Annotated in this window: 103 protein-coding genes, 4 pseudogenes and 1 riboswitch; of the genes and pseudogenes, 44 read left to right on the top strand and 63 right to left on the bottom strand. The window is 44.7% G+C overall.

What is annotated here, in order from left to right; all coding sequences use genetic code 11:
- The first annotated feature begins 578 nt into the window (after positions 1-578).
- From potA to potC, 3 genes are read left to right on the top strand one after another with little or no spacing between them, the layout of a single operon-like run.
- Entirely contained in the window at positions 579-1694 is a 1116-nt protein-coding gene (gene potA, locus AACX68_RS00005) for a spermidine/putrescine ABC transporter ATP-binding protein PotA (protein WP_228857679.1), read from the top strand.
- Positions 1678-2538, top strand: coding sequence for a spermidine/putrescine ABC transporter permease PotB (gene potB, locus AACX68_RS00010; protein ID WP_228857680.1), 861 nt, complete (start codon positions 1678-1680; stop codon positions 2536-2538). Before potA ends, potB begins: the two co-directional genes overlap by 17 nt.
- A complete protein-coding gene (potC, locus tag AACX68_RS00015; protein ID WP_228857681.1) occupies positions 2535-3314 on the top strand; it encodes a spermidine/putrescine ABC transporter permease PotC in 780 nt (259 codons plus the stop codon). The genes potB and potC overlap by 4 nt, the downstream gene beginning before the upstream one ends.
- Before the next feature lie 42 nt (positions 3315-3356).
- Here the strand turns inward: potC and AACX68_RS00020 are convergent, their stop codons facing one another.
- Both AACX68_RS00020 and AACX68_RS00025 read right to left on the bottom strand, forming a co-directional pair.
- A complete protein-coding gene (locus tag AACX68_RS00020; protein WP_228857778.1) occupies positions 3357-3743 on the bottom strand; it encodes a type II toxin-antitoxin system death-on-curing family toxin in 387 nt (128 codons plus the stop codon).
- Complete coding sequence (locus AACX68_RS00025; RefSeq protein ID WP_228857682.1) at positions 3743-3964, bottom strand: type II toxin-antitoxin system Phd/YefM family antitoxin; 222 nt, start codon at positions 3962-3964, stop codon at positions 3743-3745. The genes AACX68_RS00020 and AACX68_RS00025 overlap by 1 nt, the downstream gene beginning before the upstream one ends.
- 223 nt (positions 3965-4187) lie before the next feature.
- Here AACX68_RS00025 and potD point away from each other — a divergent pair, with 223 nt between their 5' ends.
- The 9 genes from potD to AACX68_RS00070 all read left to right on the top strand — a co-directional run bounded on the left by potD (position 4188) and on the right by AACX68_RS00070 (position 14053).
- On the top strand, positions 4188-5240 hold the full coding sequence (potD, locus tag AACX68_RS00030; protein ID WP_228857779.1) for a spermidine/putrescine ABC transporter substrate-binding protein PotD: 1053 nt from the start codon (positions 4188-4190) through the stop codon (positions 5238-5240).
- Positions 5241-5617: 377 nt separating this feature from the next.
- Complete coding sequence (locus AACX68_RS00035) at positions 5618-6967, top strand: RtcB family protein (RefSeq protein ID WP_228857683.1); 1350 nt, start codon at positions 5618-5620, stop codon at positions 6965-6967.
- A 724-nt stretch (positions 6968-7691) separates the two neighbouring features.
- Positions 7692-8006, top strand: coding sequence for a DUF3761 domain-containing protein (locus tag AACX68_RS00040; protein ID WP_228857684.1), 315 nt, complete (start codon positions 7692-7694; stop codon positions 8004-8006).
- A 667-nt stretch (positions 8007-8673) separates the two neighbouring features.
- A complete protein-coding gene (locus AACX68_RS00045) occupies positions 8674-9453 on the top strand; it encodes a protein bax (RefSeq protein WP_228857685.1) in 780 nt (259 codons plus the stop codon).
- Positions 9454-9690: 237 nt separating this feature from the next.
- Positions 9691-11112, top strand: coding sequence for an MBOAT family O-acyltransferase (locus AACX68_RS00050; RefSeq protein WP_228857686.1), 1422 nt, complete (start codon positions 9691-9693; stop codon positions 11110-11112).
- On the top strand, positions 11099-12247 hold the full coding sequence (locus AACX68_RS00055; protein WP_228857687.1) for an SGNH/GDSL hydrolase family protein: 1149 nt from the start codon (positions 11099-11101) through the stop codon (positions 12245-12247). The genes AACX68_RS00050 and AACX68_RS00055 overlap by 14 nt, the downstream gene beginning before the upstream one ends.
- Entirely contained in the window at positions 12222-13439 is a 1218-nt protein-coding gene (locus AACX68_RS00060) for an SGNH/GDSL hydrolase family protein (protein WP_228857688.1), read from the top strand. Before AACX68_RS00055 ends, AACX68_RS00060 begins: the two co-directional genes overlap by 26 nt.
- An 88-nt stretch (positions 13440-13527) precedes the next feature.
- Positions 13528-13779, top strand: coding sequence for a type II toxin-antitoxin system Phd/YefM family antitoxin (locus tag AACX68_RS00065; RefSeq protein ID WP_099109003.1), 252 nt, complete (start codon positions 13528-13530; stop codon positions 13777-13779).
- Positions 13769-14053: a type II toxin-antitoxin system RelE family toxin gene (locus AACX68_RS00070; RefSeq protein WP_228857689.1), complete on the top strand. Its 285-nt coding sequence runs from the start codon at positions 13769-13771 to the stop codon at positions 14051-14053. Before AACX68_RS00065 ends, AACX68_RS00070 begins: the two co-directional genes overlap by 11 nt.
- A gap of 56 nt (positions 14054-14109) precedes the next feature.
- Here AACX68_RS00070 and gntU read toward each other — a convergent pair whose 3' ends face one another.
- The 3 genes from gntU to gntR form a co-directional block, all read right to left on the bottom strand.
- Entirely contained in the window at positions 14110-15447 is a 1338-nt protein-coding gene (gene gntU / locus AACX68_RS00075; protein ID WP_228857690.1) for a gluconate transporter, read from the bottom strand.
- Entirely contained in the window at positions 15444-15983 is a 540-nt protein-coding gene (gene gntK, locus AACX68_RS00080; RefSeq protein WP_228857691.1) for a gluconokinase, read from the bottom strand. The genes gntU and gntK overlap by 4 nt, the downstream gene beginning before the upstream one ends.
- A gap of 221 nt (positions 15984-16204) precedes the next feature.
- Entirely contained in the window at positions 16205-17200 is a 996-nt protein-coding gene (gene gntR, locus AACX68_RS00085) for a gluconate operon transcriptional repressor GntR (protein ID WP_228857692.1), read from the bottom strand.
- A gap of 188 nt (positions 17201-17388) precedes the next feature.
- Here gntR and AACX68_RS00090 point away from each other — a divergent pair, with 188 nt between their 5' ends.
- From AACX68_RS00090 to AACX68_RS00105, 4 genes are all read left to right on the top strand, one after another.
- Positions 17389-17817, top strand: a complete 429-nt coding sequence (locus AACX68_RS00090) for a bleomycin resistance protein (RefSeq protein ID WP_228857693.1) — start codon at positions 17389-17391, stop codon at positions 17815-17817.
- A gap of 138 nt (positions 17818-17955) precedes the next feature.
- On the top strand, positions 17956-18972 hold the full coding sequence (locus tag AACX68_RS00095; RefSeq protein WP_228857694.1) for a hypothetical protein: 1017 nt from the start codon (positions 17956-17958) through the stop codon (positions 18970-18972).
- Complete coding sequence (locus AACX68_RS00100) at positions 18972-20123, top strand: BamA/TamA family outer membrane protein (protein WP_228857695.1); 1152 nt, start codon at positions 18972-18974, stop codon at positions 20121-20123. The genes AACX68_RS00095 and AACX68_RS00100 overlap by 1 nt, the downstream gene beginning before the upstream one ends.
- A complete protein-coding gene (locus AACX68_RS00105) occupies positions 20117-21259 on the top strand; it encodes a DUF4056 domain-containing protein (RefSeq protein ID WP_228857780.1) in 1143 nt (380 codons plus the stop codon). The genes AACX68_RS00100 and AACX68_RS00105 overlap by 7 nt, the downstream gene beginning before the upstream one ends.
- Positions 21260-21364: 105 nt before the next feature.
- On the opposite strand, the gene AACX68_RS00110 is transcribed toward AACX68_RS00105, so the two are convergent.
- The 3 genes from AACX68_RS00110 to plsY are packed head-to-tail and all read right to left on the bottom strand — an operon-like array spanning position 21365 to position 23744.
- Positions 21365-22402 carry a zinc-dependent alcohol dehydrogenase family protein gene (locus AACX68_RS00110; RefSeq protein WP_228857696.1) on the bottom strand — a complete coding sequence of 346 codons (1038 nt, stop codon included), beginning with the start codon at positions 22400-22402 and terminating at the stop codon, positions 21365-21367.
- A gap of 36 nt (positions 22403-22438) precedes the next feature.
- The gene (locus AACX68_RS00115) at positions 22439-23026 is read right to left on the bottom strand and encodes a GrpB family protein (protein ID WP_228857697.1); all 588 of its coding nucleotides are present in this window, start codon (positions 23024-23026) and stop codon (positions 22439-22441) included.
- A gap of 58 nt (positions 23027-23084) precedes the next feature.
- Positions 23085-23744, bottom strand: a complete 660-nt coding sequence (gene plsY, locus AACX68_RS00120) for a glycerol-3-phosphate 1-O-acyltransferase PlsY (RefSeq protein WP_228857698.1) — start codon at positions 23742-23744, stop codon at positions 23085-23087.
- Positions 23745-23859: 115 nt separating this feature from the next.
- Between plsY and folB the strand changes: the two genes are divergently transcribed.
- Complete coding sequence (folB, locus tag AACX68_RS00125; protein WP_228857781.1) at positions 23860-24213, top strand: bifunctional dihydroneopterin aldolase/7,8-dihydroneopterin epimerase; 354 nt, start codon at positions 23860-23862, stop codon at positions 24211-24213.
- 341 nt (positions 24214-24554) lie between these two features.
- Here folB and AACX68_RS00130 read toward each other — a convergent pair whose 3' ends face one another.
- The 6 genes from AACX68_RS00130 to AACX68_RS00155 all read right to left on the bottom strand — a co-directional run bounded on the left by AACX68_RS00130 (position 24555) and on the right by AACX68_RS00155 (position 27917).
- A complete protein-coding gene (locus AACX68_RS00130; RefSeq protein WP_228857699.1) occupies positions 24555-24857 on the bottom strand; it encodes a TM2 domain-containing protein in 303 nt (100 codons plus the stop codon).
- A 187-nt stretch (positions 24858-25044) separates the two neighbouring features.
- Positions 25045-25230, bottom strand: a complete 186-nt coding sequence (locus AACX68_RS00135; RefSeq protein WP_228857700.1) for a hypothetical protein — start codon at positions 25228-25230, stop codon at positions 25045-25047.
- Between the two features lie 39 nt (positions 25231-25269).
- Positions 25270-25575 carry a type II toxin-antitoxin system RelE/ParE family toxin gene (locus AACX68_RS00140; RefSeq protein ID WP_099122877.1) on the bottom strand — a complete coding sequence of 102 codons (306 nt, stop codon included), beginning with the start codon at positions 25573-25575 and terminating at the stop codon, positions 25270-25272.
- 1 nt (position 25576) lies between these two features.
- Positions 25577-25855 carry a damage-inducible protein J gene (locus AACX68_RS00145; protein ID WP_228857701.1) on the bottom strand — a complete coding sequence of 93 codons (279 nt, stop codon included), beginning with the start codon at positions 25853-25855 and terminating at the stop codon, positions 25577-25579.
- 194 nt (positions 25856-26049) lie between these two features.
- Positions 26050-27210, bottom strand: coding sequence for a multifunctional CCA addition/repair protein (locus AACX68_RS00150; RefSeq protein ID WP_228857702.1), 1161 nt, complete (start codon positions 27208-27210; stop codon positions 26050-26052).
- 86 nt (positions 27211-27296) lie between these two features.
- Positions 27297-27917, bottom strand: coding sequence for a TIGR04211 family SH3 domain-containing protein (locus tag AACX68_RS00155; RefSeq protein ID WP_228857703.1), 621 nt, complete (start codon positions 27915-27917; stop codon positions 27297-27299).
- 311 nt (positions 27918-28228) lie between these two features.
- On the opposite strand from AACX68_RS00155, the gene AACX68_RS00160 reads away from it, so the two are divergent.
- From AACX68_RS00160 to hldE, 3 genes are all read left to right on the top strand, one after another.
- Entirely contained in the window at positions 28229-29188 is a 960-nt protein-coding gene (locus AACX68_RS00160; protein WP_228857704.1) for a CYTH domain-containing protein, read from the top strand.
- Positions 29189-29204: 16 nt separating this feature from the next.
- Positions 29205-32078: a bifunctional [glutamate--ammonia ligase]-adenylyl-L-tyrosine phosphorylase/[glutamate--ammonia-ligase] adenylyltransferase gene (gene glnE / locus AACX68_RS00165; RefSeq protein WP_255704987.1), complete on the top strand. Its 2874-nt coding sequence runs from the start codon at positions 29205-29207 to the stop codon at positions 32076-32078.
- Between the two features lie 87 nt (positions 32079-32165).
- Positions 32166-33590, top strand: coding sequence for a bifunctional D-glycero-beta-D-manno-heptose-7-phosphate kinase/D-glycero-beta-D-manno-heptose 1-phosphate adenylyltransferase HldE (gene hldE / locus AACX68_RS00170; RefSeq protein WP_228857705.1), 1425 nt, complete (start codon positions 32166-32168; stop codon positions 33588-33590).
- A gap of 111 nt (positions 33591-33701) precedes the next feature.
- On the opposite strand, the gene ubiK is transcribed toward hldE, so the two are convergent.
- Positions 33702-34001 carry a ubiquinone biosynthesis accessory factor UbiK gene (gene ubiK, locus AACX68_RS00175; protein ID WP_228857706.1) on the bottom strand — a complete coding sequence of 100 codons (300 nt, stop codon included), beginning with the start codon at positions 33999-34001 and terminating at the stop codon, positions 33702-33704.
- A gap of 171 nt (positions 34002-34172) precedes the next feature.
- Positions 34173-34371: riboswitch (FMN riboswitch) on the top strand.
- Between the two features lie 119 nt (positions 34372-34490).
- Here ubiK and ribB point away from each other — a divergent pair.
- Complete coding sequence (gene ribB / locus AACX68_RS00180) at positions 34491-35144, top strand: 3,4-dihydroxy-2-butanone-4-phosphate synthase (protein ID WP_228857707.1); 654 nt, start codon at positions 34491-34493, stop codon at positions 35142-35144.
- A gap of 330 nt (positions 35145-35474) precedes the next feature.
- Positions 35475-36251 carry a 4,5-DOPA dioxygenase extradiol gene (gene ygiD, locus AACX68_RS00185; RefSeq protein WP_228857708.1) on the top strand — a complete coding sequence of 259 codons (777 nt, stop codon included), beginning with the start codon at positions 35475-35477 and terminating at the stop codon, positions 36249-36251.
- Between the two features lie 133 nt (positions 36252-36384).
- On the opposite strand, the gene AACX68_RS00190 is transcribed toward ygiD, so the two are convergent.
- The 3 genes from AACX68_RS00190 to tolC all read right to left on the bottom strand — a co-directional run bounded on the left by AACX68_RS00190 (position 36385) and on the right by tolC (position 39921).
- Positions 36385-37545 (bottom strand): glutathionylspermidine synthase family protein, encoded by a 1161-nt coding sequence (locus tag AACX68_RS00190; RefSeq protein WP_228857709.1) that lies wholly within the window; start codon positions 37543-37545, stop codon positions 36385-36387.
- Between the two features lie 23 nt (positions 37546-37568).
- A complete protein-coding gene (locus AACX68_RS00195) occupies positions 37569-38249 on the bottom strand; it encodes a DUF1190 family protein (RefSeq protein WP_228857710.1) in 681 nt (226 codons plus the stop codon).
- Between the two features lie 298 nt (positions 38250-38547).
- Complete coding sequence (tolC, locus tag AACX68_RS00200) at positions 38548-39921, bottom strand: outer membrane channel protein TolC (RefSeq protein WP_228857711.1); 1374 nt, start codon at positions 39919-39921, stop codon at positions 38548-38550.
- Between the two features lie 218 nt (positions 39922-40139).
- Between tolC and nudF the strand changes: the two genes are divergently transcribed.
- From nudF to folA, 9 genes are all read left to right on the top strand, one after another.
- Complete coding sequence (gene nudF / locus AACX68_RS00205) at positions 40140-40811, top strand: ADP-ribose diphosphatase (RefSeq protein WP_228857712.1); 672 nt, start codon at positions 40140-40142, stop codon at positions 40809-40811.
- A 106-nt stretch (positions 40812-40917) separates the two neighbouring features.
- Positions 40918-41757: a 3',5'-cyclic-AMP phosphodiesterase gene (gene cpdA / locus AACX68_RS00210; protein ID WP_228857713.1), complete on the top strand. Its 840-nt coding sequence runs from the start codon at positions 40918-40920 to the stop codon at positions 41755-41757.
- Positions 41757-42365 (top strand): esterase YqiA, encoded by a 609-nt coding sequence (gene yqiA / locus AACX68_RS00215; RefSeq protein WP_099108978.1) that lies wholly within the window; start codon positions 41757-41759, stop codon positions 42363-42365. Before cpdA ends, yqiA begins: the two co-directional genes overlap by 1 nt.
- Positions 42366-42496: 131 nt before the next feature.
- Positions 42497-44392: a DNA topoisomerase IV subunit B gene (parE, locus tag AACX68_RS00220; protein ID WP_099108977.1), complete on the top strand. Its 1896-nt coding sequence runs from the start codon at positions 42497-42499 to the stop codon at positions 44390-44392.
- 97 nt (positions 44393-44489) lie between these two features.
- The gene (gene parC / locus AACX68_RS00225) at positions 44490-46742 is read left to right on the top strand and encodes a DNA topoisomerase IV subunit A (protein ID WP_228857714.1); all 2253 of its coding nucleotides are present in this window, start codon (positions 44490-44492) and stop codon (positions 46740-46742) included.
- A gap of 79 nt (positions 46743-46821) precedes the next feature.
- On the top strand, positions 46822-47553 hold the full coding sequence (locus tag AACX68_RS00230) for a 1-acylglycerol-3-phosphate O-acyltransferase (protein WP_228857715.1): 732 nt from the start codon (positions 46822-46824) through the stop codon (positions 47551-47553).
- A 329-nt stretch (positions 47554-47882) separates the two neighbouring features.
- The gene (gene ftsP / locus AACX68_RS00235) at positions 47883-49307 is read left to right on the top strand and encodes a cell division protein FtsP (RefSeq protein WP_228857716.1); all 1425 of its coding nucleotides are present in this window, start codon (positions 47883-47885) and stop codon (positions 49305-49307) included.
- Positions 49308-49594: 287 nt separating this feature from the next.
- A complete protein-coding gene (locus AACX68_RS00240) occupies positions 49595-50098 on the top strand; it encodes a DUF7823 domain-containing protein (protein ID WP_228857717.1) in 504 nt (167 codons plus the stop codon).
- 198 nt (positions 50099-50296) lie between these two features.
- Complete coding sequence (gene folA / locus AACX68_RS00245) at positions 50297-50782, top strand: type 3 dihydrofolate reductase (protein WP_228857718.1); 486 nt, start codon at positions 50297-50299, stop codon at positions 50780-50782.
- 56 nt (positions 50783-50838) lie between these two features.
- On the opposite strand, the gene apaH is transcribed toward folA, so the two are convergent.
- From apaH to lptD, 6 genes are all read right to left on the bottom strand, one after another.
- Positions 50839-51675 (bottom strand): bis(5'-nucleosyl)-tetraphosphatase (symmetrical) ApaH, encoded by an 837-nt coding sequence (gene apaH / locus AACX68_RS00250; RefSeq protein ID WP_228857719.1) that lies wholly within the window; start codon positions 51673-51675, stop codon positions 50839-50841.
- Between the two features lie 2 nt (positions 51676-51677).
- Positions 51678-52055, bottom strand: coding sequence for a Co2+/Mg2+ efflux protein ApaG (apaG, locus tag AACX68_RS00255; protein WP_228857720.1), 378 nt, complete (start codon positions 52053-52055; stop codon positions 51678-51680).
- Between the two features lie 34 nt (positions 52056-52089).
- On the bottom strand, positions 52090-52920 hold the full coding sequence (gene rsmA / locus AACX68_RS00260; protein WP_228857721.1) for a 16S rRNA (adenine(1518)-N(6)/adenine(1519)-N(6))-dimethyltransferase RsmA: 831 nt from the start codon (positions 52918-52920) through the stop codon (positions 52090-52092).
- The gene (gene pdxA, locus AACX68_RS00265; protein WP_228857722.1) at positions 52913-53911 is read right to left on the bottom strand and encodes a 4-hydroxythreonine-4-phosphate dehydrogenase PdxA; all 999 of its coding nucleotides are present in this window, start codon (positions 53909-53911) and stop codon (positions 52913-52915) included. Before pdxA ends, rsmA begins: the two co-directional genes overlap by 8 nt.
- On the bottom strand, positions 53892-55190 hold the full coding sequence (gene surA / locus AACX68_RS00270) for a peptidylprolyl isomerase SurA (RefSeq protein ID WP_228857723.1): 1299 nt from the start codon (positions 55188-55190) through the stop codon (positions 53892-53894). Before surA ends, pdxA begins: the two co-directional genes overlap by 20 nt.
- A 66-nt stretch (positions 55191-55256) precedes the next feature.
- Complete coding sequence (gene lptD, locus AACX68_RS00275) at positions 55257-57614, bottom strand: LPS assembly protein LptD (RefSeq protein ID WP_228857724.1); 2358 nt, start codon at positions 57612-57614, stop codon at positions 55257-55259.
- 200 nt (positions 57615-57814) lie between these two features.
- Between lptD and djlA the strand changes: the two genes are divergently transcribed.
- Positions 57815-58624, top strand: coding sequence for a co-chaperone DjlA (gene djlA, locus AACX68_RS00280; protein ID WP_228857725.1), 810 nt, complete (start codon positions 57815-57817; stop codon positions 58622-58624).
- 27 nt (positions 58625-58651) lie between these two features.
- On the opposite strand, the gene rluA is transcribed toward djlA, so the two are convergent.
- The 3 genes and pseudogenes from rluA to AACX68_RS00295 form a co-directional block, all read right to left on the bottom strand.
- Positions 58652-59305: a bifunctional tRNA pseudouridine(32) synthase/23S rRNA pseudouridine(746) synthase RluA gene (gene rluA, locus AACX68_RS00285; RefSeq protein WP_228857726.1), complete on the bottom strand. Its 654-nt coding sequence runs from the start codon at positions 59303-59305 to the stop codon at positions 58652-58654.
- Between the two features lie 127 nt (positions 59306-59432).
- Positions 59433-62342 carry an RNA polymerase-associated protein RapA gene (gene rapA / locus AACX68_RS00290; RefSeq protein WP_228857727.1) on the bottom strand — a complete coding sequence of 970 codons (2910 nt, stop codon included), beginning with the start codon at positions 62340-62342 and terminating at the stop codon, positions 59433-59435.
- A gap of 212 nt (positions 62343-62554) precedes the next feature.
- A pseudogene (locus AACX68_RS00295) lies at positions 62555-63004 on the bottom strand (DNA polymerase II); the annotation flags it as partial.
- A gap of 92 nt (positions 63005-63096) precedes the next feature.
- Between AACX68_RS00295 and AACX68_RS00300 the strand changes: the two are divergent.
- Positions 63097-63265 (top strand): annotated as a pseudogene (locus tag AACX68_RS00300) (IS5/IS1182 family transposase); the annotation flags it as partial.
- Between the two features lie 27 nt (positions 63266-63292).
- Here the strand turns inward: AACX68_RS00300 and AACX68_RS00305 are convergent.
- A pseudogene (locus AACX68_RS00305) lies at positions 63293-64536 on the bottom strand (IS4 family transposase).
- Positions 64537-64877: 341 nt separating this feature from the next.
- Here AACX68_RS00305 and AACX68_RS00310 point away from each other — a divergent pair.
- Positions 64878-65102, top strand: a pseudogene (locus tag AACX68_RS00310) (IS110 family transposase); the annotation flags it as partial.
- On the opposite strand, the gene AACX68_RS00315 reads toward AACX68_RS00310, so the two are convergent.
- Together AACX68_RS00315 and nlpE are read right to left on the bottom strand one after the other, a co-directional pair.
- Positions 64997-65266: a hypothetical protein gene (locus AACX68_RS00315; RefSeq protein ID WP_228857728.1), complete on the bottom strand. Its 270-nt coding sequence runs from the start codon at positions 65264-65266 to the stop codon at positions 64997-64999. The pseudogene AACX68_RS00310 and the gene AACX68_RS00315 overlap by 106 nt on opposite strands.
- A 126-nt stretch (positions 65267-65392) precedes the next feature.
- Complete coding sequence (nlpE, locus tag AACX68_RS00320) at positions 65393-66079, bottom strand: envelope stress response activation lipoprotein NlpE (protein WP_228857729.1); 687 nt, start codon at positions 66077-66079, stop codon at positions 65393-65395.
- A 316-nt stretch (positions 66080-66395) separates the two neighbouring features.
- On the opposite strand from nlpE, the gene rof reads away from it, so the two are divergent.
- Positions 66396-66662, top strand: a complete 267-nt coding sequence (gene rof / locus AACX68_RS00325; protein ID WP_099120178.1) for a Rho-binding antiterminator — start codon at positions 66396-66398, stop codon at positions 66660-66662.
- A 111-nt stretch (positions 66663-66773) separates the two neighbouring features.
- Here the strand turns inward: rof and AACX68_RS00330 are convergent, their stop codons facing one another.
- The 3 genes from AACX68_RS00330 to AACX68_RS00340 form a co-directional block, all read right to left on the bottom strand.
- On the bottom strand, positions 66774-67244 hold the full coding sequence (locus AACX68_RS00330; protein WP_228857730.1) for a hypothetical protein: 471 nt from the start codon (positions 67242-67244) through the stop codon (positions 66774-66776).
- Positions 67245-68069: 825 nt separating this feature from the next.
- Positions 68070-69431 (bottom strand): tRNA lysidine(34) synthetase TilS, encoded by a 1362-nt coding sequence (gene tilS, locus AACX68_RS00335; protein ID WP_228857731.1) that lies wholly within the window; start codon positions 69429-69431, stop codon positions 68070-68072.
- Between the two features lie 31 nt (positions 69432-69462).
- Positions 69463-70380, bottom strand: coding sequence for a DMT family transporter (locus AACX68_RS00340; protein ID WP_228857732.1), 918 nt, complete (start codon positions 70378-70380; stop codon positions 69463-69465).
- Between the two features lie 151 nt (positions 70381-70531).
- On the opposite strand from AACX68_RS00340, the gene AACX68_RS00345 reads away from it, so the two are divergent.
- The gene (locus AACX68_RS00345) at positions 70532-70681 is read left to right on the top strand and encodes a hypothetical protein (protein WP_228857733.1); all 150 of its coding nucleotides are present in this window, start codon (positions 70532-70534) and stop codon (positions 70679-70681) included.
- Positions 70682-70694: 13 nt separating this feature from the next.
- Here AACX68_RS00345 and accA read toward each other — a convergent pair whose 3' ends face one another.
- From accA to rpsB, 17 genes are all read right to left on the bottom strand, one after another.
- A complete protein-coding gene (accA, locus tag AACX68_RS00350) occupies positions 70695-71654 on the bottom strand; it encodes an acetyl-CoA carboxylase carboxyl transferase subunit alpha (RefSeq protein ID WP_228857734.1) in 960 nt (319 codons plus the stop codon).
- A gap of 12 nt (positions 71655-71666) precedes the next feature.
- The gene (gene dnaE / locus AACX68_RS00355) at positions 71667-75149 is read right to left on the bottom strand and encodes a DNA polymerase III subunit alpha (RefSeq protein WP_228857735.1); all 3483 of its coding nucleotides are present in this window, start codon (positions 75147-75149) and stop codon (positions 71667-71669) included.
- A 28-nt stretch (positions 75150-75177) separates the two neighbouring features.
- Complete coding sequence (gene rnhB, locus AACX68_RS00360) at positions 75178-75768, bottom strand: ribonuclease HII (RefSeq protein ID WP_228857736.1); 591 nt, start codon at positions 75766-75768, stop codon at positions 75178-75180.
- Positions 75768-76952, bottom strand: a complete 1185-nt coding sequence (gene lpxB, locus AACX68_RS00365; protein ID WP_370630261.1) for a lipid-A-disaccharide synthase — start codon at positions 76950-76952, stop codon at positions 75768-75770. The genes rnhB and lpxB overlap by 1 nt, the downstream gene beginning before the upstream one ends.
- A 144-nt stretch (positions 76953-77096) precedes the next feature.
- Positions 77097-77894, bottom strand: a complete 798-nt coding sequence (lpxA, locus tag AACX68_RS00370; RefSeq protein ID WP_099124347.1) for an acyl-ACP--UDP-N-acetylglucosamine O-acyltransferase — start codon at positions 77892-77894, stop codon at positions 77097-77099.
- Between the two features lie 3 nt (positions 77895-77897).
- Complete coding sequence (fabZ, locus tag AACX68_RS00375) at positions 77898-78350, bottom strand: 3-hydroxyacyl-ACP dehydratase FabZ (protein WP_099108905.1); 453 nt, start codon at positions 78348-78350, stop codon at positions 77898-77900.
- A gap of 162 nt (positions 78351-78512) precedes the next feature.
- A complete protein-coding gene (lpxD, locus tag AACX68_RS00380; protein WP_228857738.1) occupies positions 78513-79541 on the bottom strand; it encodes a UDP-3-O-(3-hydroxymyristoyl)glucosamine N-acyltransferase in 1029 nt (342 codons plus the stop codon).
- Positions 79542-79545: 4 nt separating this feature from the next.
- Positions 79546-80043: a molecular chaperone Skp gene (skp, locus tag AACX68_RS00385; RefSeq protein ID WP_099120168.1), complete on the bottom strand. Its 498-nt coding sequence runs from the start codon at positions 80041-80043 to the stop codon at positions 79546-79548.
- 98 nt (positions 80044-80141) lie between these two features.
- Entirely contained in the window at positions 80142-82550 is a 2409-nt protein-coding gene (gene bamA / locus AACX68_RS00390; protein ID WP_228857739.1) for an outer membrane protein assembly factor BamA, read from the bottom strand.
- A 33-nt stretch (positions 82551-82583) separates the two neighbouring features.
- Positions 82584-83936, bottom strand: a complete 1353-nt coding sequence (rseP, locus tag AACX68_RS00395; RefSeq protein ID WP_228857740.1) for a sigma E protease regulator RseP — start codon at positions 83934-83936, stop codon at positions 82584-82586.
- 10 nt (positions 83937-83946) lie between these two features.
- Positions 83947-84810 carry a phosphatidate cytidylyltransferase gene (cdsA, locus tag AACX68_RS00400; RefSeq protein ID WP_228857741.1) on the bottom strand — a complete coding sequence of 288 codons (864 nt, stop codon included), beginning with the start codon at positions 84808-84810 and terminating at the stop codon, positions 83947-83949.
- Between the two features lie 9 nt (positions 84811-84819).
- The gene (gene ispU, locus AACX68_RS00405) at positions 84820-85572 is read right to left on the bottom strand and encodes a (2E,6E)-farnesyl-diphosphate-specific ditrans,polycis-undecaprenyl-diphosphate synthase (protein ID WP_099108911.1); all 753 of its coding nucleotides are present in this window, start codon (positions 85570-85572) and stop codon (positions 84820-84822) included.
- Between the two features lie 255 nt (positions 85573-85827).
- Positions 85828-87024, bottom strand: coding sequence for a 1-deoxy-D-xylulose-5-phosphate reductoisomerase (gene ispC / locus AACX68_RS00410; protein WP_228857742.1), 1197 nt, complete (start codon positions 87022-87024; stop codon positions 85828-85830).
- 234 nt (positions 87025-87258) lie between these two features.
- Positions 87259-87816: a ribosome recycling factor gene (frr, locus tag AACX68_RS00415; protein ID WP_099108913.1), complete on the bottom strand. Its 558-nt coding sequence runs from the start codon at positions 87814-87816 to the stop codon at positions 87259-87261.
- Positions 87817-87956: 140 nt separating this feature from the next.
- Entirely contained in the window at positions 87957-88685 is a 729-nt protein-coding gene (pyrH, locus tag AACX68_RS00420) for a UMP kinase (RefSeq protein WP_086955305.1), read from the bottom strand.
- A 278-nt stretch (positions 88686-88963) separates the two neighbouring features.
- Positions 88964-89821, bottom strand: a complete 858-nt coding sequence (gene tsf / locus AACX68_RS00425; protein WP_228857743.1) for a translation elongation factor Ts — start codon at positions 89819-89821, stop codon at positions 88964-88966.
- Positions 89822-90105: 284 nt separating this feature from the next.
- The gene (gene rpsB, locus AACX68_RS00430) at positions 90106-90831 is read right to left on the bottom strand and encodes a 30S ribosomal protein S2 (protein ID WP_228857744.1); all 726 of its coding nucleotides are present in this window, start codon (positions 90829-90831) and stop codon (positions 90106-90108) included.
- Between the two features lie 398 nt (positions 90832-91229).
- Here rpsB and map point away from each other — a divergent pair, with 398 nt between their 5' ends.
- The 3 genes from map (at position 91230) to dapD (ending at position 95785) form a co-directional block, all read left to right on the top strand.
- The gene (map, locus tag AACX68_RS00435) at positions 91230-92027 is read left to right on the top strand and encodes a type I methionyl aminopeptidase (protein WP_099108917.1); all 798 of its coding nucleotides are present in this window, start codon (positions 91230-91232) and stop codon (positions 92025-92027) included.
- A gap of 215 nt (positions 92028-92242) precedes the next feature.
- On the top strand, positions 92243-94897 hold the full coding sequence (glnD, locus tag AACX68_RS00440) for a bifunctional uridylyltransferase/uridylyl-removing protein GlnD (RefSeq protein ID WP_228857745.1): 2655 nt from the start codon (positions 92243-92245) through the stop codon (positions 94895-94897).
- A 45-nt stretch (positions 94898-94942) separates the two neighbouring features.
- Positions 94943-95785, top strand: coding sequence for a 2,3,4,5-tetrahydropyridine-2,6-dicarboxylate N-succinyltransferase (dapD, locus tag AACX68_RS00445; protein WP_255704997.1), 843 nt, complete (start codon positions 94943-94945; stop codon positions 95783-95785).
- A gap of 89 nt (positions 95786-95874) precedes the next feature.
- On the opposite strand, the gene AACX68_RS00450 is transcribed toward dapD, so the two are convergent.
- Positions 95875-96510 carry a hypothetical protein gene (locus AACX68_RS00450; RefSeq protein ID WP_228857746.1) on the bottom strand — a complete coding sequence of 212 codons (636 nt, stop codon included), beginning with the start codon at positions 96508-96510 and terminating at the stop codon, positions 95875-95877.
- Between the two features lie 232 nt (positions 96511-96742).
- Between AACX68_RS00450 and AACX68_RS00455 the strand changes: the two genes are divergently transcribed.
- Positions 96743-97129, top strand: coding sequence for a DUF3461 family protein (locus AACX68_RS00455; RefSeq protein ID WP_099108919.1), 387 nt, complete (start codon positions 96743-96745; stop codon positions 97127-97129).
- A gap of 94 nt (positions 97130-97223) precedes the next feature.
- Here the strand turns inward: AACX68_RS00455 and AACX68_RS00460 are convergent, their stop codons facing one another.
- The 4 genes from AACX68_RS00460 to syd form a co-directional block, all read right to left on the bottom strand.
- A complete protein-coding gene (locus AACX68_RS00460) occupies positions 97224-97670 on the bottom strand; it encodes a flavodoxin (RefSeq protein WP_228857784.1) in 447 nt (148 codons plus the stop codon).
- Positions 97671-97864: 194 nt separating this feature from the next.
- Positions 97865-98638 carry a tRNA pseudouridine(65) synthase TruC gene (gene truC, locus AACX68_RS00465; RefSeq protein ID WP_099108921.1) on the bottom strand — a complete coding sequence of 258 codons (774 nt, stop codon included), beginning with the start codon at positions 98636-98638 and terminating at the stop codon, positions 97865-97867.
- Between the two features lie 2 nt (positions 98639-98640).
- The gene (locus AACX68_RS00470; RefSeq protein ID WP_228857747.1) at positions 98641-98982 is read right to left on the bottom strand and encodes a YqcC family protein; all 342 of its coding nucleotides are present in this window, start codon (positions 98980-98982) and stop codon (positions 98641-98643) included.
- Between the two features lie 563 nt (positions 98983-99545).
- Entirely contained in the window at positions 99546-100097 is a 552-nt protein-coding gene (gene syd / locus AACX68_RS00475) for a SecY-interacting protein (RefSeq protein ID WP_228857748.1), read from the bottom strand.
- 466 nt (positions 100098-100563) lie between these two features.
- Between syd and AACX68_RS00480 the strand changes: the two genes are divergently transcribed.
- The 4 genes from AACX68_RS00480 to xni all read left to right on the top strand — a co-directional run bounded on the left by AACX68_RS00480 (position 100564) and on the right by xni (position 105803).
- Entirely contained in the window at positions 100564-102252 is a 1689-nt protein-coding gene (locus tag AACX68_RS00480) for a cholesterol oxidase substrate-binding domain-containing protein (protein WP_228857749.1), read from the top strand.
- 229 nt (positions 102253-102481) lie between these two features.
- Entirely contained in the window at positions 102482-103327 is an 846-nt protein-coding gene (queF, locus tag AACX68_RS00485; protein WP_228857750.1) for an NADPH-dependent 7-cyano-7-deazaguanine reductase QueF, read from the top strand.
- Between the two features lie 273 nt (positions 103328-103600).
- Positions 103601-104968 (top strand): nucleotide 5'-monophosphate nucleosidase PpnN, encoded by a 1368-nt coding sequence (ppnN, locus tag AACX68_RS00490; RefSeq protein WP_228857751.1) that lies wholly within the window; start codon positions 103601-103603, stop codon positions 104966-104968.
- 79 nt (positions 104969-105047) lie between these two features.
- Positions 105048-105803, top strand: coding sequence for a flap endonuclease Xni (gene xni / locus AACX68_RS00495; RefSeq protein WP_228857752.1), 756 nt, complete (start codon positions 105048-105050; stop codon positions 105801-105803).
- A 20-nt stretch (positions 105804-105823) separates the two neighbouring features.
- Here xni and AACX68_RS00500 read toward each other — a convergent pair whose 3' ends face one another.
- The 8 genes from AACX68_RS00500 to AACX68_RS00535 form a co-directional block, all read right to left on the bottom strand.
- Positions 105824-107227, bottom strand: coding sequence for a TolC family outer membrane protein (locus tag AACX68_RS00500; RefSeq protein WP_228857753.1), 1404 nt, complete (start codon positions 107225-107227; stop codon positions 105824-105826).
- A gap of 5 nt (positions 107228-107232) precedes the next feature.
- Positions 107233-108570: an HlyD family type I secretion periplasmic adaptor subunit gene (locus AACX68_RS00505; protein WP_228857754.1), complete on the bottom strand. Its 1338-nt coding sequence runs from the start codon at positions 108568-108570 to the stop codon at positions 107233-107235.
- A 1-nt stretch (position 108571) separates the two neighbouring features.
- Positions 108572-110371 (bottom strand): type I secretion system permease/ATPase, encoded by a 1800-nt coding sequence (locus tag AACX68_RS00510; protein WP_228857755.1) that lies wholly within the window; start codon positions 110369-110371, stop codon positions 108572-108574.
- 125 nt (positions 110372-110496) lie between these two features.
- Entirely contained in the window at positions 110497-110814 is a 318-nt protein-coding gene (locus tag AACX68_RS00515) for an AprI/Inh family metalloprotease inhibitor (protein ID WP_228857756.1), read from the bottom strand.
- Between the two features lie 156 nt (positions 110815-110970).
- Positions 110971-112410 carry a serralysin family metalloprotease gene (locus tag AACX68_RS00520; RefSeq protein ID WP_228857757.1) on the bottom strand — a complete coding sequence of 480 codons (1440 nt, stop codon included), beginning with the start codon at positions 112408-112410 and terminating at the stop codon, positions 110971-110973.
- Positions 112411-112851: 441 nt separating this feature from the next.
- Positions 112852-113949, bottom strand: a complete 1098-nt coding sequence (gene rlmM / locus AACX68_RS00525) for a 23S rRNA (cytidine(2498)-2'-O)-methyltransferase RlmM (RefSeq protein WP_099108932.1) — start codon at positions 113947-113949, stop codon at positions 112852-112854.
- A complete protein-coding gene (locus AACX68_RS00530; RefSeq protein ID WP_228857758.1) occupies positions 113942-114337 on the bottom strand; it encodes a DUF423 domain-containing protein in 396 nt (131 codons plus the stop codon). The genes rlmM and AACX68_RS00530 overlap by 8 nt, the downstream gene beginning before the upstream one ends.
- Positions 114338-114366: 29 nt before the next feature.
- A complete protein-coding gene (locus tag AACX68_RS00535) occupies positions 114367-115287 on the bottom strand; it encodes a transcriptional regulator GcvA (protein ID WP_099108934.1) in 921 nt (306 codons plus the stop codon).
- Positions 115288-115343 lie beyond the last annotated feature (56 nt).

The following is a 115343-nucleotide window of genomic DNA, read 5'->3' on the forward strand; positions in this document are numbered from 1 at the left end:
TTTTATTATTCAGGTAACATTTGCTAATCACCTGTATTGTCAGGAAAGTATCGATAAATAGTTAATGTGTAAAGTAACGTTTTATATTATTTCCTGAAAGAGTGATAGCGATCTTAATTATTTTAATTTCAGTTAAATTAAACGATTATAAAGTTCATTATTAGAATAATAAAAAATCATATGAATAGATTAATAAATTATCTTATCAAAGAAATATTCTATTTCTGAATGTGAATTCTTGGTCTGAAAAAGGTTTGAGTATGTTGTATTGGAAAGAAAGGCGGTGTACTGTCTTTGCTGACTGAAAAATAGTCAATAAAAGCGTGTTACAGACTGGAGAAATCCGGTTCAAAATGACCTGAAATGCGAACATACATGAAATGTTAATAAAAAATAGCATATTGCCATATTTCGGCTTTCAATTTCGGCGTACTGCGTTTATTATGCGCGCTTCGTAATTTCAACCGGCGCCACTGGCTTTGAGCTTCAGCGGAGAAATAATGCTTCCTGTTAGCTGACACAGTCTTTTCCCGTGGCGGTTCTATCTGCATTATTCCAAGGGATAGATGATAGCATAAATGACTGAGAATACCTCTCTGACACCACTCGTTGAATTAAAGTCCTTAAGTAAAGGCTTCGACGGCAAGCAAGTTATTTCACAGCTCGATCTGACAATCAATGATGGCGAGTTTCTGACCATCCTTGGTCCATCCGGTTGTGGTAAAACCACAGTACTTCGTCTGATCGCCGGGCTGGAAGATGCTGATAGCGGCAAAATTTTATTGGAAGGGCTGGATATTACTGATATCCCGGCCGAGAACCGTCATGTTAATACGGTTTTCCAAAGTTATGCCCTGTTCCCTCATATGACCGTATTTGAAAACGTTGCCTTTGGACTGCGTATGCAGAAAACACCGGAAAAAGAGATTGCTCCGCGTGTTGAAGAAGCACTGCGTATGGTACAGCTTGAAGAGTTTGCTCAACGTAAGCCCGCACAGCTTTCCGGTGGTCAACAGCAGCGTGTGGCGATAGCCCGTGCGGTTGTGAATAAACCCAAAGTTCTCCTGCTGGATGAGTCACTGTCAGCGCTCGATTATAAGCTGCGTAAGCAGATGCAGAATGAGCTGAAAGCGCTCCAGCGTAAACTCGGTATTACTTTTATTTTCGTCACGCATGATCAGGAAGAAGCGCTGGTCATGTCTGACCGCATCGTGGTTATGCGCGATGGGCGTATCGAACAGGATGGTTCTCCGCGAGAGATCTACGAAGAGCCTAAAAATCTGTTTGTTGCCCGCTTTATCGGCGAAATTAATATCTTTGACGCCAAAGTATTACACCGTATTGATGATCAGCGGATACGTGCCGATGTAGAAGGCCACGAGTGTGACATTTTCACCGATCTGCCCGTAACCGCCGGGCAAACATTGAAGGTGTTGTTGCGCCCGGAAGATCTACGGGTAGAAGAGATCAATAATGGTGAGCAGGTATCGGGACTGATTGGTTATGTTCGCGAACGTAACTATAAGGGAATGACGCTGGATTCCGTGGTCGAAATGGAAAACGGCAAAATGGTGATGGTAAGTGAATTCTTTAACGAAGATGATCCGGATGTTGACCATTCCCTGAACCAGAAGATCGCAGTCACTTGGGTAGAAAGCTGGGAGGTTGTGCTGGTCGATGAAGAAGTCGCGTAAACTATTCCAGAACATCGTCATTACAGGCATTGTATCCTGGCTGATGTTGTTTGTCTTTCTGCCGAATCTGATGATTATCGGCACCAGTTTTCTGACGCGTGATGATGCCAATCTGGTACAGATGGTCTTTTCTCTGGACAACTATAGCCGCCTGTTCGACCCACTATATGCAGAAGTGTTAATACACTCGCTGAATATGGCGGTTATTGCAACGCTGTGCTGTCTGGTTATCGGTTATCCGTTTGCCTTTTTTCTGGCGCGGATGCCGAAAAAACTGCGTCCACTGATGCTGTTCCTGCTTATTCTGCCATTCTGGACAAACTCGCTAATCCGTATTTATGGATTGAAGATGTTTCTCAGCACCCGTGGCTACATGAATGATTTTCTGTTGTGGACAGGGATTATTGAGAAGCCGCTGCGCCTGATGTATACCCCGGAAGCCGTGGTGTTAGGGCTGGTTTATATTCTGTTGCCATTTATGGTGATGCCTCTTTATTCGAGTATTGAAAAGCTGGATAAACCTTGTCTGGAAGCCGCTCGCGATTTGGGAGCAGGGAAGTTGCAGACTTTTATCCGTATCATCATTCCACTGACGATGCCGGGTATTGTTGCTGGCTGTCTTTTAGTTCTGCTGCCGGCAATGGGGCTGTTCTATGTCTCTGATCTGATGGGTGGTGCGAAAAACCTGCTGATTGGTAACGTCATTAAAAGTCAGTTCCTCAATATTCGCGACTGGCCGTTTGGTGCGGCAACCAGTATTTGTCTGACGTTGGTAATGGGTATCATGCTGTGGATCTACTATCGTGCGGCTAAACTGCTGAACAAGAAGGTGGAGCTGGAATGATCGGACGCCTGTTGCGCGGTGGCTTCATGACCATCGTTTACGCTTACCTGTATATCCCGATTATCATTCTGTTGGTAAGTTCGTTTAACAAATCACGCTTTGGTATCAACTGGCAGGGTTTTACAACCGAATGGTACAGCCTGTTATTTAATAATGACAGTCTGCTGCAAGCAGCAGGACACTCCCTGACAATGGCTGTTGTCTCCGCAACATTTGCTACATTGATTGGTTCATTAACGGCAGTTGCGCTGTATCGTTATTCATTCCGTGGCAAAAAATTTGTCAGTGGGATGCTGTTTGTGGTGATGATGTCACCGGATATCGTGATGGCGATTTCACTGCTGGTACTGTTTATGTTGCTGGGAGTGTCACTGGGCTTCTGGTCACTGTTGTTTTCGCACATCACTTTTTGCCTGCCGTTTGTGGTAGTGACAGTCTATTCCCGCCTGAACGATTTTGATGTCAAAATGCTGGAAGCGGCCCGTGATTTGGGAGCAAGTGAATTAACGATTCTGCGTAAGATTATCCTGCCACTGGCGATGCCAGCAGTTATGGCGGGATGGTTACTGAGCTTCACTCTGTCCATGGATGATGTGGTTGTCTCTTCATTTGTGACAGGGCCGAGTTATGAAATTCTGCCACTTAAAATTTACTCAATGGTGAAAGTAGGAGTTTCACCGGAAGTGAATGCATTAGCTGCTATTTTGTTGGCTTTGTCACTGGTATTGGTGCTGATTAGCCAATTTGTGATGCGTGATCGCACGGGTAAGTCTTAGAGGCAATCTAAATTAAGCGCAGTCAGATTGGGCTGCGCTTTTCTAAGCGTTGAGCTTCGGTTCGAAATATTCTCGGAGCTTTACTGCCAGCTGCTTAGGTATAAAGTCCCCTTTAGCCGCTTTCACGGTTAACTCCACTAATTCTGGGTGGTCATAAACTTCTACCCCATTACGTTTCAGAAACAGCATTGTGGTGTTCAGTGCTGTACGCTTATTACCATCCGTAAAAATATGGCCACGAGCGATAGCAAGCCAATATGTTGCAGCGAGTTCGTAAATATCGGTGATGCCTTCGTAAAATTCTCGATTCATTACCCGGCTGACAATTGCATCAGCCCTGCCTGAATCGCTCATTCCGGATACTCCTGCGTAGCGACGTAAAAGGTAATCATGAAGAGCAATGACTTCATCTGGAGTGACGTGCCTAATCATCGATCTGTTAATTCTCTGTTTGATTTATCGAATAGCCCGACGATATCAGCAAATTCGGCATCCAATTTTGCTTTTTGAAGTGCTTCAAATTCTTTTTTACTAATAATTACAGCCGGTTCTCTGCCACGTCGAGTGATCTCCACTGGTTGACCAGCTACAGCTTTATCGATAACAGCAGCTAAGTTTTCACGAGTTTGTGAAATAGTAAATGTATCCATGATGTTCCTTCTTAACTTTATATGTATGGTTTTTATTCATTGTACAACTGAAGCCATCTAATTGTACAATTCACAGGCTTACACATGATAAGCGGCTTTACCCCATGAAAGGGCGCTTTTATAATAGCCGTTTTTTGGGGTAGGTTTATATCGAGCCTGCTGTATATGGGAATGACGCGATAATAACGCATCAACTGCGGGGAAACACTACATGAAAAACAGCATGAAAAAGTGGTTCTATCTGTTAGCCGCCGGGATGATGGCATTAAGCATTGGTTCGGTAAATGCTGCTGCCGAGAATGATGGCAAGACACTTTATTTTTACAACTGGACTGAATACGTTCCGCCTGGTTTGCTCAACCAGTTCACTAAAGAAACCGGAATCAAGGTGATTTACTCCACCTATGAATCCAATGAGAGCATGTATACCAAGCTGAAAACTTATAAAGATGGCGCTTATGATTTGGTTGTGCCCTCTACTTACTTTGTCTCCAAGATGAGCAAAGAAGGGATGCTGCAAAAAATCGATACTAGTAAGCTCAAGAATTTCCATAATCTTGATCCTAATCTACTGCATAAGTCGTTTGACCCGAAAAACGAATATTCCATTCCTTATATTTGGGGTGCGACAGCGATTGGTGTTAACAGCGATAATATCGATCCAAAAACGCTGACTTCTTGGGCTGAGTTCTGGAAGCCTGAGTACAAAAACAGTTTAGTATTGACGGATGATGCCCGTGAAGTCTTTCAGATGGCGTTGCTGAAGCTGGGGTATTCCGGCAATACGACAGATCCGAAAGAAATTGAAGCGGCGTATCAGGAACTGAGAAAGCTGATGCCAAATGTACTGGCGTTCAATTCAGATAACCCTGCTAATCCATTTATGGAAGGTGAAGTTGATGTCGGCATGATGTGGACAGGTTCTGCTTATGTTGCACGTCAGGCGGGAACGCCTATCGATATTATCTGGCCGAAAGAAGGCGGAATTTTCTGGATGGATAGTCTGGCTATTCCGGCAAATGCCAAAAATGTCGAAGGTGCGATGAAGCTGATTGACTTCTTGCTGCGTCCAGAGATTGCGGCCCAAGTTGCAGAAACCATCGGTTATCCGACACCGAATTTGGCTGCCAAAAAATTGTTGCCAGCTTCTGTATCAGGGGATAAATCACTGTATCCTGATGAATCGGTGATCCAGAAAGGGGAATGGCAGAGTGACGTTGGTAATGCCAATGTCCTATATGAAGACTATTTCCAGAAACTGAAAGCTGGTCAGTAATTCAGTATTAAATTTAGCTAGAAGGGAGCATTTGACTCCCTTTTTTAATATGTGAATCCAAGTATTAATGTTATAAAAAGAGGTATTCAAATTGAGATGTCAAAATAAAGATCATTGGGACAGTTGGTTTGATGATGAAAATCCTACACCTGATTTTATGATTGATAGGTCGCAGCCAGATGAGCAAAACAGAGAAGAGTTCAATTAAGCAAGGATTAAAATTTAACAATTAGATTAATGAATCCTCTTTACATCCTGAATTTCTACAACTAGTATATCCAGCTCAAACCTTCCTGAATTATGCTGCTGCAGGAAAAACAAGACTTCTTCCCACTCAAAACGGAAGAAGCGATTTTTTGTTTTTCTGGGTAGCTTACATGTCTACATTAAATCGTTTACAAAAACGTCTTTCCCGTCAGGGAATTGAAACTTATTACGAAAACAATACCTATCATTTCAATCAAAATCAGGTAGAAGCCAAAGTCCTGTTACCGGAATCTTTGCCACTGGAAGAAAAAGCTGTACAGCAATTGCTTGATTTAGCTGCGGTTCGGGTTCCCGGCAGTGATGCAAAAGTTTGTCAGGCTCGAGCAACGCCAGATTTTCATCCCGGCACGACAGCGCCTGTTGGCAGTGTTGTGGCAACCACAGAAGATTTAGTGATCCCTGCTGCAATTGGTACGGATATTAATTGTGGTATGCGTCTGCTGACAACTGGGTTGAGCTATGAAGAAGCAAACAGCCAGAAAGAAGCATTGGTTCAGCAGCTAAAAAACGTCTTACTACTGGATCAACGCAATGTCCCTGTTACTCCGCAATCATTTAGCGCCTTATTTGACGAGGGGTTAGCTGTGTGGTTGCAGGAATTACCCCGACAGGGAATTTGGCAGCAGGCTGATTTCAGCCGGATGTATGCTGAATTAAACGCAGTATTGAGTACACATGCAGTAAAAGCTCATAGTCGATATGCTCCGGAAGCGTTTTTTGAACAACGGGAAATTATCCGGCCAGCCAGTCTGGGAACGGTTGGTTCTGGTAATCACTTTGTTGAGTTACAGATCGTGGATACTATTTTCGACAGGCATGCGGCTTATGCTGCTGGTCTGCGCGAGGGTGATATATTGATAATGATCCATACCGGCTCACGGGATGTTGGGTTCTATGTTGGTCAGCGTTGGTCTGATAAAGCGAAGGCACTTTGGCCTGCGACAGAAAAATATCCGGCTTCCGGTCTGTTTGGTCTGACGGCGGAGCATGCTCGGGAATACTTATTGGCGATGGGTGTTGCTGCACGTTATGCGTGGGCGAATCGTATTGTGTTAACTGAATTAGTGCGTTCGAAATGGCAAAAGGTATTCGAACAGGATAAAAGCCGTCTGCTTGTCGATCTCTCACATAATATTATTTTCCCTGAACAGGGAATGAACCTTCACCGTAAAGGTGCAACTCCGGCACGAGCCGGGGAATTGGCATTAATTCCCGGTTCAATGGGGAATTATTCTTATCTCGTCATGGGAAAAGGTCATTCTGACTGGTTATGGTCATGCTCACATGGTGCCGGTCGTTCAGTGCGCCGTCAGGAGATGCGTAGTAAGGCTCTAAAGCCACCAGAAAATCATGGCTTGCCGTGGCAGTGCATTACTCTGAAAAGTGAGCGTTTACGGGAAGAGGCACCTTCTGCTTATAAACCCATTACACCAGTCATCCAGGGCTTCCGCATGAGTTGATTATTTGTTAAATAAATATTTCAAAATAGATTCAACATTCAATATTTAAGCCGACGTAACATGATAGGGGCTTAATTTAACGCTCAATAATTAATCATTTAAAGTGAATTGATCAAGATTTTTATGTTGACCAATTGTTTAAATTAACACTTTTGTAACTCATGCGGTTGCCCTGACCAGTCATCGAAGTTCAGGAACAAGCTGGATTAATTAAATCAGTAGCAAGAGTCAGGCCATGGATTACGTTTAAGGCCTGATATTAGCGAAGATTTAAAGGCTGGTTTTGACCAGCCTTAATTACCAGAGAAACATCTTTAATTACTCTTTAACATATTCATTCAAATAAAAACAATATTTGATGATTTTTAATAATTAATTGAATAACAAATTTCATATGAAATTGTGAATTCATGGTCATTTTGTTTTTTTCTTATTTTAAGAAAATAAATGAATTTATCTGGTTTTAATAAATATTAAATAGCCATTTAATTTTTATAAATCAATGAATCAATCCTCTTTGTTTTTCCAGTCAGAAACAGGTATTGGATTACTATATAATTAAACTTGATTTTTTATTTCTCCCTTACGTTGAATAAATGTTTTCATAGTATATTAAGTTGTAACCATTATTTATGTTAAGTTTGTAATCGCATCATTCAAAGCTATACTCCAAACTGCAAGAGTTGATTTCGGGTTAAAGTACTTCTAACCAGAGGATTTATATATGAAGAACTTGAAGTTATCAGTTGCGGCATTACTGGTGTTGTTTTCAAGTGCAGTACTTGCAGCGCCAGCAGTACCAACAGAACCTGTTTCTAAGCCTGTAATACCCGTGGAAAAAAGTTTAAAATCGGTAAAAAATAAAACCGGTTCATTAGAAAAACAAGTGCAGAAGAACAGTAAGAAATCAACAAAGAAAAGGAAAGCGATTCCAACAAAAGCGGTGAATACCGCACTTTGTAAAGACGGAACATATAGTAAGAGCAAATCACGTAAAGGTGCATGCTCTCGCCATGGCGGGGTTGCCAAGTGGTTGTAGTTTTCCGTTGATTTCTTATCATATCCAATTAGGGAGCCCAGGCTCCCTAATTATTTTCCAATTGATATCGTTTTAATTGGTTCAAAAGAATATATTGACTACCGTAGAAAATAATATTTTACCGATATTATAATGTATTTTTTTACTCGCGAATGTATTTAATGATAATGAAAGAATCAGGTTCAATTATTCTTGATAGGATAACTATGGATGAAGTTATATTAAATCAAATGATTTAGAATAGCCCTATTACTTATTTAACTTTATTGTTTAAATATAACTAACCAGCAAAATAGATAATGAGAAATAGATAAAATCATATCTGATAATTCATGTAGTATCGCTAATGTTTTATCAATTGAGTGAACATGGGTGGATGGTGATTTTTTTATTTAAAATAAATGGGTTGATAATGTTTTTCTGAACATAAGTTTCCTATTTTTAGGCCATAAATTAATATGTTAATATGTGTTATTTCGGGATAAAAACCCAATAATCATTACACTTATTTACTATGTTGAGTGAAAAATATAGATTATTATCAGTAACGTGCTAATATTCGTTACGTAAATAGTTTGTGCGAATCACGAATAAAGATAGCTATAGGTTAATTGCTTTGTTAATATTCGTGTGTTTTCACCCAGAGTAATAAAACGAGGAGAAGCAAATGCCCTCTCGAATGATGAGGACAACTGCGGTCTTCGCTTTCTTTCTCTCTTTAATCTTTACTGGTTTGAGCAGTGCTTCAAAAAATAGCTCAAAAATGGAAGAGTATTCTCACAGTGGCATCAAACATCATTTGCCTGATTTGCGAAAATACCCTTCTGGCGTGCCCAGAAAGAAAGCGTTTTTGAACCTTGTTGTTCCTGTAATTGATAAGCATAATCAACAGATTATGCGAGACCGTAAATGGGTTCTGTCACACCATCATACTTCTAAATGGTCTGCACAGGATATCAGGAGGTTGCAAAGGATCTGTTCTGATTACAAAATGACTTGTACCTCACCACAACGCACCAATTGGCAAAAGTTAATTAGTCGAGTTGACATCATTCCAACCCATTTTGTTGCCACTCAGGCCGCAGCAGAATCTGGTTGGGGAACCTCAGAACTCGCGCAGAAAAACAATAACCTGTTTGGAATGCGCTGTAGATCATGTGGTCGTGCCAAAGGGAAAGTCAAAGGCTATTCCGTCTATGATACGATTGAAGATTCGGTCATTGCCTATATGAAAAATATGAATACGCACCGTGCTTATGAGTCACTGCGTATTTCTCGGGCCAGACAACGAACAGAGCAGAAGCCGCTGAATACCAGCAAACTTATCGATAATTTGCATGGTTATTCGGAATTAGGTGCTGTTTATAATCGTTATTTACATCAGGTATTTGATGGAAATAAGGAATTGATTTCACAGGTACTGGAATACGATAGTTATAGCCAATAAGGCAAGTTATATGGTAATTCATCAAATAATCCGCACCGTATTAATTACGCTGTGGATTATTTTTATTACGACATCTTCAGTTAATAGATTTTGGAGTACATTCCAGAGGAAACGGTATATAGCTAATAAAAAAGCAATCGACATATTATCTATTGTAAATATAAACAAATTCCATAACATAGGGGGGATCGGGATTGTGTTTTTCCTACAATGATAAATGGTTAGCTAGAGCCTAATATGAACTTCTTTTCTTTTGAGTTTCTTGGAGCATTTGTTATTCTGCTCTTTGTTTACTGGCTGTTACAGAAAGCCCCCAGGCTACAAAATGGATTGTTAATTTTAGTTAGTTATTTATTTATATTCTCTTTTGCAGAAAATTTTGTTTATGTTCTATTCATCTACACTCTGTTTATTTACTTTTTAGCCAATATTCTCAGTCGGTATTTATCCCATAAAATTATATTTACTTTACTGACATTGGGTATCCTTGGCTGTTTTACTGCATTTAAATACTATTCTTTCTTTCAGGAGGCAATACAACAGGCATTAGGTAGTATAGGTCTTAATGTAGAGCTACCGGTTCTTGAACTGTTATTACCGTTAGGGTTGTCATTTTATGTTTTTCACTCAGTCAGTTATGTGGTTTCTGTCTGTAAGAAAGAAATTTCACCCGCCTCATTGCCTGACGTTATGCTGTATCTTTGCTTTTTCCCAAGCCTTGTAGCAGGGCCTATCAATCGGGCCAAAGATTTTCTACCACAGATTCAGGCATCATCCAGAATCATTCTGGAACCCCTGAAAGCCTTGCTTTTGATTGCGCTGGCTGTTGGAAAGCTATTTCTGCTCAGTGCAACCCTGACTGAAAATTTCGTTAATCCGGTATTTGAGGATCCGGCTGATTATCATGCAGGTCAGGTTTTGGTAGCGATTTATGCTTATGCATGGAATATCTATTTTAACTTTTCCGGTTATACCGATTTGGTAACAGGGATAGCGTTATTACTTGGCTTCAGAGTGCCGCAGAATTTTAATGCCCCTTATCTGGCTGAGAACCTACAGGTGTTTTGGCATCGCTGGCATATTAGCCTGTCCACCTTTATTCGTGACTATGTTTATATTCCTCTGGGAGGGAATAAAAAGGGAGCTATCCGCAAAAGTTTTAATCTATTTGCTGCGCTGGTTATCTCTGGAGTGTGGCATGGTGTGGGGATAAATTTCATTCTTTGGGGCGCTATTCACGGTCTGGGGCTAATCTTCCACAATATAAAGCACTTCCTGTTCTCTCCATCAGGAAAACATCATGAAACATCAGCTAAAAACCCTGTTTTGTTATTCTTATCCCGTGTGATGACATTCCATTTTGTTTGTCTGGCATGGGTGTTTTTCCGAAGCCCAACACTGAATGATGCTTTTATGGTACTGGGCCAGCTTTTCTCTGGTGATATCTTGGCATCTTTACTTTCCAGTAGTGCTTTGCTAGCCACCTTTTGGGGGCTGTTTATTGCTTATCCATTACTGGTGAAGATCAGAAATTCAGTGGAAAGGAATTCCCGGCATATTTCATGGTTATATTATCCGGTTCCTCTGGCACTGGTTCTCACATTGGTATTTATGTTGTCACCTTCCGGAATGCCTGGGTTTATCTATGCTAACTTCTGAATTTACATCTACATTTAAGAGTGTCGGACGGGTTATTTTTATCGTTTTTTTGACCACACTACTATTAATCTGGCTGAATCAAAGTTCACTGGATAATTTCTGGCAGCAGAAATATCACCGTAATAGCCCGTGGACTGTCCTGAAAGGTGAGCCGCTATGGGATTTGGGAAATAATATACAGCAAGGGGTTGTTGCGGCCGGTGAGACGTTTATGGCATATGCAGGTGGTCATCATCAGGAGAAATCACAGCAATCCCGTGATAATGGCGGATCTTCTCCCGCGCTATTGCCTGAATTTCAGGTTGGGCTACATTTTTTGCAGGGCTATATTTATCCGGTAGAGAATCGTTATTTAAAGTTTCCTGATTTATTAAGTAAGGATATTAAAATCCCATCATCACCTTTATTGGTCAATGATCAAAAGGCCAACCGTCCGGTTGAGGTTATTCAGAAAACGGAGGTCAGGTTAGGGAGCAGGGATAAGGTACTTTTTGCCGGGGATTCGATGATGCAAGGAGTGGCTCCACATCTGAAGCGCCGTCTTTATCAGGAATATGGTATTTCCGGTATCAATTTGAGCAGACAAAATACCGGGCTGACTTATTCTGGTTTCTTTGACTGGCCGAAAGCGATCCGCAATGCGTTAAATCAGGATCCGGATATCAGGCTGGTTATCGTATTTTTAGGGCCGAATGATCCGTGGGGTATTCCTGCAAAGCCCGGAGAAAGTTACCTGAAATTTGCGAGTGAAAGCTGGGAAAATGTTTATCGCCAGAGAATCGAAGTTATCCTGAATGATGCCCGTGAGCATAATGTTGATGTTATCTGGATCGGGCCGCCTAATATGCGCCAGAAAAAGCTTTCCGGCAATATGGCTTACCTCAGTAAATTGTATCAGGCAGAGGTGGCAAAAATGGGTGAGATTTATGTTTCCGTCAATGATATGTTCAAATATCAGTCAGAAAATTACTCAGATTATATTGGTGATGGCAGCAGTACAATCAAACTCAGAAGTGGTGATGGTATTCACTTTAGTTTGAGTGGGCAGAAAGTCATTGCTGACTCTATCTTTTCATTAATCACCGCGATTCAGGAGCCAGTTGAGGAAAATGCAGCCATTCAGACAGTTCCATAGGTTTTACCGGTTAATGGGTGCAGGTTTAATCTTCTTGCTTTCTATGGGCTTATTATCATGCCATGAGAAAAAGTCTCTACCTCCATCGGAATCTCAGGTAACGCAGATAAATTATCAGAAGCAGCTAGTGGACTTTTCTGAGCCTAATCTCGCATTGTTGGCTGATAAATTGCGGCACAGTCATTCCCGAACGCTGCATATCGTACAATTAGGAGACTCCCATACTGCTGCTGATTTTTTCACAGGTAAACTACGGGATTTATTTCAGCAACGCTATGGCGATGCGGGGCCAGGTTTTGTCAGCCCGATGACTATTCCGGGGCAGCGCAATGCGAGAGTTAAATTCTCCGGTGATAAGACGGGTTGGTGGCTTTCTTCCAGCCGAAAAGAGGACAGGGCTGATTTCCCTCTGGGTGGGTTTATCGCTATGCCCGAACGTGCTGGCAGCACAATAACAATGAATTTATCTCCGTCTGACAATCACAACTATCGAATGCGTGTTCTTTATCAGTCTCATGATGAAACTTATTTGAAACCGCAATCCTCTCCTTTATGGCGATTACCTGAGACACAAAGTGAATGGCGTTTTTCACCGGATAACCCTGTTTTTTTTCCGCTTAAGCTCTCAGCACATGATGCTCAGTTAAAAATGGGTGGCTGGCTGATAAGTCGCCAGAATAGCGGGGTTATGTTATCTGCACTCGGGATTAATGGCGCGACTATTAATATGCTGAATAAATGGCAGCCGGAATGGATTAATACTCTGGCACAATTGAAGCCGGATTTAGTTATTCTCGCCTATGGCACGAATGAGGCTTTTAATGATGCTTTAGACCTTGATAGCTATCGTCAGGAACTGACCGCGAAAATACAGAGGATCCGCAGTGTTATACCCGACGCGGTGATCCTGCTGATTAGCCCGAATGATTCTTTGAAAAACAAATATGCGACAGGCTGTGAAGAGCAGCAACCTGCCTTGCTTAGAGATGTTATTCGAGTTCAGCAGGAAGTCGCCAGCAAACAACATACGCTGTTCTGGAACTGGCAGGCATTTATGGGAGGAACATGCTCAATTCGCATCTGGGAGCAACAGGGCCTTGCGCGTCCTGATTATATCCATCTTTCTGCTGCAGGTTATGAACGTAGTGCGGAAGGGCTCTATAAGCAGTTTATTGATTTAGCTGGGGAGTAAATCGGTGGTGAGGGCAGGATGCTAAAAAGATCTTAAAATGGCACTTTTAAAAGTGCTATAATAAGTCTTTATTAATAAGGAGGACAGTATGTCATATCAGATTCTGACAACGATAGCAGCCAGTATTACCGATCTAAAACGTAACCCAATGGGAACGGTTGCAGATGGAGAAGGTGGGGCTGTTGCTATCTTGAATCGCAATGAACCCGCATTCTATTGTGTACCTCCAGAGCTTTATGCGTACTATTTGGAACTTGCCGAAGATGCTGAGTTAAACAAAATGGCTGATGAGCGGATGGAGTTTCCCGAATTTGTGAGCGTAAATCTCAATGAGTTATAGTCTCAAATTTGAAAAACGGGCATTGAAAGAATGGGGAAAGCTGGGTCATCCCGTTCGGGAGCAATTTAAAAAGAAGTTGGCTGAACGTATGGAAAATCCACATGTTCCATCTGCTCGATTAAGTGGCCGTCATAACCGCTATAAAATAAAATTACGTTCTTCTGGTTACCGTTTGGTTTACGAAGTTAATGACAATGAAATTGTTTTACTGGTTATCGCAGTAGGTAAACGGGAAGGAAATGAAATTTATTTAGTGGCGAACAAACGTGACTAACAAATAAAAACGGCACCTTATCCATCAGATAACGTGCCGTTAATTTTTTAAACTTATTACAGCAGGGCGAAATAGATCATACCGATAATGGCTCCGGTGGTGCCTAAAATAGTTTCCATGATAGTCCAGGTTTTTAAGGTCTGTCCTTCAGTTGCTCCGGTAAATTTGCCGAACAACCAGAAACCGGAGTCGTTGACATGGCTGAGGATCAGTGAACCCCCTGCGATACAGACGGATAGTGCTGCCATTTGTGCACCGGAATAACCTAATTCACCGATAACAGGCAACACTAAGCCGACAGTGGTCAGGCAGGCAACAGTGGCAGAACCCTGAATCACACGTACAGCTCCCGCCAGAATAAAACAGGCCAGAGCGATTGGCAGACCAGCCCCAACCAATGCGTTACCTAATGCAGGGCCTACACCGGAATCAACCAGCACCTGTTTGAAGACTCCGCCCGCACCAGTCACCAATAGGATAATTCCTGCTGGCTGGAGCGCCGCAGAGCACACTTCCATCACTTTTTCTTTGCTCATACCACGACGGATTGCCAGACCATAAATAGCCACCAGGCAGGCAATTAAAATCGCAGTAAACGGATGTCCGATAAATTCCAGCCACTGATACAGGGCTGATTGTTGATCAACAAAACGGGCGGCAATAGTTTTCAAACCGACTAATACCAGCGGGAATAGTACCAATGCCAGACTTAAAGCAAAGGAAGGCATCTGGCTCTTACCGATGCTTGGGGTATCCAGATCTTTGGGTAAATCCAGTGTGACATGTTTACTGATGAAATTACCGTATATCGGGCCAGCCAGTAACATGCCGGGAATTGCTGCACTCAGGCCAATCAGGATCATCCAGCCAAAATCCGCACCCATTTGGGAAGCCAGCATCATTGGCGTCGGGCCCGGGACCAAAAATGCCGCCGCTGCCGCAACACCGGCAAACAGTGGAATAGCCAGTTTTACGACATTGCCGCCAGTCCGGCGCGCAACGGCAAAAACCACACCTATCAACAATACGACTGCCACATCAAAAAACAGGGGTAATGCACAGATAAGCCCCGCAACACCCAGCGCATAATTAGCCCGTTTTTCACCGAAACTACCCAGTAATTTCACGGCAATCTGATCCAATGCGCCCGTTTCATGCAGGATTTTTCCAAACATTGCACCGAGCGCAACAACGACAGCAAGGAAGCCCAGTGTGCCGGACATGCCATTTTGCATCGTTTGGGTAATTTTTTCTAATGGCATACCGGAAAACATACCGGCACCCATTGAAACCAGCATTAAGGCGATAAAGGCGTGCATTCTGGCCTTCATCACTAAAAACAGTAACAGAAGAACAGAACCGACGGCTGTCAGCACCAACGTTAATGTACTCATGAATGTCCCTCAGTAATACGTTCAATTGTTGTAATTGTATTTTTAATTACTTCGTCAAGACTTGGTTTGATATCAATGAAATGAACATCTTTTTCATCAATTGTCGGCTCTTCCAGTGTCTCAAATTGTGAGATAAGCATCTGCGGTTTGAAAAAGTGCCCTTTACGGGCTTTCAGGCGGCTTTCAATTAATTCAAGATTCCCCTGCATATACAAAAATGACAGGTTTTTATTGTCGCTACGCAGGATATCCCGATAGTGTTTTTTCAGGGCTGAGCACACCAGCAAAGAAACGCTATTAGTACGCTGCATGGCAAAAATGGCATCGTTGAGGGCTTCCAGCCACGGTTGACGATCATCATCATTTAGGGCATGACCCTCAGCCATTTTCTGAATATTGGTGCGGGGATGAAGAAAATCACCATCTAAAAAAGCGGCACTCAGTTCACGGGCAACACCATTGGCAACGGCAGATTTACCGCTGCCGGATACCCCCATCAATATAAAAACGTGGTTTGGTCGCTGGGTATCGCTCATATAAAACTCCTTTATGCAGGTTTTGCCACTTGGCTATCCCTGTGACTGATCTGCAAAATTTTCTCTGTGAAATATTACCCGTGTAATGTTACCGGTAACTATCTATCGGCAACATTATCAGTAGCAAAGGATGGTGAGCAATCAATCAAGATTGGCAAAAAAGGAAAATGTGAGGCTTATCGCAATTGAAGGTGGGAAAGCATCATATTAAGCTACAAAAATTAAACACTTTCGCCTAATGAAAGTGTAAACCCAACATCAATGAGGGTTTGTTCCAGTTTTTCACCTTTCAGGCGAGCGAGTAATGCTTCTGCTGCCTTACGTCCCATTTGGTCACGGGGAGTCAGTACACTGGCAAGTTTTGGTGTCATTACCTGACCAACATCATGCCCGTGAAAACCGGCGACAGAGATATCTTCCGGTACGTTGATCCCCTGACGCTGGCATTCAAAGATAGCACCAATCGCGATATCGTCATTGGTACAAAATAATCCATCAACATCAGGGTATTTCAGGCAGGTTTCCTGTAAGAGCTGGGCGCCTAATGAGTAGGATGAACTTGCCGTCGTCATCATTTTCTTTGGTTGTAGACCAGCGCTGCGCATTGCCACTTCATAGCCCTGTAGACGTATCAGCGTCCTTTCATCCTGTCGGGCACCGAGGTAGACGATACTCCGGCATCCACGTCCGAGCATGGATTCAGTCATCTGGCGCGCAGCTTCAAAATTATCGATACCGACAGCGACATCAAGGCAAGGTGAGACACTGTCCATTAATTCGACGACGGGAATACCGGTAGTTTCCAGTACTTTTAGTGTCTTAGGTGTATGCGTTCGTTCAGCCAGTATCAGACCGTCAATATTATAGGAAAGCAGGGAAAGCAGACGTTCTTCTTCTTTCTGTGCAGAGTAACCGTAATGAGCAAGCATAGTCTGATAGCCATGACGGTCTGTCATATATTCAATACCGCGGATCACTTCAGCAAATACCTGATTAGTCAGTGAAGGCAGTAAAACACCGATTGTTCGGCTGGTGGAGTTGGAGAGAATATCCGGCACACGATTAGGAATGTAACCCAGTTGATCCAGAGCTGCCGCAATCCGTTTTCCCAGAGGTTCAGAAACTTGATTGGGATTGCGTAAGAAACGGCTGACTGTCATCTTTGTGACACCGACGAGATCTGCAACATCTTGTAAAACAGGGCGTTTTTTCTTCATTTTCAATGCGGTGTAATCAATATTGGGGGGGACAAACTAATAAAGTGTGTTTTTAACATATTTGGGCATCATGATAATACGATTTTTAGCAAAAAACTCTGTCTAACTCACATTCCATAGATACTCTATTTATTCATAAGCTGTAATAATGTTTTCGTAGATAGGAAATCAGAATAAACCGGATAGATATGAATACAACGACTGATATAACCTATTGGAACCGAATGGTTCCTGAACTGACGGTTACGGATTTTTCGCTTTCTCTTGACTTCTATCAGCGTATATTGGGTTTTAACGTGTTGATAAGAAGGGAAGATCCAGATTTTGCTTATCTGAGTTTGGGGGAAGCACAACTCATGCTGGAAGCATTTCATGATAGTGGCTGGAATACCGGAGAGCTGAGTAAGCCACTGGGGCGTGGGATTAATCTGCAAATTGAAGTGGATAATGTTGCTTCTTTACTGGTTAGTCTGAAGGATAACGGTATTAAATTGTATCGTTCAGTAACAGATAATCATTATTGCATCGGCGAGACTTCTGTATGTCAGCGCGAGTTTCTCGTGCAGGATCCTGATGGTTATTTACTCCGATTTAGTCAGTTTATCGAGAGTACATGAAATAATTAGGATGAAAAGCAATCAACTCAAAATGATTTATTTCATGTTAGTTATTCATTCTTAAGCATTTTAGGTTAACTTTAAGTGGCAGGGGTTATGTTAGTCTGCCGAGTCTTCCATTTTTCCTTTGAGTTTATTATGACCCCAACTAACTATAGCAAATTGTTAGCAACTGCATTCTGCCTTGTAACTTCATATAGTTATGCAGATAGTGAGCGCCCGCTTTTTTCATTGACGATGACTGAGTCTGGTGTACAGCAAACGAATAGCGATGGTAGTTTGTCCCATGCAGCTAAATCAGATTCCCGCATTTTGCCGATTTGGGGGGATGAAGCCCGAGCCAGAGGCTATGATCTTCCTGAGCCATTCGGGGTCAGTTATGGTTATATGAATCTGCGCCAGAATGTGATTATTGATAGCATCAAATTTCATTTCACAAATCCTCTTGTAGAAAACCAGTGGAAAGGAGGAATCATTGTTAATCCAGGTAATACCCGCAGCAGAAATGAAACCCATTTATTGAAATTGGATACATGGGTTTTACCATTTTTGAACGTATATGGGGTGTATGGAAAAACTAAAGGTAAATCTAATACTAATTTGGATAATATTGTCGTTTTTGGTGATGCTGATACTTATAGAAATATTCCTTTTGAATTAAATTTCAAAGGAAAAACCTATGGTGGAGGAGCTACATTTGCGGGTGGGTATAACCAATTTTTTGCTACCTTAGATACTAATTATACCCGTACTAATCTGGATGTTTTAGATGGGGATATCAGTGCTTTTGTTGTTACTCCTCGTATCGGTTATGAATTTGTTTTCAATCCTCTGTTCACTAGCCAAGGGAATAGCAAGGTTCAGATATGGGTAGGAGCCATGTATCAGGACATAACCCAACGTTTTAAAGGGGATGTCAGCAAACTTAATTTACCATCCGAATTATCTGGTTTATTCAAGTCAATTACAGATAATCCATATGATGATGGCAAATATAAATCAGACATGAAATTCGACGTCAAACAACACCTTGCCCATAAATGGAATAATACAGTTGGTGCCCGTTTTGAGGTCACCCGTAATTTCAATCTATTATCAGAAGTGGGTTTTGGTAACCGGAACAGCTTCTATATTTCCGGCGAGTTTCGCTTTTAATGTTGCGCTTTACGACGATCAAAAGGCTGGTGATATCCAGCCTTCTTATTTTGACTGCCTCCACTGCTCATGCAGATATCCTGCCTGACCGCCAAAAAATTGACGGCTGGCTCAGTGAGTTAGGTGGAGATAATCAGTTCGACGCCAGCAAGAAAATTGACTGGGGTGTATTGCCCGGCCCTTTTTATACACCAGAAATGGGAGTAGGGCTTGGTGTGGCTGTGGTCGGGCTTTATCGCCCTGACAGTCACGACAATATTAGTCAGAATTCTTCACTGGGGCTCAGTGGGTTTGGCTCATCCACCGGCGCTTTTGGCCTCAACTTCACCAATTATAACTTTCTTGCCAGTGACCAGTGGCGGTTATTTGTTTCTGGCACCCTCAATAACATACCTACCTATTATTGGGGAAAAGGTTACCGCGCGGGAAAAGATAACAGTAATAAACAAAGTTATCGTTCGCGTGAGTTTGATATTCGTCCCCGCGTGCTTTACCGCGTTGCCGATGCCACTTATATGGGGCTGGGTGTGAACTTTTCCTCCGTCAATGCCGGTGATACTGATGCTCAGGCGAAAAAATATTTTGGACAGTCTGTTGGCGGGGCTTCGGTTATCAGTTCTGGTGTAAGTGCATACTTTAGTTATGATAGCCGGGATTTCCTGCCCAACCCGCAGTATGGTCAGGCGATTGAGCTGATTTACACCTATTTCTCTCCTGAATTAGGAGCAGACTATCGTTTCTCTACGACACAGTTACAGTTCTCGACTTATCACCAGCTATCTGAAAAAACAGTACTCGCTTTTGATAACTATGCGCGTTTTAGTGCCGGTGAAGTACCGTGGAATCAGCTATCCCTGCTAGGGAATAGCCTGCGTATGCGCGGTTATTATGAAGGGCGTTACCGCGACAAAAATATTTTCACAACTCAGTTGGAATTGAGGCATAAGCTGGACTGGCGCCACGGTGTTGTAGGCTGGGTTGGAATGGGAACGTTGAGTGATACTCCGTCAACGTTGGGAGAGCGGCACTGGCTTCCTTCAATTGGCGTCGGTTATCGTTTTGAGTTTAAGCCACGTATGAATGTCAGGTTAGATTTTGGTATTGGAAAAGGCAGTACCGGGTTTTATTTTCAGGTTGGAGAAGCATTTTGAAGTATTTGGTCACACTACTGTTAAGTTTTCTGCTGGCAGCCTGCCAAAACAAATCAGTACCGGTTACAACTGTCGAGCCGATGCTCAAGAGTACGACACATGAACAGGCAAAAACGGACTGGCTAGCCCTGCCTCCTGTTAAATCTCCTGAAGGTTTAAGAGCATGTTGTGCATTCGGTTATGATCTTAAAGTGAATACATTAGGGTTTTCTGTACCTCTCTATCATATTGATAATATTGTTGAGGCAGATAAATTGGGAGAGCATCACTATAACGATAGCGTTCTCGGAGCAAGCGCGGCGTTATTGGGGGTCAGCAATGAAAAAATCGGCCTGCTATATACTGAGAAAGGCGGGTTCATTGATATTTCCCATGTCAGGGATACTGCGGACTATACGCTTTATCTTTTTAGCCAGATTTATGCTCACCTTGGTCAGGAATGGACACTGTCTTTGGATAATGAGCTAGCGATACGTAAGATTCACTTTTTTACCTTTACCCCGCCAACAGATCCCGCAGAACGCTATACCCTGAGTGCGTATCTGGCTGCAAAGCTGGCATTTCAGTTAGCCGCCTGGCATGAGATTGCCCAATGGTACGGTTATCAGTCTATTCCCGGTTTTTCAGAGGCTATTTCGGCTTTTTCCCCGGAAGATCTCTACTCCAATTTATTGGGCGCGAGACTGGCGCTGACGCTTATTCTGCAAGGTCAGGCATCTTCTGTGAGTCACTTTTCTGTTGCGATAGCGAATATCCTGCCAATGGCCTTAAATGAGCTGGGAGCTTACGACAGGTCAGGCACAAAGAGGATGTTTGATAAGGTGGATGGTTTATGGTGGAACAGCTACCAGCGTATCCCACAAAAGTTTCTGGTATTGCGCAGGGATTATGAAACCCGGGATGATCGTTATCCATTAATGCCTTTCGGCAAGGAAAAGTTTGCTTTACGCCTTTCGTTACCGGATTCCTATCAGAATTTTTCATTGGATAAACTGGCTGAATTTCAGTTATGGCCAACAAAGAGCATGAAAAACTTACCTTCCCCGCAACATTACTGGTCAGTAAAAGATTTTCCAATGTTGGCGGAGAATGCTGAAAAACAAGACAGGTATCAACAACAGTTGAATAGCAAATAGTTTTTGTGACACACAGCTGTATCGTGTTTTATCTTCTGTTTTTCAGCGGGTTTCAGCATGTAGCAGGAAAAGTCGCGGAATGACAATTTTTCCTGCTACATCAATTTATGCTGACAAAACGATTTTCAGTGCTTTCTCTTTGGCGGCATTGCCAAATATGTCATAAGCGGTCTCTATTTCACTTAATGAATAATGGTGAGTGACCAATTTTTCCGGTGAAATCTTACCGGATTGAACGCTTTTCAACAGCATAGGAGTGCTGCTTGTATTGACCAGCCCAGTAGTAATGGTGATATTTTTGATCCAGAGATTTTCCAGATGTAAATCGACGGATTTGCCATGAACACCAACATTGGCAATAAACCCACCTGCGGCGATGATATCCTGACATATCTGGAAAGTCGCAGGGATCCCCACACACTCAATAGCAACGTCAACACCAATGCCATCAGTCAATTCATGGATGGTTTCAACCACGTTTTGCCGTGTCGGGTTGATAATTGTGTTGGCACCAAACTGCTGAGCAACGCTGAGGCGGTTATCATCGGTATCTATCATGATGATATGTGCCGGAGAGTAAAACTGGGATGCCAGTAGCGCAGAAAGTCCGACCGGCCCTGCACCAATTAAGGCGATGGTATGGCCCGGCTGAACCCTGCCATTGATAACACCAATTTCAAGCCCGGTCGGCAGAATATCGCTGAGCATTAAGGCGGCTTCTTCATCAACACCTTCTGGCAGGCGATGAAGGCTGTTATCAGCATGGGGAATACGTACTTTTTCTGCCTGCGTACCGTCGATTTTATGCCCCAGAATCCAGCCCCCATCTTTGCAGTGCGCATAAAGCTGGCGCTTACAATAGGGACAGCTACCACAGACGGTAATACAGGAGATGATAACTTTATCACCGACTTTGAGGTTACGGACAGAATCGCCGATTGACTCAACAATACCAATACCTTCATGGCCCAGTGTCCGGCCCTGCTCAACAGTAGGAACGTCTCCTTTGAGGATGTGCAGGTCTGTCCCACAAATGGTGGTTTTGACAATGCGAACAATAGCATCCGTGGGCTCAATGAGTTGGGGTGGCGCTTTCTCTTCCCAAAGTTTTTTTCCGGCTCCGTGATAAACAAGTGCTTTCATATAACCCCCTTCACAATGGTTTTACAATGTTAAGAACTACAGTAAGCCTTGGTGCTTGAATATCTTCATGTATATTTCATGCACAACCGCATGTTTTCTCTGATTGTAATCCATAACGTGAGTTACATTATCCGCTGCCTGAAGTTTAGCAGAGATATAGCGTTCCCGATCTTCAGGATGTTTTCTGAGCCAGTCGCGGAATAAAATATGGCGGATATGTTCAGGGCAGGCAGGGCCAAATACGTGGAGGTTGGCTCTTGGCTTTGCCAGACGAAAACAGCGATGCTGATAAAAGCTGGGTTCACGTACGGTTAAGTAGTAACCTAGCTTTTCCAGTGCTGGCAAATACTTTTCTTCCTGTATGGGATCTTCCACGATAAGATCGATATCGATGATTGGTTTGGCGGCAAGATGGGGCACAGACGTTGAGCCAACATGCTCCAGCCGGAGAACTGTGCTGCCCAGTACAGATTTTATATCAGCAGAAAGTTGTTGCCACTGAGTGACCCATTCAGGATCATAATCCACGACTTCTATAACTTCTTCGATAGGTTTTCCATGCACCCACGGATTTTCATTGGGATCTGACGGCGGGAAAAAAGTAATCTCTTCTGTGGCAATCAATGATGTCTCTCCATGCTATTTGGAAAGAGGGAATAGCCCCCTTGCGGGGACATTCGTGTTAATCGTCCTGTTGATGCTGTTCCTTCTCTGCCTGAACTTTTTCTTTTTCAGTCATTTCTTTTTTCTTTTTCAGTTTATGCCAGATACGGCTTTCCTGCCCTCGCCAGAGACGCTGAATATTATCGTGGTGGCGCATAAGTATCAGGCATGAAAGCATTGCGACGGGAAAGGTAAATTCGGGCTTAAACCACCAGACGTAGAAAGGTGCAACCAGCGCACCGATAATCGCGCCCAATGAGGAGTAACCGCTCAATAATACGGTCAGCAGCCAAGTTCCGGCAATTAACCCCATAAGATCCCAGCCAATGGCAGCGATGGCACCGAATGCAGTGGCAACACCTTTACCGCCTTTGAAATGGAAGAAAACCGGGTAAATATGCCCTAAACAGGCAGCGATAGCGATAATGCCTAAATAAAAGGGCTGAATGTTGAGCTTATATGCCAGCCAGACAGGGATCATGCCTTTCAGTACATCGCAGATCAGTACTGCTAATGCGGCACCTTTTCCGCCGATACGCAGTACATTTGTTGCTCCCGGATTACCGGAACCATGCTGGCGCGGATCGGGTAATCCTGCCAGACGACAGATCAATATCGCGCTGGATATAGAGCCACATAGATACGCGAAGATGATCATACCAAGCGCGATAGCACTCATAAGATATCTCCAATGTCCAATGAATAAGGGTCGTTTTCTTTACTATAACAATGGATAATACGCACATTTAGTCGGAAGTGGTATCCGGTGAACTAAAAAACGGGGAAACAGCGTGATGGATATCGTATTTATTAAAGAATTAACCGTTATTACTACGATTGGCGTATATGACTGGGAACAGACGATCAAGCAAAAACTGGTGTTCGATATCGAAATGGGCTGGGACAATAAACGCGCAGCTTCCAGTGATAATGTTGAGCACTGTCTGGATTATTCTCAGGTTAGTGAAACGGTGATCCGGCATGTAGAGAACCAACGATTTGCTCTCGTTGAACGAGTGGCGGAAGAAGTGGCTGATATTTTACTGAATCAGTTTCACTCGCCGTGGGTCAGAATTAAAGTCAGTAAGCCCGGCGCTGTGGCACAGGCAACCAGTGTGGGTGTTGTGATTGAACGTAGAGCCAGCTAGTGCTGGCTTTATCAATGATGTAATATTCTGATTGTAAATGATAATATTGATAGCGTATCCACATCTCATCCACTTTATAACTGAAATCTTCAGCAAAAGCCCCTCATATTTAGAGGGGGCTTCATATAATTCGCGTCACGTTTCTTTTTTGACCTACTGAATCATAGATGAAATGCTACGCGCTTCTCGATAATGATGAACTATCGCCACATGACCAAGTAGATCTAGATCTGAGCTAAAAACATCGGTAGATTTACACCAGAATAAGCAACTAATGGCAATATGAGAATCGTATAAACGGGCTGTTAAACTAAACCAGCCCGTTCGTTTAGCTTAAGATATTAACCATACTTTTTAGCGAAATCTTTATCTGACATACACAAATAGATAATGAATTCAACGAAAGAAATAATATAAGGAACGAATGTCCAGCAAAAAATAAGGTATAAGAATCCTGTTCCTATTTTCCCTAAATAAAATTTATGTACTCCGATAAAACCAAGGAAGAATGCTAATAGCGCAGCAGTTATTCTACTTTTCTCACCTATTATTTCTTCTTTTTGAACAGCACCACAGCTAGGGCAAGAATTTGCTGAAGTATGAATTTCTTTTCCACAACCACGACAAAAAACCATGTTTGACATCTAAATATCCTAATAATTACTTATATTATTCCGATTCATATTAAAACTATAAAGTTAAAAAACCAATAGATTTATAGATAGTAATTAGTAATCATAATTACATAAAGGTATTATTTAATGTATAATGCAATATATCTAATTGATTTTGTTATTTTAAATTTAATTCCAAACAGTTAGGCTAAGAAAACTATTGGCAAAATCCAATAGAAGACTGTTGAACACCCATAGCGGCTGTAAAATCCGCCTGTGACAGGTCTAATTCATCACGTAACTGACTAAGAACTAATTTGATACTAGCCTGCTCAACTCGCTTTTCAACGTGTGCCTGCATTTTCGTGCTTTCTTTTGCCAGCAGTTCTCTGTAATTAGCCATAGTGATTTCTCCAAGTGAGGGGGCACTTAACGTTTTTTCTCAGAAAAGCCCGGCTATTCTTCTGGCGGTATGCAATATTCTGAGAACCTTTATCGTTTCCCTATCCTCATCGTAACGGTAGAGCATGATGAAGGGAAAATGCGGGATAACGAGTTTTCTATAACGTTCATCCGGGCTGTTACGTGCCTTTATGCCTGCATATGGGGTCACTTTCAGAAGTTCAGCCATTTCCACGAATTTTGCATCTACCTCATCAGCCAATAACAGCCCAGCCTGCTCAAAGAAGTAGAGATAAATTTGCTCTCGGTCAGTTTGTGCGCTTTCTTCCCATAAAATAGTGATCACTTTATCCCCTGCTCAGCTTAGTACGCAGTAGAGCCATCCGGCGTTGGCTTTCAGCCTCATCAATAAAGTGAGCTGACCCATTTTCATATTGGTCAATCGCTTTTTCAATTTCCGCTTCTAACCAGTGAGCATGGGTATTTTTTTGATATTCACGTTCTTCATTGGCCAATTCTTCGGCTTTTTGTCTCATTAGCTTTGTTAAGTCTGTTTGCTGACGTTTGGCCGCTTGCATGGCTAAGCGTTTGGTTTCTTCATCAATACGAAAATGAATCGTCTCCATTCATTCCCCCTTAGTTCGCTATCATTTCAAAATATGTTGTCATTTGTGTTGTCATATTAGCATAGCCGACTAAAACAACAATGTTGTTTTAAAAAAGAACAATCTTGTTGATTGAGTAAATTTCGGGGCAACGATTTGAATAATAAATAGAAGGGTAATTCAGGAAGCCCAATTCTCGGGGGCATATAAGCCAGCTAGTGCTGGCTTTGTTCCCAGTCGGCGATGGCTAGCTGGCGTTGCCGCTCTAATTCTGTGCGAATCTCTGCTCCCTGAAAGCCACGGGCAATGATTTGCTGAACACTGACTTGAGCAGCAACAGTAAAAGCGCCGCGTAAATAATTTTCAGAGGGATAGAGCGGTGTTTTCGAGTGGGTGAAGGCGCAGGTATCGGCTTTACTACAGATAATTAACTGCTCAAGACGCTGCGGTTTGCGCCATACATCAATGGCATTGAACAGCGCCAGCACTTTTTCTGGCGATAGTTGTTGAGCCGTATGTACCCAACCGGAATATTGAGCCACGATACCGACAAGATCCCGTACAGAATTAGGAATACGTAACCGTTCACACAACTGTTTAATCTGTTCACTTTCGATGTGAGTGCACAGTGAAGCAAACCGAATATCAGTATCTGTGCTCAGATAAGTAGACATTTTCAGGACGTTCAGAGAATGAACGCCCATATCTATATCTGTGTACTTGAGAGGGGCATCAAACAGGCTATTGAGTTCCGGAAAAAGAACAGCCAGAGCGCCACAATTGCGTAAAACCTGAAAATAAACCTGTGGGGATTGCGATGCGAGTGCTTTTTCCGTTTCCCGCCAGACTCGCTCAGGAGTTAGGGATGACAATTCACCACTCGCTGTCATTTCAGTGATCAGCGCCTGCGTTTCCGTTGCGATGGAAAAATCTAAATGTGCAAACCGGGCTGCAAAGCGAGCCAGACGTAATACCCGCAGCGGGTCTTCTGCAAATGCTGCTGAAACATGACGAAGGATGCGGTTTTTCAGATCTTCAGTGCCCTGATACGGGTCGATCAATTCACCTTCGGCAGTTTGTGCGATGGCATTGATAGTCAGATCCCGGCGCAAAAGATCTTCTTCTAGTGTGACATCAGGAGCGGCATAACAGGTAAATCCGGTATATCCCTGACCGGATTTTCGCTCTGTACGTGCCAGAGCATATTCTTCATGGGTTTGAGGATGCAGGAAGACGGGAAAATCTTTCCCGACCTGTTGATATCCCTGTGACAGGAGTTCTTCAGGGCTGCCGCCAACAACAACCCAGTCTCTTTCTGTAACCGGCAGATTCAACAGTTGATCACGAACGGCTCCGCCAACCAAGTAAACTTTCACGCTTGTGTCCTTAAAGCTATATCCTTAACACTATGTTCTTGAATCGATATTTTTGAACCCTGCATCCTTAAAACCGGTTTTTAAAATCAGCTCATCCAGCGATCTTTGCGTTTCCGACGCGGAATGATATGTGGCAGAACAAGCCCCAACAGCAGGCCGATACCCGCGACAGCTCCGCCATACATGAACCACTGCAAAATGATTTCTCTTTGTTTATCATCGAGCTGTAGGTTAGCAATTTCTACTTTTTTTTCCGCTACAGTCAGCTTGTTATGGAGTTTGGTATTCTCGGCTTTTAAGTCATTGATAATTCTATCGCTGGCAGCAACTTTGTTCTGCATTTCAGCAGTACGTTCATTCCAGCTATTATCAATATTAGCCAATTGCTCAGTCAGCGTTTTAATTTTCTGCTCCATAGCGGGAATACGCTCGTGCACACTGGGAATAGCGCTGAGTTCACTGGATAAGATCCAGCTTGTACGCCCTTTGCTGTCCTTTATCTGCGAGTAGCCATTCTCTGATTTAGGATTTACCAGAATGACTTCTGAACCGGCATTCAATGAGCCCATGATGCGGTTCTGATTACTTGGGCCGCTACGAATGTAGGCTGATAGTTCATCGGAAACATAACGTTTTTCTTCAGCATGCACGGATAACGGAAGTGTAAAACCAAGTAATAAAATAAGTAATCGATGTAGTTTCTGCATTCTGTTGTCAACTGTTTTGGTGTATGTGATTAACGTGATTCAAGCTATCCAATTTTTCAAACTACTCAGGCTGATAGTAAAGAGTTAAGTTTGTGGGTGCAATCAGTAAACCAGAATGAATGTTCAATCAACTGACCGAATATCGATATTGTTAGGGTTTTTTTGATGGAGTAGCACAATCATTGTTGAGAGAACAGGCTATTGTGGTTTATTTTTCATATTCTGAAAAACTTCTCTGAAGAATTTCCCTGAAAAAACCGTGGTCAGGATGAAAAACGATCCGTGCAGTATGAACCGAGAGAGAGATAGATATGCGTTCTGTAGAAGTAGAGTTGAAACTGTCAGTAAAACCCGAAACGATATCGACAGTACGCGACCGATTATTCCAGCTTCCTAATCATTACACCTCACCACAACATTTGACCAATATTTACTTCGAAACACCCGATAATCAGCTGCGTCGCTGGGATATGGGGCTGCGTATTCGTGGCTTTGACCAACAGTATGAAATGACGATTAAAACAGCCGGGCGGGTTATTGGTGGCTTGCATCAGAGACCAGAGTTCAACGTTTCTCTTCATCAGCCAAAACTGGATTTAACCCTGTTTCCTGCTGATATCTGGCCTGAAAATACCGATATTACTCAATTGCAGTCTGCGTTGACGGATCTGTTCAGCACGGATTTTTCCCGTGAAAAATGGCTGGTGAACTATGGACAGAGTGAAATCGAAGTAGTTCTGGATCAGGGAGAAATCCGTGCCGGAGAGAAAACCTCGCCGATTTGTGAATTTGAGCTGGAGCTGAAAACCGGGCAGGTGTCTGATGTGCTGTCATTAGCTGAGGAGCTGGCGGTTCAGGGGGGATTACGGCTGGCAAACAGTAGCAAAGCGGCACGGGGTTATGCGCTTATCAAAGAAGTCTCTTTCATTAATTTGGCCAGTATGGAGGCGGAATTCTCTGAAACGTCGGAATGGCAGCAACCGTTATCTGTTCTTCTGACAGATATCCTGCAACAGTGGCAGGAACAAGAGGAAGGATGGCTGGCAGGGATCAATTCAGGAAAAACAGGCTTAGAGAAAGTTTTAAAACGGGCAGGGCTTCTGGTTGAAAAACAAGGCAGAACAGCTCCGGCACTGGGTTTATTGTCTGAATTAGAAGAGAGCCTTTCTACGGCCGATGCAGAGGCTGGTGCAGAAAACCTGTGTTACAGCGCGAAATGGCTGCAATGTAAACTGGCTCTGACTCAGTGGTTGATGACCCAATTACCATAAACAATGGAACCTGACTATGCTGCCACTTTCATCCGTTTTAACTCATCAATTAAAGCATACGGTGATGCACTTTCAGCTATCATTACGGCAATCAGAGGCAATCGCAGACAACTTTGCACCTCATGAGCAGGCAGTATTGGCGATAAGTGATTTTGTAGCAGAAAATTTGCTGACTCGCGCTGAATGGCTGGATGAAATCCGTCAGGATCCCCCGCAGCCTGATGAGTGGAAATACTATTCTACATGGTTGGCTGAATGGCTGAATCAGGCTTTATCTTCAGCCAATGACGAAAATATCCTCATGCGGGCTTTACGCCTTTTCCGCAACAGAATGCTGGTGAGAATTGCATGGTCACAGGCTCTGCATAGCAGTACAACAGAGCAGACATTGCAACAATTGAGTGTACTGGCGGAAACGCTGATTATTGCTGCCCGTGACTGGTTGTACCGTCATTGCTGTCAGAGTTGGGGAACTCCCACGGATCAGGCTGGTGTTGCACAGCCACTATTGATCCTCGGTATGGGTAAACTGGGAGGAGGAGAACTTAATTTCTCTTCTGACATTGATCTGATTTTTGCCTATCCGGAAAACGGTGTGACACGAGGTGGTCGCCGTGAAATGGATAATGCACAGTTTTTTACCCGGCTGGGGCAAAAACTGATCAAGGTATTGGATCAGCAGACGATCGATGGTTTTGTTTATCGTGTTGATATGCGATTACGCCCGTTTGGTGATAGCGGGCCACTGGTATTCAGCTTCCCGGCGCTGGAGGATTATTATCAGGAGCAGGGGCGGGACTGGGAGCGTTATGCGTTAATCAAGGCGCGGATTCTGGGGCATGACGATCAGGCGTACTGTAATGAATTACGTCAGATGTTAAGGCCATTTATCTATCGCCGTTATATCGATTTCAGTGTGATCCAGTCGTTACGCAACATGAAAAATATGATTGAGCGGGAAGTTCGTCGGCGGGGTTTAAAAGACAACATTAAACTGGGAGCCGGTGGAATTCGGGAAATTGAATTTATCACACAGGTATTTCAGTTGATCCGCGGAGGCCGAGAGCCAATCCTGCAATCCCGTTCATTATTACGGGCACTGGAAGCCATCGAAACATTGGCATTATTGACTCAGGAGCAGGTCAGACAACTCAAAGAAAGTTACCTGTTCTTACGTCGGCTTGAGAATTTGCTGCAATCCATTCGTGATCAACAAACCCAGACGTTACCGGAGAATGAACTGGATCGTGCCCGTTTATGCTGGGGGATGGGATTTTCTGACTGGGATCATTTAACAGCAGAAACAGAAAAAAATATGCTGGTTGTGCGAGATATTTTTCAGCAGCTGATCGGTGATGAAACTGAGGGTAATGGCGAAGTCTCCGCTCATGTGCCGTTTAAGAGCTTATGGCTGGAGTATCTGAACAGAGACGAACTGATGGCACTTGTTCCTCATCTCAGTGAACCTGAAGCCCAAAAAATGCTCGAGACGATGGTATCTCTACGTAACGATATCAGTAAGCGCACCATTGGCCCACGGGGACGTGATGTGCTGGATCATCTGATGCCCCGTCTGCTGGCAAAGATTGTGGCAAGAGAAGATAGCAATACCGTATTGGAGCGGGTTATTCCTTTATTACTGAGTATCGTCAGCCGGACAACATATCTGGAGCTGATTCTGGAGTCAGAACAGGTGATGACCCACGTTATTCGTCTGTGTGCCGCTTCTCCGATGATTGCCTGCCAGCTTAGCCATCACCCTCTATTACTGGATGAATTACTCGATCCGACTTCATTGTATAAGCCATTACCGTTGGAGGCATATCGGGATGAGCTGTATCAATACTTATTGCGTATTCCTGAAGATGATGAAGAGCAGTTACTGGAAGCTCTGAGGCAGTTCAAACAGGCGCAACTATTTCGGATAGCCGCAGAAGATATCGCAGGTGCACTATCGGTTATGAAAGTCAGCGATCATCTGACTTATCTGGCTGAAGCGATTATCGGTGCGGTCGTACATCTGGCGTGGAACCAGATGGTAAAACGTTTCGGTACACCAACTCATTTATCGCAACGTCAGGGGCTTGGTTTTGCCATTCTAGGCTATGGCAAATTAGGTGGATGGGAACTGGGTTATGGTTCTGATTTGGATCTGGTGTTTTTACTGGACTGCCCAATTGGGGTAATGACTGATGGTGATCGCTCCATTGATGCCCGTCAATTCTATTTGCGTCTGGCCCAGCGGATCCTTCATTTATTCAGTACCCGAACAGCGTCAGGGGTGTTGTATGAGGTGGATGCCCGACTGCGTCCGTCCGGTGAATCAGGGATGCTGGTCAGTACTCTTGAAGCCTTTGATGAATATCAGAAAAAAGAGGCATGGACGTGGGAGCACCAGGCTTTGATTCGTGCCCGGATGGTATTTGGTGATGAAAAAATGCGGGGCGATTTTGAGCGTATTCGCGGTGAAACGCTATGTATGCCACGGGAGCCTGAACTGTTGCGCCAACAAGTACGTGAAATGCGCGAAAAAATGTATCGGCATCTGGGAAGCCATCAACATGGTCAGTTTGATATTAAAGCTGACCCCGGAGGGATCACTGATATTGAATTTATCGCCCAATATCAGGTACTGCGTTACGCCCCTGAAAACGCCAAACTGACCCGCTGGTCTGATAATGTCCGCATTTTTGAGTTAATGGCTGAATACAATATTATGGACGAGGAGGAAGCAAGTGCACTGACACTGGCTTATATCACTCTGCGTAATGAACTGCACCAGCTTGCTTTACAGGCACTATCCAGCCATGTGCCTGCTGAACGGTTCATCCAACAGAAAGCACTCGTACACAATAGCTGGCAGAAATGGCTTGGAGATAAAGCACAGTAAGTTTGGCTTTTTCTGAGGGTTCTTTCTGGCATTCTGGCTGGTTATGGTAATATCCGCCACAATTTATTCTGATATTTGGAGCATGGGATGAACGTAGCACTCCCTGATTTTCACCGTGCAGGTGTTTTGGTTGTTGGCGATGTCATGTTAGATCGCTATTGGTACGGCCCAACCAGCCGCATTTCACCGGAAGCGCCGGTTCCTGTTGTTAAAGTTGACACCATCGAAGAGCGTCCGGGCGGAGCAGCTAACGTTGCTATGAATATCGCATCATTGGGCGCTAATTCACATTTAATCGGGTTAACGGGTATTGATGATGCAGCCCGTGCATTAAGCGAAAAACTGAGCAGCGTGAAAGTCCGGTGTGACTTTGTTTCCGTTTCAACCCATCCGACTATTACGAAATTACGTATTCTTTCGCGTAATCAGCAACTGATCCGTCTGGATTTTGAAGAAGGCTTCCAGAACGTAGATGCTCAGCCAATGCTGGAGAAAATTCAGCAATCTCTGCCAAATATCGGCGCACTGGTATTGTCCGATTACGCTAAAGGCGCACTGAGTCAGGTTCAGGCAATGATTAAGCTGGCAAATGATGCTGGTGTCCCAGTTCTGATTGATCCTAAAGGCCACGACTTTGAGCGTTATCGTGGTGCAACACTGCTGACTCCGAATATGTCAGAATTTGAAGCTGTGGTTGGTCATTGCAAAGATGATGATGAACTGGTGCGCAAAGGTACTCAGCTGGTACAGGATCTGGAACTGAAAGCGCTGTTAATCACCCGTTCAGAGCGTGGCATGAGTCTGCTGCGTGTCGGGCAGCCTCCTTTGCATCTGCCGACTCAGGCGCAGGAAGTTTTTGATGTAACGGGCGCCGGTGACACGGTAATTGGTGTGCTGGCAACAGCAATTGCAGCCGGTAAGCCACTGGCTGAAGCCTGTTATCTGGCTAATGCGGCTGCGGGAGTGGTAGTCGGTAAACTGGGTACCTCCACTGTTTCCCCGGTGGAATTGGAAAATGCTGTACGTGGACGTGCAGAAACAGGCTTTGGTGTGATGAATGAATCACGCCTGAAAGAAGTTGTTGAACAAGCGCGTCAGCGCGGTGAACGTATCGTAATGACGAACGGCTGTTTCGATATTCTCCATGCGGGGCACGTATCTTATTTGTCCAATGCCCGTAAACTGGGCGATCGCCTAATTGTGGCCGTTAACAGTGATGCTTCAACCAGACGTCTGAAAGGTGAAACGCGACCAGTTAATCCGCTGGAACAGCGAATGATTGTACTGTCTGCACTGGAGTCAGTGGACTGGGTTGTTGCATTTGAAGAAGATACACCGCAGCGCCTGATTGCAGGCATTTTGCCTGATATTCTGGTCAAGGGCGGGGATTATAAGCCTGAAGAGATTGCTGGCAGTGAGGAAGTCTGGGCCGCTGGTGGTGAAGTACAGGTGCTGAATTTTGAAGACGGGATCTCAACGACCAATATTATTAAGGCGATAAAAAGCCAGTAATTTTATCTGAGCCATAATGCCGTTATGTTTTTGCGTAATTTAACGGATGACATCAACGGCATAGCCTGAATGATTGGGAGAATTGTATTTTGTTGCAATTCTCCTTATGTATTAATCAGCTTTCTTTTCGCCATGACTCTCTTCGGCATTAATCGCTGTTTTTGGGGTTTCGAAACGAGCTTCCAGTTCGTTCAGGCGCTGTTCCATACTGATCAGTTTTTCACGGGTACGCAGTAAAACCTGAGTCTGAACATCAAACTCCTCACGGTTGACGAGATCCAGCTTGCTCAACTGAGATTGCAATACAGTGCGCAATTTTTTCTCGATATCATCACCAAACTCTTTTACACCTTTTGGCATCGCATTGTGAATTTGGCGGGCAATTTGTTCAATTTTTTTCGGATCGAGCATAATGGGTATCCTTTTACTGACAGCGTCAGTTTAATCACCGGGCTGTTATTAATAAAAATAATGTTGTCGCTATTTTAATACCTGCTGGCGAAAGCACAAATGATTGCGAGACAGGTTTTATATTTGGTTTTTACTAATTGCCCTGATGAAGCATTAACGTTATAGTCGAATGGTTTATCTCAGGGCAGGGTGAAAGTCCCTACCGGCGGTAAAGTGAAATCATCTGGTGATTTCATGAAGCCCGCGAGCGCTCTGTTTGTCGTTATTCCGTCGTTGTTAAAAATACAAACAACCGGGGTATAAATAGAGGTCAGCAGATCCAGTGTGATTCTGGAGCCGACGGTTATAGTCCGGATGGGAGAGAATAACAGCATCAATCGGGCGCTTGCGCTCGTCTGTTGTTTTTGTTGCTTGATCTTTAAGCAATACCAACTCCTCAAAATCGCCCTGATTCTGGTAACCCATATACTTAAAAGAGGTTTTTTTACCATGAATCAGACGCTACTTTCTTCCTATGGCACCCCATTCCAACGTGTTGAACGCGCGATCGCAGCTTTACGTGCAGGTTGTGGGGTAATGGTATTGGATGATGAAAATCGTGAAAATGAAGGTGATATGATTTTCGTTGCCGAAACCATGACTGTAGAACAAATGGCATTAACCATCCGTCATGGCAGCGGCATTGTGTGTCTTTGCATGACAGATGAGCGCCGTCGGCAATTACAGTTGCCTATGATGGTGGAAAACAATTCAAGCCAGTATCAGACGGCTTTTACCGTTACGATTGAAGCAGCACAGGGAGTAACAACAGGCGTATCTGCCGCAGATCGTATTACAACCATTCGTGCGGCTATTGCAGATGACGCGCAGCCGGAAGATCTGAATCGTCCGGGGCATGTTTTTCCCCTGCGGGCGCAGAACGGGGGGGTTTTAACCCGCCGTGGTCATACCGAAGCAACGATTGATTTGGTCAAACTGGCAGGTTTCAAACCAGCGGGTGTGTTGTGTGAGCTGACGAATGATGATGGCTCCATGGCCAGAGCACCTGAGGTGATTGAATTTGCTCAACAGCACGATATGCCAGTGGTCACAATTGAAGATTTGGTTGAGTACCGCATTAAAATGGAAAAGGCTGTCAGCTGATTCAGCACGGTGGTTTTCTTCTGCTGATATCGTCCTCTATTAGCATGAAATATTTCATGGTTCTTAACTGATAGAACTAAATTCTGAGCCATGATCATGATGGATAAAAAAAGTTCGGAATAAAAGGCCGAACAGGATAGAATATATCAGTTCTTATCGCATGTACGCTTATAAGGCCGCAGTCCACACCCTGTGGCCTTTCAGTATTTTTAAAGTACCCCATCATTTTTTGATTGGTCATATTCAGGGAAGAAACATCATAATCTTGCCATAATTTTTTTGTCGCTATTCATAATCCACCATGTTTGATTTGCTGTATGAGGGACGAGAATGAGTCTCCTGAGAATGCCCGCCTTGTTCATTGGTCACGGTAGTCCAATGAATGCCATTGAAGATAATTGTTATTCACGAGCCTGGTTTGAATTAGGGCAAAAACTGCCCAGACCGAGAGCCATTCTGGTCATTTCTGCACATTGGTATATAGATGGTACTGCTGTGACGGCGATGCCTCAGCCCAGAACTATCCACGATTTTGGTAATTTCCCCCGTGAGTTGCATGAAAAACAGTATCCAGCAAAAGGTTATCCTGAACTGGCTGTTTTGGTACAGGATATTCTTGAGCCGATTGAAGTAGAAACTGATTTTGACGAATGGGGATTGGATCATGGCTCCTGGGGAATATTAGCTAAAATGTACCCTGATGCGGATATTCCGGTGATCCAGCTGAGTATAGATCGTAATCAGTCGACGGCTTTCTATTATGATATAGGTAGAAAACTATCTATGTTACGGGATGAAGGCGTTATGATCATCGGCAGCGGGAATGTCGTGCATAACCTGCCAGCCGAAGAGCTGGGCGCAGAACCTTACCCGTGGGCACTTTCTTTTGAGCAGTTTGTACGTGAAAACCTGACGAATACTGAAGAGCCACATCCGTTACTTCAGGCCTTGGATAGGGAAGATGGTAAATTATCCCACCCGACACCGGAACACTTTATGCCACTTTTCTATGTAATGGGAACATGGAATAAAGAAGAGCCAATTTCAACGCCTGTTGAAGGGATTGAAGATGGCTCCTTAAGTATGCTGACAATCCAATTAGGCTAATACCCTTCATCTCTCGAGCGGGCACTTCATTGGCTACGCTCGCCCACCCCAGTCACATAGTTATCTATGTTCCTGGGGGTTACTAACTGTTCGCTAATGCCATGCAATTCAACATAGATTGGATATGACTGAATTAATCCAGAATGATATGCGGATAGAAGCGGGATAGATCCTGTGTGATTAATTCACGGTCTTCGCGGATACAGATACCCGCAGCCTGATCGTTCACTAACCAGCTTCCTACCAGCGCATGGTTATCGCCGAATTTAGGCAGGGCATGGAATTGCTGAACAATCATGCCTTCTTCACCATAAGGGCCATCTGCACTGGCTATTTCCCGGCCATTCTCGATAATACGGATATTGGCCCCTTCACGTGAAAATAAAGGCTTAATCACATAGCTGTCCATGTCTGCCGGACGTTCATCAGCAAAGTAAGCAGGTAACAGATTAGGGTGATTCGGGAACATTTTCCATAGCATCGGCAATAATGCCTTGTTGGAAATAATACTCTTCCATGCTGGTTCAAGCCAACGGACTCCAGCATCAGCCAGTTTGGTCGAGAAGATTTCACGCAGCATGAATTCCCACGGATACAGCTTAAACAGATTACCGATCACCTGATCCTGTAAATCCGTAAACTGCCCCTTTTCACCCAGACCGATATCTTCAATAAACAGGAATTCTGTCGGAATACCGGCTTCTGAAGCACAATCCTGCAAATACTGGATTGTGCCACGGTCTTCTTCACTGTCCTGACAACATGCCATATGCAGCAGGCCAAACCCGTGTTTTTCGCGTAATTGCGCAAAACGCTCAATCAGCTTTTCCTGTAGGCTGTTGAATTGGTCTGCATTTGACGGCAGATGGCCAGCATTGACCTGATCTTCCAGCCATATCCACTGGAAGAATGCCGATTCATACAGGGATGTCGGGGTATCGGCATTATTTTCCAGCAGTTTTGGTGGATTCTGGCCATCATAGGCGAAATCCAGACGGGAATAGAGTGAAGGCTGACTGGTTACCCATGAAGAGCGGACAAACTCCCAGCAATGTTTCGGGATCTGGAATTTTGTCAGCAGTTCTTCACTATTGACGACTTTTTCCACAACCTGCAAACACATCTGATGCAGCTCTGCGGTAGCATCTTCAATTTCTTCAATCTGACCCAGACTGAACTGATAATAGGCCTCTTCACTCCAGTAAGGCTGGTCATACATGGTATGGAAATTGAAACCATATTCTGTTGCTTTTTCGCGCCAGTCCGGGCGCTCAGTAATACTAATGCGTTTCATCTTTACTTAATACTCACTTTGACTTAGCCGCCCATTGAACGGGAAGAACTGGAACTTGAGCCAGCAGATGAACGCTGCATACTGGATTGTTTTGCCACCGAATCACCGAACCCGCCACGAGTAATTGTCGTTGTGGTTGCCGGTTTTGGCGCCATTGCGGTTTTTGGTACAGACATGCTACGACCGCCAGCGGTAGCCGGGCCATAACTTTTACCTGTAGCGTCAACAAATTTACCATTAGCCGGGCTGCTGGCTGATTTTGATGAGAACAGTGGTTGCGAAGGCGCAGATCTGTTACCCATCAGGTGCCCCATCATATAACCCGCCATCAAAGGCATCCAGAAGCTTCCGCTACTGCTTTGTGCCTGTGCCTGAGTGCCGACACCTGCCTGTGCAGGAGCCTGAGTACACTGCTGTTCACCAAATTCAGCCACACAGTCTTCACGGGTCGCATATTTTGGTGCAGTTTTCTCTGCTTCTTTCAGGGCGTTGTTATAAGCAATGGTACATTGTTCACTTTGAGAAGGATTTGCCTTGGAACACTCATCGGCATTGGTATAAAGCGATACCGTTTCATCGTTCTGTTCACAGGCAGAAAGCATGAAAACAGCACTGACAGCGAGTGCCACAGGTGCCAGACGATATTGTTTCCACGCTTTGCGGAAACTATCGCGGTTAATCTCTTTTGTCCGTTTCATTGTCATAGGGAGCATCCATCTTAAAGGTATCAGGTTAGATTAAGAGCTAATCCCACCAGTAATTCACAATGGGATGGCTTATACCCGTCGTCTTTCAAATGGCCTCTTTGTTGGCTGCACTCGCTCACCCCAGTCGCATAGTTATCTATGCTCAGGGGACTTGCTCCTTTGCTGCCGCGATGCAACTCGAAATCCATAGGGTATATTAGGCTCTATTAAAAATAGCCCACACAACGGCGGGCTGTTTATTGAGTATAGCGCGTTTAATATAACGTTTTTTAATCTAAAACGATAGCGCATTAATTCAGCGAATTGATGGTGTTTTCATCTCTTTAATAATATTGCTGGCAGAGGTTGAAACCTGTGTTCCCAGTATATTATTCAGTGCCGCCAGATCGTCCTCGTTCAAAGTACCACGGGATTGCTGATTAACCAGTAGGCTGATCAGGTACTTATAGCGTGCCTGAGAAAGGTTCTTTTTGGCCTGATACAGTTTGGTGGTTGACTCCAGCACGTCAACGATAGTACGGGTGCCTACCTGATAACCGGCTTCCATTGAATGCAGTGAGCTTTCTGCGGAGAGCACGGCTTGTTTGTTCGCTTCAATGCTACTGATAGAAGCTGCAATATCATTGGAGGAAGAACGAACATCCTGAATAACTTTGCGGTAAGTATTTTCCAAATCCTGACTGCTGGAGAGGAAATCATATTTAGCCTGTTCTACCTGAGAGCTGGTTGCACCGCCGCTGTAAAGTGGCATGCTGAATGAGATACTGACAGAATTGCTACCACCATATTGATTGGTGCTTGGATTACCGTTATTGTTATGGCGCGAGTGCTCATTATCAACTCCTGTATTGGCTGACAACCCGAGAGTTGGCATATAACCAGTCTGAGCATCTTTGATTTGCTCACGTTTCAAATCCTGCATCAAGCGTGCAGATAACAGGTTGAGATTGCGGGTTTCGGCTTCTTTCAGCAAATCTTCAGCCGGTTTTGGCTTACTTGTTTTGAAGTGGTCAATGTTCAATGAAGCCAGCTGTGGGTAATAAACACCAGTAATCAGGCGCAATTTTTCCAATGAATTATCCAGCTCATTACGGTCATAAACTTCCTGTGCCAGAATAGAATCATACTGGGCACGGGCGTTCTGGACGTCAGTAATGGCGGCCAGCCCTACATTGAAGCGCTGGGTTGTCTGATCCAGTTGCCGGTAGAGTGAGGATTTCTGAGCTTCGCTATAGGTCAGAGCATCAATTTTGCTCAGGACATCAAAATAAGCGTTGGCGGTATCCAGAATTAATTTCTGCTGGGCTGCCTGATAACTGATATCGGCAATCCCTGCTTTCTTTTCTGCCTGATTCAGTTTACTCCAGGAGGACATATCAAAAATGCTCTGTTTCAGCGATAAGCCTGCGTTGATACCGTGATTTTCCTGTTCACTGTTGCGAAAACTTTTAAGATATTTGGCTCCCGCAGTCAGGCTTAATTGAGGTAACAAAGGGCTGCGGGCTAAATCAATCCCTTCAAAAACCGAATTGCGATCAGCCAGCGCCTTAAGCAACTCAGGGTTAGTTTCTTTCGCCTGTTTATAAATTTGTAACAGATCTTCTGCGTGGCCTGAAGTACTGAAACCTACCAGATTCATAGCGATAAAAAGAGATAGCAATTTTTTCATTTGCGTTCCTTGTTGTGCAGCTATTTTGCTTAAGTTGCCTCTGCATAAAAACAATATCACAGATTCTAGCAGAGAATACTTGCAGTATAAGGTGGCTGTTTGTGCCATATTGCCTTATTTTCTAGAGTGTTTGTATCTTCAAAATCAATTTATTTAGAACAATGTGAAAAAATACATTTTAATAGTAGAGAATTAAAAGATAACAAACAGGAGCTTTTATGCGCGAAGATCTTACCTCACCGCTTATTTCTACAAAATCGATAGATTCAGAAAAACCATTTACGTTTTCGAAACAAGATGTTGAAGTTATTTCCCGAAAAACACTCTATCACGGTTTTTTCAAAATGACGGAGTATCAATTCAGACACCGCCTGTTTCGTGGAGGATGGAGCGGGAATATTAAGCGTGAAGTATTTGAACGGGGTCATGCCGGTGTTTTGTTGCCTTATGATCCGGTGCGTGATGAAGTTGTCCTGATTGAACAGATCCGCATTCCGGCGATAGAAACCAGCCAGACACCGTGGTTGCTGGAAGTGATTGCCGGCATGATTGAAGAAGGGGAAGATGCTGAGCAGGTTGTCCGCCGTGAAGCGATAGAAGAAGCGGGTATTGAAGTTAAACGTTGCCAGCCGGCACTGAGTTACCTTGCAAGCCCCGGAGGAACAACAGAGCGCATGAGTATTTTTGTAGGAGAAGTCAACTCTTCTACTGCCTCAGGTATCCATGGTCTGGAAGGAGAGAATGAAGATATCCGGGTACTGGTTGTCAGCAGAGAGCAGGCTTATCAATGGGTTGAAGAGGGAATTATTGATAATTCGGCTTCAGTTATTGCAATACAGTGGCTGGCATTGCACCATGCAAAACTGAAAAAAGAGTGGCTGGAAATATAAACGGCAATTTTGTGTTGGGAAACGTGAAGTGTGCCCCAGTCAGCAGATCTTATGTGTAAAGACACGTTAGAATGACCCTCTATGACCGACAGGAAAAGGAAACCATTTGGAAAGCCTGCTTGAAATACCTGTGGCGAAAGGTGCCACAGCAAGAATATTGCAAATCACTGACATGCACCTTTTTGCCAATAAAGGTGGCTCACTGCTGGGTATCAATACCTACCGCAGTTATCATGCTGTGTTGGATGCGATCCTTGAGCAGAATATTGATATTGATTTGGTCGTTGCGACCGGCGATTTAGTTCAGGATCAGACTCCCGGTGCCTATCAGAATTTTGTTGAAGGCATTGCCCGTTTGCCCGCCCCTTGTGTCTGGTTACCCGGTAATCACGATTATCAGCCTGCTATGGTTGATGTACTGGCGGCGGCGGGGATTTCACCTTCCAAGCAAATATTCATAGGCCAGCACTGGCAGCTTATCATGCTGGATAGTCAGGTGCAGGGTGTTCCCCACGGCGAATTGACGGAATACCAGCTGGAATGGATGAGTAAATGTCTGGATGAACACAGTGATCGTCAGGCGATTATCATGCTTCATCATCATCCTGTACCATCAGGCTGTACATGGCTGGATCAGCACAGTCTGCGCAATGCTCCTGCACTGGCAGAATGCCTGAAGGATAAATCGCAGGTGAAAACAATACTGTGCGGGCACATCCACCAAGAGCTGGATGTAATCTGGAATGGTATTCGTGTGATAGCAACACCATCAACCTGTGTGCAATTTAAGCCACATTGTACTAATTTTATGCTTGATACAGTGGCTCCGGGTTGGCGTTACCTTGAATTGCCTGTAACTGGTGGCGGAGAAGCAGAACTGCAAACGCAGCTTTATAGGCTCAAGAGTAATGAATTTTGCCCGGATTTAGATTCGGACGGGTATTAATGTCAACGTTACTTTACCTACATGGTTTTAACAGTTCATCCCAATCAGCAAAAGCAACTGCGCTGAAAACATGGTTGCACCAGCAGCACCCTGAAATAGAGATGCTGGTGCCACAATTGCCTCCTTACCCCGAAGATACGGCAGCTTTACTGGAAGAAATAGTGATGAGCCGCTCAGGGGAACACATCGGTTTGGTGGGTTCCTCATTAGGAGGCTATCTGGCCATCTGGCTTTCACAATGCTTTGGCCTGCCAGCCGTAGTCGTCAATCCTGCGGTTCGTCCATTCGATCTTCTTCAGGATTATCTTGGGGAAAACGTGAATCCTTATACCGAAGAGCGGTATACTCTTGAAGAAAGCCACATTCATGACCTCAAAGTAATGCATATTGACCCGCTGGAATCACCGGATCTTATCTGGTTATTACAGCAAACCGGGGACGAAGTACTGGACTACCGTCAGGCGGTTGCCTACCTGATGCAGTGCAGACAAACCGTCGAATCTGGTGGAAATCATGCATTTATTGGTTTCGAATACTATTTTCCTCAAATCATTGACTTCTTGGGGCTAGCCAGCGGCAATAGTAAAAAAATTGCCAAAAATAGGTAAGCGACTGGTATTATCAACAGTATCTATCCAATGGATTCCGGGCTAACGCCGTTCTGAGGGCGTTCCGGGATACGTAGGGTAATCAATACTGATTGGCCCTTTAATCATGAAGCAACCGACAGAATTACAACATGACTCAATCTAGTTATAACGCAGAGGCCATTGAAGTCCTCAGTGGCCTGGAGCCAGTTCGTCGCCGCCCAGGAATGTATACCGACACCGCCCGCCCGAACCATCTGGCACAGGAAGTGATCGATAATAGTGTGGACGAAGCGCTAGCTGGTCACGCGAAGCATATTCAAGTGATTCTCCACAGCGATCAGTCTCTGGAAGTGATAGATGATGGCCGTGGTATGCCGGTTGATATCCATCCTGAAGAAAAAGTATCAGCAGTTGAATTGATCCTGACCCGCCTGCATGCGGGTGGTAAATTTTCCAATAAAAACTACCAGTTCTCCGGTGGCTTGCACGGGGTTGGTATTTCAGTCGTTAATGCCCTGTCCAAACGGGTCGAAGTAACTGTTCGTCGCGACAGTCAGGTTCATCAGATCGCCTTCGAAAATGGCGATAAAGTACAGGAACTGGCTGTTATAGGCAGTTGCGGAAAACGTAACACCGGAACCAGTGTGCATTTCTGGCCGGATGAAAGCTATTTCGATACCCCCCGTTTTTCGACCTCACGTCTGGCCCATTTGCTGAAAGCAAAAGCGGTTCTGTGCCCCGGCGTTGAAATTATCTTTAAGGATAAACTGGCCGGAACTGAGCAAAAATGGTGTTATGCCGACGGGTTGACTGACTATTTGCTGGAAGCAGTTAATGGGCTGGTGACATTACCTCAGGCCCCGTTTGTCGGTGCTCTCAGTGGCGAGACTGAAGCGGTGGACTGGGCGTTGCTCTGGCTGCCGGAAGGCGGAGAATTACTGGCGGAAAGCTATGTTAACCTGATCCCGACGATACAGGGCGGTACCCACGTCAATGGGTTGCGTCAGGGGTTGCTGGATGCAATGCGTGAATTCTGCGAATTCCGCAACATTTTGCCTCGTGGCGTCAAACTTTCTGCCGACGATATCTGGGATCGCTGTGCTTATGTATTATCCCTCAAAATGCAGGATCCACAATTTGCCGGGCAGACTAAAGAACGTCTGTCATCGCGCCAGTCTGCGGCTTTTGTTTCCGGTGTTGTCAAAGATGCATTCAGCCTGTGGCTGAACCAGCATATTCAGGAAGCAGAGCAATTGGCTGAAATGGCCATTGCCAGCGCTCAGCGCCGTATGCGCGCGGCCAAGAAAGTGGTACGTAAGAAGCTGACCAACGGCCCTGCATTGCCGGGGAAACTGGCTGACTGTACCTCACAGGATCTCAATGTCACTGAACTGTTTCTGGTGGAAGGGGATTCTGCGGGTGGCTCTGCTAAACAGGCCCGTGACCGCGAATTTCAGGCCATTATGCCTCTGCGCGGTAAGATACTGAATACATGGGAAGTCTCTTCAGATGAAGTATTGGCTTCGCAGGAAGTCCATGATATTTCGGTCGCAATCGGTATCGATCCTGACAGTGAAGATCTCAGCCAGCTGCGTTACGGTAAAATCTGTATTCTGGCCGATGCGGATTCTGATGGCCTGCACATTGCAACGCTGCTGTGCGCCTTATTTGTCCGCCATTTCCCGACGCTGGTCAAACGTGGTCACGTTTATATGGCGATGCCACCATTGTATCGTATCGACCTTGGCAAAGAAGTTCACTATGCACTGGATGAAGGTGAAAAGAGTGCGGTACTTGACCGCCTGAGCCGTAAGCGTGGTAAGCCGAATGTTCAGCGCTTCAAAGGGTTGGGTGAAATGAACCCGATGCAGTTGCGTGAAACTACGCTAGATCCCAATACTCGCCGTCTGGTGCAATTGACTATCAATGATGAAAATTATCAGGAAACCCTTTCCGTTATGGATATGCTTCTGGCGAAAAAACGCTCGGAAGACCGCCGTAACTGGCTGCAAGAAAAGGGTGATTCCATTGATATTGAAGTATAGCAATTGAATTGAAATTTAAACCCGGTAGATTTCAAGATGCATCGCGGCCAACTAAAGCGGCAACTTGAGAGATGACGGGTTTTGAGGAAATTAATACATGAGTGAGATAACTCACGACGGTGTGGAACGCCAGCCGCTCCACACATTCACTGAAAACGCCTATCTGAATTATTCCATGTACGTCATCATGGACAGGGCGCTGCCTTTTATCGGTGATGGATTAAAGCCCGTGCAGCGTCGTATCGTCTACGCGATGTCAGAGCTTGGGCTGAGTAGCAGTGCAAAATTCAAAAAATCTGCCCGTACTGTCGGTGATGTACTGGGTAAATATCATCCACATGGTGATGGTGCCTGTTACGAAGCAATGGTGCTGATGGCACAGCCTTTTTCTTACCGTTATCCACTTGTGGACGGTCAGGGAAACTGGGGTGCTCCGGATGATCCGAAATCTTTTGCGGCAATGCGTTATACCGAATCCCGTCTGTCTAAGTATGCAGAGTTGCTGCTGAGTGAACTGGGGCACGGGACAGTAGACTGGGTGCCAAACTTTGATGGTACATTGCAGGAGCCGAAAATGCTGCCTGCGCGTCTGCCTAATATCCTGCTGAACGGCACAACAGGTATTGCTGTTGGTATGGCAACGGATATACCGCCTCATAACTCACGTGAAGTAGCCAATGCGCTGATTTCCATGCTGGATAAACCAGAGTCTTCACTTGATGAAGTTATGGAGCACGTTAAAGGCCCGGATTACCCGACAGATGCGGAAATCATTACTTCGAAAGAAGATATCCGTAAGATCTACAAAAATGGTCGTGGCTCGATACGTATGCGTGCTGTGTGGTCAAAAGAAGAGGGTAACGTTGTAATTACCGCTCTGCCACATCAGGTATCTGGTGCGAAAGTATTAGAACAGATCGCCAGCCAGATGCGTTCGAAGAAGTTGCCGATGGTGGATGATCTGCGGGATGAATCCGATCACGAGAACCCGACGCGTCTGGTGATTGTGCCCCGGACTAACCGTGTGGATGTCGAGCAGGTTATGAACCACCTGTTTGTCACAACCGATCTGGAAAAGAGCTATCGTGTTAACCTCAACATGATTGGTCTTGACAATCGCCCGAGTGTTAAAGGTCTGGTTGAAATTCTCAGTGAATGGCTGGTATTCCGTCGTGAAACGGTACGTAACCGCCTTAACCACCGTCTGGAAAAAGTGCTCAAGCGGCTGCATATTCTGGAAGGTTTGCTGGCAGCCTATCTCAACATTGATGAAGTGATCCATCTCATCCGTAGTGAAGATGAGCCAAAGCCTGTACTGATGCAGCGTTTTGGTTTAACAGAAACACAGGCGGAAGCGATTCTGGAACTGAAACTGCGTCATCTGGCAAAACTGGAAGAAGTCAAAATCCGGGGTGAGCAGGATGAACTGGCAAAAGAGCGGGACAAACTTCAGGCAATCCTTGGCTCTGAGCGCAAGCTGAACACGCTGCTGAAAAAGGAGATTATTGCCGATGCGGAAAACTATGGTGATAAGCGTCGTTCTCCGCTGAAAGAACGCTCAGAAGCGAAGGCAATGAGCGATCATGATATTCTGCCATCAGAGCCGATTACGGTTGTGATGTCTCAAATGGGCTGGGTTCGTAGCGCAAAAGGGCACGAGATTGATCCTACCGGTTTAAATTACAAATCTGGTGACAGCTATCGCGATGCTGTGCGTGGTAAGAGTAATCAGCCGGTAGTCTTTATTGACAGTACCGGGCGCAGTTATTCTATTGATCCTCTGGATTTACCTTCAGCCAGAGGGCAGGGAGAGCCTTTGACCGGCAAACTGGCATTACCGGCCGGAGCATCCGTTGAGCATCTGCTGATGGCGAAAGAAGATCAGAAGCTCCTGATGGCATCTGATGCGGGTTATGGCTTCATCTGTACCTTCAGTGACTTAATTGCCAAGAACCGGGCAGGGAAGGCCCTGATTACGTTGCCACAAAACGCTAAGGTGATGTCACCATTGGAGATCGGCAATGAACAGGATGATATGTTACTGGCGATCACCAAAGCGGGACGCATGTTGATGTTTCCTGTCGCCGATCTCCCGCAACTGTCAAAAGGTAAGGGCAATAAAATAGTTTCTATTACCTCGGCGCAGGCGGCTTCCGGAGAAGATATATTGAGCTGGTTGCTGGTATTGCCGCCAAAATCTTCAATCACGCTTTATTTCGGTAAGCGCAAATTACAGCTTCAGCCAGAGGAATTGCAGAAATTCCGGGCAGAAAGAGGCCGTAAAGGAACAGCCCTGCCGCGTGGCTTACAGCGTGTCGAGCGTGTAGAAATAGAAACAAAATTGAACTGAACATAACTTCATTTTTATATAATTAAATAACCCTGACAGCAGGCCAGTACAACACTGGCCTGCCTTGCAAGAGGAAACTATGCTAACCATTATTCGTGGGATCATTGTTATTCTGTTCACCTTTCTAGTCTGTATATTCGGTGGGATTTACTGTCTATTCAGCCCCCGGGATCCGCGCCATGTGATGACCTTTGGCCGGGCATTTGGCAAGCTGCACACAATATTCGGTATCAAACTGATTGAACGTATTCCTGAAGATGCACCACAAGTTGGCCCAAGCATCTATATCGGTAATCACCAGAACAACTTCGATATGATAACCATGTCAAACGCTGTACAGCCCCGCACGGTGACTGTTGGTAAAAAAAGTCTGGTTTTTATACCTTTCTTTGGTCAGTTGTACTGGCTGACAGGTAATATCCTGATTGACAGACAAAACAGGACAAAAGCACACGGGACGATTTCACAGGTTGTTAAGCAGATCAAAAAGAACAATGTTTCTGTCTGGATGTTCCCGGAGGGTACCCGCAGTCGTGGTCGTGGTTTAATGCCGTTTAAAACAGGTGCCTTCCATGCGGCCATTGCGGCCGGAGTGCCGATTGTACCGGTTTGTGTTTCTTCAACACATGGCAAGATCAAGCTCAATCGCTGGAATAATGGTACGGTTATTGTTGAAATGCTGCCGCCGATTGATACAACAGAATATACAAAAGAGCGGGTTCGTGAATTGGCTGCACATTGTCATCAGGTGATGAAGGCCAAGATTGAAGAGCTGGATAAAGAAGTTGAGGAGCTTAACAAGCGCAGTTAATTGAATTAAAAATAACTTACGCTATTTTTACGAAGTTCTCCTTTCTGATATGGGGATGAATTCTGACTATAAATTTAAGATAGTTTTAGAATTTATCCCCTGTTCGCGATATGATTGCTTTTTGATAAATTAACGTTTTTTATTAAACGCAATCGATAAGATATATCTATACCCAGTGGATTTCAACACGTGTCCAACAAAGGCGCGATTTGAAAAACAAAGGGTAATACCGCCGCGATATAATTTGAAATCAATTAGATATGGATAAGCACTCAATTTGGGCAGCTATTCTTTCTTTTCGTGGAGCTCATTCCTGCCGTGGAGAAAATATGTCACTGAGTCGGCGCCAATTTATTCAGGCATCTGGTTTAGCAGTATGTTTAGGAGCGCTCCCCTTTGCTGTTCAGGCAGATAAAGACCAACAAATAGCATTACCTGTTCCCCCCTTACTGGAATCTCGCGGTGGCCAGCCCCTGTTTTTAGCTCTTCAGAGAGCCAGCTGGTCTTTTGACGGGAAAAATAAGGCGTCAGTGTCGGGTATCAATGGCCTCTATCTGGGGCCGACTATTCGTGTCCGTAAAGGGGATAACGTTAAACTGATATACAGTAATCGCCTGTCAGAGCCGGTTTCAATGACTGTAAGCGGGTTACAGGTACCCGGAACACTGATGGGGGGAGAATCACGCCTGATCCCTGCTCATGGGAACTGGTCTCCGGTCATTCCGATTGATCAGCCAGCAGCAACATGTTGGTATCACGCTAATACACCACACCGAATGGCGGAACAGGTTTATGCAGGATTAGCAGGAATGTGGCTGGTGGAAGACGAAAATACTCATCGCCTGCCTTTACCCAGACATTATGGCGTCGATGATTTTCCGGTTATTTTGCAGGATAAGCGGTTGGATAATTTTGGTACGCCCCGCTATGACAAGGCTTCTGCCAGTCAGGGATTCCTTGGGGATACACTGGTTATTAACGGGGTGGAAAACCCGTTTATCGAAGTTGCCAAAGGGTGGATTAGGCTGCGTCTGTTAAATGCCGCCAATGCCCGCCGTTTCCAGTTACAGCTCAGTGATGGCCGGCCTTTCTATATGATTGCGACTGATCAGGGGTTATTGCCAGCGCCGGTGGCGGTTCAGACGCTTTCACTGGCACCGGGAGAACGCCGTGAAGTGCTGATTGATATGTCGAAAGCAGACAGTGTTGTTATCACAGCAGGAGAATCTGCCGGCATGATTGATCGACTGAAAGGGCTGTTTGAACCATCCAATAAATTGCGCTCAACAAATGTTCTGACGATTAAATCAGGTGGGTTGTTACCTCTGGTCACAGAAGAGCTACCTTCTCAGCTTGTGACTGATACGACTGGCATTGATTCTTCAATTCGCAACCGCCAAATTGTTTTAGGGGATGAAACACAGGGCATCAATGGAGCACTACTGAATCCAAACCGAACCGACATTACCAGCCATCAGGGAGCATGGGAGCGCTGGGTAGTGACAACATCGATTCCACAGCCTTTTCATATCGAAGGGGCCAGATTCAAAGTTATCAAGCACAACGGGGTACAGCCGGAGCCGCAGGATTATGGCTGGAAAGATACCGTCTGGGTGGATGGCAGAACCGAGTTGTTGGTCAATATGATGCAGCCATCCTATGAACACTACCCGTTTATGTATTACAGCCAGATATTAGAATGGGCCGATCGTGGCGTGGCAGGACAATTGGTAGTGACTCCGGCGGGGATGTAAGGAGAAATATATTATTATTCGGGAGTTTTAATTTACTGATAATAAGGTCCCTTGTTGGAAACCTTATTATCATATTTGTCAGTAGCAAACTTTGAGTTTACAACTTAATTAGTTGTAAACTCGATTAATAAAAAGAATTTATAAAAGATCTCTTTATTTAAAATTGTATTAATCGCTAAATTAAGTTTCCATATTGCCATAATACTCTGTAATAAGTAATATTTACTCGCTGTTTACTAGTAGGATGAAATTACCTTGAACTTTAACAAATAATAAGTGAGTAATTTATGTCTGAAATTAATAAGCCAGTGATTGCTTTTCCAAATTATGATTTAGTCCTTGATATTACGATGGCATTTGGAGATTACAGAGAAGTTTACGGGGTACCCGGTGGCTCTAGTGTTGTAGGCTATAGTTCTGTTTGGGGATATAATCATGATCAAATTCACATGACGACAATACTAAATACAGGTAGTTTGTCTGTAATCAAAAGCTATGCCGAAAAAATAATTAACATTACGACTGTTGATTGGGTAGAGCATGTTAATAACTATGCCCCATCTGGATTTAGATTGCGGGGATTCAGCTATGATAATTCTCTGTTTGAAAAAGATCTTGAAATAACAGTTGATGGTGTACTTTATTTTATCGGAAAATGTATATCAGCTGAGTGGTCAAAGGAATTTGGATTTAACTGTTTATTTGAAAATAATTCTGATGCTCAAAAACTAAGTTACGTATTAAAACAAACGGGTGTGACCAAGCGACTCCAATTCTTATGGGATAGTTAAATATATACTTTGAATTTAAGAAAGTGCTTTGTGAAGTGCCCCCAATGATTGGACAACCAATATTGGGGGTCTTTTATGCCAAATTATACATGTGAATTAATTATCTATTCTGAACAAATCACTAATCTTATCGACTGTTACTACCTCTTTCCGTATAGTGTCCGCAATTTTCATACTACTTGCCTGTAAGGTGACTTAATGAATATCAGCTTGATTGCTGCAATGGCGATGGATCGCGTTATTGGTCTGGACAATGCTATGCCGTGGACTATTCCGGGTGATTTAGCCTGGTTTAAGCGTAATACACTCGGAAAGCCGGTTGTGATGGGAAGAGTAACCTATGAATCGATTGGTCGCCCTTTACCGGGACGCCTGAACATTATCATCAGCCGTCAGCCAGGCAGCGATGATCGTGTAACCTGGGTCAGTTCAATCGAAGAAGCTCTGGCTGCGGCCGGTGATGTCGAAGAAATCATGGTGATAGGCGGCGGTAAAATTTATGAACAATTTATTCCTCTGGCCAGTCGCATGTATCTGACTCATATTGACGCCGAAGTGATCGGGGATACCCATTTTCCTGATTATGAACCCGATGAGTGGAGTTCGGTTTTTACTGAATATCACGATGCTGATGAGCGCAATTCACACGGCTACTGTTTTGAAATTCTGGAAAGACGGCAGTAATTATTTTTCTCTGTCAGGTTTGAGAAATGGAGTGTCAGACGACTCTCCATTAAAGATTACGAATTTGAATCATCTGACTGAGTAGCAAATGCAGGCTGACTGAAATACTGTTTATCTTCCCAACGTAAAAGCGTCAGATTGCCACCCCAGCAACAGCCTGTATCCAAAGCATAAATATCAGCAGGCGTTCCTCGTCCTTCCAGTGCTGCCCAGTGACCAAATGCAATGGAATAATCTTCAGGAATTTTTCGCGGGAGTTCAAACCAGGGTTTTAGTGGCGCGGGAGCATTTTCGGGCTTGGATTTGCAAATCATATCCAATTGACCATTCGGAAAACAGTAACGCATTCGTGTCAGTACGTTGGTGCTATAACGCAGTCGTGACAGTCCGCTTAATTTTGGTGACCAGCTATTGGGCATATCACCATACATAGCATTGAGAAACAGGGGATAACTGTCACTGCGCAGGATTGCTTCCACTTCGTGGGCACATATTCTGGCTGTTTCCAGATCCCATTGTGGAGTCAGCCCTGCATGGGCCATGACCAGTTTCAGTTCATCATCAATCTGTAATACCGGTTGTTTTCTCAGCCAATTAATCAGCTCATCGACATCAGGAGCAGTAAGCAACTCATCCAACTGGTCTTTAGATTTATTACGGCTGATTTTGTTATATACAGCCAGCAGATGCAGGTCATGATTACCCAGAACCAGCCTGACGGCGGACCCCAGTTTCTTAACATAACGCAGAACCGCCAGAGAATCAGGGCCGCGGGCGACTAAATCACCTGTCAGCCACAATGTATCTCTGTCGGGATCAAAATCAACCTGTTGTAAGAGCGCAACCAGCTCGCGGTAGCAGCCGTGAATATCGCCGATAAGGTATGTAGACATAATTAATTTATCAGTGTTGGGATAGCCAGTCGGAATACCGGAATAGCAACCCGGAATGGCTTGCCAAGATGATCAATCATCTCATAATGGCCTTCCATTGTTCCCAAAGGTGTTTCCAGAACAGCCCCGCTACTGTAGCGATATTCCGTTCCGGGCGGGATCACTGGCTGCTCTCCCACCACGCCTTCGCCATGAACTTCTGTCTGATGGCCGTTACTGTTGGTTATACGCCAGTAACGGCTGATGAGTTGCACGGGGGAATGCCCAAGATTACGAATTAATATTGTGTAAGAAAACACAAAACGTAGCCGATCCGGTTCTGACTGGCTTTCTACGTAAGCGCTTTGAACTTGAATATGAACTCTTGGTTCGTTGAGCATAAATGCCTCCTTTTACTGCAACGTATGTCCGTTATCAGACAGTTTCAGATTGAGACGATAACCAGTTTGCCATTTTACAGTATTGCTCGACTGAAATATTTTCAGCACGTGTGCCCGGATCAACACCCAAATCAGAGAGTTGTTCAGGAGAAAACAGGTCACTCAGGCTATTACGGATAGTTTTGCGACGTTGATTAAATGCCTGCGTCGTGATCCTTGCCAGCATGCGGATATCCTGCACAGGATGAGGTACCGACTTATAAGGCATAGCCTTATGAGGGATTAATCGCACGATAGCAGAATCGACTTTCGGCGCCGGGGTAAACGCGGTCGGCGGTACTTCCAGTACTGGCATAACATGACAGTAATATTGTGCCATTACACTCAAACGCCCATAGGCTTTACTGCCCGGCCCGGCAACAAGACGATTTACGACTTCTTTCTGCAACATAAAGTTCATATCAGCGACAGCATCGGTGAAGCTGAACAGATGAAACATTAATGGTGTAGAGATGTTATACGGCAGATTACCGAATACACGCAGAGGTTGCCCCAGTTCGTTGGCGATCTCACCAAAATCAACGGTCATGGCATCCTGCTGAATAATAGTCAGCTTATCTTTCAATTTCGGGTGGACTTGCAAACGAGCAGCCAGATCACGGTCAAGTTCGACGACCGTCATTTTATCCAGACGCGCTGCAACGGGTTCGGTCAGTGCAGCCAGACCCGGCCCGATTTCCACCATAGCCTGCCCAGGCAGTGGGTTCATAGCATCAACAATGCTATCAATGACATACTGGTCGGTTAAGAAATTTTGCCCGAAGCGTTTACGGGCATGGTGCCCTTGGTGGACTTTATTATTCATTACTGTTTTGTATCATTTTAATTGCGAGATTCAATGCGGTGATAAAACTTCCCACATCAGCTTGACCTGTCCCTGCCAGCTCCAGTGCGGTGCCATGATCGACAGAGGTTCGGATGAATGGCAGCCCCAGAGTGATATTCACCGCTCTGCCAAAACCCTGGTATTTTAGCACGGGCAGCCCTTGATCGTGATACATAGAAAGCACCGCATCAGCATGATCCAGATATTTTGGCTGAAACAGAGTATCAGCTGCTAATGGCCCTTCCAGCCAGATACCTTCGGCTCTGAGGCTTTCCAGTGCCGGAATAATCACATCTATCTCTTCACGCCCCATATGGCCGTTCTCACCTGCATGAGGGTTAAGACCACAGACATAGATATGAGGGCGCGGGATGCCAAATTTGGTTTTCAGGTCATGATTAAGAATAGTGACCACTTCCCGCAGAGAATCAAAAGTTATCGCTTTGGGAACATCCAGAATCGGTAAATGGGTTGTTGCCAGAGCGACCCGTAATTCTTCTGTTGCCAGCATCATAACAACACGTGAACACTGGCTATGGTCAGCAAAAAACTCAGTATGCCCGGTGAAGGCAATCCCGGCATCATTGATAACCCCTTTATGCACAGGGCCTGTCACCAGTGCCGAAAACTCACCTCTTAAACAACCATCGCAGGCTTTAGCCAGAGTTTCTGTTACATAAGTACCATTCTCCCGGTTTAATTCACCCGCGACAGCCGGAGTATGGAGAGAGACGGGGAGAATGCTCAGTGTTCCGGCGGCCTGTGAGCCAGATAAATGTTCCGGGGAGTAAGGCTGCAATTGCAGGGGCAGGTTCAGTTGCCGTGCACGGGAGAGCATGAGTTCAGGATCGGCACAGACAACTAATTGGACGGGCCACTCAGATTGGGCGAGGGCAATGACTAAATCCGGGCCAACCCCGGCTGGTTCGCCGGGGGTGATAATGATGGGTTTATTTTGCATTGTTGCCATCTAAAATTTTCACATAAGCAGAGGCGCGTAATTCTTGCATCCAGGTTTGCGCTTCTTCATTAAATTTACGGGTAAACAGCAGCTTGTAGGCACGATCTTTCTGTGCTGCATCGGTTTTGTCGACTTTGCGGGTATCAAGCAACTGAATCAGATGCCATCCGAAAGCGGAGTGAATAGGCTGGCTGATTTCGCCTTTTTTCAGTTTAACCAGAGCATCACGGAAAGCAGGATCATAAGCACTTGGCACATTCCAGCCCAGTTCACCGCCACGCATGGCAGAGCCCGGATCTTCAGAATACTCTTTTGCTGCTTGCTCGAATGTCGTTTTACCACTTAAAATTTCTTCCCGGAGCTGTCTTAATTTGTCGCGGGCCTGCTCATCAGTCATCACTGGTGATGATTTCAGCAGAATATGGCGGGCATTGACTTCGGTGACTGCAACAGGCGCATTCCCGCCACGGATATCATTCACTTTCAGGATATGGAAGCCGACACCGGAACGAATTGGGCCGATAACCTGCCCTTTCTGAGCCGACTGGAGCTGTTCAGCAAATAATGATGGCAGTTCCTGTAACCGGTTCCAGCCCATGTTGCCGCCTTTTAAGGCTTGTGTATCGCTGGAATAAGCAATTGCCAGTTTCCCAAAATCCCCGCCTTTTTTAAGGTCAGACAAGATCTTGTTTACGGTAACTTCTGCTTTCTCGACCTGAGCGTGGGTTGGGTTCTCAGGCAGAGGGATCAAAATCTGACTAACATTCAATTCAGTATTCTGATCATTATGGCTACTGAGTTGATTAACTAAAGAATCAACTTCTTGTGGCAGAATAGAAATACGACGACGGACTTCGTTGTTACGCACTTCAGCAATCAGCATTTCTTTGCGGATTTGATTACGATAGGTATCGAAACTCATACCCTCAGCAGCCAGACTTTGCTTCATCTGAGCAAGGCTCATATGGTTCTGTGCTGCAATGTTTTCAATGGTTGAGTCCACATCCGCATCAGGAATAGTAAGCTGCATCTGCTTTGCCATTTGCAGGACGATGTCATCCATAATCAGACGCTCAAGAATTTGGTGGCGCAATGTTTTTTCATCCGGAATCTGCTGACCAGACAGTCTTGCGTTATTCTTAACGGACTCTAAGAGGTTGTTGACGTCACTTTCCAGCACAACATCATTATTAACAATGGCAGCGACCTTATTGATTTCCTGTGGTGCTGCTATGGCAGTGTTCATTGCAAACATCAACCCGAGAATGAGCGTTCTCCAGTTCTTCATATGTTTCCCATCATATCAATCCCGCCTTACAGCGGGGTTATTGTGTTTACATTTTGTTTATTGGTATCAGAAGGCACGCTGATAAGGCAAAATACTTTGCTGAAGCATCTTCTGGCTACCCAAACTATGATTGTTACTTAAGCCACGGAGTTCAATATTGAGTGACCATTTATTATCATATTCACTCTGGTTGTCCTTCCAGCTGACTATCTTACGCTCGTAACCGACATTCACAGCCCAACAGCAGGTACTATACTGCATACCGAGCATTTTACTGGCGGGTTGTTTCTCTTTGGTATCGTAGTAATATGCGCCGACGACCGCCCAGCGATCAGTCAACGGCCAGCTTCCTATCACACCTACCTGAGAAATACCCTGCTGGTATGCGGGAGGGTTTTTCAGGGTAGCCCGAATATAGTCACGATTCACAAAGCGATAATTCAGCTGTATCAGGCGGTCAGCATCACGGCGGTATTCCACGACTGAATTCCCCATTGAAACCTGGCTCAGACGGGTATCATACTGCACCCCGCCTTTGAAGCCCCAGGATGAGTTGATGTTCCATTCAACATCACTGGCCCAGGTTGTAGAACCCGTTCTTCTGTTATTACTGGCATCAATAGGACTCTGTGTCTGCCCGTCAGAATTCACATCCTTAACGCGTGGTGCCTCAAAGTAATAAATTTGACCTATAGAGAAACTAAAACGTTCAACTAAATCTTCATCATAGATACGGGTGGTGATACCACTCGTGAACTGGTTGGCTGATGAAATGCGATCCAGACCACTGTAGAACCGATCACGGAACAAGCCAGTATAATTGGCATGCAGCAGGGAGGAATCGTAGTCGTAAATATTATTCTGATTCCTATAAGGAACATAAAGGTACTGAACCCGAGGTTCCAGTGTCTGCGTAAAACCGGGCTTAAAGTACATAGCACGTTCAAATACCATTTGTGCATCTGATTTAAACTGTGGCAGAACGCGATTAACTGATTTCTCCAAATCAGAGTTTTTTTGCGCCGCAGGAATATCTTGTTGGTAGTGGGTTGCCATCAACTTAACTTCATTGTTGAGACTTGCCCAGCCATTGGAGAGCGGCAGGTTGATGGAAGGCTCTACATGCCAGCGGGTTGCATTCGGCTGCACCTTACCAACGCTGGTAAATTTGGCAAATTGCGCATAGGTGCGGAAATCAAATGGCCCCAGATCATTTTTATAGTAATTCAGATCTAGCTGAGGGGTAGCACGGTATGCTTTCGTGTCGCCGTTGACTTTAGCAGTAAAGATCTGGAATTGCTTGGTGGTTAACGTTGCATTCCAGTTCTGCTGGGCATAGCCGATACTGAATTTTTGCGTGGCATAACCATCAGTGCTGGTGCCGTACTGAGAGCTGAAATCAGTAAAATAGTCGGGATCACTGACTTTGGTATAATCAGCACTGAAGCGCCAGACCTGATTCATCACTCCACCGTGGTTCAGGTAGAATAACCAGCGGCTGTTGCTATCCCGTTCAGGTCTGAGATTAAAATCTTTATCTTCTGCATACAGGCGGTCTTTCTTAATCCAGTCCAGTGCTACGGTGCCTGAGCCAGCTTTCGTTAAGTAACGGAACTCGTTATCGAGCTTCAGACCGCGTTTGCTGATCAAATGTGGTGTGATGGTCGCATCGTAATTTGCAGCAATATTCCAGTAATAAGGCAGGATGAACTGGATCCCATCTTTATTGGAAAAACTGGCATTGGGGATCAAAAAACCAGAGCGGCGTCTATCGCCAATCGGTAGCTGCAGGTAGGGAGTATAAAATACGGGAACATTTGCGACCCTGAAACGGGCGTTCCAAATCTCAGCCACTTCTTCCTGACGATCCAGAATGACTTCTGAACCGATAACGCTCCAGCTATCGTTACCCGGCAGACAGGAAGTAAACACGCCATTATCTAAAATGGTATAGCGGTTCTCACCGCGCAGCATCATTTTATCTGCGCTACCGCGTCCCTGACGACCTACCATCTGGTACTTCCCTTGTTCCACATCGGTATCTTTTGTGGTTAAGTTAGCCCAGGCGCGTGGCCCTTTCAGAATTATCTGGGGATCATCATATCTGACATTCCCGGCAGCATGGAGAGTCCGCACCGGGTCTTTAGCTTCAGTCTGCTCGAATCTGACTCTGTCGGCAGTCAGTGTTTTATTTCCTTGTTGGATATCGACATTACCGACAAACTCTACAGAAGTTGGGTATTCACCATGGGTATCATCAGACTGAATTTTAATCGGCAGTGTGTTGGGATCCCCGGTAATAATGGGTTTGTCGTAGACAGGGACACCCAGCATACATTGTGCTGCAAGGTCAGCGTGTGCCTGCTGACTGTAAAGTGCTGCCCATACCATCGTGGCCAGCAAAGTGGGATAACATTTATTCATAGATGCTTATGCGGTTCCATCATGAGTGGCATCATGCCGACAAACGCTGAGAGACTAACGCACTTGATAGATATGCGCCAGAGTAAAGTTAAATTTCACTAATCATGCTGTTAGGCACAGAGCTTAATGGATAGTATGATAATGATGAATAGTATGATAATGCAAAATTTCACTCAGGGCATTGAGGAATTAGAGAGTATATGCAGTATTGGGGAAAATTATTAGGGTTAATATTTGGTATTGCATCTGGTGCCGGGTTCTGGGGCATTGTTGTGGGTGTTCTGCTGGGCCATATCCTTGATAAGGTGAGGATACGGAATCAGGGAACCCCTGCTAAAAATCCATCGCGGCAGGCACTGTTTTTCCGCAGTACCTTTCAGGTATTGGGCCATTTGACCAAGTCAAAAGGACGGGTTACTGAAACGGATATCCAACTGGCCAGCCAGCTTATGGACCGAATGCGCCTGCATGGTGACGCCCGCCTTGCTGCACAGCAGGCATTTCGCGAGGGTAAACGCCCTGAGTTTCCATTACGTGAGACATTAAAACAGCTTCGTCGGGCCTGTTTCGGCCGTTTTGATCTGATCAGAATGTTTCTCGAAATCCAGCTTCAGGCTGCATTTGCTGATGGTGAACTTCATCCCAATGAAAGAAAAGTGCTGTTTGTGATTGCTGAAGAACTGGGAATTTCCCGTATGCAATTCGAACAGTTTCTGGCGATGATGGAAGGCGGTCGTCATTTTGGCGGGCAATATCAGCAGAATGGTCATTATCAGGGAGCCGCCCAGCAGCGTGCGACGCTGGAAGATGCCTGTAAGGTGCTGGGGGTCAGCCAGAGTGATGATGCCACAACCATTAAGCGGGCTTATCGGAAGCTGATGAGTGAGCATCATCCCGATAAGCTGGTGGCAAAAGGTTTACCACCAGAAATGATGGAGCTTGCCAAACAAAAGGCACAGTCCATTCAGGCCGCTTATGATCTGATCAAGAAAGAGAAAGGCTTTAAATAGCCGTTGTCAGAAAGAAGTTAACGGCAATTAAAAGTCGGCGATACATTCAAAATGCATCGGAGAACCATAAGCCGGATGAGTGATAGACAGCTCCTGTGCGTGTAATTGCAGGCGAGGAGCTAACTCTTTTGCCTGTTGATGGGCATAGAACCGGTCACCCAGAATGGGATAGCCAAGTGCCAGCATATGGACACGAAGCTGATGAGAACGTCCGGTGATAGGCGCCAGCCTGACGCGGGTTGCCTGTGCTTCATATTCAAGTACCTGATATTCGGTCTGTGCCGATTTTCCCGTTTCAAAGCAGACTTTTTGTTTCGGGCGATTCGGCCAGTCGCAGATTAGCGGTAAATCTATCAGCCCTTCTTCCGGTTCTAATTTCCCCCAGACACGTGCGATATAGACTTTTTTCGGTTCACGCTCACGAAATTGTCGTTTGAGTTCACGTTCAGCCGCTTTGGTCAGTGCAACCACCATGATGCCACTGGTCGCCATATCCAGCCGATGAACAGATTCGGCAGAGGGAAATTCGGCCTGTACCCGGGTCATGATACTGTCTTTATGTTCCTCAGCTTTTCCCGGAACAGAAAGCAATCCGCTGGGTTTATTGACAACCATAATGTGCTCATCCTGATAAAGCACATGTAACCAGGGGTCAGTCGGGGGATTATAAAACTCCAGCATAGTCGCTCCAATGGGTTTGGAAAATTGGGTTGGAAAAAATAACGGGGCGCATTCTAACAGCATATCGATGGGATAAAACAGAGGGGCACCTCGTTATGGATGCCCCTTATGACAGAATAACTATTCTTTATTGATGAGAGACAACGACCAGACGAATTGCATCCAGACGCCAGCTTGCCTGATCCAGATTCAGCAACAGATGCTTATGCTCGGATTCAATGGCTTCCAGCTCATCATCACGGATATTCGGGTTGACCGCTTTCAGGGCTTCCAGACGTGACAACTCAGCGGACAGGACTTCATCAGCTTCTTTTTTCGCTTTCTCAATTAACTCACGCGCCTGTTGTTCAACCAGAGGTTCAGATTGCTGCAAAACAGCATGAACTTCTTTTTGAACCGCGTTAACCAGCTTGCTGGCATTATGGCGGTTGATGGCATTCAACTGACGGTTAAAGCTTTCAAACTCCACCTGAGGTGCCAGATTAGTACCTTTCAGATCCATCAACAAGCGCAACGGTGTCGGAGGCAGGAAGCGGGTTAATTGCAGGTGTTTCGGTGCCTGAGCCTCAACAACATAAACTAACTCAACTAACAGCGTGCCAACCGGCAGTGCTTTGTTTTTCAGAATAGAAACCGCACAGCTTCCGGTATCGCCTGACAGGACAAGATCCAGACCATTACGGATAATAGGATGCTCCCAGCTCAGGAACTGAGTATCCTCGCGGGATAAGGCTTTTTCACGATCGAATGTAACAGAACAGCCATCCTGTGGCAGACCCGGGAAGTCAGGCACCAGCATGTGTTCAGACGGGTTGAGAATGATAATGTTATCGTTGCGATCTTCCTGATTGATACCAATGATATCGAACAGGTTCAGGGCAAAATTCACCAAATCAGTATTATTATCCTGTCCGGCAATGGTTTCAGCCAGAATCTGCCCTTGCTCGCCACCATTAGAATTCATCTCCAGCAAACGGTCACGGCCTTGCTCCAGCTGTTGTTTGAGCTGTTCGTGATGTGTGCGGCACTCGGAGATAAACTCGTTGAAGCCCGTTTGTTCGTTAGGCTTGGCGAGGAAATTCAGCAGAGTTTCATAGTATTTATCATAAATCGGGCGACCTGTCGGGCAGGTATGTTCGAATGCATCCAGACCTTCGTGATACCAGCGCAGCAGGACAGATTGTGCGGTACTTTCCAGATAAGGCACGCTGATCGTGATGTTGCGGTTCTGGCCAATACGATCCAGACGACCGATACGCTGTTCCAGCAAATCAGGATTGAAAGGCAGATCGAACATCACGAGCTGATTGGCGAACTGGAAGTTGCGCCCTTCGGAACCAATTTCAGAACACAGAAGCACCTGCGCGCCTTCTTCTTCGGAAGCGAAGTAAGCCGCTGCACGGTCACGCTCCAGCAGGGACAGCCCTTCATGGAATACCGCACTGCGGATCCCTTCGCGTTCACGCAGAACCTGTTCCAGTTGCAGGGCAGTCTCCGCTTTGGCACAGATCACCAGTACTTTTTCATCGCGGTTTGCCAGCAGGAAGCCAAGCAGCCATTCAACACGGGGGTCAAAGTTCCACCATGTTGCATTTTCGCCTTCAAACTCCTGATAAATCCGCTCAGGGTAGAGCATATCTTTTGCACGCGCTTCCACCGTTTTTTTCGCGCCCATAATTTCAGACACTTTAATAGCGGTCTGATACTGGGATGGCAGTGGCAGCTTAATTTCATGCAGTTCGCGGTGAGGGAAACCTTTTACACCACCACGGGTATTACGGAACAGCAATCGGCTGGTGCCGTGGCGATCCATCAGCATCGCAACTAATTCACGGCGGGCGTTTTCACTCTCTTCTTCCTGATTGCTATTCGCCGCTTTCAGCAGAGGTTCAATATCCTGTTCGCTGATCAGCTCAACAATCAGGTTTTGCTGGTCATTGCTCAGCGTTTCACCAGACAGCAGTAACGTTACTGCATCAGCAACCGGGCGGTATTTCTGCTGTTCGTCAATGAAAGCCTGATAATCGTGGAAACGATTTGGATCAAGGAGACGCAGACGGGCAAAGTGGCTTTCCTGCCCTAGCTGTTCTGGTGTCGCTGTCAGCAGCAGAACAGACGGAATTTGTTCTGCCAGTTGCTCGATAACCTGATATTCACGGCTTGGCGCTTTTTCACTCCATTCCAGATGGTGCGCTTCATCCACGACCATCAAATCCCAGCCCGCTTCCAGCAAATGCTCAAAACGCTGTTTATTACGGCGAACAAAATCCAGCGAACAGATAACTAACTGCTCTGTTTCAAATGGATTATCGCTGTCATGCTGGGCTTCGGAATAACGGCCATCATCAAACAGAGAAAAGCGCAGGTTAAAGCGGCGCAGCATTTCCACCAGCCACTGATGCTGGAGACTGTCTGGCACAATAACCAGTACACGTTCGGCACGACCCGCCATCAGTTGTTGATGGATAATCATACCGGCTTCAATGGTCTTACCCAGACCAACTTCATCCGCCAGTAACACGCGCGGAGCATGGCGCTTACCGACTTCATTAGCGATATGTAACTGATGAGGGATCAAACTGGCACGAATGCCGCGCAGACCACTTTCTGCCAGACGAAATTGTTCACTTTGATGCTTACGAGCACGGAAACGCAAGGCAAAGCGATCCATGCGATCAATCTGGCCGGCAAACAAGCGATCCTGTGGCTTATTGAATGTCAGCTTACTATCCAGAAATACTTCCCGCAGGATGACATTTTCTTCTTCAGTATCTAAACGAGTACCGATGTAGTTCAGCAGGCCATTCTCTTGTTGAACTTCATCGACCTTGAGTTTCCAGCCTTCGTGACTGGTCACGGTATCGCCCGCATTGAACATAACTCGGGTGATCGGGGAATCATTGCGTGAGTAGAGGCGGTTTTCTCCGCTGGCTGGAAAAAGCAATGTCACCATGCGCGTGTCAAGCGCCACGACTGTACCTAATCCAAGTTCGCTTTCTGTATCGCTTATCCAGCGTTGACCAAGAGTAAATGGCATAAATTTTGGCTCAGTTTTCTGTTAGATAATGTTATTTATGGTTGCAGGGTGGCTGCTTTTGTTGGATATCGATCATCATTGGTTATCGATAGGATTCGTCTTTATGACTAGTTTTCATGACTAGTTCTGTGACACTTTTCGGGAGTAATTTCCCTTTAAAGGGGCGTTATGTTAATTGAAGCTGAGCAAGTCGTCACCTGCAAAAATATCAATTAATCGAAAGTAAGGTTCATTTGCCCTGTCAGCAGGGTGGTAAAATCATCCTGAAGAAACGGCAGAATGGCATCTGCAATCGGCATAATCTGCTTACTGATATAGTGTTCATAGTCCGGTGGAGAGGTCAGATTTTCCAGCGGCTCAGGCCCGGACTGGGTGATAATGTAACTAATCCAGCCACCGCTCTGATACTGTAGCGGGCGGTTCTTCTGCTTGTTGTACTCATCCGCCAGACGAGCAGCCCTGACATGGGGAGGAACATTGCGCTGATAATCCGTGAGATTACGCCGCAGCCGTTTTCGGTAAACCAGACGATTATCAAATTCACCGGCGAGCGTACTGGCGACATAGTTACGTATATAATCCTGATAAGGCTTCTTATAAAAAATAAGGGAATACAGCTCCTGCTGAAATGCCTGCGCCAGCGGAGTCCAGTCACTTCTTACCACTACAGGCTTTCAGAAATTATATCGAGGAATAAGAGGTAACAATGATTATTCCCTACCGAAAAAATAACCGAAAGCCGGATAAAAAGATGGATAAGGGTTTATATCATTATCGTCATTTAGTCGAAAATTTGTTTGCCAGAATCAAACATTATAGTGCAATCGCAACAAGATATGGTAAATTTGCACGAAATTACGCCAGCACATTGGCACTGGCATTTGTCATTTGTCATTATCTGGTTACCCATGTGGGTGGAATAAATGATGAATACAAAATGTCAACACGCCCTAACGAAACTGTATATACAGGATCTTAAGAATTAAGCCTGTCAAAAAACGCGTCCAACATCTTTTTTTACATGATTTTCTTTGTAGTGTTTTGAACGCGTTCTGGCATAAGTACGCTTGGGCTTTTTTCAGCCCAAAATAGGTTCCGACCACGCCCTTTGGAGCAGGTTTTCGATGATGAGCCACAGCCAGACTACCGTATTTTGGGCTGCTTTGAGCAACCGAGCCAGCAAACTCAGCCAAATGAGGCCCGTGGCTAATGTCTCTTTCCTCGTGGCAAATCCCTGCCAGTTTGTGTGTGATTTTAACTCTTTGAACAGCAGCTCTACTTGCCAGCGGCAACGATAAATATCCATGATATTATTGGCCGTAAACTCCTCCACGGACAAGTTGGTCAACCAGAGGCAAAAGCGTTTTTCTTCGGCAAACCAGCGACGAATTAAGCGAAATTCATAGCCATTACGTCGACAAATCAGATCCAGCACTTCGGAACGGTTGGTTCGGCGAGTGATGGATTTCAGTGGCTTATTAAGCAGTTTGGGCAATAATTTCCCCTGACCATTGCGGGCCATCAGTATCTGAGGATTAAGGGATTGACTCCCCCTGACGATAAACGAACCGCCGGAATGTGACACTTGTTCAAAATACTCAAAGTCGACATAACCGGCATCGACCAATAATAATTGGTCACATAACAGCACCGTCGCAGGCAGGTAAGACCGCTCAGAGGCAGTATCTGCGGTCACGGTCATCTTTACCGGTGACTGGGTCAGCAGGGACATTGTCATGTGACATTCCACCACGGCCCCCGTTGCTCTGAAGCGATAGGGAAAAACATCGGCCAGAGCCGAATGGACTTTAAACGAACTCCCGTCTTGTAGAACAACCTGTTTAAATTTCATGAGTTTTTGGGGGGAAGAGACCTGTTTCTCTACCCATTGCGCCATAGCAAATTTGACCAATATTTTGACAAATTCAACAAAAGCCGCTTTACGGAGCTGGTTATAGAAGGGGCGATAACTGACTTGTTGCTTTTTATCAGGGCACAGGCCATTAAATTTTTGGTGTAACTGGGCAATCGATGTGATTTTACCCGTGCTCAGTGCAGCGATAAGGCTGAGGATCAACACGTGGGGTTCGATATTTCTGATGCGTTTCATAAACCCACATTGGAAGGCAATATGTTGCAAAGCAATGTCACTGAAGAATTGCATTAGCTGGTGTTTTATAGCGATAATCGTCACAGGCTTCATCCGTGGTTTTGATATGAGTTTGGTGACGATTATCAGATCATAAATGAAGCCTTTTTTCTATCTAAAATAAACAGTTATTGCTTAAGATCCTGTATATGAAAGCGGTCTGAGCTATAATTACCTTTACTACAACTTGCCCGGAATCAGCCAGCAAAGGTATGGCAGAATGATGTAAACTTTGCCGATAGGGTAGGTGGATGTTCCGTTTGGGTCAGAAAGTGAAAAATCTATAGAGGAATTGCTTTCTTCCTACTCCACTGAGCTGCTCCAACTACCCTTTAAGATTTATTACCGATGTTTTTTCAATCTGTATATTTATATAGTAGAAGAGAGGGAAAAATACCCTGTTGGGTATCAGTAAGCGAGGAAATAAAAATCTGCGACGCCTGTCAGTGCTATGTGCAAGAGTGTTCATGCAACAATCAGGAAAACTGGCTGATTGGGTGAAAGTTCAGCTGGAGAAGAAACATTCTAACGTTGTAGCTTGTGCTCTTGCCAATAAATTAGCGCGAATAGCCTGGGTAATAACGACACGAAATACGGTGTTCGAACGATAACGTAAGTAAAAATACTCAGCGACTCTAACAAAGTTACCTATCCAGTTTTGCGAAGACTGATTATTGATGACATGAACGGCTAGTCGGCCTGATGAATAACCTGATACAAAAAATGGCTCATTGAAGCTGGGCGGTTTTTTAGGAACATCAGGCGCGGAACTCATCGAGGTGCAGGCATCCTTGCCCATTGAGACGCCGGATAGATTTAAGCAAGCTCACCATACATCAAAATCAGAAACAGGCTCGGGGTGCCATAGATTTTTGTATGTCAGAATGTTTTCTATCACTTCTTACTTTTTAGTCTGGCAGGAAGTTGACTTATCAAAGTGGATTTTACCTGTCTGAATTAGCGCGTTATCAAACAATCCATCCTCCATTGAAGGGCGAAGCGTATAATATCCCTCTACTTCAACATAAACAGGTTTGCCACCTTCAACGCCTGTTGCGCTGTAACCCCGCTCCAGATCGATATTTTCCGATGCATCGTAGAGTTTCCCTGTACGACACTCCGTAAACGTCGCACTATCCGCAAAATAGATATATTCTCCGGCCAGTTTTTGAGGTGTGACTTTTGTCAGCTCATAATTCAATTTGGACTGAATTGGCTCACCATTTATATCCAGCATAACCAGATTTTCTCCCTTCATCTGGTAATACGCTTTTTTACCCTCTTCTCCACTGGTCAGGTTTATTTTTTTACCGTTGACGTTCCAATGGCCTGTATCAAAAAAAGGCTCTTCTTGCCCCGATTTTAGATAAGTTTGTTCCAGAATATAGGAACCATCTTTCGCAAGTTGTAAGGTAGTTTCAATACCTGCACAATCAGCACAAGGTATCACGCCTTTAAACACTTTCTCGTTGATTGTAAATTTATTTGGGGATGTCGAGTCAACCTGATGTGCAGGAGGATTAGTCTGACATCCAACCGCAGTCAGTACACCCGATGCGACCAAAGCAAGCAATATGTTCTTATTCATCATTTTCATCCAATAAATGCAGCAGAAAGTCCAGTTTTAACATGAGTTACACATAAGACATGAACAGCTTTGACATTACTTTACCGTATCTCAAAATACACAGTGCAAAACCCGCTAATATGACGTAATTTTGTTGCCTAATGATAAGGTTAGGCATTAACCTACTGGCTTTTTCAATGTAACTCAACAAACTTATATAGTCACAGTCATCAGGAAAAACTTACTGTGCTATAGTCGTAGGTAGCATTTTTTTGCATCTGAGTTTGGTCAATCGCGGGCGGCACGATAACCGCCACTAACATAGTGGTGAGCGAATATGTCTATAGATACTGAATATCAACCCATTAACTGTGATGATTATGAAAGCCTTGAGCTAGCTTGCCAACACCAGCTTCATTTACACGTTCAGCTGCGTGGTGGTGAGATTTTTGAAGGAAAAGCGACTAAATTGATTCTGAGAAAAAAAGTCGAATATATTCTCATAGAATCAAATGAAGAAACCCGTGAGTTAAGATTGGATCACATTATCAGTTTCAGTAATCCAGAAATTGGCACGATTGTTGTTGAGCATTCTTCATTGTAAACAGCGTGTTTAACACGTTTACTACACAACAAAGGATTATTAAATAACAAAAAGTCCTCATTTAATTTGAGGACTTTTGTCATTGTGAAGTAAACTTTTTCATTGTTATCGTTATGGAAACCAAATTTGCACTGAATTGAATTGAGGCCCTCTATTTGCACCTGTCCCCCATTCATTACACCGAGATCCATAATCGTCGTCCAAGAGCGCAACCATCTGCCCACTAGCCTGAGCAGCCAGAAGAGTTGCATAGGCATTTCTCCCACTATCATTATCAGTTCTTAAATTGCTATATTCCCAATATATTTTTGACTTACCACCACTCCAGCTCCCCGTTGGTGACAACCATACTGCCCATTCATTCCATTGATTAGCATTTGACCATAAACCAACCACATAACCACGTCCGCACTCTAGCATAAAATTGACTCCTGGTCTCTTGGCGAAACTGGAGTCAGCTGATTTATTAACAGAATAAGATTTTTCAGCAAGTATAGCTTTCTTTTTCCCATCTACTGCATTAGTTGAACATGAGCAAATCATCACAGTAAATATTAATATCAACCAGTTATATTTTTTCATAATTAATTCCTACTTTTACAAAAAACAATAATCATCGAAGATGAATTTGCTATTTTATAATATTATAAAAATATTATTTTTATTTATAATTTGGAGTTTAAAACTCAATAAAAAATAAACTTACTGGGCATTACCCAAAACACATTTACATGCACCACCAATAACTGTCGATATTCCAATACCGCTAAAAATCCCTAATCACATATTGTTTTTGTTAAGACATACTATCCCTCTTGCTACAGAACCTATCTGAGAAAAGTAATCAGTTATCTCATTTATTAATTTTTCATAATCAGAAGCAACACAGCTTCCGCAATATACTCCCCAGCCAGATGCACTGTTCTCATCTCCATTCCCCCTAACTCTTTGAGGTAACAGAACTCTCCAATATAAAACTCTGAATATCAAAATCCGCATCATAAAGAATATTATTTTAAAATAATATCGATACTATTTAGTCAATTATCCTTTTACCCAGCTTTACATCATGTGTTATTTTTAAATTAATTTAAATCTTGTATTAAAATATTAATAACCCAACTTCACTGATTCATATTTAAATCCGATTTTTAATTTTAATTAACTACTTTCCACTCTGACAACACCACCTCTTTTAAATTTAAAACCTACTTTTGCATCAGGAATGAGCTTATATTTTAAAATTTAGTACACTTTTGTATATTTTCAACATTAAATTATTTCAAATATACACATTACCCAAGATAAATTGATTCAGTATATTGAATTTACTTAATAAAAAAGATTACACCATTTCTGATGTAATCTCTTAAAACCTTACTCCACCAAACTACAACGATTGAGTCACTAAGTAGCAGACACAGTTTTCTGCCACAAAACGGAAAATTGCCGATCATCCGCCAGACATTGCCCCTCTTTCGTTACAAAAACATTCAGGGCTGCAATAAGTTTGTCATCATAATAGAGTAACGGTGTCCTTTCCCTGAGCCAGGGAGCAATACCAAACTCCTGCCATAATTTTTTGCTATGGCGGGAATGTTGCCGCCCTACAATGCTGATATTTGCCTGAATGCCAAAGCGGATCGTAACCCGTTCATCATTCCTCGGTGACCTGATATTAACTGCCGCTTCCTTATATTCAGAAAGAAAAAGTACTCCCAACCCATCAGGTAATTGCAGTTCTTGCTTTGTATTCCATTGAATAACAATACCAGAAAGCGACTGATACTGAGGAACCAGCCATAAATGCTGACGATAACGACGGATATCAAGCTGGCCTAATCTGAAACTCGGCTCCGCATCCTGCCGGGAAAGAGCCACTTCTGACCAGATATGCTGAATTTGTTCACGCGACGGCATTTTCACTCCGTGCCGACTGAGCCATCGACGCAATAGTGCATTACGTTTCGCCTCAGAAAATGTCTCCAGTGGCAGAATAGACATTGATCCTTCCGGGGTTATCAGTGCATTTAACGATTCCTCAAGCAACTCATCCAGCAATTGCTCCTGCTCACCACATAAATCTGCACTACGGGAAACCGCCTGCGAAAAGTGTGGCCAACGCCGATTGAGTAACGGCATGATATTCAAACGCAGGAAATTGCGATCATAACGATCATCCTGATTGCTATCATCTTCAACCCATTTTAGCTTGTGTTCCTGCGCGTAGAGTTCTAATTCTGCCCGACTGATATTCAGCAATGGGCGTATTAATGTCGTCTCAGCAAACGACATAGCAGCAGGCATGGAAGACAACCCAGCCGGGCCACTTCCCCGCTTTAATGCCAGCAAAAATGTTTCAGCCTGATCGTCAAGATGCTGTGCTGTTAACAGAATTTCCCCTTGCTGCAGTTCATGTTTAAAAGCCTGATAACGGGCATCACGGGCGGCGGCTTCAATACCTTTTTTACGGCTATCTAAACTCACTTTTTCGACACAAAAATCAACCCGCCAATCTGCACAAATCTGACGACAGTGAGCAACCCATTCATCTGCTTTTGCATTTAAACCATGATGAATATGAATTGCCCTTAATGTGAATGCGTTATGTTTATCAATGCATGATTGCGAAGCTTGTTGACGTAGGCGAGCCAGTAAATGCAACAGGACGGTGGAATCTAATCCACCGCTAAACCCGACTAAAAATTTTTTATGTGCCCCTATCTGATCAGCTAATTTCAGCATCAGAGGCTCATAGATATTATTCATTGTGGATAAACTCTTTTTTCAGACCGAAAAATCAGTCCTCAATTAAATCGTCCGGCAGTTTATTTTGTGTATCAGCTTTATTTTTTGCACTGATGCAAAGTATCCCGGATATGATCACAAGCACTAATCCTACTACGTAGGCCGGAACAAACTCATCACCAAAGAACAAAATCAGCCACATCATCGACAATATCGGTGATAAAAATAATATTGAAGCTATTTTAGGCGAGTCCGGGCTGCTCATGGCCTTGAACCAGATAATATAGGATATTCCATTTAATATGATGCCATTCAGCACTGTTGGCATCAGTGAATCTCCCATAGGCCAGCTGAATTTGCTGAATGCCAATAAGAAGATAAGAGAAACGACAGTTGAGTTTATGAATACCCAAAACGTACTGATATAAGGATCAATGGCAAATTGTTTTGATAAAACAGACAACAGAGCAAAACAGAATGCTCCGCTAAAGACCAGAAGCAGGGCTTGCGGATGCTGCACGGAAATTTCGGTAATATTCCCCTGAGTAAAGGTAATCACAACTGCGATGAAGCCAATCGCCATGCCTATCATCTGCTTAATAGACAATTTTTCTTTAAACAGGAAAAACGATAACCCGATTATCATCAACGGCCAGCTATATTGAATAACTAAAACAGCAACACCGTTTTCGATGGAATAACCATAATACAGCAGCAGATAAAAAAAACAGTCTAGAGCACCTAATATGAACACTTTAATCATGACAGGGAAAGGAACAAATATAAGATCCTTCCAGTTTCTTCCCATCATCACTGCAACCAAAAAAACCGCCAGCACAGACAGTACATTTGACCAGAATAAAAATTGAAAATGATCCATCTCTTTCTGACCGAAGCGCGATATAGAAGGGATAAAGCTCCAGATAAACACACAGGAAAACGCATAAATAATATATTTATATTTGGCCATAGCAAAACCCGGTTTGTTATTTTTTAAGTGCTGCAATAGATATAGTTTTACTGATTTTTTCCCATACTCAATAAAACAGGTGGAAATAATGGAGAATTATTATTCTCCAATACTTCCACCTGCAACAAAATGGTCAGCAGATATATATCCAATGGGTTTCAAGTGGCATCACGGCGAACAAGGAACGAATTTGCTCAGCCAAAGGCTACGTCTGGTGAAAGGCCGAAGCCTTTCATTAATCTCCGGAAGCATAGATAACTATGCGACCGGAGTGAGTACAACCAACAAAGAGGCAACTTGAAAGACAAAGGATATTAGCAGTAACCGTACTGCATCAGACGCTCATAACGGCGGTTAACCAACTCTTCACTGTTCAGTTCGCTCAGCTCAGCAAGGTCTGCCAACAATTGGGTTTTCAGTGATTCTGCCATCATATCGTAGTTGCGATGTGCCCCCCCCAATGGTTCAGGGATTACGGTATCGATCAGGTTCAGTTCTTTCAGGCGGGGAGCGGTATTTCCCATCGCTTCTGCTGCCAGAGGCGCTTTTTCTGCGCTTTTCCACAAGATAGACGCACAACCTTCCGGAGAAATGGTAGAAAAAGTACTGTATTGCAACATATTCACTTTATCACCGACACTCAGTGCCAGAGCACCACCAGAACCACCTTCACCAATCACAGTACAAATAACCGGCACAGACAGACGGGACATTTCACGCAGGTTACGGGCAATGGCTTCCGACTGACCTCGTTCCTCAGCACCCACTCCGGGGTATGCGCCCGGGGTATCAATAAAAGTAATAATCGGCAGTTTGAAGCGCTCAGCCATTTCCATCAGGCGCAAAGCCTTGCGATAACCTTCCGGTGATGGCATACCAAAGTTACGACGGATTTTTTCTTTTGTTTCACGGCCTTTCTGATGCCCGATAACCATGACCGGACGGCCTTCAATACGTGCCAGACCACCGACGATAGCCTTATCATCTGCATAGGCACGATCACCCGCCAGCTCTTCAAAGTCAGTGAAAATGCGCTGAATATAATCCAGCGTATAGGGACGGAGAGGATGACGTGCCAGTTGAGAAACCTGCCACGCTCCCAAATCAGAGAATATTTTGCGAGTCAGTTCGACACTTTTTTCCCGCAGACGCTGGACTTCTTCGTCCAGATTGATATCTAGCTTTTCATCTTGACGGCTAACCGCAGTGAGCGAATCGATTTTCGCTTCCAACTCAGCAATCGGCTGTTCAAAATCCAGAAAATTCAGACTCATAACGTTCCTATTTTAGTCAAATTCTAATTCTACCTGCTCGCTACCCAGCAGAGTTCGCAGATCTGTCAAAAGGGTATCCGTTGGAGTTACCCGCCATGTTGCCCCGAATCGTAAACGGGCACGGGCATCTACCCGCTGGTAATAAAGATGAACCGGTATCGTGCCTGAACGATGTGGCTCCAGTGCACCACGGAGACGGTTCAATAATTGCTCATCAATTTGCCTGTCTGATAACGAGATAGCAAGCCCACGTGCAAATTTTTCACGCGCCTCACTGATATCCATTAATTCTCGCGCTGTCATTTTAAGCCCACCGCTGAAGTCATCAAAGCTGACTTGTCCGGTTGCGATTAAAATTTTGTCCTGCTCTAACAAATGTTGATATCTTTCCAGGGCATCGGAGAACAACATAATTTCCAGCCGTCCTGAACGATCATCCAATGTGCAGATACCAATTCGATTACCTCGTTTAGTCGTCACAATTTTGGATGCCAGTACCAAACCTACCACAGTGGTTACCTGACCACGGGGTGTTGGGTTCACATCCTTTAGACGTAACCCATTCGTATATCGTTCAATTTCTTTTAAATAACCGGTGATCGGGTGGCCTGTCAGATATAATCCCAGCGTCTCGCGCTCACCATCCAATACCACTTGATCCGGCCATTTAGGTGTACTGGCATATGAGCGTTCAATCTGTTCAGGCTCCTCAGCCAGTACCCCGAACATATCAGCCTGCCCAGTGGCCTCTGCCTTAGCATGTTGATCTGCCGCTTTCAGAGCATCTTCCAGCGAAGACATCAAAGCAGCACGATGTGGCCCCAGCCTGTCGAATGACCCTGACATAATCAGCTTCTCCATCACACGACGGTTCAGCTTTTTAGTATCAACACGGGCACACAGATCGAACAGTTCTTTAAAATGCCCGCCTTTCTGGCGTGCTTCGATAATGGCTTCAATCGGCCCTTCACCGACGCCTTTGATTGCGCCAATACCATAAACAATTTCGCCTTCATCATTGACGTGGAAATGGTATAACCCGCTATTGATATCCGGTGGCAGGACTTTCAGCCCCATGCGCCAGCACTCATCCACCAGACCAACAACTTTCTCTGTATTATCCATATCCGCTGTCATTACCGCAGCCATAAATTCTGCCGGATAATGCGCTTTTAACCATAATGTCTGGTAAGAAACCAGCGCGTAAGCAGCAGAGTGAGATTTATTGAAGCCATAACCTGCGAATTTCTCCACCAAATCGAAGATCTTCATCGCAAGTTCGCCATCAACTCCCTGACTTATAGCCCCTTCTTCAAAGACTGAACGCTGCTTAGCCATCTCCTCCGGTTTTTTCTTACCCATCGCACGACGAAGCATATCTGCTCCGCCAAGCGTATAACCTGCAAGAACCTGTGCAATCTGCATGACCTGTTCCTGATACAGGATGATGCCATAAGTTGGTTCCAGTACAGGTTTCAGCGTTTCATGCTGCCATTCAACATCCGGATACGAAATCTCTTCCCGCCCGTGTTTACGGTCGATAAAGTTATCCACCATTCCCGATTGCAAAGGCCCCGGCCGGAACAAGGCCACCAGTGCGATCATATCTTCAAAACAGTCAGGACGCAGACGCTTGATCAAATCCTTCATGCCACGGGATTCAAGCTGGAATACAGCGGTCGTTTCGGAGCGTTGCAGCATATCGAAACTTTTCTGATCATCCAGTGGAATGGCGGCAATATCTATCGGTTCCAGATTTTTCCCGACACGGCGGGCATTGACCATTTCAAGTGCCCAGTTGATGATGGTCAGGGTTCTCAGGCCAAGAAAGTCAAACTTCACCAGCCCGGCGTATTCCACATCGTTTTTATCGAACTGAGTAACCGGGTTCAATCCTTCCGGATCGCAATATATAGGAGCAAAGTCAGTGATCTTAGTCGGAGCGATAACTACTCCACCAGCATGTTTACCCGCGTTACGAGTAACACCTTCCAGTTTCCGCGCCATATCTATCAGCGCTTTAACTTCTTCATCCGCATCGTAAATTTCAGGTAGCTGAGGCTCTGCGGCAAACGCCTTTTCCAGTGTCATTCCCGGATCAGGAGGAACCAGCTTAGATATCCGGTCAACAAAGCCATAAGGATGTCCGAGCACGCGACCAACATCACGAATTACCGCTTTTGCGGCCATCGTACCAAAGGTAATGATCTGCGATACCGCATCGCGCCCGTACATATCCGCAACATGGTCAATCACCTGATCACGTTTTTCCATGCAGAAATCGACGTCAAAGTCAGGCATGGAGACACGTTCAGGGTTCAGGAAACGTTCGAACAGTAAGTCAAACTCCAGTGGGTCTAGATCAGTGATTTTCAGCGCATAAGCGACAAGAGAACCTGCACCGGAGCCACGTCCCGGACCTACCGGCACGCCGTTATCCTTCGACCACTGGATAAACTCCATCACGATCAGGAAGTAACCGGGAAAACCCATCTGGTTGATAACTTTTAACTCAATATCCAGACGTTCATCATATTCCAGACGCTTTTCGGCCCTGACTGCCGGATCCGGATAGAGGAACTCCAGACGCTCTTCTAAGCCCTGTTTTGATTTTTCGACCAGATAGTCTTCAGTACTCATATCCCCTGTCGGGAATTTAGGCAGAAAATATTCTCCCAGCCGGATCGTGACATTACAACGTTTTGCAATTTCTACGCTATTTGCTAATGCCTCAGGGATGTCTGAAAAAAGCTCACACATCTCCTGCTCACTGCGCAGATATTGCTGTGGGCTGTAATTTTTCGGGCGTTTAGGATCGGAAAGTGTATAACCGTCATGAATAGCAACGCGAATTTCATGGGCGTCAAAATCACCGCTTTCCAGAAAGCAGACATCATTGGTCGCCACAACCGGCAGGTTTTTTTCTGCTGCCAGTTCAACCGCAGCGTGCAGGTAAGATTCTTCATCCTGACGCCCGGTGCGAATAAGTTCCAGATAGTAACTATCCGGGAAATGTTCCTGATAAAAATCCAGACACTGGTCGACTAATACGCGGTTACCACGCAGCAAAAACTTGCCGACATCCCCCATGCGTCCGCCTGACAGCAATATCAACCCCGCCTTGTGTTTAGCCAGCCATTCTTGTCTGATAGTCGGGCCGATCGCGCCATAGCCTTTCTGATAAGCTTCAGAAATCAGTAAAGTCAGGTTTTGATAACCTTCATTATTACGGGCCAGAACGGTCAGATGAGCATACTCATCACCCAACTGTTCGCTTTCCATATAGAAATCGGCCCCAATGATGGGTTTGACTCCTGAACTATGGGCAGTGCCATAAAATTTAACAAGGCCACACAGATTGGTAAAATCAGTGATTGCAAAAGCAGGCATCCCCAATCCGGCGACTTTTTTTATCAGTGGGCCGGTTTTGGCTAAGCCATCAATCATTGAATAATCGCTGTGAACACGTAAGTGTACGAAACGTGGTTCTGTCATAGTCTGTCCAGATACTTATTCCAGATTTTTATCCAATAGCCAGCGCGCGTTTAACTGGCGCAAAACTTTTACGATGGTGTTCCGTCGCACCCAGCAGAGACAACTTCTCCAAATGCAGGGCGGTAGGATAACCTTTATGCTTTGCAAAACCATACTCAGGGAAATGTTTATCCAGCTCGGCCATTTCTCTGTCCCGCGTCACTTTAGCCAGAATGGAAGCGGCACTGATCTCTGCAACCAGACTATCTCCCTTAACGACTGCCTGCGCTGACATTGACAATACCGGGCAACGGTTTCCGTCAATCAGGACATAATCCGGCTGAATTGCTAAGCCTTCAACAGCCCGCTGCATTGCAAGCATGGTGGCATGGAGAATATTGATACGGTCAATCTCTTCCGGCTCAGCACGCCCAAGGCTCCAGCACAACGCTTTTTCTGTAATCTCCAGATAAAGAGCCTCGCGACGTTTTTCTGTCAGTTTTTTCGAATCCATCAAGCCAGTAATCGGTCTGGCCGGATCAAGAATAACTGCCGCAGTCACCACGGCCCCTACCAGCGGGCCACGCCCGACTTCATCAACACCGGCAATCAGATTCGCCTGCGGATAAACAAAATTCATTATTTTCTCGCTAATTCCAGTACCGCTTGTGCCGCCTGTTCATCAGCATCACAGCGAATACTTTCATGCAAATGCAGGAAGGTTTCTTTCAACGCTTCCACCTCAACACCACCACGCAACAACGGCAATAATGCCGCCGACAGTGCCTGAGGCTCACATTCATCCTGTAGTAACTCTTTGACTAATTCTTTCCCTGCCAGCAAATTAGGCAGGGAAACATAGGGGGTTTTTACCAGACGTTTTGCCAGCCAGAATGTAAAAGGCTTCATTCTATAACCTACCACCATCGGGCATTTAGCCAGCATACATTCCAGTGCTGCCGTACCGGATGCCAATAAGGTTGCATCACTGGCAATCATAGCTGCACGAGCCTGACCATCTAATATGTGAATGGATAAATCCGGTGCAACTTCATTTTTGATGCGCAGGAACTGCTCACGCCGTTTGGCATTTACCAATGGAACCAATACATGCAGATCAGGAAGTTCATTCCTGAGTAACTGCACGGTTCTCAAAAAGTCGGCGCTGAGCATTTCTACTTCAGCGTGGCGGCTGCCCGGCAGGATAGCCAGACAATGGGCATTTGCCGGAATATCTAAACCTTTTCTGGCGGCTATTTTGTCTGTTTGCAACGGCATGGCATCAGCCATTGTATGCCCAATAAACTGGCATGGCACATTAAACCGATCATAAAACGCTTTTTCAAAGGGTAGAAATGCCAGTACCAGATCTGTTGCGCGGCCGATTTTAAACACCCGCTTCTGGCGCCATGCCCATACCGATGGGCTGACATAATGAATCGTCCGGATCCCCTGCTGTTTCAGGCGGCCTTCTAAAGTGATGTTGAAATCTGGTGCATCAATGCCAACAAAAACATCCGGCTTCAACTCTGTAAAGCGAGTTGTTAAATCTTTGCGGATTTTCAGTAAACGCGGCAAACGCCCCAGAACTTCAACGATCCCCATGACCGCCAGTTCTTCCATCTCATACCAGGCTTCACAACCTTCGGCCTGCATAAGAGGACCTGCGACACCCACAAAGCGGGCATCAGGAATTTTAGCTTTCAATGCACGGATCAGCCCCGCTCCCAGGATATCACCGGAAGTTTCTCCGGCGACTAAGCCAATTGTCAGTGGGCGCTGATGGTTAGCAGAAGAAATGGTAGTCAAAGGAACACCCTTTATCTATACCCGTCGTCTTTCAAATTGCCTCTTTGTTGGCTGCACTCGCTCACCCCAGTCACCGTTTTTATAAACATACGGTTATCTATGCTCTTGGGGATGAACTCCCTTGCCGCCTAGATGCAACTCGAAATCCATAGGGTATACTTAGCGAATAATGCCGCGACTGGATTTTGCTGAATTCGCCAGAAAATCACTGAATAATTTCACGTGTGGGTTGTTTTCGGCCTGAGTTTCGATCTCGTTTCTGGCTTCTTCCAACGTTTTTCCACTGCGATAAAGTGCTTTATAAGCATTACGGATAGCGTGCAGAGACTCTTTATCAAACCCGCGACGTTTCAGGCCTTCAATATTCAAACCGAAAGGCGTGGCGTGATTGCCCTGCGCAATAACATAGGGAGGTATATCCTGAGCAACACCGGAACAACCGCCGACCATAACATGGGAGCCAATCTGGCAGAACTGATGAACAGCCGTCATACCACCGATGATCACGTAATCACCTAAAATGACATGCCCGCCCAAAGTACCATTATTGGCAATGATGCAGCGATCACCCACAATACAATCATGGGCAATGTGAGCATTAATCATCAGCAAGTTATCACTGCCGACTTTAGTTAATCCACCACCCTGAACAGTACCACGGTGAATGGATACACTTTCGCGAATACGGTTACGATCCCCGATCTCAACACGAGTCGGCTCACCCTGATATTTGAGATCCTGATTGACCTCACCAATTGAAGCAAATTGATAAATTTGGTTGTCTCGACCAATTTTGGTTATCCCGTTGATCACAACGTGGGATTTCAATTCAGTCCCTTCACCAATTTCTACTTGCGAACCGATATAACAAAATGGGCCAATACGAACATTGGCACCAATAACAGCTCCTTCTTCAATAATTGAAGAAGGATGAATAACAGCGGTCTGATCAATCATGCATTAAGCCTCACGGCGGCGGGCACACATCATTTCAGCTTCGCAAGCCACTTCTCCATCGACTTTCGCTACACCTCTGAAACGCGCAACACCACGGCGTTCTTTAATAAACTCTACTTCCATAATCATTTGATCACCTGGCAGAACCGGACGCTTAAAACGTGCGCCATCAATAGCTGCAAAGTAATACAATTCTCCTGGCTCCAGCGTACCAACAGTTTTGAATGCCAGAATGCCTGTCGCCTGAGCCATTGCTTCAAGGATCAGAACGCCGGGGAAAATAGGTTTACCCGGGAAATGCCCCTGAAAAAATGGTTCATTAACCGTTACATTTTTAACTGCTCGCAGAAATTTGCCTTTTTCGAAATCCAGAACTCGATCTACCAGTAAAAATGGGTAGCGATGTGGCAGTAATTTCAAAATTTCTTCAATTTGCAGAGTATGATTATCACTCATCTAAATACTCTTCCTGTCTATATCCAATCGTAGTATTAAAAAATATGCACTAAAACTAATGCAGTATAAAAAAAGCACTAATGACACGGCCTGCGTTAACCCCGGTGGAGTTATCTGACAGGCCGTAAAAATAAAAACTTAACCAACAAAATGTTTGTATGATTACTTGTTGTCACCTTCAAGCTTGCGTTCAACAGATTTCAACCGCTTATTCATTTCGTTGATATTCATTACCAAAGCAGCCGTCTTACGCCAGACTTTGTTCTGTTGTAGCGGGATACCCGATGAGTATACACCAGGTTCAGTGATTGGGCGCATTACCATGCTCATGCCAGTCACAGTTACTTTATCACAGATTTCCATATGTCCGTTGATAACACTGGCCCCACCAATCATACAATAACGGCCGACTTTCAGGCTGCCTGCCATAATAACGCCACCCGCTATTGCCGTGTTATCACCAATGATAACGTTGTGAGCAATCTGGCACTGATTATCAATGATAACACCATTACCGATAATAGTGTTATCCAGAGCACCACGATCGATAGTCGTACAGGCGCCTATTTCAACGCGATCACCAATAATGACAGTGCCTAACTGCGGGATTTTAATCCAGTTACCGCGATCATTTGCATAGCCAAAACCATCAGAGCCTATCACAGCACCTGACTGAATGAGGCACTGCTCACCCATTTCGACGTTATGGTAGACCGAAACATTGGCCCAAAGACGGCTTCCTGTACCAATGCGGGTATTTTTACCAACAAAACAGCCAGCACCAATGATGACATTATCACCAAGTACAACACCAGATTCGATGACAGTATTTGCTCCGATTGCAACATTTCTTCCCAATGTCGCTTCTGGTGAAATCACTGCTGACGAGTGGATATCCTGCGCTGGCTGTGGCGTTATATCCATAATTTGCGCCATACGCGCATAAGCCAGATAAGGGTTATCAACCACCAGTGCAGCAACTTTACAATGAGGAAGATCGGCTTCGCTCAACACAATTGCCGCAGCCTGACACTCTGCAAGTTTCTCGGTATAACGGCTATCTGATAAAAATGTAATTTGTTCGCTGTTTGCTGAATACATAGGAGCAATACCAGTGATGACGATATCGCCATCACCATGTAATTGCGCATTCAACTGCTGAGCAAGATCAGCCAATCGAATTGAAACCATTTAATTATTTAACCTGCTTCATAACGTCTGAGGTAATATCTTTACCGGATGCAGCATATACTACGGTACTTGCATCAAGAACAAGGTCATAACCTTCTTTACCTGCAACAACCTTCACTGCATCCTGAATGCGGTTGACGAGCTTATTGCGCTCTTCCATCTGACGGCGACGGCTATCGTTGTCAAGAGACTGTGCTTTCTTCGCAAACTCATCACGTTTAGCCATTACGTCTTTTTCCAGTTTTTCGCGGTCGCTCGCTTTCATTGTTGAGCCATCACGCTGCAATTTCTGGATGTTAGACTGCAAATCAGATTCCATACGTTGTAAATCGGAAACGCGACCTTTGAATTCATTTTCCAATTGTTTTGCAACAGCCTCATGAGCAGGCAATTGTTGGAAAATTTCAGCAATATTCACAACAGCGATTTTGTCCGCTGCCTGAACACCGGCAGAAAACGCTAATGCAATACCAAGGCTTACTGCACACAGTACTTTCTTCACTATAAACTCCTTTGACCTACGCCATTTTACACGTTGGGATATTTATAATCGCCTTATCTAATAAATAAGGCGATTTCCTACCAATAACGATTGGTTTTTTACCAGGTTCCACCGATGTTGAACTGGAATTGCTCTGTTCTATCCCCTTTGTAATCTTTGACTGGCTTCGCATAAGAGAAAGATAGAGGCCCCAATGGTGATAACCATTGCAGTGCGATACCAGTAGAAACACGTATTCTATTAGGTTTACCGTAATCAGGTAAATCAGGGTAATTTACCCCATCGTAACTGTTGCTCCAGCTGGTATCCCATACTGTTCCCGCATCTACAAACAGAGACGTTCGTACAGAATTAGCATATTTTGCATCCAGGAACGGGGTTGGCGTAATCAGCTCGAAGTTAGCAACTGCTATCGCATTACCACCCACGGCATCCTGGAATGAACCTCTTGAGTTAACCTTAGGCTGGCCTCCCGGGCCTTTTTCAAGGTAAACCGCTTTTGGCCCAATGTTGTTAGGACGGAAACCACGGACGCTATTGGAGCCACCGGCATAAAAGTTCTCATAAAATGGCAGCTCTTTGCCACCAATGCCACCACCATAACCCAATCGGGTACGTCCCATCATGACCCATGTGCGATCATCATCAATAGGGTAGTAACCGGAAGAGTTCAGCGTAACTTTATAGAACTGGTTATCAGAGCCAGGCACCGTGACTTTTGTATCCAAACCGGCTTTAACACCTGATGTCGGGAAGAAAGCACGGTCAAGGTTGTTATAGCTCCAGCCCACTGTCATTGTTACGTCATTTGCATCAAACCTGATTTTATCCGTGAAATCCGGCTTTTTATGCATTTTCTCCATATAGCGCCACATCGCTAACTGAGGACGTATGTTAGACAATGAGTTATGAACGTAACCTAACCGGAAATATAATGAGTTATTTTCATTCAGAGGAACGCCAAGAGAGCCATCTGTACCGTATGATTTATTGGTGTAATTAGAAAGCGAGGCATCATCCGCACGGAAATCACTATAGAATATCCGCCCGCCTAAACTGACCCCGTCAACAGTGAAGTAAGGGTTAGTAAACGATAAGTCAGCCGATGTTGAATAGTCATTCTTACTGGCACTGATCCCAACCGCATTACCTGTACCCAGCCAGTTATCCTGCTGAACGCCGACCTGAAAACTCATGCCACTTTCAGTGCCGTAGCCAACGGAAAAGTTCATGCTGCCTGTGTTACGTTCTTTAACTTTATAAATGACGTCAACTTGATCCGGGCTACCCGGCACACGTTCGGTGGCAACATCAACAGTTTCAAAATAACCCAGACGATTAAGGCGTTCTTTGCCATATTCAACTAAGTCACTACCCAGCCACGCCCCTTCCATCTGGCGCATTTCGCGACGCAATACTGAATCTTTACTGGTGGTATTACCAGAAAAACGAATATTACGTACATAAAAACGGTTACCGGCATCCACATTGATATGCAACTTCACCGTCTTGTCGGCATCATTGATTTCAGGTTGTGTCATGACACGAGGATAAGCATAACCATAACGGCCAAGAAGCTGTTTGATTGCTGTTTCTATGTGGGTAACTTCTGTTCCGTTATACAGTGAACCCGGCTTAATAGTAGTCAGTTTTGTTATTTGAGCCTGATACCCTGCCAGATTACCACTAACATCAACACCTGAGATTTTATATTGATCCCCTTCAGTGACGTTGATAGTAATATAAATCCCTTTTTTATCAGGCGTCAGATTCACCTGAGTCGAATCAATATTAAACCGCGCATAGCCTCTATCAAGGTAGAAACTACGCAATTTCTCAAGGTCACCTTCTAATTTCTGCTTCTGATATTTCTGATCAGCCGTCAGATTCCACCACGGAACATCATCTCTGAGTTGGAAACTATCGAGTAATTCACTCGTTGAGAAATCTTTATTGCCAACAATGTTAATTTGCTGAATTTTGGCAGAGACACCCTCAGAAAAAACAAGTTTCAAGTCAACTCGATTACGGGGAAGGGGTGTAACAACAGCCTTCACTGTAGCGTTGTATTTACCGACGCTATAGTAAAAATCTTCCAGACCCTTTTCGATATTCGATAGCATGGTGCGGTCAAGGGCTTCACCAACACGAACGCGCGATGCTTCAAGATTACTCTTGAGCATGTCATCTTTCACGGCCTTGTTACCGGAGAAAGTAATACTGGCGATGGTTGGCCGTTCTTTTACCTGAACAACCAGTGAATTACCATCACGCAAGACACGAACATCTTCAAAGTTTCCAGTCGCGAACAGGGCATGAATCATACGACTGATATCTTCATCGCTGACTGTATCACCTACGCGAACTGGCATATTCAATAATGCTGCACCAACGGTGACACGTTGAAGACCCTCAAAATGAATGTCCTGAACTACGAATCCGTCTGAACCGTATGCAGTGGCGCTGCCGAACAGCAGCGACGCTATGAGCAACTTTTTCATCGCCATCGTTGTTATGCGTTTTCCTAACTGGTCCCCCACCTAAAAGCGGGAGAAATCATTGAAAAGTGCAAGCCCCATTAATAACACCAGCAATATAGCACCAATGCGATAACTGAAGTCTTGTACACGCTCGGAAACTGGCCCCCCCTTGATCTTCTCGATAGCAAGGAAAAGCAAGTGTCCACCATCTAGTACAGGTAACGGGAACAAGTTTATGATCCCAAGATTGACGCTGATTAACGCCAAAAACATCAAATAATACACCAAGCCAGAATCCGCTGACACACCAGCACCCTTGGCTATAGAAATAGGGCCACTCAAATTATCAAGTTTCACATCCCCGACGATCAATTTGCCAATCATATTCACGGTCAGCTTGATCAATTGCCAGGTTTTCTCTCCAGCTTCATAAACCGAATAGAAAGGCCCATACTGCTGAACTGTTCTGTATTCATCAGCCAATGGAATGATTTTCAATTCAACTCCGGCAAAACCCTCTTCGCGCCCATCGGAAAGTTTCTTAGCCTCAGGTATCAATGACAGAGTGATCATACTGCCGGCTCTTGCAACATCAAGTTTCAGGGGAAGATTCGGATTCTTCCTGATGTAAGATGCAAAAGAGTGCCAAATATCTACGTTCTGGCCATCGACTTTAACGATCCTGTCCCCGCTTTGTAAACCCGCTTTTTCCGCCGCTGAGCCGGGATAAATTTTCTCTATCTGAGAACTAGGGTACGGAATAACGGGCATAATGCCTAAAGACAGCAGGATGTCCTGCCGGGACGGATCAAAAGCCCAGTGCCGTAAATCCAGAGTCTTTTGAATGGATTCCGAAGAATCCTCCGGAGCCACATCCAGCGACACAGAAGATTCTCCGACTTTACTTATCAAAGCGAGCCTTACTGAATTCCAGTCAGGAGTTTCGATACCATCAACGGCTTTTAGTTCCATTCCGGGCAAAATATTTGCCTGAGCCGCAATCGAATCAGGCTTAACATCCAGGATCACTGAACGAACGGAAGGTACGCCGATCACAAAAACCAGCCAGTAAGCAACAATAGCCAGAATAAAGTTTGCGATTGGCCCGGCACTGATAACTGCCGCTCGCTGTCCTATGGTTTTATTATTGAACGCCATATGACGGCGCTCAGGGGCGACGGTCTCAACTCTTTCATCGAGCATTTTGACATAGCCACCCAAAGGTATAAGGGCAATAACGAATTCAGTTCCCTGTTTATCTGTACGACGCCAAAGCGCTTTACCAAACCCGATAGAAAAACGCTCAACGTAAATACCACACCGTCTGGCCACCCAAAAGTGACCAAATTCATGCACTGTAACAAGCACTCCCAATGCAACAATAAATGCAGCCAGATTCCAGAGAATATCCATTAATGTACCTTCAGAGACCAAATCCAGAAGAAACTAACATGACCAGCCCGGCAAAAACAGGTACTGCCGCCGTTAAACTGTCCACCCGGTCCATTACGCCGCCATGCCCAGGGATCAACTGACTGCTATCTTTAATACCCGATTCCCGTTTAAACATACTTTCGGTCAGATCACCAAAAACAGAGGCAATAACGACAACAGCAGAAATCAGCAACAAGTTTTCAGGCATCACTGGGACCGGAGCAAATTTACTGAACAACCAGGAAATCAGTGCCGCTGTCAGCAACCCTCCGGCCAGCCCTTCGAGGGTTTTACCCGGAGATACTTTAGGTGCCATTTTGTGTTTACCCAATGTGCGACCAAAGATATAAGCCCCTGAATCAGCGGCCCAAACCAGCAGCATCACATACAGCAGCCACCACGCACCATTATAGGTATTATTTTCATACCCCTGAGTACGGAGAACCATCATTCCACAATAGAATGGCACAATCGTCAGAAAACCGAATAGTAAGCGTAATATAACGGAAGATTTCCAAATAGAAGCTGAAGCTGGATAAGCAACAACTAATACGACAGCGACAACCCACCAGAGCATTCCTGCCCATAAAAGATACAGAATTTGAGGTTTCTCAGTCAGGTGAGTAAAGTCTGCCAAAGAATGTTGTAAAGCAAGCAGCCCGGCTGCACACAATACTGCCAGTGCTATGCGTTTGGACTGTGCGAATAATCCGGCAAATTGCCCCCATTCCCATGCAGCAAGTGCTGAAACTGCAATGACAACCAGCCCGAACCCTGAAGGAGGAAGTAAAAACAGAGCTGCAACAACAAGGGGAATTAATATTAACGTAGTTAAAAGACGGTACTTCAGCAAGTTCTCCTCCTATGATCCCACTTCGGCATCGTCTGGCGTTCCGCCAAAACGGCGTTCTCGTTTAATAAAGGCATGAATAGCACCTTCAAAGGCTGTTTCATCAAAATCAGGCCAAAGTATATCGGTAAAATATAATTCTGCATAAGCTATCTGCCATAACAGGAAATTACTGATACGATGCTCGCCCCCGGTTCTGATCACTAAATCAACATCAGACTGCTGACTCAGGCTCATAAAACTGCTTACTGTTGATTCAGTAATGTCTTCAGGTTCAAGCTGATTTGCCCTGACTTTTTCAGCAACCTGTCTGACACTCTGAATTAAATCCCAACGACCGCCATAATTGGCAGCAATATTAAGCTGCAATCCGGTATTGCCCGCCGTCAACTCAACTGAACGGCGGATACGCTCCTGCAACCGTGAGCTGAACCGACTAATATCACCAATAACAGACAATTTCACATTGTGCTTATGTAAGCTCTTCACTTCATTATCGAGAGCAAAAACAAACAGTTCCATTAATGAACTGACTTCTTGTTGTGGGCGATTCCAGTTTTCGCTACTGAAAGCATATAATGTCAGTGATTCGATATTATTTTTAACCGAAAAGCTCACAGCACTTCGTACAGCCTTAATCCCTGCACGATGACCAAAAACTCTTAACTTCCCACGCTTTTTTGCCCAACGCCCATTACCATCCATAATGATGGCAACATGTCTGGGTAATGACAGCGATGAGTCACAATCACTAGGAGATATCACTCAAACTAATCCTTAAATAATTAAGCTGACACTTTATAGCTCAAGAATTTCCACACATGAAAAAGCCGTGCCAACAATTATCACGGCTGTTTCTGGCATAGACCCGGTCGAAAACCTTTATCTCTGATACATGTCTTAAAAACAGATACCAAAATACGCTAAATATTGAACTGGCTATTATAGCAACTACGATTTACCTGCGAACTATATCATTTGCCAAAATGCAAACAAACATATACTTATTAACAAAATTTGCTAGTCAGTAAAGGCGCCAATTGCCTCTTTCGCCAGAGTTCTTGCTATATGGTCGATTTCTAAGACCTCTTCAATGCTTTGAGGTTCAGGCAAATTTAATTTCTCTACAACCTGCCGATTCATCACCGCAATATCAGTGAAACGGATCTGATTCTGCAAGAAGGCACTCACTGTTTCTTCATTAGCGGCATTCAATGCAGTTGTTGCTGCCTGACCTTCATGACAGGCATCAATCGCCAGTTTGAGGCAGGGATAACGACGATAATCCAAAGCTTCGAAAGTCAGTGTGCTGAGTTCAGTAAAATCCAGCGGTTTAGCGCCAGACTCAATGCGATTGGGATAAGCCATGCTATAAGCAATTGGCGTACACATATCCTGTGTGCCCAACTGTGCAATGATACTGCCATCCTGATAACGCACCATTGAGTGGATAACAGATTGTGGGTGCAGCAGAACTTCCATTTCATCAGCAGAAGCGTTGAACAGATGGCGGGCTTCAATATATTCCAGCCCTTTATTCATCATTGTTGCAGAATCAACGGAAATTTTACGTCCCATTGACCAGATTGGGTGAGCGCAAGCTTCATCGGGGGTGACAGAAGAGAATTTTTCCAGCGGTGTTTTACGGAATGGGCCGCCAGATCCGGTCAGAATAATACTGGAAATGCCATGATCTTTTAATGTTGCATTACCAAGATTGTGCTGGACTGACTCAGGCAAACTCTGAAAAATGGCATTATGTTCGCTATCAATCGGCAACAATTGTGCCTTATATTGATTAACTGCCTCCATAAATAAACGCCCGCTGGTAATAAGTGATTCTTTGTTGGCCAGCAGAACCTGCTTACCTTTACGGATAGCCGCCAGTGTTGGCAGTAACCCTGCGATACCAACAATCGCAGACATAACCTGATCGACATCTTCCAGCGCGGCTAAATCACAGATAGCCTCTTTTCCTGCCAGAACTTCAGTCTGGCAGCCCTGTTCCTGCAATAACCGCCGCAATACTGTTGCGGAATGTTCATCGGCCATTGCGGCATACTGAGGCTGAAATTCCAGACACTGTTGTGCCATGACTCCACTATTTTTCCCGGCAACAAGTGCCACAACACGGAATTTATCTGGGTTCTTTCTGACAACTGAGAGTGTACTTGTCCCGATGGACCCCGTTGAACCGAGGATAGTTAAGCGTTTCATATTAATACTCTGAGTATTCTACTGACATAATATCGCAATAGTTTGATCTGTCCTGATCGCTATGTCCATTGCCTGAGAAAGAAATGTGATACGAAATGTAATATTGATAATATTAAATGATAAGAATAACGCCGCAGGGCTGCGGCGTTAAGTTATGCCCGTTGTCTTTCAAGCTGCCTCTTCATTGGCTGGGAAACAACCCGGAATCAACCAGACACAGCAGAGAAATGGCAATTAGAATTCCATCAACTCTGTTTCTTTGTTCGCCAGTGCTTCATCAATCTTTTTAATGAAGGTATCAGTCAGTTTCTGAATATCGTCCTGTGAACGACGTTCTTCATCTTCGCTGATTTCTTTATCTTTCAGCAGTGCTTTAACTTTATCGTTAGCATCGCGGCGGATATTACGGATAGATACACGCCCCTGTTCTGCATCACCACGAACCACTTTGATCAAATCTTTACGACGTTCTTCAGTCAGTGGAGGCAGAGGAACACGAATAATGGTTCCGGCAGAAGATGGATTCAGACCCAAATCAGAAGCCATAATCGCTTTTTCAACAGCCGGAGTCATAGAACGATCAAATACTGTGATCGCTAAAGTACGTGCATCTTCGGCAACAACGTTCGCGATCTGACGCAATGGAGTCGCTGCGCCATAATATTCGATGCTGATGCCATCCAGCAGGCTAGGAGAAGCACGGCCAGTACGCACCTTGCTGATTTGGTTTTTCAGTGCTTCGACGCTTTTTTCCATGCGGTCTTGTGCGTCTTTCTTGATTTCATTAATCACGTTATAAACCCTTGGGAACTGGTTATTTTCTAGACCATAAATGCCAGTATGGCATACTATGACCCTGTGTCATTAAATTTGGCGCATCAGGACGCTGATCATACCGTCAAATCTCACCGATGTCTCTGTGTACGAAGAAATCAGTCGTGAGAAATCAGCGTACCTTCATTTTCACCCATTACAACACGACGAAGTGCACCTGGTTTGTTCATATTGAAGACACGGATTGGCAGGTTATGATCGCGGGCCAGTGTAAAGGCAGCAAGATCCATAACTTTCAGTTCACGCTCCAATACATCCTGATAATCGAGTTTGTTATAAAGAACAGCTTCTGGATCTTTTGCAGGATCAGCGGAGTAAACCCCGTCAACTTTGGTTGCTTTTAACACAACATCCGCTTCAATCTCAATACCGCGCAGACAAGCTGCGGAATCTGTCGTAAAGAACGGGTTGCCAGTACCTGCCGAGAAAATAACAACACGACCATGACGCAGTAAGCTGATCGCTTCAGCCCAGCTATAGTTATCACAGACGCCATTCAGAGGAATAGCGGACATCAGACGGGCGTTCACATAGGCGCGGTGTAAGGCATCACGCATTGCCAGACCATTCATTACTGTTGCCAACATGCCCATGTGGTCGCCGACTACACGGTTCATTCCTGCTTCAGCCAGACCGGCTCCGCGAAACAGGTTGCCTCCGCCAATAACGACGCCGACTTGAATACCCAGCTCAACCAGTTCTTTGATTTCCTGAGCCATGCGGTCTAAGACGCTAGCATCGATACCAAAACCTTCTGCGCCTTGCAGGGCTTCTCCACTGAGCTTAAGCAGGATTCTCTGATATACGGGTTTTGCATTGGTTGCCATGGTGTTTCAGTCCTAAGCAGATAAGGATTATTGGGGGTTACTACAATTATTCAGTTAATACACATCCATGCTATGCAGCTAGATGTAAAAATTCTTCTTACTCTTCGTCTTTCAAGTTGCCTCTTTGTTGGCTGCGCTCGCTCACCCCGTTCACCGTTTTTATAAACATACGGTTATCTATGCTCTCGGGGATGAGTTCCCTTGCCGCCGCGATCCATCTTGAAATCCATTGGGTATAGATAAGACGGAACCGCCAATCGGCGGCTCCGTTAAGACAATTAAGACTGTTTGCTCATCGCAGCAACTTCTGCTGCGAAGTCAGATTCAACTTTCTCGATGCCTTCGCCAACTTCAAAACGGATGAAGTTGATAACTTTAGCGTTGTTCTCTTTCAGCAGAGCGCCAACAGTTTTGCTTGGATCCATCACGAAGTTCTGACCATTCAGAGAGATTTCGCCGGTGAATTTGTTCATACGGCCAGAAACCATTTTCTCTGCGATTTCACGTGGTTTGCCAGACTGCATTGCGATGTCCAGCTGGATCTGATGCTCGCGCGCAACAACGTCAGCAGGAACGTCAGATGGGTCAACATATTCTGGCTTGCTTGCAGCAACGTGCATTGCAACGTGCTTGATCAGTTCTTCGTTTGCGCCTTCAGCAGCAACCAGAACACCGATACGAGCACCGTGCAGGTAAGAACCTACAGCTTCGCCTTCCAGAATAGCAACACGACGGATGTTGATGTTTTCACCGATTTTAGCAACCAGTTCAGTACGCTGTTCTTCGAACTTAGCTTTCAGTGCATCGATGTCAGAATTTTTGTCAGCCATAACGGAAGTGATAACTTCTTTACCGAATGCCAGGAAGCCAGCATCTTTAGCAACGAAGTCAGTTTCACAGTTCAGTTCAACGATACCTGCGAATTTAGCATCTGCTGAAACTTCAACCAGGATAACGCCTTCAGCTGCAACACGGCCTGCTTTTTTAGCCGCTTTTGCCTGACCTGATTTACGCATGTTATCGATAGCCAGCTCGATATCACCATTCGCTTCAACCAGTGCCTTTTTACATTCCATCATGCCTGCGCCAGTACGCTCACGCAGTTCTTTTACCAGAGCAGCGGTAATGTCAGCCATTTGTTTAATTCCTCGATGTGTCTCGCGGGAAGATAATATTCCGCGTGGAAAGTTATCAGATAATATCCTTCGTCTTTCAAGCTGCCTCTTTGTTGGCTGCGCTCGTTCACCCCAGTCACATAGTTATCTATGCTCTCGGGGATTCTCTTCCTTGCCGCCGCGATGCAACTCGAAATCCATTGGGTATAGTTCTATATCAGATATGTAAAGGGGGCCTTGACAGGCCCCCTAACCAATATATTTCAATACCTGGTCAATAAGGGCTCAGAAATGAGCATGCCTTATTATTCAGCGTCTACAAGACCTTCTTCAGCCTGAACAGCCAGATCCTGTGAACGGCCTTCACGAACAGAAGTCGCAGCAGCAGTCAGGTACAGTTTTACTGCACGGATTGCGTCGTCGTTACCAGGGATAATGAAATCAACGCCATCTGGATCAGAGTTAGTATCAACAACAGCGAATACTGGGATACCCAGGTTGTTTGCTTCTTTGATAGCGATGTGTTCGTGTTCAGCATCGATAACAAACAGAGCATCAGGCAGGCCGCCCATGTCTTTGATACCGCCCAGGCTGTTTTCCAGTTTGCCAAGCTCACGAGAACGCATCAGCGCTTCTTTCTTAGTCAGCTTGTCAAAAGTACCGTCCTGAGACTGAGCTTCCAGATCTTTCAGACGCTTGATTGACTGACGAACAGTTTTCCAGTTAGTCAGCATACCACCTAACCAGCGGTGGTTAACGAAGTATTGGTCACAGCCCAGAGCTGCTTCTTTTACTGCTTCGCTTGCAGCACGCTTGGTGCCAACAAACAGAATTTTGCCTTTACGGGAAGCAATTTTGTTCAGTTCAGCCAGAGCTTCGTTGAACATTGGAACAGTTTTTTCCAGGTTGATGATATGAACTTTGTTACGAGCGCCAAAGATGAAAGGTTTCATTTTTGGGTTCCAGTAACGAGTCTGGTGACCGAAGTGAACGCCCGCTTGCAGCATATCGCGCATGGAAACAGTTGCCATTTTAGACCTCTATAAAGTTAATTGGGGTTATGCCTCCACAGATCCCATGACACCGACTCTTTAACTGTGTGCTATTCATACCGCATGAAAGAGATTCATACGAATTAGTCACATGAGAGCACCCCGGTGTATGTGCCGATCCGTGTGTGTTATTTACACAAATGAGTTTATTTAGCATTTCTGAAATATTGCTTCCACAGGAAACAATTACACAGAATACCGGCGCGCTTTATACCATAATCCGACCCTATACACCAACATTTGTTATCGCTTTCTGACGTCTTAGCAATCAACGGTTATTGTTAGATATCAGGCAGGCTGATACCATTAACTCCATCATTTTTTCATTAACTAATATCAAAGAATCGGTGATTTACCGGTTCTAATGGACTGATTTCATGGCTATTACTATCAAAACAGACGAAGATATTCAGAAAATGCGCGTTGCCGGTCGTCTGGCAGCTGAAGTTCTGGAGATGATCGAGCAACACGTTAAAGCAGGCGTTACCACGGGTGAGCTTGATCGGATTTGCCACGAACACATCACTAATAAACAGCAGGCTATTTCTGCCTGTCTGGGTTACCACGGTTTTCCTAAATCCGTCTGTATTTCTGTCAATGACGTGATTTGCCACGGCATTCCAAGTGATGACAAGGTACTGAAAGACGGCGATATCGTTAATATCGATGTTACTGTTATTAAAGATGAATTCCACGGCGATACCTCCAAAATGTTCATCGTTGGAAAACCAACGATTCAGGGCGAACGACTGTGCCGTGTGACTCAGGAAAGTCTGTACCTTGCGCTGAAAATGGTAAAACCGGGTATCCGTCTGCGTACTATCGGCAAAGCGATTCAGCAATATGTGGAAGGGAATGATTTCTCAGTAGTTCGTGAATATTGTGGTCACGGTATTGGCCGGGTTTTCCACGAAGAACCACATGTACTTCATTACGATGCCGATGATGGCGGTGTTGTGCTGCAAAAAGGCATGGCTTTCACTATCGAACCAATGGTCAATGCTGGCGATTATCGTATCCGTACCATGAAAGATGGCTGGACTGTCAAAACCAAAGATCGCGGCTGGTCTGCACAATACGAGCACACGATTGTCGTTACTGACAACGGCTGCGAAATCATGACATGGCGCAAAGAGGAAGAAGCGCAGATTTCAGCGGTATTGGTTAACGCGTAATAGCTTAACGAGTAGTTACGTAAACCAACCGCAGATTAATCGATAACAATCTGCTGACATAATTTGCTCACTCCTGCCAAAGATCCTGTTGTCAGGATAGCATTGCCAAATGAAGCCCTTGTACATAAACTGTCCTCACAGGGCTTCATCATCGACTACAAAATCGACTACAAACGCCTGCCCATCTCACAGTTTCTTATCATAGGTTTCTGAATATGCCAGTTGATATTGCTTTTGCGCACGCCCCGATTCCTCCTGTCTCTCCGGTAGAATTTTCATGTGATGATCTGCAATGCCCGGTGCTGAAGCAGCATATTGATGAGTTTCAACTATGGCTTGAACAGGCATTCAAAGCGGGTATTTCCCCGACCGCACTGATTTATGCACGCAGTGATTATATTGATAAACTTCTGACCCGGTTATGGCAGCAGTATGGGTTTGATCAGATAGATACTCTTTCCCTGATTGCTGTTGGGGGTTATGGAAGACGCGAGTTGCATCCTCTTTCAGATATCGATCTGCTGATTCTGAGTGAACATCCACTGACTGAAGAACAATCAACCCAGATTGGACGCTTTATTGCTCTGCTCTGGGATATCCGTCTGGATGTCGGCCACAGTGTCAGAACTCTCGAAGAGTGCCTTGAAAAAGGGCTTTCCGATCTGACTATCGCTACTAACTTAGTGGAATCCCGCTTAATCTGTGGTGATTTACCTCTGTTCCTGCGCTTACAAAAACACATTTTCAGTGATGACTTCTGGCCATCAGCCCAATTTTTTGCCTCCAAGCTCACCGAACAGAAAAATCGTCATCAGCGATACCACAGTACCAGCTACAATCTGGAACCTGATATAAAAAGCAGCCCGGGAGGATTACGTGATATCCATACGCTCCTTTGGGTGGCTCACCGTCATTTCGGGGCGACATCTTTAGATGAAATGGTCGATTTTGGTTTTCTGACTCACGAAGAGCGGGATGAATTGAACGAATGCCAGAATTTTCTCTGGCGTATCCGTTTTGCCCTCCATCTGTCTGTTACCCGTTACGATAACCGGCTGTTGTTTGAACAACAGTTTAGTGTCGCTCAGCTTCTCGGCTATAAAGGAGAACATAATCAGCCTGTTGAACGTATGATGAAAGATTTTTATCGCGTGACTCGCCGAGTCAGCGAATTAAACGACATGCTGTTGCAACTGTTTGATGAAGCAATCCTGACACTACAGCCAGATGAAAAACCCCGTCCCCTGAATGAATCCTTTCAGTTACGGGGAGATCTTATCGATGTTATTGATGAATCACTGTTTACCCGTGATCCTGCATCAATTCTGAACATGTTTTATCACATGGCCGTTCACCGGGAAATTAACGGGATCTATTCCACTACGTTACGCCAGCTTCGCTATGCCCGCCGGAACCTTAAGCAGCCATTGTGCGAACTTCCTCAAGCCCGAAAAATTTTTATGGCAATCCTGAGGCACCCTCACGCAGTCAAAAGTGCTTTGCTGCCAATGCATCGCCACAGTGTATTAAGTGCCTATACTCCACTTTGGAGCAACATAGTCGGCCAAATGCAGTTTGACCTGTTTCATGCTTATACCGTCGATGAGCACACCATCCGGTTATTACAGAAACTGGAAAGTTTTGCCGATGAAAATAACCGCATACTTCATCCTGTGTGTGTTGAACTTTATCCACGCATACCGCAGCCTGAATTACTGCGGCTGGCCGCTTTTTTCCATGATATTGCCAAAGGACGCAATGGCGACCATTCCGAGCTGGGAGCGAAAGATGCGTTTACCTTCGCCAGACAGCATGGATTGACAACTTACGAAGCTGAATTGGTGGAGTGGCTTGTTCGCTATCATTTACTGATGTCAATCACTGCTCAACGGCGGGATATTCAGGATCCCGAAGTCATTCAGCAATTCGCCTGTCAGGTCAAAAATCAGAATCGCCTGAATTACCTGCTTTGCCTCACTGTTGCCGATATCTGTGCCACAAACGCCAAACTATGGAACAGCTGGAAACAGAGCCTGCTGCGCGAGCTTTATTTCGCGACTGAAACCCAGTTACTTAAAGGGATACAAAATACGCCTGATTTACGGGAACGTATCCGGCATAACCGCCTACAGGCTTTGGCACTGTTACGTCAGGAAGCGATTGACGAAGAAAGGTTACATAATATCTGGAGCCGCTGCCACGCAGATTATTTTTTGCGCCACACACCGGATCAACTGGCATGGCATGCCAGCCATTTAGTTAACCATCAATATCCCGATCCAATGGTATTGATTAGTACTTCATTTTCTCATGGAGGAACGGAAATATTTATCTGGTGTCAGGATAGACCTTCTCTTTTCGCGGCTGTCGTGGGAGAATTAGATCGGCGCAATTTAAGTGTTCATAATGCCCAGATCTTTACTAATCGGGACGAAATGGCAATGGATACCTTTGTCATACTGGATCCGAATGATCACTCTCTGGCGCCTGACCGCCATGAGCCTATCCGCCAGTCTTTGCTCAAAGCCATTAACGATCCTCATCCGAAAGCACCCAAAACGCGTAAATTACCGGCTAAATTACGCCACTTTGACGTACCTCCCAAAATTAGTTTCTTAACGACACAAAATACCCGACGCACTTATATGGAACTCGTCGCTCTGGATCAACCCGGCTTACTGGCCAAAGTCGGCAGTATTTTTGCCGAATTAGGTATTTCCCTGCATGGTGCGCGCATTACAACCATCGGTGAGCGGGTAGAGGATTTTTTTGTACTGACGGATAAAGATTATTTGGCACTGGATAAAAAAATCAAAGATGAATTGTCAGAAAGGTTGACAGAAGCCCTTAACACCAAGGATAAAGTATAGCGTTCACTAACCCATATTTGACTAAGAATAAAGGAGCCCTTACCAATGCAGCAAATACAACCTATTGCCGAGTTAATGGGCATTATCGAAAGTGCATTTGAAAACCGTACCAACATCACTCCAACAACTGTTGATGAAACAACACGTGATGCCATCAATCAGGTCATTCAAATGTTGGACAGCGGTAAACTGCGTGTCGCTGAAAAAATCGCAGGTGAGTGGGTAACACATCAGTGGCTGAAAAAAGCAGTCCTGCTCTCTTTCCGCATTAATGACAATCAGGTTATGGAAGGTGCTGAAAGCCGCTATTTCGATAAAGTACCGATGAAGTTTGCTGATTATGATCAGGCGCGTTTCGAAAAAGAAGGCTTCCGTGTCGTACCACCAGCAGCAGTACGTCAGGGCGCCTACATTGCACGTAATACTGTATTAATGCCATCTTACGTCAATCTGGGTGCTTATGTGGATGAAGGCACAATGGTCGATACATGGGCAACAGTAGGTTCCTGTGCTCAAATCGGCAAAAATGTTCACTTGTCCGGTGGTGTCGGCATTGGTGGTGTTCTGGAACCATTGCAGGCTAACCCGACTATCATTGAAGACAACTGCTTTATCGGTGCACGCTCTGAGATTGTGGAAGGGGTTATCGTAGAAGAAGGCTCTGTGATCTCAATGGGTGTTTACATCGGCCAAAGTACTAAAATCTATGATCGTGAAACCGGCGAAATCCATTATGGCCGGGTGCCTGCGGGTTCTGTCGTCGTATCAGGTAACCTGCCTTCCAAAGATGGCAGCTACAGCCTGTATTGTGCTGTTATCGTGAAAAAAGTCGATGCCAAAACCCGTGGCAAAGTGGGTATCAATGAATTGCTGCGAAATATTGATTAAGTTTTAAAAGTTGAGCCATCTTGTTGGATGGCTCAACTTTACTGACTGGATAATACCCAGCATCACCTAATCATGTCACCAAAACAGTCTTATTCAATTGGTAGTTCATTTTTAGAAATGATTGCTAACCTATTCTGATGATGCTCCGGATCTCCCCATAACCACATTTCCTGACGACTGACATCAGTTTGAGACTGGATCCTGTGTAATTCGCAAGTGATCATGTCATAAGCATAAACATACATCTGGTATACCAGCGCGTCATACATGCGATCCTGCCAAAAAGCCATGCCATCGGTGGTCTGGTTCATATCCGATACAATGATATTGTACTGTTCAACAAGATAATCAAAAAACACCTTACCTGCTAAATCACGTAATACAGCTCTATGCTGCGGTGTCCTGATACGCCAGACCAGAATCTGCGTTACAGGACGACAATTTAACACTACATCTGGCTGTATAACCACACGGTTATAATAAACAACCTCTTTAGATGCATCATTTACCAAAGCTAATTCAAAATGGGATTGCTGAATCCATTCATTCAATCGCCCATCTACACGGACCATGCGATAACCGGGAGGAAGCATTAATCCTTTTATTTGCTCAGTGATCTCTAATCCACTTATTAATGAGTTATAAAGAACATAATTATCTGAGTTTTCGTTCAAATGAGCAAAAACTGCATTAATTTTTCCCGGATCTATCAGTCTCTTGGGCATCGCCTTCCCCATTTTGTTTATCTAAATGACTAACGCTGTTATCAAATTGATAAATATCTCTTCCGTCGATATTAGTTTGGTTATCCCTTAAGTTCAATAAGCAGACCTGTTACTTTTTGTACGATTTCCTTCTAATAATTAACTGATTGACTTTCAACAAACTCGAAATGGATAATAAATCCGCTGTTTTCTTAATATTTTCCATTTCATTTAGGTGACTAGGTGACGCGCTATGTACGATAACTTGAAGAGTTTAGGGATTACTCACCCTGAAGATATTGATCGCTATAGCCTCCGTCAGGAAGCGAATAACGACATTCTTAAGATTTATTTTCGCAAAGATAGGGGTGAATTCTTTGCCAAAAGCGTTAAATTCAAATACCCACGCCAGCTCAAAACTGTCTCTGACGATAATACAGGGCAAGGTTATAAAGAAGTTAAAGAGATCAACACCAACCTGCGTTATGTGCTGGAAGAACTGGATCAGATTTGTAAACGTGAACAGGCAGAAGTGGATTTGAAACACAAAATCCTCGACGACTTACGTCACCTTGAGCATGTCGTTGCCAATAAGATCGCAGAAATAGAAGCAGATTTAGAAAAACTGACCCGTAAGTAATGATATTAGCTGTGTCACACACCGCTTATCCCTTTTCTGGCAACAAGGAGATAAAGGGAATAAGCGGTATAACCAACGGAATATGCGGGAGCGCCTATAATAAATTTCCCCACTCCTCAACCCAGCCCTGAGCAAAAACTTCCGGCTCAACTACCTCGAGAGCATCAATCAGCAGAATTTCACCGATCCGCTTAGCCCCTTGCTCTTGTAGCAGCGCATCAAAGGTATGACCTCCTCCACAAAAAGTGTCATAACTGCTGTCACCCAGCGCAATAAGGCCGTAACGTAAATCAGGCTGATAACCCAGCTGGTCATTCAATTCCGCATAAAGCGGCTGGATATTATCAGGCAAATCCCCCTGTCCGGTTGTGGATGTCACAACCAGTACTACCTGCTGTAAGTATTCCTGCCATTGCTCCAGAGTTGCCTCTTCAAATACTTCAGCCTCATGCCCCTGCTGCTCAAGAATCTGCTGCGCTTCTTCAGCAACAGCCAATGCATTGCCATAAACTGTACCAACGAAAATACCAATCTTTGCCATAGATATGATCCCTTCATTCTGTTTGATACTGCTTTTATTCGTATACCCTTCGTCTTTCAAGCTGCCTCTTTGTTGGCTACGCTCGTTCACCCCAGTCACATTATCTATGCTCCTGGGGGATTTACTCCCTTGCCGCCGCGATGCAATTTGAAATCCATTAGGTATAAGTGGTGAACGTTTATTTTTTCAGGCGGCTATTCTGTCGGCTGTAATTCACAAGCAACCGGATGTGAACATTCCAGTTCCGGTACAAGGCCTTGCCAGCCAAATTGTTCAAGCAAATGCTGCCATGAAGAATCCCAACGGGCAGTCAATAACAACTCCTGGCCGGTTACCGGATGCCTGAGTTGAAGGTGGCTTGCATGCAGCATTAATCTGCCTGTCTGATAATATTTAGCAACTCCTCGATTCTGACGCAAATCTCCGTGTGTGGTATCCCCGATAATGGGATGACGGATATGTGACATATGTCGTCGTAGCTGGTGCTTACGCCCGGTTTTGGGTTTCAGTTCCAATAAGCTGAAACGTGATGTCGGATAACGCCCTATTTCAACCGGACACTCAATTTTTGCCAGTGCGCGGTAATGAGTAATGGCGGATTGCGCTTCCCTGTCCGTATCAGCGAATTTATCCGCAATTTTATCCAACTCTTCCATTAATGCGTAGTCGATAATCTCCTCTCCTTCGACATAACCACGCACAACTGCATGATACGTTTTTTGTACCTGCTGATGTTCGAATTGCTGGGAGAGTGTTCGGGCCACATCACTCGACAGCCCCATCAGCAAAACGCCGGATGTTGGCCTGTCCAGCCGATGAACAGGAAAAACATGCTGACCAATCTGGTCACGCAGTGTCTGCATAACAAAGACGGTTTCATGACGCGCCAGCCAACTACGATGAACCAACCAGCCCGCCGGCTTATTTACTGCAACGATGTGTTCATCCTGATAGATAATATCCAGCATTATCAACTATTCCCTGCCAGATCATCCGATGTAAACAGGCTGTCCAGTTCACGCAAATGCTCAAGCAACGGTAAATAACGTTCTGTCTCTTCTTTATAGACTTCTTCAAAATAGGGAGCGATTGCAAATGATGTTGGTAAGCTGGCTTTTTGCTCAATCAGCGCACTCATTCTGGGAATTAATACCCATTGGAGCCATTCTTCCGCCGCCATCGTATCAATAGAGAAAGGCTCTGTGCTTTCGTACGCTTCTGGTTTGGGCGGGTAACTCTGCCATAAGCCAACGGTTTTCATCGTGGCTTCAATGAGCTGTAATTTGTGGAGAATTTGTTTCTCGATACTCATGATTCTTATCTTATCCTGACTGTAATCCCAATAGCAGGAACTGCCATTGCGTCATTAAATCGTAAGAGTATCACTGTTCGATCTCAGCGAAAAATATGTGACAGCATAAAATGCCACAAAACAAAATAAGAGGGGAGACAGAATCTCCCCTCTTATTTGATTATCATAGCAATCCGGCTAAATTGGTCGCTTCCTGCGCATTCCCTGACAAAGTACTTCCCTGTCTGTTATTCCTTAAAAGATCATTATATTGATAGTATCTGGCAGTCCTGCCCGAACCGAATCATCCTTGAGTCACCTTCCTGATGACATCATTCCTTAATAATTTTGTCGCTGTGATTCCTAGCGGAACAACAAAATAATCGTCGATTCAGTAGCTTGAAACAAGCTACCTGAATCGTCAGGAAAAGCATTTCACCAAAAAGATATCTTGATAATGATTTGCATATTATTGATATAAAATAAAAATAATATTTATCAGAGGTATTGATACGATGATTAAGAGACATATCTCACATCACATGTGAGATATGTCTTACAAAAAAGTAAACTGATATCTGCACCTATGAAGATATCACAGGGGTAGCAGCAGAGAGGAAAGCGGCTAAATCAGCAGATAATACGGTTCGTTCCTTACTGCCAAATTGCTCAAGTATGACCTGACCTGTCAGATTACATACAGAAATCAGCCCCATGTCAGAATCCGTTGTACCAATAAATACCGTCGGTGAGAGTTTCAGGCGCTTTTGTGTCACAAGATGGCCTATCAGATTTTCCTGCAGCCGGACAAAATCATCCTCACTCCATACCTGAATCAAGCTGAAGCTCAGTCCATCAAAACTGGCAGACATGTCGCCCGCTAACTGAGTGACATAGTAGTCGTGAATAGAATTCTGCAAACAGATATCCAGTGCGTTTTCTACCTTACTGAGTTTATCCGCTGGAGTAAAAGGCTTCGGAAGCCAGTGCACCACCTCATCACCTGTACGTTCGATACAGGGGGACGGCACACTATATAATTCACTGCTCGCTGGTGGTAATCCGGTTTCCTCCTGCCACAATTCAACATAGCGTCGGGTAAAATCAGCAAGTGCTTTTGTCACATTGAAGGTCATATGTTTGTTTCTTCCATTTTTCTGTCTGTTACTCGTATTCTGCGTATTCCTATACGGTTTTAAGCAAAATAACAACTATACACTTCGTCTTTCAAATTGCCTCTTTGTTGGCTGCGCTCGTTCACCCCAGTCACATAGTTATCTATGCTCCTGGGGATTTACTCGCTTGCTGCCGCGACGCATCTTGAAATCCATTGTGTATAAAAATAGTGTCATCACTTCCATAAAATAATGGTATCAGGTTCTACACTATTTATAACAGGAAAGAGAATCATCTCCCTTCAAGTAATATTATGCCGTGTACCTGGCCTGAATTTATAGCCAGGGGATGAATAAAGCCATCTCTCATAAGTCATAAATTAAAACAAAATAGTATTAATAGAAAAAATAACACCTCTTGTTATCCACACTATAAACATGGATTCAAAATAGTGATTTTATTTATATCCTACAAGGTAATAACATAATGAACATAAAAAACAAAAATCCAAACAAATTAAATAAAGAAAATAAGAATAAAAAAATAAACCTGACATTAACTGATTTCCCTAAAGACGTAAAATTGATATATAGAGAATTTATTAACTGGTCAGAAGAAATTTATTCGAATCATATTCCATGCAGTATCCCTAAATCAGACAAAGAAATTATTTTAGTTGTTAATTGGGCGTGGAAAAAAAATTATAAACTGAGAGTGGTGGGAGAGTCACATAACTGGTCGCCTTTGATCATTTCAGCTCAGGAACAAAATAATCATCAAGTCATGCTCATGGATCTTACCCAGCACTTTAATCAAGTAAGTATTAAACATCTTCCTGAGTATGCCATTGTCACTGCGCAGGCTGGTGTATTAATGGAAACACTCATGACAAAAATGGAAGAGCAAGGAGTTGGTTTTACTGCAACTCCGGCACCCGGTGATTTAACTCTTGGCGGAGTACTGGCAATCGGTGGACATGGAACAAGTGTTAAGGCGCTGAATGAAGAACCGCAAGCCGGCCATCACTTTGGCTCAATCAGTAACTCTGTACTCTCTCTGTCTGCCGTCGTGTGGGATGAAAAAAATGAGCAATATATTATCAGGAATTTTAAGCGCAATGATCCTGAGTGTGCGCCTCTTCTCGTGAATTTAGGCTGCTCCCTGATTTTAAATGCTGAGCTTCAGGCTGGTAAAAACCAGCGTCTTCGGTGTGAAAGTATTACTGATATTCCGGCGACAGAACTATTTGCACTTTCACAAGATAAAAAAAATAAAAAAACTTTTAGTCACTTTCTGGATAAAAGTGGGCGTGCTGAAGCTATTTTATTCCCATTCACTGCTAACCCTTGGTTAAAGGTATGGAGTGTTGCACCGAAAAAGCCTATTTCCAGTATTGAAGTTACCCACCCGTACAACTATCCGTTTTCTGATAATATCCCTGTTCAAATATCTCAACTCATTAAACAGATAACCCATGATAATCCGAGTCTCACGCCTATATTTTCCCATCTTCAATACGCAGTGATGCTAGGTTATTTTTTAGCTGCCGGAAATGATATCTGGGGCTGGAGCAAAAATTTACTGTTATATGTTAAGCCAACAACATTACGTGTTACTGCAAATGGTTATGCCATATTAACCAGCCGAAGTAATATTCAAAAAGTTCTCCATCTCTTTTATGCCCAATGGCACTCCTTAATGCAGGAATACCAGAATCAGGGAAAATACCCAGTCAACGGACCCATTGAGATCCGAGTTACAGCACTGGATGAACCTTCTGAAGTAGTGCAGGAAAATGCAGTAGTACCAAGTCTATCTGCTATTCGCCCACGTCAGGATCGACCAGAGTGGGACGTCGCCATTTGGCTTGATGTGTTAACCCATCCAGATACCCAATATGCTGCTGAATTTTATAGCAGGCTTGAAGCATGGATGTTTAAAGAATTTGATGACACTTACGCGTCTATTCGTGTTGAATGGAGTAAAGGCTGGGGATACAGCACAAAGGGTGCATGGGCTAATGAGGATATACTGACCCAAAAAATCCCGGCCTCATTTACGGATGGATTACCTGCTGATAATAATTGGCATTCGGCAATTAATACCTTACAGAAATTTGATCCGCATAATCTGTTCAGATCGCCATTATTAGAGAAGTTAATTTCTTCCAAATAAAAGCGAATACTCTATATTAGTTATCTATATATATCTCACGGGATAAATAATTCAGCCCGTTTAAGAATCTTTTCTGATTTGGATGGCAATTATCGGGCTGAGTTTCTTTAAAATGCGCAATAAAAATACGAATTATCAATATTCCTTGATACACTACCGCTTGTATTCAAAACAATAAACTCCGCCCTATCGCTCTTAAATGCAGGGTATATTACCTTTGAGGAATCTTATGTCTTTGTATCAAGATAATCAGGCACTTTCCCAACTTACTCTCGGCAAACCAACTTCATACTGTGATACGTATGAACCTGCATTACTACAGGCCGTTCCCCGCAGTATGAACCGTGAGCCACTTGGACTGTATCCTGATAATCTGCCGTTTTACGGCGCAGACATCTGGACAATGTACGAACTGTCATGGCTCAATTCGCGGGGTGTTCCTCAGGTTGCCATTGGGCATGTCAGTCTGAATGCCGCCAGTGAAAATCTTATTGAGTCAAAAAGTTTCAAACTCTATCTGAATAGCTTTAATCAAACCCGCTTTGCTGATTGGGAGACCGTCCAGCAAACACTGCAACGGGATTTGTCTGCTTGTGCCAACGGTGAGATTGACGTTGTTTTATACCCTCTGCATGATTTCAATCAACAGCCAATTGCCGATTTTGAAGGTAAATGTATTGATAATCAGGATATTGAAATTGATGATTATCAATTCAATCGCGATTATCTTAATGGTGCAGCGACAGGACCTGTTGTTGATGAAGTTTTGGTCAGTCATCTATTAAAATCAAATTGTCTGATCACAAACCAGCCTGATTGGGGTTCAGTACAAATTCGCTATAAAGGCCCGAAAATCGATCAGGAAAAACTATTGCGTTATCTGGTTTCTTTCCGTCACCACAATGAATTCCACGAGCAATGTGTTGAACGTATTTTCAATGATTTAATGCAGTTATGTGCGCCGGAAAAACTCACTGTTTATGCGCGTTATACCCGCCGGGGTGGGCTGGATATCAATCCGTGGCGCAGTAATGACGCATTTGTGCCGCCAACCGGCAGGCTAGCCCGTCAGTAATCGCTGAATCCACACCGATGGCATACTCCCGTATGCCATCCGGTAACCTAACGGGCTGACTTTTAACCAGATACATTCAATTATACACAATGGATTTCAAGATGCGTCACGGCGGCAAGCGAGTAAATCCCTGGGAACATAGCTAACTATGTGACCGGGGTGAATGAGCGCAGCCAACAAAGAGGCAACTTGAAAGACGAAGTGTATAGTCCCTACAAATTTCAGGTAGAACCATTATGAGAAACCCCCTATTGGGGTATAAAGGAGTCATTCTTGATTACACATGTCAGCCCGTTAGGGTCAATGGATTTACTCTCTCAGCTTGAGGTGGATACCCTTAAACGCACAGCAAGCAGTGATCTGTACCGCCTTTTCCGCAATTGCTCACTCGCCGTGCTCAATTCTGGTAGCCAGACTGATAACAGCAAAGAACTACTGTCAAAGCATAAAGATTTTGATATTAACGTCCTGCGCAGAGAGCGGGGAGTTAAGCTGGAGCTGGTCAATCCACCGGAAGAAGCGTTTGTTGATGGCAAAATTATCCGTTCTCTGCGGGCAAATTTATTCGCAGTATTGCGGGATATTCTGTTTGTTCATGCGCAGATTACCGATGCCCAAAAAGCCGACTCTCTGAATCTGAAAAATGGTATGCATATTACTAATACCGTTTTCTCCATCCTGCGCAATGCCAAAGCGCTGCATCTTGCTGAAAACCCGAATATGATCGTCTGTTGGGGCGGGCATTCTATCAATGAACAAGAATATCTGTATGCCCGCAAAGTCGGTAATGAGCTTGGTTTACGGGAGCTGAATATTTGTACCGGCTGCGGAGCGGGCGCAATGGAAGCACCGATGAAAGGTGCAGCGGTCGGTCATGCGCAACAACGCTATAAGAATAGCCGTTTTATTGGTATTACAGAGCCTTCCATTATTGCAGCTGAGCCACCTAACCCACTGGTTAATGAACTGATCATCATGCCAGATATCGAAAAACGGCTGGAAGCCTTCGTTCGTATCGCTCACGGTATTATCATCTTCCCGGGAGGTGTGGGAACAGCGGAAGAGTTGCTTTATCTGCTGGGGATCCTGATGCACCCTGAAAATGAGAATCAGGTATTGCCTCTGGTCTTAACCGGGCCAAAAGAAAGTGCTGATTATTTTCATGTTCTGGATGAATTTATTGTCAACACTCTGGGTGAACAGGCTCGCCGTCACTACCAGATTATTGTGGATGATCCATTAGAAGTGGCCAGAGTGATGAAAACTGCGATGCCACTGGTCAAGGAAAATCGCCGCTCAACCGGTGATGCTTACAGTTTTAACTGGGCAATGAAAATCCCTCATGATTTACAGTATCCTTTTGATCCTAATCATGAAAACATGGCTAATCTGGATTTACATCTGGATCAGTCAACGGAAAAACTGGCAGCGGCACTGAGACGGGTATTTTCTGGTATCGTGGCGGGCAATGTGAAAGAGTTCGGCATTCAGGCTATCGAAAAGCACGGAGTGTTCGAGATTCACGGTGACGCAGAAATTATGCGCCGGATGGATAGCCTGCTGGAAGATTTTGTGAGGCAAAATCGCATGAAACTTCCGGGTGGCACAGCTTATGAGCCATGTTATAAAATCATCAGATAAATAATGGCAGATTACCTGCCTCATCAAAACCCAGTGAGGCAGTCGCCAGGGAATAAGTCCACGGATGGAATAAGAAACTATGATACACCTTTTGATTGTAGACGCCCTGAATTTGATCCGACGTATCCATGCTGTGCAGGGAACGCCTTGCGTTGCCGCCTGTGAGCATGCGTTGAAGCAATTAATCTCTCACTCTTCTCCAACCCATGCCGTAGCGGTATTTGACGAAGATGATCGCTACCATAGCTGGCGCCATCAGTTACTTCCCAATTACAAAGCCGGGCGTTCGGCTATGCCGGAGGATTTACAACAGGAAATGCCGCAGATTAAACAGGCATTCAATGCGCTGGGTGTAGCCAGCTGGCATGCTGAAGGGCATGAAGCAGATGATTTAGCCGCAACGCTGGCAACCAAAGTTGCTACTACAGGGCATCGGGTTACCATTGTTTCGACGGATAAAGGTTATTGCCAGCTACTTTCTCCGAATATCCAAATCCGTGATTATTTCCAGAAACGCTGGCTGGATCTGCCTTTTGTACAGCAGGAGTTTGGCGTTTCTCCTGCCCAGTTACCCGATTACTGGGGGCTGGCGGGGATCAGCAGCAGCAAAATTCCGGGAGTTCAGGGCATTGGTCCCAAAACAGCCGTTACTTTGCTGCAACAGGCTGGTTCGTTAGATAATCTCTTCCGGGATCTGGAAACTCAGCCGGAGAAATGGCGTAATAAATTGGCGTCTGACAAAGAAATGGCCTATATCTGCCGTGAAGTTGCTTCGTTAAAAACCGATTTATCCCTGCATGGTAACTTGCAACAACTCCGGCTGAACCGTCTCTGAATCAAACTCGTGTAACGGATTCAACCAAAATAATGAGAAAGCAGCTGAATATGTTCGCTATTTAGCTGCCCTGATTCATTCAATAAGCCAATCCAGGATTTCATATAGTCATATTTTGCCTGAGAAAGCTCACGACGGGCGATATAGAGTTGCTGCTCTGCATTCAGTACATCCACATTTACCCGCTGCCCCAACAGAACACTTTTTTCCGTTGCCTGTACCTGCAATTCTGCCGCTTTTACCGCCTCTTCATAAGCACGTATCCGCTTCTGCCCATTAACACACCCGTTATAATGGCGACGCAGTGCATTGAGGATTTCCCCAGCCTGCGCATCCATTTCATATTTGGTCTTATCATAATTAGCCGCCGACTGACGCTCAGATGCCAATGTTCCATTGCCGTTATAGAGATTCATGGAAACACGAACACCAATAGAATCTGTACGATATTTCTGATTGATGGTGTTGTCAGTACCGGATTTATTTTCACTATGAGAAGCGTATAACTCCAGTTTCGGCAAATATCCTGCCTGACTACGTTTAATTTCCTGATATGCCACATCAATTTTCTGGCGAGCGACCGCTAATTGAGGATTTTGGCGCAATGCAGCCTGTTCCCAATCGGCATAGCCTTCAAACATCAGATTTATTGTATTGAAATGCTCAACATTCAATAAACGAGTCACAGGGATATCTGCCGGTAATGGCGTTCCTACTAACAACTGCAAGTCACGAATTGCCGCATCCAGCTCATCCCGCACAGTCAACTCATCCGCCTGAACCTGACTGTAACGGGCCTGAGTTTCTGCTATATCCGTGCGGGTTCCTTCACCTGAAGTGAATAATTTCTGATTCATTTCCAACTGTTTTTCATAGGCCATACGCCGCTGCACAATCTGCGCCAGCCTGTCCTGCTCATACGCGACAGCAACATAGCTATTCACGACTCTGACAGCCAGTTGCTGACTGTCAGCCCGAAAACGGGCATCACTCATCAGCGCATAAGCCTTACGGATCTGATAGCGTGACCAGGCTTCGATATCAAACAATGGCTGAGTCAGGAGCAATACGCCGCTGTAGCTGTCATACTGCCGATCAAAACGCTCTTTAACCTGATGACCCCTTTTATTCGTAGAGCTGGATTCCATCTGCTGCCAGTTCTTTGGAGCATTCTGATAGCTAATGGATAACTTAGGTAATAACTCTGCCCGCCCGAGCGCTTTTTCTTCCTGCCCGGCTTCCTGCTCTTTTATCGCGGCCTGAAATGTTGGATCATGATGTAACGCCAGAGCATAAGCCTCCGTCAGGGAAAGTGCCCTGACCGGAGCTGAATGCAATATTGCGGGAACAGTGATTAAAAATAACGACAGGAGCACAGAGCGTTTTCTTGTATTTTTCCCTTTAGTTTGATGATGCCTGAACATTTCCACTACTCCTCGATCAGCGATGTTGATGCTCTGTCCACCAGCGGTTTGAATAAATAACTCAGCAGTGAGCGTGACCCTGTTTTGACAAAAACTTCAACCGGCATTCCGGGTTTGATATGTAAATCCGTCAGCTTCGCCATGCCTTCTGGTGTCACCCGTATTCGGATTTGGTAATAGGATTCTCGGGTCACATCATCCACTAAACGGTCGGCGGAAATAACCAACAATTTCCCGGTCACTTTAGGTGTGCGGTTCTGGTTTAACGCCGTGAACATCAGATCAACGTTCTGACCAATCTCAACTTTATCAATCAGGTGTACCATCAGACGCGCTTCAACTTCCAGTGCACTCTGTTCAGGCAGGATCTCCATCAGTTTTTCCCCTGATGCAACAACGCCTCCCTGAGTAAAAACCTTCAGTCCGACTACCGTTCCCTCAACAGGAGCCGCAATCGAGGTATGGGATAAATCAAACTGCGCGGTTTCCAGTTTATTGTGCAGTTCATTGGCCTGAACCTGTACATCAGCAAGCTGGCTACGAACTTCGCGCTGATAATCCGCCTGTCGCTGAATAATCCGCTGTTGCGTTTCCTGTTGTTGCTTTTCAAGCAGCCCGATCCGTCCTGCCATTTCAGCCATACTGCCGCTTAACTCAATCTGGTTGCGCTGTAGTTCCAGATAACGGTTACGGGGAAAATAGCCCTCTTCTGTCAATGGGCGCAGGTTTGTGATTTGTTCTTTAAGTGAAGCCTTCTGCTGCTGTTTATTTGCCATTGCCTCCCGCAATCCTTTGATCTGAACAATCACGCCTTCTTCTGACTGCTTCATGCCCGCCAGATCACTTTTCAGCATCTCCCGCCGGGAAAGAAAAAGCTGTTTCTGTAACGCCAGAATATTGTCAATCCGTGGTTCTGAAGACTTGGCCTGTAAAGACTCTGGAAAAATCAGTTCATCTGCACCTTGCTGTTCAGCCAGTAAACGCGCTTCCGTTGCCAGCATGGTATGCCATTGTTGTTTCAGAGAATCAATCTGGGCATTAACCTGAACCTGACTGAGCTGAATCAATATCTGTCCTGCCCTGACATGTTCTCCTTCTGCCACTAAAATCTGCCTGATGATGCCATTAGTCGGGGATTGAACGGTTTTACGGTTACCATCCACTACGACCATGCCGGAAGAAGCGACACCCTTATCGAGCGGAGCAAATGCTGCCCATATTAGAAACCCCAGAATGCCAATACCAATAACCAGCCAGCCCAATCGCAGATAACGGCTTGCATCCAGCGGCAGTAACGCGGGTTCATTATGTTGAGTCTGTTTTATGTTGGTGTGTTCGGACATTTTAGCTCCCAGACAAATTCATATTACTGGCAGGTTTCGCCTGTACAGGTGTTGTCTGTACTGATGCTGACTGTGCCAATGCCGCCATAACCTGCTGAGATGGACCAAATAGTTTTGTTTTTCCCTGTACTAACAACAAAACTTTATTTGTTTGGGAGAGCAACGCCGGACGATGGGTAATTACCACAACCGTTTTTCCCTGTTGACGTAACTGGTTAATTGCTCGGCTCAGTGCTTTTTCCCCGATATCATCCAGATTGGAATTGGGTTCATCCAACACAATCAACGATGGATTACCATAAAGCGCCCGAGCCAACCCGATCCGCTGTTTCTGCCCGCCGGATAATCCCATACCTCCTGCACCAATCAGCGTGTCATAACCCTGTTCAAGATTGAGCACTAAGTGATGTACACCCGCTTTCTCTGCCGCTTCGATGACTTTTTCCGCATCAATATCATTAAAACGGGCAATATTCTCCGCAATGGTTCCGGCAAATAATTCAATATCCTGTGGTAAATAGCCGATGTGAGAACCCAGCTCATCCTTGTTCCACTGGTAAATATCCGCACCATCAAGCCGCACTACACCTTCCTGAGCTTGCCAGACACCAACCAGCAAACGCGCCAGAGTGGATTTTCCTGATGCGCTGGGCCCAATAACACCGAGAATATCTCCGGCTTCAAGGGAAAAATTGATGTCCTGCAAAACAGGCTTATTCTTTTCAGTGGATTTAGCGGCTTTAATTTTTCCGGGCGGAGAAGCAAACACTTTTTCTAACAACAACGTTCCGTTAGGAGCAGGTAAGGTCATCCCGCTTTTCCGTTCAGGCTGTGCTTTCAGCAAATTATCCAGCCTCTGCCATGACAGACGGGCAGCATTCCAGCTTTTCCATGCCTGTATTAACTGTTCAATCGGGGATAGCGCCCGCCCCATCAGGATTGAGCCGGCAATCATCATTCCGGGCGTGATATTGCCTTCAATTGCCAGCCAGCCTCCTAAACCAAGGATCAAGGACTGTAGTGCCATACGCACTGTTTTAGTGATGGCTGTAATCGATGCAGATCTTTCACTGGCGATACGCTGAAAATTAAGGAAACGCTCATGCAGGCCAAACCAGCGCCGGCGTAGCGCCGGTAACATACCTAATGCTTCAATAACTTCCGCGTTACGTAAATTGGTACTGGCAAGGTTGGCAGAACGCAGGGAAAGGTGATTGGCCTGTGCCAGAGGGGAATGAGATAACCACTGATTCAGAACAGCCAGCGCAATCAGGATAAGCGCCCCAACCAGTGCCAGTAATCCTAAATAGGGGCTGAACAGGAAAATAACGCCCAGATAAACCGGAAACCACGGCGCATCAAAAAAAGCAAACAGCGCGCTTCCGGTCAGGAACTGGCGAATGGTCGATAAGTCATTCAGCATTTGTCCCGCATCTGTCGAACCATTTTTCAGATTAGATTCATACGATGCGGTATATACGCGCTGATTCAGGCACATATCAAACTGACTGCCGATACGGATAACAACCTGACTCCGAATATATTCCAGTCCACCAATGATGGCGTACATACCCAGCGTAATCAGCGTTAACATCAGCAAAGTCATTGTGTTACTGGACGGCAGAACTCGATCATATATCTGAAGCATATAAATGGAGGGAACCAACATCAGTAAGTTAATAAATGCTGTAAATAAACCGATTGTCCAGAATACTTTGCTGCGTGCACGGATAATATCCGTCATTTCACCTTTTGAATGGCGTAATTTCACAGAAATCCCTTCATTATCAGAAGACTTCATTACCAAAAGAAAGTCGCTTATTTATGTTCTTATCTTTATCTTGTTTTCACTATCCCCAGCAGGTTTCAGTTTCCTGAAAAACACTTTACTGAAAAGCACTGGGGATATTGTTTTCTTAATTTTGTTTATTCTTTACTTTTTAATGTCATAACCAGCTCTCGGCCATCGACAAGATAAGCGACCCACTCTTTAGAACCATTACTAAAAAAAGCCAGACCATAACCCGTTGCATCCGTCAGAGTGATACCATCAGGTGTTGCTCTCCAGCCTGTCACCGGGTTTCCTATCATTTTTGTCAGACAGTCGTCGCTTTTCAGCGCCCAGATAGAACCTTCCGGCAAACGCACATCTGTCAGTTCAATACTGCATACCTGATGTTTATCCGTAACCTGCCAGATGCCTGTCAGTTCAGTTGGTTCAGGGAGATTCAAACTACTTGCCATACATCCTCCAATGAAAAATAAAGATACCGTTATCGATAGAGTGAAAAACTTCAATAAATTAGACAGCCTATTGATATTGAAGGAAACCAGATGTTGTTGTATCACAGCTCACCCTTAAAATGGCTGCTGCCTCAAAAGAGACAGCAGCCTATCCGATTAAACGATGAAATCCATTTCAGGCGATGGCTGACCAATAATTTTCACCAGAAAATCATTTCCGGCTAATTCTCCTCCGAGACTGATAGACATATCTGTTACATCCGTTAACTCGTTATAATTCAGTAACACTTCACCTGCTTTACCTGAGAATGAGTTAACAAACTTGAGATCGCCTTTACTTCCGAAGTTAAATTGCGACAGGTCGATTTTGTCTTCACCTGAGACAAAATCGTGGATCCAGTCCGGATTACTTTTCAGTGATTCCTTGCCATCCAGATAGACAAAAGTATCCTTGCCTGAACCGCCCCAAAGATGATCGCCGCCCAGACCGCCATAAATGACATCATTGCCTGCACCACCTTTAAGGATATTATCTGCGCTGTTGCCGACGATGATGTCGTCACCACTGCCACCAATCGCATTCTCAATAACCACGCCACGTGCAATCGAAACATTACCTTTCAGGCCACCCACATCAGAGAACGCGCCTTCATTCAGATTAATACGCTGATTCTGGGTAAAACCGGAGAAATCAAATGTATCTTCCCCGCCCGCATCCCATACGCTGAATAGCAGTTCGCTGTCAGCATCTGTTGCTGTCATAAAATCGCGGTCGGTATTGGAGTTGAAGCCATATACGGTATCACCTTTACGGGTTTCCATATTGGCGCCGTACAGAGCCTGAATAGCAGTAATATCATTCAATAATGGCGCTGATGAGTAATTCCCCTGAAAATCCTGACCGGTGAATTTCTCACTGAAATAACTCATTACGGTATAAGCGCGGCTATCTTCGAAATATTGACCGACATTGGGATAAGTTGGCCTTACGGCGTCAGAGGCATCATAATCAGCAGGATGTTCCAGACCTAAAGTATGCCCGATTTCATGAACAAACGTCTGTCGTCCGTAGCCATTTACACCGATATCATTCGTTTTGAAAGTATGGTTTTGCGCGTTGTACCAAGAATACGTTGTATTTTGTCCTCTTGGCAAAGTAGCAAAAGCATAATCGCCACTCGCACTATAATCAAAGAAACCAAAAGTGATATTGGCATCGGAAAGTTTGCTGACTTCCGTAAATTTTATATTGGCAACATCAGACCAGGATTGTAATGAAAGTCTGGCTGCTTCTTTTTGTTCCGAATTAAAAGCCCGAAAGTCTGAAATATCAAATCTCGGCATAATAGACGGTGCTGTTTTTAAAAAATGATAAGTTAATTCTAATGTGCCGGAAGATCCGACTTTATTATTCCCCCAGTGGAAGTTGGTCCGCAAAAGCTCATCAGGAGCCTTATCTCCTAAAGGCTTATGAATAACGCGGATATTTAGATCAGAGTTTGGAACGTAGGCTGATAATAGTGATGTCACATCCTGTACAGAGTGAGAGTTAGAGTCGGATAACCCCGTATAGGTATATTTTTTCTTTGAGGTCATATAAATCTCCTGTAAAAAAAGACTCATAGTTTATGCCCCGCAATTTCAATAATAGCGGGTATATAAGTTTATTATTCTTCCTAAGCAAGTTATTAGAAGCAAAACTCTTGGATAAAATAACGTCAGTTTCTGGCTGTGTAAAAATGATTGTTACATCATTTTAAGTTATACATTAAACATATTTAATTTCCATGTCTAATTATTAATTTGAGAATAAACGATTGCGTTAACAAAAAAGAATCTTTCTTTATTTATTAAAAAATACATCTTTGTATATATGAAATTAATTCAAATAAAGAGTGAACTTATGTGAAAATTTCTTGTGGTTTTAAATTTAGAACAAAGAAAAATAAAAAAGGCCCCGGTTATGTAAAAAATCAAATAACCGGGGCATTTTCAGATTGTTTAAGAGGTAACTACCGGAAAATAGGACGTGTTCAATCAAAAATCACGATACATTGCATAAGCAGACCAAATACGACGAACGTGTACCGTGATTTCTTCACGATCATGATATAAGTGTTTTGCCTGAATCTGGGCATTAACCCCACTTTCTTTCAATTGAATCTCAATTTTTTCCAGAATATGAGCCACTTCTTCATAACGTTTTTTCATCGGCAATTTAAGGTTGAAAATTGCTTCACGGCACCAGCTTTTCGCCAGCCAGTCAGTCATAAGCTGGGCAACTTTCGCTGGTTTCTCCACCATATCGCAGACTAACCAATAAATATTTTTTACCGATGGTTCAAACTTGAAGCCATCCACACGATGGTGTTTAACCTGACCGGTATCCATCAGGCTTTCAGCCATTGGCCCGTTATCTACGGCATGAACGATCATGCTGCGTTTCACTAGCTGGTAAGTCCAGCCTCCCGGACAGGCGCCCAAGTCCACAGCATACAAACCACTATCAAGACGCTCTTCCCATTCGTCATAAGGGATAAACATATGGAAAGCTTCTTCCAGTTTCAGCGTCGAGCGGCTTGGTGCGTCTGACGGGAATTTCAGGCGCGGGATACCCATGTAAAAACGCGAGTTATTATTACTGTAAGAATACCCCACATAACAGCATCCGGGGGCAATGAAAAAGACATGAATGACCGGCCGGCCAGGATTTTCTTTTGCCAGCAGAAGCTTTTCCTGTCGCATCGCATTACGCAAAGGAACCGTAAACTTACGGCAAAATTTCATCAATTCCTTACTTTCATTGGTATCCGGTACTTCTACGCGCAATTCGCCTGCACGTTCAATAACACCGCTCAACATGCCAATGATAGGCGTGATACGATCTTCCTGAGGTAAATCTTTCAGCAACTCCCCCACAACCAGCATCTGGCGGGCAAAAATGAACTCACGGAATGGAATTTCACGGATCAGGCGATCGGCATCATCATGCTGATAACACTCGAACAGCACATAACCACTGTTTTCTTTCACTCGGGCAAAACCATAGATTTCTTTCTGCCCGGCTTTATGCGTAATTTCTGCCGCGCACTCTTTTTCAAACCCGGGGCGGCAATATAAAGCAACTTTATTCATGGCTAAGCGCCGATTTCCTTAGACGCAGAGCGCCAATTAATACACATAACCAACCGATGAGAAAACTGAACCCACCAATTGGTGTCAGATAAACCAAAAATTTTAGCGGTAAAAAGGCCAGACAATAAAGACTGCCACTAAACAGGATGATCCCGGCTACAAAAAATATTCCTGCCCGGCTAAATAACGTCACAGGTTGCCTTATCAGTACAGCCGCCAGCGACATCAGCGCCAATGTATGTAACCCCTGATATTGCAGACCGGTATGAATCCACTCCAGTTGCTTCGGTGTCAGCACCGATGCCAGAAGATGAGCTCCCATCGCGCCAAAAGCGACGTAGAAGAAGCCACTTATTCCGGAAAAAACAAGCATTGCACGGCTATTCATTGCGCTGCTCCTGCTCTCATTCATTAATGTCATTCGCTTGTAATAAAGCCTAATCTTTCCTGTTCGCTCGCAGCTTGTGTAAGTACCCATTTACGAAAAGCTGCAATCTTGCCCAATTCTGCCTGATTATCCTGACAAACCAAATAAAATGCATTCTTGCTGACCAGAACATCATTAAACGGGCACACCAGACGCCCTGCATCAATTTCATTTTGCGCCATCACATTATTGGCAAGCGCTACGCCCTGCCCGTGTACCGCAGCCTGAATCACCATAGCACTATGGCTGAATATCGGCCCCTGCTGGACATTAATCAACTGCTGCATATCAAGCTGGCGAACGTAGGCCTGCCAGTCGCGGCGGGACGAATCATGCAACAAAGTATGATTGACAAGATCTGCCGGTGTTTTCAGCGGGCGCTCACCCATTAATAACGAAGGCGAACAAACAGGCAGCAAATATTCAGGATAGAGCTTGTCTGTCCGCAACCCCGGCCAGTTTCCACGCCCATAGAAAATAGCGACATCAACATCATCTGCCAATTTATCTTCTTCCCGATCCACAGCCTGAATCCGCACATCAATCCCCGGAAAGCTCTGATTAAAACCAGAAAGCCGTGGCACCAGCCACTGAATAGCAAAACTTGGAGAAAGACTGACCGTGAGTGCACCTTTGGCACTACGGGCCTGAAGTTTCCGGGTCGCTTCATTAATGGCGGTGAATATTTCTTTAATATCCAGATAGTAACTTTGCCCCTCTTCCGTCAGCAACAAAGAGCGGTTGCGACGACGAAAGAGTTTCAGCCCCAGAAAATCCTCCAGACTTTTCATCTGATGACTGACAGCAGCCTGAGTAACAAATAATTCTTCTGCCGCTTTAGTAAAACTTAAATGACGTGCAGCAGCATCAAAAACTCGTAACGCATTGAGTGGTGGTAAACGTTTGGACATGTTGGTTTCTTATATAGTGGTTACGATACCGGTAACTCTTTTCTCTCAGGTATTAG

It is taken from the genome of Xenorhabdus sp. PB61.4, from assembly GCF_963894935.1.
GTDB classification, from domain to species: Bacteria; Pseudomonadota; Gammaproteobacteria; order Enterobacterales; family Enterobacteriaceae; genus Xenorhabdus; species Xenorhabdus stockiae.

Bases quoted from the DNA above. Each gene is read 5' to 3' on its own strand.
- bamA (WP_228857739.1), bottom strand. From the start codon at position 82,550: ATGGCGATGAAAAAGTTGCTCATAGCGTCGCTGCTGTTCGGCAGCGCC.
- AACX68_RS00070 (WP_228857689.1), top strand. From the start codon at position 13,769: ATGAGTTATAGTCTCAAATTTGAAAAACGGGCATTGAAAGAATGGGGA.
- AACX68_RS00455 (WP_099108919.1), top strand. From the start codon at position 96,743: ATGTACGATAACTTGAAGAGTTTAGGGATTACTCACCCTGAAGATATT.
- lptD (WP_228857724.1), bottom strand. From the start codon at position 57,614: ATGAATAAATGTTATCCCACTTTGCTGGCCACGATGGTATGGGCAGCA.
- AACX68_RS00025 (WP_228857682.1), bottom strand. From the start codon at position 3,964: ATGGATACATTTACTATTTCACAAACTCGTGAAAACTTAGCTGCTGTT.
- glnD (WP_228857745.1), top strand. From the start codon at position 92,243: ATGCCAGTTGATATTGCTTTTGCGCACGCCCCGATTCCTCCTGTCTCT.
- potD (WP_228857779.1), top strand. From the start codon at position 4,188: ATGAAAAAGTGGTTCTATCTGTTAGCCGCCGGGATGATGGCATTAAGC.
- gntK (WP_228857691.1), bottom strand. From the start codon at position 15,983: ATGAGCGATACCCAGCGACCAAACCACGTTTTTATATTGATGGGGGTA.
- tsf (WP_228857743.1), bottom strand. From the start codon at position 89,821: ATGGCTGACATTACCGCTGCTCTGGTAAAAGAACTGCGTGAGCGTACT.
- AACX68_RS00530 (WP_228857758.1), bottom strand. From the start codon at position 114,337: ATGAATAGCCGTGCAATGCTTGTTTTTTCCGGAATAAGTGGCTTCTTC.
- rnhB (WP_228857736.1), bottom strand. From the start codon at position 75,768: ATGAATTTTGTTTATCCGCAGGCGAATCTGATTGCCGGTGTTGATGAA.
- glnE (WP_255704987.1), top strand. From the start codon at position 29,205: ATGCTGCCACTTTCATCCGTTTTAACTCATCAATTAAAGCATACGGTG.
- gntU (WP_228857690.1), bottom strand. From the start codon at position 15,447: ATGAGTACATTAACGTTGGTGCTGACAGCCGTCGGTTCTGTTCTTCTG.
- nlpE (WP_228857729.1), bottom strand. From the start codon at position 66,079: ATGAATAAGAACATATTGCTTGCTTTGGTCGCATCGGGTGTACTGACT.
- AACX68_RS00240 (WP_228857717.1), top strand. From the start codon at position 49,595: ATGTCTGAAATTAATAAGCCAGTGATTGCTTTTCCAAATTATGATTTA.
- AACX68_RS00520 (WP_228857757.1), bottom strand. From the start codon at position 112,410: ATGACCTCAAAGAAAAAATATACCTATACGGGGTTATCCGACTCTAAC.
- nudF (WP_228857712.1), top strand. From the start codon at position 40,140: ATGCGCGAAGATCTTACCTCACCGCTTATTTCTACAAAATCGATAGAT.
- fabZ (WP_099108905.1), bottom strand. From the start codon at position 78,350: ATGAGTGATAATCATACTCTGCAAATTGAAGAAATTTTGAAATTACTG.
- pyrH (WP_086955305.1), bottom strand. From the start codon at position 88,685: ATGGCAACCAATGCAAAACCCGTATATCAGAGAATCCTGCTTAAGCTC.
- AACX68_RS00230 (WP_228857715.1), top strand. From the start codon at position 46,822: ATGCTAACCATTATTCGTGGGATCATTGTTATTCTGTTCACCTTTCTA.
- syd (WP_228857748.1), bottom strand. From the start codon at position 100,097: ATGACCTTCAATGTGACAAAAGCACTTGCTGATTTTACCCGACGCTAT.
- map (WP_099108917.1), top strand. From the start codon at position 91,230: ATGGCTATTACTATCAAAACAGACGAAGATATTCAGAAAATGCGCGTT.
- rluA (WP_228857726.1), bottom strand. From the start codon at position 59,305: ATGCTGGAGTTTTATAATCCCCCGACTGACCCCTGGTTACATGTGCTT.
- plsY (WP_228857698.1), bottom strand. From the start codon at position 23,744: ATGAGTGCTATCGCGCTTGGTATGATCATCTTCGCGTATCTATGTGGC.
- rof (WP_099120178.1), top strand. From the start codon at position 66,396: ATGTCTATAGATACTGAATATCAACCCATTAACTGTGATGATTATGAA.
- AACX68_RS00135 (WP_228857700.1), bottom strand. From the start codon at position 25,230: ATGGCTAATTACAGAGAACTGCTGGCAAAAGAAAGCACGAAAATGCAG.
- AACX68_RS00470 (WP_228857747.1), bottom strand. From the start codon at position 98,982: ATGAGTATCGAGAAACAAATTCTCCACAAATTACAGCTCATTGAAGCC.
- parC (WP_228857714.1), top strand. From the start codon at position 44,490: ATGAGTGAGATAACTCACGACGGTGTGGAACGCCAGCCGCTCCACACA.
- yqiA (WP_099108978.1), top strand. From the start codon at position 41,757: ATGTCAACGTTACTTTACCTACATGGTTTTAACAGTTCATCCCAATCA.
- AACX68_RS00460 (WP_228857784.1), bottom strand. From the start codon at position 97,670: ATGGCAAAGATTGGTATTTTCGTTGGTACAGTTTATGGCAATGCATTG.
- AACX68_RS00345 (WP_228857733.1), top strand. From the start codon at position 70,532: ATGGGTTTCAAGTGGCATCACGGCGAACAAGGAACGAATTTGCTCAGC.
- AACX68_RS00060 (WP_228857688.1), top strand. From the start codon at position 12,222: ATGCAGCCATTCAGACAGTTCCATAGGTTTTACCGGTTAATGGGTGCA.
- tolC (WP_228857711.1), bottom strand. From the start codon at position 39,921: ATGAAAAAATTGCTATCTCTTTTTATCGCTATGAATCTGGTAGGTTTC.
- AACX68_RS00110 (WP_228857696.1), bottom strand. From the start codon at position 22,402: ATGAAAGCACTTGTTTATCACGGAGCCGGAAAAAAACTTTGGGAAGAG.
- potA (WP_228857679.1), top strand. From the start codon at position 579: ATGACTGAGAATACCTCTCTGACACCACTCGTTGAATTAAAGTCCTTA.
- AACX68_RS00100 (WP_228857695.1), top strand. From the start codon at position 18,972: ATGTTGCGCTTTACGACGATCAAAAGGCTGGTGATATCCAGCCTTCTT.
- truC (WP_099108921.1), bottom strand. From the start codon at position 98,638: ATGCTGGATATTATCTATCAGGATGAACACATCGTTGCAGTAAATAAG.
- tilS (WP_228857731.1), bottom strand. From the start codon at position 69,431: ATGAATAATATCTATGAGCCTCTGATGCTGAAATTAGCTGATCAGATA.
- AACX68_RS00095 (WP_228857694.1), top strand. From the start codon at position 17,956: ATGACCCCAACTAACTATAGCAAATTGTTAGCAACTGCATTCTGCCTT.
- AACX68_RS00045 (WP_228857685.1), top strand. From the start codon at position 8,674: ATGCCCTCTCGAATGATGAGGACAACTGCGGTCTTCGCTTTCTTTCTC.
- folA (WP_228857718.1), top strand. From the start codon at position 50,297: ATGAATATCAGCTTGATTGCTGCAATGGCGATGGATCGCGTTATTGGT.
- AACX68_RS00505 (WP_228857754.1), bottom strand. From the start codon at position 108,570: ATGTCCGAACACACCAACATAAAACAGACTCAACATAATGAACCCGCG.
- xni (WP_228857752.1), top strand. From the start codon at position 105,048: ATGATACACCTTTTGATTGTAGACGCCCTGAATTTGATCCGACGTATC.
- AACX68_RS00130 (WP_228857699.1), bottom strand. From the start codon at position 24,857: ATGTCAAACATGGTTTTTTGTCGTGGTTGTGGAAAAGAAATTCATACT.
- ribB (WP_228857707.1), top strand. From the start codon at position 34,491: ATGAATCAGACGCTACTTTCTTCCTATGGCACCCCATTCCAACGTGTT.
- dnaE (WP_228857735.1), bottom strand. From the start codon at position 75,149: ATGACAGAACCACGTTTCGTACACTTACGTGTTCACAGCGATTATTCA.
- ftsP (WP_228857716.1), top strand. From the start codon at position 47,883: ATGTCACTGAGTCGGCGCCAATTTATTCAGGCATCTGGTTTAGCAGTA.
- AACX68_RS00050 (WP_228857686.1), top strand. From the start codon at position 9,691: ATGAACTTCTTTTCTTTTGAGTTTCTTGGAGCATTTGTTATTCTGCTC.
- AACX68_RS00500 (WP_228857753.1), bottom strand. From the start codon at position 107,227: ATGTTCAGGCATCATCAAACTAAAGGGAAAAATACAAGAAAACGCTCT.
- rseP (WP_228857740.1), bottom strand. From the start codon at position 83,936: ATGGATATTCTCTGGAATCTGGCTGCATTTATTGTTGCATTGGGAGTG.
- AACX68_RS00195 (WP_228857710.1), bottom strand. From the start codon at position 38,249: ATGACAATGAAACGGACAAAAGAGATTAACCGCGATAGTTTCCGCAAA.
- AACX68_RS00190 (WP_228857709.1), bottom strand. From the start codon at position 37,545: ATGAAACGCATTAGTATTACTGAGCGCCCGGACTGGCGCGAAAAAGCA.
- AACX68_RS00450 (WP_228857746.1), bottom strand. From the start codon at position 96,510: ATGCCCAAGAGACTGATAGATCCGGGAAAAATTAATGCAGTTTTTGCT.
- ispC (WP_228857742.1), bottom strand. From the start codon at position 87,024: ATGAAACGCTTAACTATCCTCGGTTCAACGGGGTCCATCGGGACAAGT.
- apaG (WP_228857720.1), bottom strand. From the start codon at position 52,055: ATGCTCAACGAACCAAGAGTTCATATTCAAGTTCAAAGCGCTTACGTA.
- hldE (WP_228857705.1), top strand. From the start codon at position 32,166: ATGAACGTAGCACTCCCTGATTTTCACCGTGCAGGTGTTTTGGTTGTT.
- ubiK (WP_228857706.1), bottom strand. From the start codon at position 34,001: ATGCTCGATCCGAAAAAAATTGAACAAATTGCCCGCCAAATTCACAAT.
- AACX68_RS00035 (WP_228857683.1), top strand. From the start codon at position 5,618: ATGTCTACATTAAATCGTTTACAAAAACGTCTTTCCCGTCAGGGAATT.
- AACX68_RS00090 (WP_228857693.1), top strand. From the start codon at position 17,389: ATGAATACAACGACTGATATAACCTATTGGAACCGAATGGTTCCTGAA.
- lpxA (WP_099124347.1), bottom strand. From the start codon at position 77,894: ATGATTGATCAGACCGCTGTTATTCATCCTTCTTCAATTATTGAAGAA.
- potC (WP_228857681.1), top strand. From the start codon at position 2,535: ATGATCGGACGCCTGTTGCGCGGTGGCTTCATGACCATCGTTTACGCT.
- pdxA (WP_228857722.1), bottom strand. From the start codon at position 53,911: ATGGCAACAATGCAAAATAAACCCATCATTATCACCCCCGGCGAACCA.
- AACX68_RS00315 (WP_228857728.1), bottom strand. From the start codon at position 65,266: ATGAGTTCCGCGCCTGATGTTCCTAAAAAACCGCCCAGCTTCAATGAG.
- rapA (WP_228857727.1), bottom strand. From the start codon at position 62,342: ATGCCATTTACTCTTGGTCAACGCTGGATAAGCGATACAGAAAGCGAA.
- AACX68_RS00480 (WP_228857749.1), top strand. From the start codon at position 100,564: ATGAACATAAAAAACAAAAATCCAAACAAATTAAATAAAGAAAATAAG.
- apaH (WP_228857719.1), bottom strand. From the start codon at position 51,675: ATGTCTACATACCTTATCGGCGATATTCACGGCTGCTACCGCGAGCTG.
- djlA (WP_228857725.1), top strand. From the start codon at position 57,815: ATGCAGTATTGGGGAAAATTATTAGGGTTAATATTTGGTATTGCATCT.
- AACX68_RS00340 (WP_228857732.1), bottom strand. From the start codon at position 70,380: ATGGCCAAATATAAATATATTATTTATGCGTTTTCCTGTGTGTTTATC.
- rlmM (WP_099108932.1), bottom strand. From the start codon at position 113,949: ATGAATAAAGTTGCTTTATATTGCCGCCCCGGGTTTGAAAAAGAGTGC.
- parE (WP_099108977.1), top strand. From the start codon at position 42,497: ATGACTCAATCTAGTTATAACGCAGAGGCCATTGAAGTCCTCAGTGGC.
- rsmA (WP_228857721.1), bottom strand. From the start codon at position 52,920: ATGAATAATAAAGTCCACCAAGGGCACCATGCCCGTAAACGCTTCGGG.
- AACX68_RS00145 (WP_228857701.1), bottom strand. From the start codon at position 25,855: ATGGAGACGATTCATTTTCGTATTGATGAAGAAACCAAACGCTTAGCC.
- AACX68_RS00040 (WP_228857684.1), top strand. From the start codon at position 7,692: ATGAAGAACTTGAAGTTATCAGTTGCGGCATTACTGGTGTTGTTTTCA.
- accA (WP_228857734.1), bottom strand. From the start codon at position 71,654: ATGAGTCTGAATTTTCTGGATTTTGAACAGCCGATTGCTGAGTTGGAA.
- rpsB (WP_228857744.1), bottom strand. From the start codon at position 90,831: ATGGCAACTGTTTCCATGCGCGATATGCTGCAAGCGGGCGTTCACTTC.
- surA (WP_228857723.1), bottom strand. From the start codon at position 55,190: ATGAAGAACTGGAGAACGCTCATTCTCGGGTTGATGTTTGCAATGAAC.
- gntR (WP_228857692.1), bottom strand. From the start codon at position 17,200: ATGAAGAAAAAACGCCCTGTTTTACAAGATGTTGCAGATCTCGTCGGT.
- AACX68_RS00330 (WP_228857730.1), bottom strand. From the start codon at position 67,244: ATGAAAAAATATAACTGGTTGATATTAATATTTACTGTGATGATTTGC.
- AACX68_RS00065 (WP_099109003.1), top strand. From the start codon at position 13,528: ATGTCATATCAGATTCTGACAACGATAGCAGCCAGTATTACCGATCTA.
- dapD (WP_255704997.1), top strand. From the start codon at position 94,943: ATGCAGCAAATACAACCTATTGCCGAGTTAATGGGCATTATCGAAAGT.
- queF (WP_228857750.1), top strand. From the start codon at position 102,482: ATGTCTTTGTATCAAGATAATCAGGCACTTTCCCAACTTACTCTCGGC.
- folB (WP_228857781.1), top strand. From the start codon at position 23,860: ATGGATATCGTATTTATTAAAGAATTAACCGTTATTACTACGATTGGC.
- AACX68_RS00515 (WP_228857756.1), bottom strand. From the start codon at position 110,814: ATGGCAAGTAGTTTGAATCTCCCTGAACCAACTGAACTGACAGGCATC.
- ygiD (WP_228857708.1), top strand. From the start codon at position 35,475: ATGAGTCTCCTGAGAATGCCCGCCTTGTTCATTGGTCACGGTAGTCCA.
- lpxD (WP_228857738.1), bottom strand. From the start codon at position 79,541: ATGGTTTCAATTCGATTGGCTGATCTTGCTCAGCAGTTGAATGCGCAA.
- potB (WP_228857680.1), top strand. From the start codon at position 1,678: ATGAAGAAGTCGCGTAAACTATTCCAGAACATCGTCATTACAGGCATT.
- AACX68_RS00535 (WP_099108934.1), bottom strand. From the start codon at position 115,287: ATGTCCAAACGTTTACCACCACTCAATGCGTTACGAGTTTTTGATGCT.
- AACX68_RS00510 (WP_228857755.1), bottom strand. From the start codon at position 110,371: ATGAAGTCTTCTGATAATGAAGGGATTTCTGTGAAATTACGCCATTCA.
- AACX68_RS00155 (WP_228857703.1), bottom strand. From the start codon at position 27,917: ATGCAGAAACTACATCGATTACTTATTTTATTACTTGGTTTTACACTT.
- AACX68_RS00160 (WP_228857704.1), top strand. From the start codon at position 28,229: ATGCGTTCTGTAGAAGTAGAGTTGAAACTGTCAGTAAAACCCGAAACG.
- AACX68_RS00055 (WP_228857687.1), top strand. From the start codon at position 11,099: ATGCTAACTTCTGAATTTACATCTACATTTAAGAGTGTCGGACGGGTT.